85 protein-coding genes, 2 tRNA genes, 1 pseudogene and 1 riboswitch are annotated in these 95502 nt (G+C 36.9%); of the genes and pseudogenes, 54 read left to right on the forward strand and 34 right to left on the reverse strand.

Features of this window, described 5'->3' with window-relative positions; genetic code table 11:
* The 3 genes from ybgF to GWI68_RS17060 form a co-directional block, all read left to right on the forward strand.
* The coding region (ybgF, locus tag GWI68_RS17050; RefSeq protein WP_166541042.1) for a tol-pal system protein YbgF at positions 1–703 on the forward strand (703 nt) is incomplete at its 5' end.
* A 154-nt stretch (positions 704–857) separates the two neighbouring features.
* A tRNA-Lys gene (locus GWI68_RS17055) sits at positions 858–933 on the forward strand.
* Between the two features lie 31 nt (positions 934–964).
* Positions 965–1040, forward strand: a tRNA-Lys gene (locus GWI68_RS17060).
* 162 nt (positions 1041–1202) lie between these two features.
* Here GWI68_RS17060 and GWI68_RS17065 read toward each other — a convergent pair.
* On the reverse strand, positions 1203–2090 hold the full coding sequence (locus tag GWI68_RS17065; protein ID WP_166541043.1) for an aminoglycoside 6-adenylyltransferase: 888 nt from the start codon (positions 2088–2090) through the stop codon (positions 1203–1205).
* Between the two features lie 253 nt (positions 2091–2343).
* Here GWI68_RS17065 and pnuC point away from each other — a divergent pair, with 253 nt between their 5' ends.
* Together pnuC and aroG are read left to right on the forward strand one after the other, a co-directional pair.
* Positions 2344–3072 carry a nicotinamide riboside transporter PnuC gene (gene pnuC / locus GWI68_RS17070; protein WP_109410029.1) on the forward strand — a complete coding sequence of 243 codons (729 nt, stop codon included), beginning with the start codon at positions 2344–2346 and terminating at the stop codon, positions 3070–3072.
* A 245-nt stretch (positions 3073–3317) separates the two neighbouring features.
* The gene (gene aroG, locus GWI68_RS17075; RefSeq protein ID WP_088493400.1) at positions 3318–4370 is read left to right on the forward strand and encodes a 3-deoxy-7-phosphoheptulonate synthase AroG; all 1053 of its coding nucleotides are present in this window, start codon (positions 3318–3320) and stop codon (positions 4368–4370) included.
* Positions 4371–4448: 78 nt separating this feature from the next.
* On the opposite strand, the gene GWI68_RS17080 is transcribed toward aroG, so the two are convergent.
* Positions 4449–5255, reverse strand: coding sequence for a tetratricopeptide repeat protein (locus GWI68_RS17080; protein ID WP_166541044.1), 807 nt, complete (start codon positions 5253–5255; stop codon positions 4449–4451).
* An 89-nt stretch (positions 5256–5344) separates the two neighbouring features.
* On the opposite strand from GWI68_RS17080, the pseudogene GWI68_RS17085 reads away from it, so the two are divergent.
* Positions 5345–5812, forward strand: a pseudogene (locus GWI68_RS17085) (Hcp family type VI secretion system effector).
* Positions 5813–6274: 462 nt separating this feature from the next.
* Here the strand turns inward: GWI68_RS17085 and GWI68_RS17090 are convergent.
* From GWI68_RS17090 to modF, 4 genes are all read right to left on the reverse strand, one after another.
* Complete coding sequence (locus GWI68_RS17090) at positions 6275–6568, reverse strand: hypothetical protein (protein ID WP_166541045.1); 294 nt, start codon at positions 6566–6568, stop codon at positions 6275–6277.
* Positions 6569–6588: 20 nt separating this feature from the next.
* Entirely contained in the window at positions 6589–6729 is a 141-nt protein-coding gene (locus GWI68_RS17095) for a hypothetical protein (protein ID WP_166541046.1), read from the reverse strand.
* A gap of 279 nt (positions 6730–7008) precedes the next feature.
* On the reverse strand, positions 7009–7761 hold the full coding sequence (gpmA, locus tag GWI68_RS17100; RefSeq protein WP_036938379.1) for a 2,3-diphosphoglycerate-dependent phosphoglycerate mutase: 753 nt from the start codon (positions 7759–7761) through the stop codon (positions 7009–7011).
* Positions 7762–8150: 389 nt separating this feature from the next.
* A complete protein-coding gene (gene modF / locus GWI68_RS17105) occupies positions 8151–9617 on the reverse strand; it encodes a molybdate ABC transporter ATP-binding protein ModF (RefSeq protein ID WP_166541047.1) in 1467 nt (488 codons plus the stop codon).
* A 193-nt stretch (positions 9618–9810) separates the two neighbouring features.
* Here modF and GWI68_RS17110 point away from each other — a divergent pair, with 193 nt between their 5' ends.
* From GWI68_RS17110 to GWI68_RS20690, 10 genes are all read left to right on the forward strand, one after another.
* Positions 9811–11352 carry a ShlB/FhaC/HecB family hemolysin secretion/activation protein gene (locus GWI68_RS17110; protein ID WP_166541048.1) on the forward strand — a complete coding sequence of 514 codons (1542 nt, stop codon included), beginning with the start codon at positions 9811–9813 and terminating at the stop codon, positions 11350–11352.
* 15 nt (positions 11353–11367) lie between these two features.
* Entirely contained in the window at positions 11368–16737 is a 5370-nt protein-coding gene (locus tag GWI68_RS17115; RefSeq protein WP_166541049.1) for a DUF637 domain-containing protein, read from the forward strand.
* Entirely contained in the window at positions 16734–17066 is a 333-nt protein-coding gene (locus tag GWI68_RS17120; RefSeq protein ID WP_109409671.1) for a hypothetical protein, read from the forward strand. Before GWI68_RS17115 ends, GWI68_RS17120 begins: the two co-directional genes overlap by 4 nt.
* Positions 17067–17129: 63 nt before the next feature.
* Positions 17130–17642 carry a contact-dependent growth inhibition system immunity protein gene (locus GWI68_RS17125; RefSeq protein WP_166541050.1) on the forward strand — a complete coding sequence of 171 codons (513 nt, stop codon included), beginning with the start codon at positions 17130–17132 and terminating at the stop codon, positions 17640–17642.
* Positions 17643–17702: 60 nt separating this feature from the next.
* Positions 17703–18035: a zinc ABC transporter substrate-binding protein gene (locus GWI68_RS17130; protein WP_166541051.1), complete on the forward strand. Its 333-nt coding sequence runs from the start codon at positions 17703–17705 to the stop codon at positions 18033–18035.
* Between the two features lie 305 nt (positions 18036–18340).
* Entirely contained in the window at positions 18341–18484 is a 144-nt protein-coding gene (locus GWI68_RS17135) for a contact-dependent growth inhibition system immunity protein (RefSeq protein ID WP_243733453.1), read from the forward strand.
* Between the two features lie 107 nt (positions 18485–18591).
* The gene (locus tag GWI68_RS17140) at positions 18592–18840 is read left to right on the forward strand and encodes a hypothetical protein (protein WP_166541052.1); all 249 of its coding nucleotides are present in this window, start codon (positions 18592–18594) and stop codon (positions 18838–18840) included.
* A 269-nt stretch (positions 18841–19109) separates the two neighbouring features.
* A complete protein-coding gene (locus GWI68_RS17145) occupies positions 19110–19616 on the forward strand; it encodes a contact-dependent growth inhibition system immunity protein (protein ID WP_166541053.1) in 507 nt (168 codons plus the stop codon).
* A gap of 57 nt (positions 19617–19673) precedes the next feature.
* Positions 19674–20249, forward strand: a complete 576-nt coding sequence (locus GWI68_RS17150) for a hypothetical protein (protein WP_166541054.1) — start codon at positions 19674–19676, stop codon at positions 20247–20249.
* Between the two features lie 47 nt (positions 20250–20296).
* Positions 20297–20416: a hypothetical protein gene (locus GWI68_RS20690; RefSeq protein ID WP_347877539.1), complete on the forward strand. Its 120-nt coding sequence runs from the start codon at positions 20297–20299 to the stop codon at positions 20414–20416.
* Between the two features lie 330 nt (positions 20417–20746).
* On the opposite strand, the gene modE is transcribed toward GWI68_RS20690, so the two are convergent.
* A complete protein-coding gene (gene modE, locus GWI68_RS17155) occupies positions 20747–21538 on the reverse strand; it encodes a molybdenum-dependent transcriptional regulator (RefSeq protein ID WP_166541055.1) in 792 nt (263 codons plus the stop codon).
* Between the two features lie 159 nt (positions 21539–21697).
* On the opposite strand from modE, the gene GWI68_RS17160 reads away from it, so the two are divergent.
* From GWI68_RS17160 to modC, 4 genes are all read left to right on the forward strand, one after another.
* Complete coding sequence (locus tag GWI68_RS17160; RefSeq protein WP_071788544.1) at positions 21698–21841, forward strand: AcrZ family multidrug efflux pump-associated protein; 144 nt, start codon at positions 21698–21700, stop codon at positions 21839–21841.
* Between the two features lie 692 nt (positions 21842–22533).
* On the forward strand, positions 22534–23304 hold the full coding sequence (gene modA / locus GWI68_RS17165; RefSeq protein WP_166541056.1) for a molybdate ABC transporter substrate-binding protein: 771 nt from the start codon (positions 22534–22536) through the stop codon (positions 23302–23304).
* A 17-nt stretch (positions 23305–23321) separates the two neighbouring features.
* Positions 23322–24014 carry a molybdate ABC transporter permease subunit gene (gene modB, locus GWI68_RS17170; protein WP_036938363.1) on the forward strand — a complete coding sequence of 231 codons (693 nt, stop codon included), beginning with the start codon at positions 23322–23324 and terminating at the stop codon, positions 24012–24014.
* Positions 24008–25072, forward strand: coding sequence for a molybdenum ABC transporter ATP-binding protein ModC (gene modC / locus GWI68_RS17175; RefSeq protein WP_088493389.1), 1065 nt, complete (start codon positions 24008–24010; stop codon positions 25070–25072). Before modB ends, modC begins: the two co-directional genes overlap by 7 nt.
* Positions 25073–25148: 76 nt before the next feature.
* Here modC and GWI68_RS17180 read toward each other — a convergent pair whose 3' ends face one another.
* On the reverse strand, positions 25149–25970 hold the full coding sequence (locus GWI68_RS17180) for a pyridoxal phosphatase (RefSeq protein ID WP_166541057.1): 822 nt from the start codon (positions 25968–25970) through the stop codon (positions 25149–25151).
* Between the two features lie 149 nt (positions 25971–26119).
* Here GWI68_RS17180 and pgl point away from each other — a divergent pair, with 149 nt between their 5' ends.
* A complete protein-coding gene (pgl, locus tag GWI68_RS17185) occupies positions 26120–27109 on the forward strand; it encodes a 6-phosphogluconolactonase (RefSeq protein WP_166541058.1) in 990 nt (329 codons plus the stop codon).
* A gap of 74 nt (positions 27110–27183) precedes the next feature.
* On the opposite strand, the gene bioA is transcribed toward pgl, so the two are convergent.
* The gene (gene bioA, locus GWI68_RS17190; RefSeq protein WP_166541059.1) at positions 27184–28458 is read right to left on the reverse strand and encodes an adenosylmethionine--8-amino-7-oxononanoate transaminase; all 1275 of its coding nucleotides are present in this window, start codon (positions 28456–28458) and stop codon (positions 27184–27186) included.
* Between the two features lie 103 nt (positions 28459–28561).
* Here bioA and bioB point away from each other — a divergent pair, with 103 nt between their 5' ends.
* The 6 genes from bioB to GWI68_RS17220 all read left to right on the forward strand — a co-directional run bounded on the left by bioB (position 28562) and on the right by GWI68_RS17220 (position 35793).
* Positions 28562–29599, forward strand: coding sequence for a biotin synthase BioB (gene bioB, locus GWI68_RS17195; protein ID WP_072070563.1), 1038 nt, complete (start codon positions 28562–28564; stop codon positions 29597–29599).
* Positions 29599–30762, forward strand: a complete 1164-nt coding sequence (gene bioF / locus GWI68_RS17200) for an 8-amino-7-oxononanoate synthase (protein ID WP_166541060.1) — start codon at positions 29599–29601, stop codon at positions 30760–30762. Before bioB ends, bioF begins: the two co-directional genes overlap by 1 nt.
* Positions 30737–31501 carry a malonyl-ACP O-methyltransferase BioC gene (bioC, locus tag GWI68_RS17205; protein WP_166541061.1) on the forward strand — a complete coding sequence of 255 codons (765 nt, stop codon included), beginning with the start codon at positions 30737–30739 and terminating at the stop codon, positions 31499–31501. The genes bioF and bioC overlap by 26 nt, the downstream gene beginning before the upstream one ends.
* Entirely contained in the window at positions 31494–32177 is a 684-nt protein-coding gene (gene bioD, locus GWI68_RS17210) for a dethiobiotin synthase (protein ID WP_166541062.1), read from the forward strand. Before bioC ends, bioD begins: the two co-directional genes overlap by 8 nt.
* 470 nt (positions 32178–32647) lie before the next feature.
* A complete protein-coding gene (uvrB, locus tag GWI68_RS17215; protein ID WP_166541063.1) occupies positions 32648–34657 on the forward strand; it encodes an excinuclease ABC subunit UvrB in 2010 nt (669 codons plus the stop codon).
* 185 nt (positions 34658–34842) lie between these two features.
* Positions 34843–35793, forward strand: a complete 951-nt coding sequence (locus tag GWI68_RS17220) for a DUF1266 domain-containing protein (protein WP_166541064.1) — start codon at positions 34843–34845, stop codon at positions 35791–35793.
* 119 nt (positions 35794–35912) lie between these two features.
* On the opposite strand, the gene yvcK is transcribed toward GWI68_RS17220, so the two are convergent.
* Entirely contained in the window at positions 35913–36851 is a 939-nt protein-coding gene (gene yvcK, locus GWI68_RS17225) for a uridine diphosphate-N-acetylglucosamine-binding protein YvcK (RefSeq protein WP_109409682.1), read from the reverse strand.
* A gap of 279 nt (positions 36852–37130) precedes the next feature.
* Positions 37131–37273, forward strand: a riboswitch (molybdenum cofactor riboswitch).
* Here yvcK and moaA point away from each other — a divergent pair.
* From moaA to GWI68_RS17250, 5 genes are all read left to right on the forward strand, one after another.
* A complete protein-coding gene (moaA, locus tag GWI68_RS17230) occupies positions 37263–38243 on the forward strand; it encodes a GTP 3',8-cyclase MoaA (protein ID WP_088493379.1) in 981 nt (326 codons plus the stop codon). Its footprint overlaps the riboswitch before it by 11 nt.
* 39 nt (positions 38244–38282) lie before the next feature.
* Positions 38283–38762: a cyclic pyranopterin monophosphate synthase MoaC gene (gene moaC, locus GWI68_RS17235; RefSeq protein ID WP_072062889.1), complete on the forward strand. Its 480-nt coding sequence runs from the start codon at positions 38283–38285 to the stop codon at positions 38760–38762.
* Positions 38759–39004, forward strand: a complete 246-nt coding sequence (gene moaD / locus GWI68_RS17240) for a molybdopterin synthase sulfur carrier subunit (protein ID WP_109409683.1) — start codon at positions 38759–38761, stop codon at positions 39002–39004. Before moaC ends, moaD begins: the two co-directional genes overlap by 4 nt.
* A gap of 1 nt (position 39005) precedes the next feature.
* The gene (gene moaE, locus GWI68_RS17245; protein WP_109409684.1) at positions 39006–39467 is read left to right on the forward strand and encodes a molybdopterin synthase catalytic subunit MoaE; all 462 of its coding nucleotides are present in this window, start codon (positions 39006–39008) and stop codon (positions 39465–39467) included.
* Between the two features lie 194 nt (positions 39468–39661).
* Positions 39662–40372, forward strand: a complete 711-nt coding sequence (locus GWI68_RS17250; RefSeq protein WP_072070555.1) for a Bax inhibitor-1/YccA family protein — start codon at positions 39662–39664, stop codon at positions 40370–40372.
* A gap of 138 nt (positions 40373–40510) precedes the next feature.
* Here the strand turns inward: GWI68_RS17250 and GWI68_RS17255 are convergent, their stop codons facing one another.
* The 6 genes from GWI68_RS17255 to cecR are packed head-to-tail and all read right to left on the reverse strand — an operon-like array spanning position 40511 to position 46727.
* Positions 40511–40951, reverse strand: coding sequence for a VOC family protein (locus GWI68_RS17255; RefSeq protein WP_166541065.1), 441 nt, complete (start codon positions 40949–40951; stop codon positions 40511–40513).
* Positions 40952–40981: 30 nt separating this feature from the next.
* Positions 40982–42091, reverse strand: coding sequence for an ABC transporter permease (locus tag GWI68_RS17260; RefSeq protein ID WP_166541066.1), 1110 nt, complete (start codon positions 42089–42091; stop codon positions 40982–40984).
* 13 nt (positions 42092–42104) lie between these two features.
* Positions 42105–43256, reverse strand: a complete 1152-nt coding sequence (locus tag GWI68_RS17265; protein ID WP_166541067.1) for an ABC transporter permease — start codon at positions 43254–43256, stop codon at positions 42105–42107.
* On the reverse strand, positions 43249–45018 hold the full coding sequence (locus GWI68_RS17270; RefSeq protein ID WP_166541068.1) for an ATP-binding cassette domain-containing protein: 1770 nt from the start codon (positions 45016–45018) through the stop codon (positions 43249–43251). Before GWI68_RS17270 ends, GWI68_RS17265 begins: the two co-directional genes overlap by 8 nt.
* Positions 45019–45030: 12 nt before the next feature.
* Positions 45031–46017 (reverse strand): secretion protein HlyD, encoded by a 987-nt coding sequence (gene hlyD / locus GWI68_RS17275; protein WP_109409692.1) that lies wholly within the window; start codon positions 46015–46017, stop codon positions 45031–45033.
* Between the two features lie 11 nt (positions 46018–46028).
* A complete protein-coding gene (cecR, locus tag GWI68_RS17280) occupies positions 46029–46727 on the reverse strand; it encodes a transcriptional regulator CecR (RefSeq protein WP_166541069.1) in 699 nt (232 codons plus the stop codon).
* Between the two features lie 386 nt (positions 46728–47113).
* Between cecR and rhlE the strand changes: the two genes are divergently transcribed.
* From rhlE to GWI68_RS17295, 3 genes are all read left to right on the forward strand, one after another.
* Entirely contained in the window at positions 47114–48529 is a 1416-nt protein-coding gene (gene rhlE / locus GWI68_RS17285) for an ATP-dependent RNA helicase RhlE (protein WP_166541070.1), read from the forward strand.
* 9 nt (positions 48530–48538) lie between these two features.
* On the forward strand, positions 48539–49471 hold the full coding sequence (gene dusC / locus GWI68_RS17290; protein WP_166541071.1) for a tRNA dihydrouridine(16) synthase DusC: 933 nt from the start codon (positions 48539–48541) through the stop codon (positions 49469–49471).
* A 203-nt stretch (positions 49472–49674) separates the two neighbouring features.
* Positions 49675–49923, forward strand: coding sequence for a GlsB/YeaQ/YmgE family stress response membrane protein (locus GWI68_RS17295; RefSeq protein ID WP_036938310.1), 249 nt, complete (start codon positions 49675–49677; stop codon positions 49921–49923).
* A 76-nt stretch (positions 49924–49999) separates the two neighbouring features.
* Here GWI68_RS17295 and sseA read toward each other — a convergent pair whose 3' ends face one another.
* From sseA to metC, 4 genes are all read right to left on the reverse strand, one after another.
* Positions 50000–50842 carry a 3-mercaptopyruvate sulfurtransferase gene (sseA, locus tag GWI68_RS17300; RefSeq protein ID WP_166541072.1) on the reverse strand — a complete coding sequence of 281 codons (843 nt, stop codon included), beginning with the start codon at positions 50840–50842 and terminating at the stop codon, positions 50000–50002.
* A gap of 13 nt (positions 50843–50855) precedes the next feature.
* Positions 50856–51044, reverse strand: a complete 189-nt coding sequence (locus GWI68_RS17305; RefSeq protein ID WP_227336942.1) for a hypothetical protein — start codon at positions 51042–51044, stop codon at positions 50856–50858.
* Between the two features lie 262 nt (positions 51045–51306).
* Entirely contained in the window at positions 51307–52674 is a 1368-nt protein-coding gene (gene dcuC, locus GWI68_RS17310; protein WP_166541073.1) for a C4-dicarboxylate transporter DcuC, read from the reverse strand.
* A gap of 34 nt (positions 52675–52708) precedes the next feature.
* Positions 52709–53884, reverse strand: coding sequence for a cystathionine beta-lyase (metC, locus tag GWI68_RS17315; protein ID WP_166541074.1), 1176 nt, complete (start codon positions 53882–53884; stop codon positions 52709–52711).
* Positions 53885–54287: 403 nt separating this feature from the next.
* On the opposite strand from metC, the gene purB reads away from it, so the two are divergent.
* A complete protein-coding gene (gene purB, locus GWI68_RS17320; RefSeq protein WP_166541075.1) occupies positions 54288–55655 on the forward strand; it encodes an adenylosuccinate lyase in 1368 nt (455 codons plus the stop codon).
* Between the two features lie 80 nt (positions 55656–55735).
* Positions 55736–57124 carry an MmgE/PrpD family protein gene (locus GWI68_RS17325; RefSeq protein WP_166541076.1) on the forward strand — a complete coding sequence of 463 codons (1389 nt, stop codon included), beginning with the start codon at positions 55736–55738 and terminating at the stop codon, positions 57122–57124.
* Positions 57125–57185: 61 nt separating this feature from the next.
* On the opposite strand, the gene fabZ is transcribed toward GWI68_RS17325, so the two are convergent.
* The 3 genes from fabZ to GWI68_RS17340 form a co-directional block, all read right to left on the reverse strand.
* The gene (fabZ, locus tag GWI68_RS17330) at positions 57186–57611 is read right to left on the reverse strand and encodes a 3-hydroxyacyl-ACP dehydratase FabZ (protein WP_166541077.1); all 426 of its coding nucleotides are present in this window, start codon (positions 57609–57611) and stop codon (positions 57186–57188) included.
* Between the two features lie 188 nt (positions 57612–57799).
* On the reverse strand, positions 57800–58681 hold the full coding sequence (locus tag GWI68_RS17335; RefSeq protein ID WP_166541078.1) for a dihydrodipicolinate synthase family protein: 882 nt from the start codon (positions 58679–58681) through the stop codon (positions 57800–57802).
* Between the two features lie 74 nt (positions 58682–58755).
* Entirely contained in the window at positions 58756–59664 is a 909-nt protein-coding gene (locus tag GWI68_RS17340) for a LysR family transcriptional regulator (RefSeq protein WP_166541079.1), read from the reverse strand.
* 254 nt (positions 59665–59918) lie between these two features.
* Here GWI68_RS17340 and dinG point away from each other — a divergent pair, with 254 nt between their 5' ends.
* The 5 genes from dinG (at position 59919) to GWI68_RS17365 (ending at position 68605) form a co-directional block, all read left to right on the forward strand.
* Positions 59919–62027 (forward strand): ATP-dependent DNA helicase DinG, encoded by a 2109-nt coding sequence (gene dinG, locus GWI68_RS17345; protein ID WP_166541080.1) that lies wholly within the window; start codon positions 59919–59921, stop codon positions 62025–62027.
* Positions 62028–62968: 941 nt separating this feature from the next.
* Positions 62969–64525 carry a [FeFe] hydrogenase, group A gene (locus GWI68_RS17350; protein ID WP_166541081.1) on the forward strand — a complete coding sequence of 519 codons (1557 nt, stop codon included), beginning with the start codon at positions 62969–62971 and terminating at the stop codon, positions 64523–64525.
* 18 nt (positions 64526–64543) lie between these two features.
* Positions 64544–65368 (forward strand): 4Fe-4S dicluster domain-containing protein, encoded by an 825-nt coding sequence (locus tag GWI68_RS17355; RefSeq protein ID WP_109409706.1) that lies wholly within the window; start codon positions 64544–64546, stop codon positions 65366–65368.
* Positions 65365–66510 (forward strand): NrfD/PsrC family molybdoenzyme membrane anchor subunit, encoded by a 1146-nt coding sequence (nrfD, locus tag GWI68_RS17360; protein WP_109409707.1) that lies wholly within the window; start codon positions 65365–65367, stop codon positions 66508–66510. The genes GWI68_RS17355 and nrfD overlap by 4 nt, the downstream gene beginning before the upstream one ends.
* A 61-nt stretch (positions 66511–66571) precedes the next feature.
* Positions 66572–68605 (forward strand): TonB-dependent receptor, encoded by a 2034-nt coding sequence (locus GWI68_RS17365; RefSeq protein WP_166541082.1) that lies wholly within the window; start codon positions 66572–66574, stop codon positions 68603–68605.
* An 89-nt stretch (positions 68606–68694) separates the two neighbouring features.
* On the opposite strand, the gene dps is transcribed toward GWI68_RS17365, so the two are convergent.
* Both dps and rhtA read right to left on the reverse strand, forming a co-directional pair.
* Positions 68695–69201, reverse strand: a complete 507-nt coding sequence (gene dps, locus GWI68_RS17370; RefSeq protein WP_072070537.1) for a DNA starvation/stationary phase protection protein Dps — start codon at positions 69199–69201, stop codon at positions 68695–68697.
* A 275-nt stretch (positions 69202–69476) separates the two neighbouring features.
* On the reverse strand, positions 69477–70367 hold the full coding sequence (gene rhtA, locus GWI68_RS17375; RefSeq protein WP_109409708.1) for a threonine/homoserine exporter RhtA: 891 nt from the start codon (positions 70365–70367) through the stop codon (positions 69477–69479).
* Positions 70368–70696: 329 nt separating this feature from the next.
* Here rhtA and GWI68_RS17380 point away from each other — a divergent pair, with 329 nt between their 5' ends.
* The gene (locus GWI68_RS17380; RefSeq protein WP_109409709.1) at positions 70697–71275 is read left to right on the forward strand and encodes a TIGR00730 family Rossman fold protein; all 579 of its coding nucleotides are present in this window, start codon (positions 70697–70699) and stop codon (positions 71273–71275) included.
* Positions 71276–71284: 9 nt separating this feature from the next.
* A complete protein-coding gene (locus tag GWI68_RS17385) occupies positions 71285–71749 on the forward strand; it encodes a GNAT family N-acetyltransferase (RefSeq protein WP_166541083.1) in 465 nt (154 codons plus the stop codon).
* 89 nt (positions 71750–71838) lie between these two features.
* On the opposite strand, the gene GWI68_RS17390 is transcribed toward GWI68_RS17385, so the two are convergent.
* Positions 71839–73539, reverse strand: a complete 1701-nt coding sequence (locus GWI68_RS17390; protein ID WP_166541084.1) for an amidohydrolase — start codon at positions 73537–73539, stop codon at positions 71839–71841.
* 1003 nt (positions 73540–74542) lie between these two features.
* Here GWI68_RS17390 and GWI68_RS17400 point away from each other — a divergent pair.
* Positions 74543–74974: an NUDIX hydrolase gene (locus GWI68_RS17400; RefSeq protein WP_109409714.1), complete on the forward strand. Its 432-nt coding sequence runs from the start codon at positions 74543–74545 to the stop codon at positions 74972–74974.
* Between the two features lie 73 nt (positions 74975–75047).
* On the opposite strand, the gene moeB is transcribed toward GWI68_RS17400, so the two are convergent.
* Together moeB and moeA are read right to left on the reverse strand one after the other, a co-directional pair.
* Entirely contained in the window at positions 75048–75815 is a 768-nt protein-coding gene (gene moeB / locus GWI68_RS17405; RefSeq protein WP_166541085.1) for a molybdopterin-synthase adenylyltransferase MoeB, read from the reverse strand.
* A gap of 5 nt (positions 75816–75820) precedes the next feature.
* Positions 75821–77062: a molybdopterin molybdotransferase MoeA gene (moeA, locus tag GWI68_RS17410; protein WP_166541086.1), complete on the reverse strand. Its 1242-nt coding sequence runs from the start codon at positions 77060–77062 to the stop codon at positions 75821–75823.
* 219 nt (positions 77063–77281) lie between these two features.
* Between moeA and GWI68_RS17415 the strand changes: the two genes are divergently transcribed.
* The 3 genes from GWI68_RS17415 (at position 77282) to yeiB (ending at position 80422) form a co-directional block, all read left to right on the forward strand.
* Complete coding sequence (locus GWI68_RS17415; protein WP_166541087.1) at positions 77282–78451, forward strand: YbfB/YjiJ family MFS transporter; 1170 nt, start codon at positions 77282–77284, stop codon at positions 78449–78451.
* A 147-nt stretch (positions 78452–78598) separates the two neighbouring features.
* Positions 78599–79258: a GTP cyclohydrolase I FolE gene (folE, locus tag GWI68_RS17420; protein ID WP_036938265.1), complete on the forward strand. Its 660-nt coding sequence runs from the start codon at positions 78599–78601 to the stop codon at positions 79256–79258.
* A 12-nt stretch (positions 79259–79270) separates the two neighbouring features.
* The gene (gene yeiB / locus GWI68_RS17425; RefSeq protein WP_166541088.1) at positions 79271–80422 is read left to right on the forward strand and encodes a DUF418 domain-containing protein YeiB; all 1152 of its coding nucleotides are present in this window, start codon (positions 79271–79273) and stop codon (positions 80420–80422) included.
* Here the strand turns inward: yeiB and sanA are convergent.
* The 6 genes from sanA to metG all read right to left on the reverse strand — a co-directional run bounded on the left by sanA (position 80419) and on the right by metG (position 87618).
* On the reverse strand, positions 80419–81150 hold the full coding sequence (sanA, locus tag GWI68_RS17430) for an outer membrane permeability protein SanA (protein WP_109409719.1): 732 nt from the start codon (positions 81148–81150) through the stop codon (positions 80419–80421). The two genes, yeiB and sanA, sit on opposite strands and share 4 nt — an antisense overlap.
* Before the next feature lie 141 nt (positions 81151–81291).
* Positions 81292–82989 carry an NAD-dependent malic enzyme gene (locus GWI68_RS17435; protein ID WP_166541089.1) on the reverse strand — a complete coding sequence of 566 codons (1698 nt, stop codon included), beginning with the start codon at positions 82987–82989 and terminating at the stop codon, positions 81292–81294.
* A gap of 213 nt (positions 82990–83202) precedes the next feature.
* Positions 83203–84087, reverse strand: a complete 885-nt coding sequence (gene cdd / locus GWI68_RS17440; protein WP_166541090.1) for a cytidine deaminase — start codon at positions 84085–84087, stop codon at positions 83203–83205.
* Positions 84088–84287: 200 nt separating this feature from the next.
* Positions 84288–84989 carry a CidB/LrgB family autolysis modulator gene (locus GWI68_RS17445; protein WP_192876265.1) on the reverse strand — a complete coding sequence of 234 codons (702 nt, stop codon included), beginning with the start codon at positions 84987–84989 and terminating at the stop codon, positions 84288–84290.
* On the reverse strand, positions 84983–85456 hold the full coding sequence (locus GWI68_RS17450; protein ID WP_109409722.1) for a CidA/LrgA family protein: 474 nt from the start codon (positions 85454–85456) through the stop codon (positions 84983–84985). Before GWI68_RS17450 ends, GWI68_RS17445 begins: the two co-directional genes overlap by 7 nt.
* 134 nt (positions 85457–85590) lie before the next feature.
* Positions 85591–87618, reverse strand: a complete 2028-nt coding sequence (gene metG, locus GWI68_RS17455) for a methionine--tRNA ligase (protein WP_166541091.1) — start codon at positions 87616–87618, stop codon at positions 85591–85593.
* Positions 87619–87822: 204 nt separating this feature from the next.
* Between metG and apbC the strand changes: the two genes are divergently transcribed.
* The 6 genes from apbC to GWI68_RS17485 all read left to right on the forward strand — a co-directional run.
* On the forward strand, positions 87823–88935 hold the full coding sequence (apbC, locus tag GWI68_RS17460) for an iron-sulfur cluster carrier protein ApbC (protein ID WP_109409724.1): 1113 nt from the start codon (positions 87823–87825) through the stop codon (positions 88933–88935).
* A gap of 220 nt (positions 88936–89155) precedes the next feature.
* A complete protein-coding gene (gene udk / locus GWI68_RS17465; protein WP_036938247.1) occupies positions 89156–89797 on the forward strand; it encodes a uridine kinase in 642 nt (213 codons plus the stop codon).
* 67 nt (positions 89798–89864) lie between these two features.
* Complete coding sequence (gene dcd / locus GWI68_RS17470) at positions 89865–90446, forward strand: dCTP deaminase (protein ID WP_072070520.1); 582 nt, start codon at positions 89865–89867, stop codon at positions 90444–90446.
* A gap of 47 nt (positions 90447–90493) precedes the next feature.
* Positions 90494–92428 (forward strand): outer membrane assembly protein AsmA, encoded by a 1935-nt coding sequence (asmA, locus tag GWI68_RS17475; protein WP_109409726.1) that lies wholly within the window; start codon positions 90494–90496, stop codon positions 92426–92428.
* A gap of 275 nt (positions 92429–92703) precedes the next feature.
* The gene (gene dcuC / locus GWI68_RS17480; RefSeq protein WP_109409728.1) at positions 92704–94065 is read left to right on the forward strand and encodes an anaerobic C4-dicarboxylate transporter DcuC; all 1362 of its coding nucleotides are present in this window, start codon (positions 92704–92706) and stop codon (positions 94063–94065) included.
* Between the two features lie 679 nt (positions 94066–94744).
* Positions 94745–95502, forward strand: a 758-nt coding sequence (locus tag GWI68_RS17485) for a type VI secretion system Vgr family protein (protein ID WP_243733454.1), incomplete at its 3' end; no start/stop codon positions are given.

Consider the following 95502-nt stretch of genomic DNA (forward strand, 5'->3'; position numbering starts at 1 on the left):
TGTAGCCGCTATTGCCCAAGCGCCAATCAGTAATATCGGTTCAGGTTCGACCGATGAACGACTCGCCCAACTTGAGCGTTTTTCAAATGCTCACAGCCAGCTTTTGACCCAATTACAGCAACAACTCGCTGATTCTCAGCGTGATATTGATATGTTACGTGGTCAAATTCAGGAAAATCAATACCAGTTAAATCAAGTTGTTGAACGCCAACGCAATATCTATCAACAGTTAGATGGCCTTAGTGGCGGAGCTTCAACATCAACTGAAGCCACTCAACCTGATAATACTGCTTCTTCAACACCACCTGCTGCAACTAGCTCAGGACAAGGTGATGAGAAGGCCGATTATAATGCAGCAATTGATATCGTATTGAATTCTAAAGATTACGATAAAGCAATTGTTGAATTAAACAACTTTATCAATAACTATCCAAAATCTAGCTATCAATCAAATGCACATTTTTGGTTGGGTCAGATGTATTACTTAAAAGGTAATAAGGATCAGGCAGCAAGTACATTTGCTATTGTTGTTAAAAACTATCCAAAATCTCAAAAAGCAAGTGAAGCCTTTTATAAAATTGGTTTGATCATGCAAGAGAAAGGGCAAAAGGATAATGCTAAAGCTATTTATCAACAAGTGATTAAGCAATATCCAAATAGTGCGGGCGCTAAATTAGCACAAAAGCAGCTAGCGGCACTCTAATTATTGACCCCGTAATGTAAAATGTTGCATTTTCGGGGTTAAATGATTGTTTTTTCAACGGTTGAACTTTTTTTTGAAAAAAAACGTTGCACAAAAACATTAAATCAGTATTATTACCCGCCGTTGCCACAGAGAATGTGGCAAGTTCGAAAAAGGGTCGTTAGCTCAGTCGGTAGAGCAGTTGACTTTTAATCAATTGGTCGGGCGTTCGAATCGCCCACGACCCACCATTTTCGAACACCAATCCGTTTTTATTGAAATGGGCCGTTAGCTCAGTCGGTAGAGCAGTTGACTTTTAATCAATTGGTCGGGCGTTCGAATCGCCCACGGCCCACCATTTCAAACTCCTTCCTATATATTTATCATTCCCTAAACAGTAAACAAACTCTTAGTTATTTTTCTATTTTTTGATAGTGCAATTCATTGCTTTATTAAACAATAAAGATAGTTTTCTCAAAATGAAAAAACTACCTAGTCTTAATTTGAAATGACATTCAAATCAGTAATGACAAATAATTGATGACGTGATTTGGGTGTATTCATTTTCAGTCAAAAATTCATTATCGATTAACCAATTGCTGACTAATTCTTGTGTTTTTATTGCTGTATCAATAGGGTAATTGAGGCGTTTCGATGCATCAAGAAAAAATGCCATCATAATTGAAAGTGTTGCTGCCGCTTCATAGGGAGTACTCATTGCAAGAGTACTTTCCAATGATCGTAAAGAATAAAATTTAGGTAGCCATTCTTTTAAGTTTTTCCCTTGATACCAAACATCTTGTGTTGGGGTATCGTGCAGTGCAACTTGTTCAAGTAATGCTATCAGCCATTCACGCATATCACTGATACGATAATTAGCAAACCAAAACTCATGGCGTAGAATGGCTATAGCGACTTGTGTCGCCTCAAACCAGAATTCTTGAGCATTGTTACATGCTTGCTCTTTTGAAAGCGTAGGAGGCGTTATAGCGCTAATTTCAGGAAGCCCGTCACATAAACTCGTTTTATCAAGTAAGATTTGATATCCACGCTGGTAAACTGGGCTAAGTCCTTCTGTTTTCATGTTAAAAATACGCTCAGGTTCAGCCATCATAATGTCCATTTTGCGACCTTGAGCTAAAACATGTAAATAAATAGGCCAAAACTTACTTTTGGGATCTTCACACTCCAACTGTAAGCTGACAAGAGCATCACCGAATTGTGATAACCAATGTTGGTTTTTTGCGAGCTCTGTCGCACCATAACCGATAAGCTCTATATCAATATCAGAATAACTGTCTATCTTTCTATTGCGTCCTAGCGATCCTGTTAGTACTACTGCCTCAATTCTAGGATCGAGGAGAGCAAAAGATAGTATGCGATCGATTAAACGTGTTGTTGGCTCCATATTTCTCTCTAATAAGTAAAATGTAATAAAGTTATTTGTCGTTTTTATTGTTTAAAAAGTAAAATTAGAATAATTTGTTTAGTATATAAAACATTTGTTTGTTATTTTTTTAAATCAGAAACATAATGTTTAATATTAAAAACTAAGTACCATTATAAATATGAATTTATAATATATCTTTACTACTTTGCAAAGATGTCGCAATAACCCATATTTTCTTTGTTTTTTTCTATGATTAAGTCGGGGTTGTAAAATGGATGTCATGAGTTGGTTTAGTATCAATAATATTTTAGTCAATATTCCACTTGGGCAAGGTGGATACCCACTTTCGTGGATTGAAGCTGTGGGCACTATAGCTGGTCTTTTGTGTATATGGCTTGCAAGTCAGGAAAAAATAATTAATTACTTATTTGGACTGATTAACGTCACTTTATTTGCCATTATTTTTTTCCAAATTCAGCTATACGCAAGCTTACTCCTTCAAATTTTCTTCTTTGCAGCTAATATTTATGGCTGGTACGCATGGAGTAGAGTAAATGATTTTGAGCAAGCGGAACTAAGAATTCGTTGGTTAAAACCAAGCCATCGTCTCTTTTTAATTGTTGTTTCAATAGCTGCTATTGTCGCTTTGACCTTTAATATTGATACTGTATTTGGTTATTTAGCTGTTGTTGCTGTTGATATACTAAATGTCTTTGGTACAAATTTAGCTACGCCAGTGCTTGAACCTGATGCTTACCCATTCTGGGATTCTACAATGACCGTCCTGTCGATTGTGGCGATGATTTTAATGACACGGAAATTAGTTGAAAACTGGCTAGTTTGGTCGGTTATCAACGTGATTAGTGTTGTTATATTTTACAAGCAAGGTGTTTATGCCATGTCTGTTGAATATATCATTTTACTGGCTATCGCTATTAACGGTTCTCGTTTGTGGATCAAAACAGCAAAACGCTCTAGCAGAAATAATTATCTCTCCTAATAAAAAAGGCTGGTAGAGTTATCTTTCTCTCCAGCCTTACTATTCATTGTTTTTATTCTTATACTTAACGCAATTTTGAATCATTATTTTGCTTAAATGCGCTATTTCCATTTTTGACGATTTTTTAGAAAAACAACTATAGGAGCTTTAAGGTGAAAGGGTGTTTACAGATAGAAAACGAATGGTTAGATTGGGAAAGCAATAATAACATTGACTAGATAACATAAAAGAGTGGATACACGGGAATGAATTATCAAAATGATGACCTTAAAATAACACAAATTAATGAACTTTTACCGCCAGTTGCTTTATTGGAAAAGTTTCCAGCAACTGATAATGCGGCTTTTACAGTTCGTCATGCCCGTGAAGCTATTCATCAAATCCTAGCAGGAAAAGATGATCGTCTATTAGTGGTAATTGGACCTTGTTCTATTCATGATCCGAAAGCTGCGTTGGAGTATGCGCAACGTTTAAGTCTCATTAGAGAAGAGCTTAAAGATAAACTTGAAATTGTTATGCGTGTTTATTTTGAAAAACCACGTACAACAGTAGGCTGGAAAGGTTTAATTAATGATCCTCATATGGATCATACCTTTGATATTAATGAAGGTTTACGTATTGCTCGTAATCTTTTATTAACCATCAACGATAGTGGCTTGCCAACAGCTGGCGAGTTTTTAGATATGATAACGCCTCAATATGTTGCTGATTTAATGAGTTGGGGTGCAATTGGTGCTCGTACTACAGAATCTCAAGTACACCGTGAGCTTTCGTCTGGTTTGTCTTGTCCTGTTGGTTTTAAAAATGGCACAGATGGAACTATTAAAGTTGCTATTGATGCAATCAATGCTGCGGGATCGCCACACTGTTTTCTTTCTGTCACTAAATGGGGTCATTCAGCCATTGTACGTACTGCAGGTAATGGTGATTGCCACATTATTTTACGTGGTGGTAAAGAACCAAATTACAGCGCTGAACATGTAGCAGCGGTAAAAGAAGGGCTTAAAAAAGCAGGTTTACCACAAAACGTGATGGTTGACTTCAGTCACGCCAATAGTTGCAAGAAATTTGAGAAACAAATGGAAGTTGGTGCTGATATTTGCCAACAAATTAGCTCAGGTGAAAAAGCATTAATCGGCGTTATGATTGAGAGTCATTTAGTGGAAGGTAGCCAGTCATTAGAAAGCAGTGAACCTTTGGTTTACGGTAAAAGTATCACCGATGCTTGTATTGGTTGGGATGATACTGAAATACTGTTACGCCAACTAGCAGATGCGGTTGTTGCTCGTCGCGGTTAACTGATATTATCTTAATATACAAACTGTAATACCGTTGATAATTAATCAACGGTATTTTTTTATGAAAAAGAAAGTAAGTTAGTCATGTATCTTTAATAGATCAAGTCTAAATTTAGCGGGTTTAAATCCAAGCTCATATGACTTTTGATACCATTCACATGCTTTTTCTTTGTCAGCAATGACACCCAATCCTTTTTCATATAAATAACCAATATTATAAATAGCTGAGGGATCATTATCTTCAGCCGCCTTTAAATAGAAGATCATTGCTTTCTGATAATCCTGATCAACTCCTAAGCCATGTTGATATGAATAAGCAATATTATTGTTTGTTTTGATATGCCCATTACTAACTGCTTTTAAATACCACTCCATTGCTTTTTCGTAGTCTTGTTTAGTACCAAGACCATCTAAATATAAAAGACCTAGATTATTCTGTGCTCTACTAAAATTCTGCTCTGCAGATTTTAAATACCATTCAATTGCTATATAGTAATTTTGTATAACACCTAAACCATCATCATACATATATCCTATATAAAACTGTGCAGTAGGATTATTTTTACTAGACGATTTTAGTAGCCACTTCATGGCCAATTCATAATCTTTAGGGAAATATAAATTTCCATTAATGTAGAAAGAACCTATTTTTGCTTGAGCCTCCGCATTCTCGTTATAAGCAGATAATAAATAAAATTTGCGGGCTTTGTTTTTATCATTCTTATCAAAATAAATATCGCCTAAGTAAAGCTGATAATGTGAAAGGCTTTGTTTAAATAGAGAGGGAGAAGGATTATTTATTTTATCCTCCTTAAACGGAAATAAAACAAACATTATTATAAACATAATAATAATAAATAGAATGGTAACTATTTTTAATTTCATATTAATATCCCTATTCTTTATTTGATTTTTAATGTTTTATTATAGTTGTATATTTAAGGTTATTATAATTAAAGGATTAAAAAATTAAAATGGGAAACTTAATTTATTTAATAATTGAAGGAAAACAACAAGGATTAATTTCAAGAGGATGTGGAACAATTGACTCTATTGGAAATAAATGCCAAGAAGGAAAGGAAGATGAAATTATTATTATTGAATATAGTAGCACGATAACAAGAAATTAAAATGTATCCCATCATCCAATAGAGTTTATTAAAAATATTGATAAATCATCACCTTTGTTATTAGTTGCCATTTCTAATAATGAAGTTCTTAAATTAACCTTTGATTTTTATAGAACTTCACAGCACGGTAAAAATGAAAAATATTATACTATCGTATTAAATCAAGCTTCTATTGTCGATTATTCTACTCGTTACCCACATAGTATAGATAGTAATAGTTCCCAACCGGAAGAGTCTGTTCTTGTGCAATATAGGGACATAACTTGTAGTCACCATATTGCAGGAACATCAGGATATAGTATCGCAGATTAATTATTTTTTGAATTTAATAAAGTAACATAAGCTTGTAAAAGCTCGTATGTATCATGCGAGTTTTTATTCTCTATTATATTTAGAATAGGGCTAATATCCTCTTCAAAAAAAAGATAAGTTAGAGATAGTTGCTTATTATCTAATCTATAATATAACTCCGGGCTAAGAGCACGTAATCGTCTAGATGCTCTATCTAATTTTTCTATAAAACCATAAGAGCTCACTAAAACAACTGTAATATCTATCCATCCTTTTGATAATTTTTTTTTTGTTTTTTAAACTTGCTTTCGATTTAAATATGTTTAATCTTAAAATTGCACTTCTGGTAATTAGATAAATAATTATGGATAATAGTAATTTTCTTACTACGGTATTTTCTATAAAGGATGGTACTTCGTTAAATCCATTATAGTATGCAAGTTCATTAACTTTATATTTGGTTGCACCTGTATCAATGGATAATTATCTTGTATTTAGTATTTTATTTAATTCATTTTTTTGTTGTTCGTCTAAATTTTCATAAATATACTCACCAATAATAGTTCCTGCAATATTTACAACTTCAGAAGGGTTTTTAGCATAAACTAAAAGATGTATTGCTTCGACATCTCTATCAAAAATGAGATTTTTTGAGGGAGGTGCTCGTAATAAATGGTGATAAAGATAAACATCAGATAATCTATCTAGACCTAGTGCTGTTGTTTCAATTAGGCCGAGAGTACCTGATACGGCTTGATCTGAAATAGCCTCAGCCATTTCTTCTAATGATTTATTTTTTAGATTTTCATACCCTTTTCTGAGTGAGCGAGATAGTGCTGCCTTTCTGTATAAAAAGGTTGTTCATGAAGTTCTAAAATTCGCCCTTCTGGAGAACAATACCACCAAGCTCCATAAGAGTTATAATTACACTCAGACATAAAATATCCCTATTTTAATATGCGTTTGTTATAAGCGTTTTATATTTATAAATAATTAAATGACTTAAAATCCAATGGTGACAATATATTAAATATTTAATAACTGTAAGTGATAATTTAATATTTTTTAATTAAGGCTATCGAGTTAAATATTATATTTTTTATATAAAATAAAAAATAATATGAAAAAATTGAAATTTAGAAATTTAATATAAAAAAATACCGCTATTTCTAGCGGTATTTATCATATAAACCTAAATTAATAGATTTAAAGCAAAATTACTTCGCTTTACCTTGGTTAGCAACAGCGGCTGCTTTTGCTGCGATTTCGTCAGCATTACCTAAGTAGTAACGTTTGATTGGTTTCATGTTTTCATCAAATTCGTAAACTAAAGGTACAGCTGTTGGGATATTCAGCTCAAGAATTTCGTCTTCGCTCATGTTGTCTAGGTATTTAACCAGAGCACGCAGTGAGTTACCGTGAGCTGCAATAATAACTTTCTCACCAGAAGCAACACGTGGTTTGATAACTTCTTCCCAGTATGGTGTTACACGGTCGATAGTTAATGCTAGACTTTCTGTTAATGGCAGTTCTGCCGCAGTTAAAGATGCATAACGAGGATCTTTACCTGGGAAACGTTCATCGTCTTTAGTTAATTCTGGTGGAGTGATAGCAAAACCACGACGCCATTGTTTAACTTGCTCGTCACCGTATTTTTCAGCAGTTTCAGCTTTGTTTAAGCCTTGCAGAGCACCGTAATGACGTTCGTTTAATTTCCAGCATTTTTCAACTGGCAGCCATTGTTGATCAACTTGATCAAGAATGTTCCACAGGGTGTGAATTGCGCGTTTCAGAACAGAAGTATATGCATAGTCAAAAACGAAACCTTCAGCTTTCAGCAGTTTACCTGCTTCTTGCGCTTCATTACGGCCTTTTTCGGACAGCTCAACGTCAGTCCAGCCTGTAAAACGGTTTTCTTTGTTCCATACACTTTCACCGTGTCGAACTAGCACAAGCTTAGTTACTGCCATAGTTTAGACTCCTATAATTACTTTCTTAATATAAGTTTAAAATTAGCACTTCAATCATTATATGGATCATCGACAAGAACGCCAAACATAAGTGACAAAACAAGGGGGATTAAGTCAAAAATGTCGTTTGTTCGATGAATTATTGCACAGTTGTCACACCTTTTGCTTAATCGTTCAAGCTATTAATCTAGCGGGATCGGCGTAAAAAAACAAAATATCCGTTTTGTATAAAAAATAGACGAAAATAGCGCCTGTAAAAACGACACATTCTTTATTTATTATTGTTCAAATAATAAGCAAGAAAATGTCGATTTAAATAAAAATTCAGACCTAAGTTTAGCGTTAATTTCTAAAATCATTGCCCTGATTATGACAGTAAAAATGAACATTTAACAAATTTCTTGCTGGTAACGATAAATTTCGCCTTCTTTAATAAAAGTCAATCGATGAGTAATACACGATGGCGCATCTTCTTGATGGTGGCTCACAAACAAAAGTTGCGTATTACTGTGGCTTATCATGATATCAATAAAACGCTGTACTAAGAGCCGGTTCGTTGTGTCTAATCCTTGCAATGGCTCATCAAGAATAAGTAAGGTAGGGTGTTTAACTAATGCTCTAACAATTAACACTAAGCGTTGCTGACCCCAAGATAAGGCATGAAATGGATGATTAGCATGTGCAGTTAAACCAATTAACGCTAACCATTCATCAGCAAGTTTTAGCTGTTTATCTGTAATCGCTTGATAAATGCCAATAGAGTCATGGAAACCTGAAATAATGACATTTTTTACCGTTGAAGAAACACGGTAACTCTGATGTAAGGCATTACTGACATAACCAATATGGCGTTTAATTTCCCATACTGTTTCACCACTTCCTCTTTTACGACCAAATAGCGTTAAGTCATTGCTGTAGCCTTGAGGGTGATCGCCCGTAATTAAACTTAATAATGTCGATTTTCCTGCACCATTAGGGCCTAAAATCTGCCAATGTTGCTGAGGTTTTACCTCCCAGCTTAAATGGTGAAGAACAGGTTTATCGTTATAGCTCACTACTCCATCTTTTAGCACGATAGGGGAAAGTGTCGGTGATAATTGAGGAATGGCATCAGGCGAATCTTGTTCAGGTAATGTGAGATTTTCAAGAGTTTCACTGTGAGATAATTGCCCAATAACAGAGTCAGATAAAACCTGTTCTTTCTCACCGTTGGCGACTAATTCGCAATTAATGAGTAGACCTGCATACTGAATAAAATCAGGAATATCATTAAAACGATTTAGAATGAGTACGATAGTCAGATTTTGTTGATGTAATAGTGTTAACAATTCATTTAAAGCACGGCGAGAATCAACATCTAACCCATCAAAAGGCTCATCTAAAATGATTAAATCAGGTTTATTCATTAAAAGTTGAATAAGCAATATTTTTCGAGATTCACCTGTAGATAGATATTTAAAACGTCTTGATAAAAGGTATTCAACACCAAATTGCTTTGCTAATAAAAGGCATCTGTCATCATCTTTTACCTGCATTTGAATAACTTGAGCAACAGTTAAGCCAGTATCTTCTTCACCTTCACTTAATAAATCTGTGTTATTCCGACGCCACTCTTCTTCAATCATTTTTTGCAGTTTTTCAAAAGAGAGACTAATTGGACGAGAAAATGTGCTGATAAATTCACCAGAGAGCAAAATACCTTCTTGGCATAATGCATTTGCTAAGGCGGTTTTGCCGCTTCCATTACTGCCTACAAATGCCCAACTCTCACCTTCATTTATGGCTAAATTGTCAATTTGTAAACAAAGTTTATCGCTTAAGCGGAATTGTGTTTTGTTGAGTTGTAAGTGTTTCATTATTATTAGCCTTATTTTTTTAATGTAAGCTAAGTGCAAGTTAAGTATCTAGCAATATAGGGTTAATAGAAACTTGTCAATATTTGCTGAAAGAACTTTTTCCAAAAGTCTTATACACCTACTATTTAATGATAACCTTTAAAATGCGTTTCCTATGTAAATATATAAACATCTCTTTAAGGATGACTTATATATGCATAAATTTAAAAAAATAAACTTATTCTTCTTTATATTTTTACTCGTTAGCAAAAATAGTTTTTCTTTGAATGATGAAAATGTAAATAATAAATGCTTTCTTATTAATAAAGTTGATCTTACAGAAAATACTTTATTAGATGATAGACAGAAATCTAAAGTAATTTCACCGTATCTACAACAATGTCTAACATTAAATGATATGCATGAGGTCGCTAAATCAATTACTAATAATTATATTGAAAAAGGTTATGTTACCTCACAAGCTATTATTCCAGAGCAAGATCTTTCTAATCATAAGTTAGTAATAAAGATTATTGAAGGTAGAATAAAAGATATTTCTATCAATGGTGTTTCATCTAGATTAATTGATATTATTTTTCCTTCCTTTAAAGAAAAAATTTTAAATCTACGAGATTTAGAACATGGATTAGAACAGCTTAATCGATTAACAACAACGCAATATACATTGGATATTCAACCAAGCGATAGTGTGGGATATTCATCTGTAACCATTAATCGAAAAGCTAAAAAACTTCCTTTAAAGAATCGATTAACAATTGATAATTCGGGAACAGAAACAACAGGAAAGATCTTACTTACTAATACAACAACAATAGATTCTTTGTTTGGCTTGGGTGAGCAGTGGATTTTTTCACTAAAAACAAATACAGATTTCCCTCATGCTCACTATTCTCGTGCTTATACTGCAAGTGTTAATATCCCTTATGGTTATTGGTTTTATCAATACCAGTTATCTGATAGTAGTTCATCTTATTCCTTCCAAAATAATCACAAATATATTTATAAAAACAAAAATAAAGATCAGCAATTTGATATTAGTCGTTTAGTCTATCGAGATAATAAACAACGAGTAACACTAAAGGGAACGTTAAAGCATAAGAAAGCAAAAACGCAGTTAGCACAACAAAAATTATTAATAAATAGTCCCACATTGACTTCTTTATCATTTAGCCCTGAATATACTTTAAGTTTACATAATGGATATTTAATCATTAATCCAACTGCTGAGTTTGGGATCTCTCTTTTTGGCGCGACACCTGATTATATTGCTGACAATTCACCTCGTAGTCATTATCGAAAACTAAGTTTAAATTTAAGCTATCAATATTTATTCACTGATCAGTTTTCCTATCTTACTTCATTTCATAGTCAATATACGCCTGATAATCTTTATGGTTCGGAAAAAATAGCAATAGATGGAATAAAAGCTGTTCGTGGATATAAAGAAATAAATTTTAATGCTAATAGTGGGTTTTATTGGCGCAATGAAATAAATATATCACCAATAACTTCGTTTTTAAGTAAATGGAATTTTATTTTTGCACTTGATTATGGTGTCGCCCATTCAGATCAATATGAAACAAAAAAGAATAAAATAATTGGAAGTGCAATAGGTACTTCTTTTTATCATTCCACTTTTTCTTCTCAAATTTTAATTAATAAACCTGTGTTTTATCCCAAATCATTAAAGCCAGATTGCTGGTCTTTATATTGGTCCATTTCTCTTGCTATTTAAATGTTAGGAGTTTTTATGTGTGAAAAGGATATTTCTTGGAAACAACGTTTAATAAGTTATAGCATAGCTTATGTAATTGCTATTTATCCATTACATCCAGCTTGGAGTTTAGCAATTACGCCCTCCGATAAAACGATTAAAGTCAATCAGCAAAATACTGTTCCTATTATTAATATTGTAGCACCTAATGATCTTGGTATTTCTCATAATAAGTTTCATTCGTTCAATGTTAGCAAGCAAGGTGTTGTAATTAATAATGCGACAACTTCTGTTAATACACAATTAGCCAAACAAGTGAATGCCAATACTAATTTAAAAGGAAGTGCTGCTCATTTAATTATTAATGAAGTGGTAGGAAATGGGCGCTCACAATTACAAGGAAAATTAGAAGTTGCGGGAGAACAAGCGAAAGTTGTTATTGCTAATCCAAATGGTATTACGTGTGATGGTTGTTCGTTTATAAATACCCCAGCAATTACGCTCACAACAGGAAAACCTCTTTTTAATCCTCAAGGCGCCTATTCGGCAATAGAAGTGAAAAAAGGCGGTGTTGTTATTGGCACGCAAGGTATAGATCTCCAAGCTCAGGATTATGCCGACATTATCAGCCGTAGTATTGAGTTAAATGGAAAAATTAACGCTAAAAACCTTTCTTTAATGCAAGGAAATAACCGTATCGATTTTGATAAAGGTACAGTAAATAGCATTAATGGTGAAGGTGTTAAACCTACGCTGTCTATTGATACGAAAGCGCTAGGTGGAATGTATGCCAATCAAATACGTCTAGTTAGCACAGAAAAAGGTGTCGGTGTTAATTTAAGTAATATTCAGACAAATCAAAACAGTGTGAATATAACTGTTGATGGAAAAATTACCTTTAATGGCAATATTCAATCTGAGCGAGATATTAATGTTAGTAGTAAAGAACTACAAATTAATAGTAATACAAAGTTAAAAGCAAAAAGAGATATTACTTTAGCAACTAATACGCTGATTAATCATAGTGAAGTTATCTCAGAGAAAGATATGCGTTTATTCGCAGATAAACTCACGAATAAAGGCGAAAAAGCGATTATTCAAGCGAAAGATAATTTATGGATACAGAAAAATGCGCAGGGTGACCCAAGCACTTTAATTGAAAATCAATCAGCCACGATAAAAACAGAAAAGGGTGATTTGATTATTAGAACTAAGAAATTGGTTAATACATCTTTAAATGAATTACCAACTTTTTTAAATGTCGAAGCAAACTCTACTGCTAGAAAAAGTTTTGTTGCATCATATTGGGGAAATAGCCAAGGCGTTGTTTCTATAAATACATATTATCCTGTGTTGGAAAATTTTCCATATGAAAAATGGTTTGGTTACCTAGATTTAACAAGTACAGATATTATTAATACAGAAAGATATAAATATAATTATAGTGATTTTATAGGACATATTGATTCAGGAAAAAACATTTACATTAATGCTAATGAATTGATTAATAACCTAGGTGTGATACATAGTAATGAAAATACTATTTTGACAGGAAGTAATGCTGTTATTTCAAATTTAATGCCTGGAGAGTTAAATTTATGGTATAGGTATAAGACTTCATATAAAGATCTCGGTGTATATGTAGATGAAGAGGATGACGATGGTAATTATGATATTCTTTATGTAAGGGAGCCGTTGAAATTTGAACTACTTAATAAGTTTTATTCTTGGTCACCTGATAGAAAAAGTTTTTCTACGATATTATCGAAAGGTAATTTGGTTTTAGATTTTAAAAATAGTATCAATATAGAAGCAAATCCCCCATCTAAGTATTTACCAATAAAAAAATCAATAAACAAGTTACACTCAGGTTATAATTTTTTAGCTAATAACATATTGATTAATTCTAATTCTATTAATATATCGTCAAATATAAATTCAAATAATGAACTATCTGTTATCTCTAGTGGAGATATTATTGTAAAAGATTCACACCTCTCATCTAAAAAATCATTAAGCTTAATTTCAAATAAAAATATAGAGCTTAATCAAGTAGATCTAACAGCAAAAGACGGTGTTGTTCTTGCTAAGAATGGAAACATTGATTATACATTAAATCCCATTTCTGCATTTAATGAAAATAATGTTCTAACTCCACCGGCTATTAATATCTCTGATTCTATTTTATTTCAATCTGGAAAAGATATAACTTTTAATAATATTGAAATTAATAATGCTAACTTCTTAAGCTTAATTTCACAAGGTGATATAAAAATTCAGAGAAATGAATCGGAACTTTTTAAGATATTACCATATTTTCATTTGTATAATAAAGAGTCTGCATTATCAAAAACGAAAAGCTGGAAAACGCGAGGTGATATTACATTTACGGCTGGTAAAGATATTATTAGTCAAGGAATAAAATATCACAGCGATAAAGCTATAACCTTTAATGCAGGGCAGGATATTTTCCTTGCCTCAAAATCAATAAAAGAAGCCGATCCTTTCTTTAGTGATATTTATTATCCTCAATTACAATCTAAGTTATTTTCAGATGATAACCTTATCTTAAATGCAGCGCGTGATGTTGATTTAAGTTCAACAGTATTAAATTCAAAAGATAAAGTCATTGTATTAGCTGGTAGGAATATAAAGCTGGGTGCAAATGCTTATTCCGCCATCAAAGATCCCCACGAAGATTCTCAAGATATTCAGTATAGCACATCGGCTATTACAGGAAATAAAGGCATTTCTATTGCGTCATCAGGTGCGTTAATAACAGAAGGTAGCTCACTCAAATCAGACGGTAACATTACGATATCCAGTGGTGGTAATATTCAATTAGGATCGGTAAAAACATATTTTCGTAAAGAGTCGGGTTCTAAGTTAGAAGAACTTCGCAAACAAGTCAGTACTGAAATTAATAGTGGTAATAATTTAACTCTATTATCTGAAGGCAGTATTTTATTTCAGGCATCAAAATTGATTGCCAATAAAGAGATAGATATTGCTGCTAAAGGTGGATTTCTTTACGCACAAGCGATGGAGGAATCGAGTTATTACGAAGAGGAGAAGAAAAAATGTAATCCGTGGACTTTATGTACTACCAAAAAGAAATACACGAAAAAACGTCATAATACAAATAATAAAGTTACCGAGTTTATCGCTAATGGCGATATTAATTTATTTGCTAAAGATGATATTACCTTAGAAGCGAGCAAACTAGAAACAGCGAAGAATGCAAAATTAACCAGTAAAACAGGAAAAGTTAATTTTAAAGCAGTTAAAAATACAGCATTTAAGCAAGTTATTACTAATTCAAAAGATATTTATATTACTCAGCGCAATCAGGGTTATATCAAAGAGAGTTGGGCATTACCAACACTTTATATTGGTGGAAAACTGACTATTGATGCGCCTAAAGGAATATCTGCTGATATTAAAGTTCAAAAAGGACAATCTTTAGAACAAGCATTAACAGTTTTAAGTAACACTCCAGAATATGCATGGCTTAAAGATCTTCAACATCATCAAAACGTCAATTGGAATTTAGTTAAGGATACCTATTCTGATTGGGATGATAAAACAAAACAATTAAATCCTGTTGTTGGTGCGGTTATCGCTATTGCAGTGGGAGTTGCCACTTACGGTACAGCAACCGCGGCGACTATTGGTGGAATGGCAAGTAAAGCAACCATTGCGGCGGGGGCTTCAGCAAGCGTGGCTTCAACAGCATCGGTTGCAGCACAAGCAGGTTTTGCCTCTTTAGTTTCGCAAGCGGCGGTCTCTTTAGCTGAAAACCAAGGCAATATCTCTAAAACACTTGAATCACTGGGGCGTAGCGACACGGTCAAGTCTGTGGTGACGAGTATGGTGGTTGCGGGGGCACTTCAGGGTCTTGACCAATTTATGGGTTGGGATCAGGCAATCCAAGGTGGAACATTACCTTCAACAGGCAAGTTACTTGCGACCGATAGCGCAACATGGAATCAAGTTGCACAACGCGTTGCCTCTCATTCAGTTGTCAGTTCAACATTGGGCACTGCCATTCAAGGTGGCAGTTTTATTGATAATTTTAAAACCGCGCTATTAAGCAATATTGGTAGTCAGCTTCATGCCGAAGGCGCCAATTTAATTGGTGATAATGGCGCGGTATTAGGGCATGCAGGAAAGGTTTTAAGTCATTCGGTAGTAGCAGGTGTTAGTGCAGAAATTGCAGGAGGTAGTGTTACAGGTGCAGTTGCTGGTGCATTGGCGGCAGAGATAGCGGCGATATCGCTACAAAGTAAATTATTTGAGCCTACTTATTTAAATGAAGCAGACAGACAAGTTGCATTAATTCAAGAGGCAATCCATAGCAATGAAGGAAAAACACAGCTCACTAAATTAATTGGCGCACTGACAGGTGCTATTGTAACTCGTAAGCCTGAAGGCGTATTTTCTGCAGCTAATTCTGCGGAATTAGTTTATCGGCATAATTACAGTGAGCATATGCTTTCTAACTTAGCTTTAGAAAATAATAAGGATATGATCGCTGCTTCGAAAGGAGATGTTGCAGCAGCGGAAAGAGTTGTCAATCGACAAAATGCAGGAATGATTGCAATCGCTCTTGGCTTAGGAGGAAGTGCAAGTTTTATTGCTGGTCATACTGTTATTGCAGTAACACCAGAACTTATTGCTATTGCTCAAGCTGCATTTAATACATGTAAAACTAATTGGATTTATTGTGCAAATGCTGTTGGCATTCATATAGCTGAAGTTACAGCACCAGAAGCCGCATTGGCTGGTGCTACTTTAGGCGGTGGTTATAAAGTATTAGCAAATTCAAAAGATAGCGCGAAAGCCTTTTCTAATTCGTTAGTAAATAGCTCAAAGTCTTTAATGGCGTCAGGAAAGCTAAATGTTACTAGTATCAAACCAATAGTTGAGCAAGAGAAATTATTAATAACTACCAATAAAAAAGTTATTGAGATAATCAACAATGGGGAGCTTATAATATATTCGGGAGTAACTACGAATGGATATAAAGTATCTAATGGAGCCAAAACAGTAGTTTTAAAAAATGAATTAGACCATCCTATTGTTCAATCTAGAATTAATATTCAAAATGGTAACTTAAAGCGAGGTTGGGTACATGTGGTTCATCGGCATTTCTCAGATAAAAATGCTAGTCAATTTACTATTAATCAAGTGGATTTAAAACTGATACTTCAAAGTAATGATATTTCAAAAATACAAATTAGTAGAGTCGTTAATAGTAAAGATGAAAAACTGTATGAGAGAGTTATCATATTAGATAAATATATAGGTATTGATAAGTTTACTAAAAATTCAACGAATGTTATAACAATCTTAACAGATAATATAGGCAATTTAGTAACAGCAATGCCAGGGAGACTAAAGTGAAATTAATTGGTTCTAGGAAAGAAATGGTTATTAAGGAGACGCTAATTAAAAATGAAGGTTCTGTTCTAAAAAATAAGGAGATTAATTTTTTCTTAAAGGATAGATTCTCTGATATAATAAGTGTCTATTGTTTAGAACATATTTTGGAAGAAGATTATGATCTATATACTTTATTAGTTAATAAAGAGTTCATTGTTGAGTTTGAACTTTCTAGAGTTAATGGTGAATTTAAAGATATCAATATATCATCATTGAGTTTATATTCAAAAAAACTAAAGGATAAATATTTAAGATTAAAACTACTTGTTGCGGTAAATTTACCTATGTAACAATTACAAAATGCATCATCAAAGAATATTAGGTTTAATATTACTGTAATTGAGGAGTAGTTAATGATTATATCGAAGGGCTATAATTTATATGCAGATATTTACTTTAATTATGATTACTATATTATAGTAACTATCTCGGGGTGCTATATCCACTTTATGGATTTAAAAAATGGATATAACGTTTTATCTAAGAATATCACTGATGATAAGTTAGGTCATTATTCAAAAGTTTCTTTAAGTAATAGTAGAAAAATAGAAAGTAACTCACAAGAATTTAATGAGATGTATAATGATAAAAAATCTTATTCAGAGTGGGTGAGAAAAATAATTAAAGAGTATAATTATAATTATAAAAATAAAACAGCTCTATTTGAAAATATGAACTTATGTGGTTTAAGCTTTATAGGTAATGAAATTATTATTAAGCCTCAAAACCATTTACGTATGGATCATTGGGTCGGTGAAGGAATACCTGATAGTGCAATTATTACATTAAAAAGTAATTGTAGTGACGAGGTTTTAGGTGCCTCAATAAAAGAAGCATTTACGCGTTGCGTTAGTCGAAAAGTTTAATTATTCGGGATTAAATTCGTAATTATTTATATTATCTACATACTAATGGATTGATTGTTAATGAATAAAAATGAAATATATATAGATATGATGTATTGGATTTTACCTCAATTAAGAAATATTCAATCTAGAGGAATGATAGCAAAAGCAAAAGATAAATCTTGTTATTATGAATTACAGTTAATTCATAATTTACCTAAAAAAATACTTAATCAAGATTTTGATGAAAGTGATATTTCATTTTTAAATTTTCAAGCTAAAACATATACTGAGAAATGTAGTTCAAAAATAAGTATATTGTATGATGGCAATGTAAAGTATATCAAAATGTTATTTGATTTGGTTCCTAATGAATTACGTAACCAATTACGATGGGATGGACCTGTTATCTAGAATTTTTTATAATGTTATTCATAAATTAAAGGGAAAAAGATGATAGATTCTAACTTTAAAATCGACTTTGTAAGTGACAATAAATATGAGAATATTACTATCGAAATTTCATAAAAAATAAATATATTGTCAATTAAATAAAGATAGAGGAATCGATAAAATAGAAATTGAATTTTTAATGATAGCCGATTTTTAAGTGAAGATGTAAAGCATAAATTTACTTTAGATGATTTTATGACTATTTTTAATAGTGCCAAATTAGATTTAACTAATGCTTAATATTAATCCATCTTCTATTTTATAATATGAGCCTATGCGGTTTAAGTATTGTAGGTAATGACATTATTATTAAGCCCCAAAATCATTTACGTATGGATCATTGGGTCGGCGAGGGAATACCTGATAGTGCAATTATTACATTAAAAAGCAATTGTAGTGATGAGGTTTAGGTGCCTCAATAAAAGAAGAATTTACGCGTTGTATTAGTCGAAAAGTTTAAATGGATACTAAATAAAATCATCTTATTCTAATTATGTGTAAGGTGATTTTTCATTATATGAATTTATCTATGAAAAATAATCGATTAATAAATGATTTACACGCTATATATCCAGAGTTTCCTATCAATATTCATAAAATAAAGGGGTATTCTGATGATGAGATAAAAAAAATTGAACGTTTATATCGTATTAACGTAACAGAACAACTATATGATTTTCTAAGTTGTATGGGGCGTTGCAGTGGTGGTTTTTTTGGGGATGATCCTCTCATTATGATGCTAATACAGGTGAATATATTAGTGTAAAGACATTAAATACCCAAACAGCCTCAAGGATTAAAAATCCAAAATCAATAGAAAATACATTAAATACATATATTTCAACTATAGATAAATATTCGGGAGAAAGAAAGGGAAGAGCTGAGATTTTACCAAGTGATGTTAAATCAAAAACTCTAGAACTAGGTGTTCCTGCAAGAACAACCAAAGAACAATGGGATGCAATAAATAATTCTATCAAAAATGCATCTTCAAAAAATATTAAGATTAATATTACAATAGTTGAGGAGTAAATAGTGTCTATATCAAAAAAAAATAATTCAAGAGCAAATGTCTATTTTAACAATGATTATTATATTATAATAACCCTTTCAAAAAGTGGTATTTATTTGATGGATTTTAAAAAAGGTTATAAGGTTTTATCCAAAGATCCACTTGATGCTGATTTGGGTTTTTTTACAAGAAATGCATTAATCCAAAGCGAAATATTAGATGCTAATTCATCTGAATATCATGAAATGCGTAATGATGAAAAATCATATTCTGAATGGATAAAGAAAATAATTAAAGAGTATGATTATAAAAATAAAACGACACTATTCAAAAATATGAACTTATGTAGTGTAAATGTGACTGATGGTATCATATCTATTATTCCTTATGATCACTTACGATTGGATAATTGGATTGGTAAAAGCATACCTAACAACGCAATTATTACGTTAAAAAGCAATTGTAATGATGAGGTTTTAGGTGCCTCAATAAAAGAAGCATTTACACGTTGTATTAGTCGAAAAGTTTAAATGGATGCTAAATAAAATAATCTTATGATAATTATGAGTAAGGTGATTTTTCATTATATGAATAATAATCAATTAATAAATTATTTACATTCTGTCTATCCAGAGCTTCCTATCAATATTCATAAAATAAAGGGGTATTCTGATGATGAGATAAAAAAAATTGAACGTCTTTATGATATTAAAGCAACTGATCAACTTTATGATTTTTTGAATTGTATTGGGCGTTGTAGTGGTGGTTTTTTTGGGGATGATCCTCTCATTTTTTACAAAGAATGGTTTATACGAGGGCATGTTCTATTCCAATACGGCTTAAGAGAGGAGTTATATAATCTGGAGTTGTGGGATATGTTAGAGCAAAAGCCATTTTTTATTTCAATAGAATCAGAAACTCAATATTATTTTCTGTTAACGTACTCAGATCAGCCTAACTTAGTTTATCATTATGATGAAAATGAAAATGAAAATGAAAATGAAAATGAAAATGAAAATGAAAATGAAAATGAAAATGAAGATAAGGTAAGAGCATTAGATAAAAATTTTAATGAATATCTAGGACATATAATTAGCTCTTATAACGAGAGCTTTATAACTCCTACACCAGTTTATTTTTCAGGTGATTTGTTGAGACTATAAAAAATTAGCTTTGATATTGAGTGTAAACCACAAATAACATCTTACGTATGGATCATTGGGTCGGCGAAGGAATACCTGATAGTGCAATTATTATATTAAAAAGCAATTGTAGTGATGAGGTTTTAGGTGCTTCAATAAAAGAAGCATTTACACGTTGTATTAGTTGAAAAATTCAAATAGGTGATAAAATTAGCATCATTATTATGAATGGGGAATTATTTTAATTTCAATTGTTTTTATAAATTAGATCATGATTTATTATGGATTCAAATTTTCAAATCGATCTTTTATGATAGACACTATCTAAGTGAATAATAAATTTATTTTAGATGATTTTATGACTATTTTGAATAGTGCCAAATTAAATTTAATTAATACCTAGTTTTATTCCATCATTTATTTTAAAAAGACAATCAAAAACCATCACTTAATATTATTGTGAAAATAATAACTAAGTGATGGTTTTATTTTTTATTTAAAAGTAATCATATTAATGATTAACACAGTGTTGCGACAATCACCTGATCAGCATTAAATAAAGCGGTTACGCTGTCATTAATATGTAAATTTTGCTCTTTAACATGCTGATTAGAACATGTGGCACAAACTTCTTGTCCACCTTCTAATGTCACCACTAATTCGCTGTTTTCACTACCTGTCTCAATTTGAGTGAGTGTGCCTGAAAGCGCATTGTCATATTGTTGTGTTAAAGAAGTTCCTTTTTCAATATTGACCCAAGGTGCTTTAATTAAAATCAGTACTTCTTTACCTTTTTTAAGTCCTAGGCGATCAGCGCTTTTCTCTGTCAAAGCAGCACGAATGATCGTTTTTCTATCTGCAAGTAGCACATTAACATGTTGTTGAACTTGTAGGTTATCACGCTCAATGATCGTACCAAAAAATTGGTTTCTAGCACTGGTTTGTAGTGAAAAACGAGAAATAGCGGCTAAAAGACTATCAAGAGGGAGTGAATCATCTTTCAATACATCAAAGGCTTTTTGCTGAATTTGACCGAGCAGATCGTAAAGTTGAAGTAAGCGCTCACAATAATGTGTGAGAGTTGCACCACCGCCACCTTTACCGCCTGTTGCTCTATCAACAAGAAGTTCGTCTGCGAGTTGATTCATTTCATTAATGGCATCCCAAGCACTTTTATAACTAATGCCCGCCATTTTTGCCCCTTGACTAATTGAACCCGTCGCTTTGATTTGTTTTAACAGCGCAACGCGGCGAGGATCGGCAAAGAGCTTATCTTGAAGTTTAAGAGTTAATAATATTTCTGCTTGCATAATGATAGGCTTCTTCTTTTTTTGTGTGTTTATCGCATTTTTTGTGCCGACACAAAGCGATAATTCTCTAGAATATATACATCTATAGCGTTATTATTCGTCATTCGTGAAGAAATGCCAACTCTGGCTTTCCGAATATACCATGATAAAGAGGTTATCATGCTTGAATTATTGAAAAGTTTAGGGTTTGCTCTCTTGATGGTACCTGTTGTTATGGTACTGATTATGGGCATCATTTATGGTTTAGGTGAAGTGTTTAACTTGATTTCACCAAGTCAGCCAAAAGCAGACAAAAAATCATAATTTCTCCCTTCCTGATTTAGAACAGCCCTTTATTTTGTAGAGGGCTGTTTTTTTATACTCATGATACTCGTCATACTTCAAGCCACAGCGTTGTTGACTGTGTTCTCATTCGCACTAGCCACATACTCATGATACTCGCCATACTTCAAGCCACAGCGTTGTTGACTGTGTTCTCATTCGCACTAGCCACATACTCATGATACTCGTCATACTTCAAGCCACAGCGTTGTTGACTGCGTTCATTCGCACTAGTCACATACTTGTGTATGCTCCTAGTGACTCATTCACTTGTCGCCTAGCTGTGACTTGAATTATTTAGAGTATCGACTTGTTATGCATTGATTTATTAATAAATTTTATTTTTGGTCACAGGTTATATGCTCCTAGCGACTCATTCACTTGCCGCCTAGTTGTGACTTGAATTATTTAGAGTATCGACTTGTTATGAATTGATTTATTAATAAATTTTATTTTTGGTCACAGGTTATATGCTCCTAGTGACTCATTCACTTGTCGCCTAGCTGTGACTTGAATTATTTAGAGTATATAAGTTTATCTATCTTCATTTTCTGTTTCTTTTTAATGGTTATATTTATTGATATATAACCAGTTTCTAACATCTAATCCTTTCATTTTACGCTGTATCTTGGTATATACAGCGTGTCATCCTTTAATTTAAGTGGAATTAGAACATGAAAAAATTATCAGGCAAGTTACTTGCTGGCGCAGTTATCTCTTTTGCTTTAGTAAGCCAAAGTTTTGCATCGGAAAAAGTAACGGTATTTGCTGCCGCTTCTCTTACCAATGCTCTTAATGAAATTTCGGCACAATATAAGCAAGAGAAACAAGCTGAAGTTGTTGCGTCTTATGCATCTTCTTCAACGCTGGCTCGCCAAATTGAACAGGGCGCACCTGCAAATCTGTTTATTTCAGCAGACCAGCAGTGGATGGACTACGCAATCGATAAAAATTTAATGGTTGCAGATTCACGTCATACACTATTAGGTAATGATTTAGTACTCATTGCCCCTAAAGATAGTAAATTAAATGACGTTGTTATTAATAAGGAAACTAAATGGAAATCCTTACTTAATGGCGGAAAACTAGCCGTTGGCGATCCTGACCATGTGCCTGTTGGTATCTATGCAAAAGAATCATTAGAATATTTAGGTGCATGGGATACAGTAAGCCCAGATATGGCGCGTACTAATAACGTACGTAGCGGTATGGCGCTGGTTGAACGTGATGAAGCACCATTAGGTATCGTATACGGTTCTGATGCGGTTGCGAGTGATAAAGTGAAAGTGGTCGGCGTATTCCCAGCTGATAGCCACAAACCTGTTGAGTATCCAATGGCAGTTGTAAAAGGTCAGGACAATAAAGCAGTTCGTGATTTTTATGACTATCTGAAAACACCTCAAGCCGCAGAAATCTTTAAGAAATACGGCTTTAGCCCACTGTAGGAATTATACTTTTGGAGATGTTAAGTGAATACGAATGGCAAGCCATTATACTAAGCCTTAAGGTATCGACTGTAGCAGTTATTATTAGTCTACCTTTTGGTATTTTTATGGCTTGGCTTTTAGTTAGGGTACGTTTTCCCGGTAAATCATTGCTTGATAGCATTATCCATTTACCTTTAGTTCTACCTCCTGTTGTGGTCGGTTATCTTTTACTGATCAGTATGGGGAGACGTGGATTTATTGGTGAATGGCTGTATGACTGGTTTGGTTTTAGCTTTACCTTTAGTTGGCGAGGCGCAGCACTTGCATCCGCAGTCGTTGCATTTCCACTGATGGTAAGAGCGATCAGATTAGCATTAGAAGCTGTCGATCAACGTATGGAACAAGCGGCGAGAACCTTAGGGGCTTCACCGATACGCGTCTTTTTTACCATAACATTACCTTTGTCTATGCCAGGGATCATCGCAGGAATTGTGTTGGCATTTGCGCGCTCATTGGGAGAATTTGGCGCAACAATCACTTTCGTCTCCAATATTCCGGGGGAAACAAGAACTATTCCTCTGGCAATGTATACCTTGATTGAAACACCGGGAGCGGAAATGGATGCCGCCCGTTTATGTGTTATTGCAATTATTTTGGCGCTCGTCTCTTTAATGGCTTCAGAGTGGCTAACTCGTTGGGGTCGTAAAAGATTGGGGGGCGTATGCTAGAGATGAATTTTAAACAGACGCTAGGATCACTGCGTCTGGAAGTCAATACTGAACTACCAACAGAAAGTATTACCGCCGTTTTTGGTTTATCCGGAGCGGGCAAAACCTCACTGATTAATGTGATTGGCGGCTTAACAAAACCAGATTCAGGGCGGATTGTATTAAACAATCACACACTGGTTGATACTGAAAAGAAAATTTATCTGCCACCTGAAAAACGTAAAGTGGGTTATGTATTCCAAGATGCGCGGCTGTTTCCTCATTACACTGTAAAAGGAAATCTGCTTTACGGTATGTCGCCGACAATGAAAGTGCAGTTTGATCGCATTATTCATTTGTTAGGGATTGGTCATTTACTCTCTCGTTTTCCGATCACCTTATCAGGTGGTGAAAAACAGCGTGTTGCCATAGGGCGAGCGTTGTTAACAGCACCTGATATTATGCTAATGGATGAGCCTTTAGCATCGCTTGATTTACCGCGTAAACGTGAGCTACTGCCATATTTAGAAAAGCTCTCACAAGATGTACAAATTCCTATTTTGTATGTGAGCCATAGTCTTGATGAAATTATTCGACTTGCAGATAACGTCATTGTGATGGATGCAGGAAAAATTAAGGCGACAGGCAAACTTGAAGATGTATGGGCAAGCAGTGCATTACGTCCGTGGTTACAAAAAGAGACATTAAGCAGTATCGCCAATGTAATGGTTGTAGAACACCATAGCCATTACGATATGACCGCAACGGCTTTTGGTAACCAAGTGTTGTGGCTGCCTCAAATCGAGACTAAAATTGGTCGTGATGTGCGTGTCCGTATTGATGCTTCTGATGTGTCATTAACAACGACTCGTCCATCAAATAGCAGTATTCGTAATATTTTGCATATGAAAGTGGTTGAAACCATTAAAAATGATGGCCAAGTTGATGTGAAGCTTGTCAATGATGGTAATTATTTATGGGCGAGGATCACGCCTTGGGCAAAAGATGAATTGAATATTCAAGAAGGGCAGTGGCTTTATGCGCAAATAAAGAGTATTTCGCTAAGTCGTCATCTTTGATTTTATTAGTTGTCTTTGTTGATAAAAAAACCTCATCTTTGATGAGGTTTTGTCTTTTGGCAAGGTGAAAATAGGACTAAGACAGAATATATTTATGAATAGTCTCAGCAATACCCGGCTGTGAATTCACCTTTGTGACCATTTTAGCGCGAGCTTTCACTTCATCTGAAGCATTACCCATTGCAACACCTAAGCCCACATGTTCTAACATGCTAAGGTCATTAAAGTTATCACCAAAAGCAATAACATCACTCATATTCATGCCATTTGCTTCAACCCAGCGTTGTAAACGGCGACCTTTACTGTTGCCTTTTTTGGCGATATCAACTTGATCAACCCAAGACCATTCGCATTCTAAACCGACTTGTTGCTCAATTTTTTCAACTAAAGTGCGTAATTCATCATGATCAGGCGTTGTTGTCGCAATTTTCCAAATAGCATTAACATCATGCATAGCTTTATAAAAATCATCGACTTTGATTAAATTTGGACGCTGTGCGGTAGGCAATGTTTCTGACCATTTTAAAGTACGTTGTACTGGGGCTGATAGTTGGTCATACATCATTGCATCATCAGCATAAACTAAGTGATGTACATCTGTTTGTTTAACGAGATCTAATACTGCGCTGGTTTCTTGGGTAGTTAATGGATCGGATTCCAGTACCTTTTTACCAATATAGTCATAAAGGTAAGTCCCATTACAGCAGATCGCAGGGGTATCAAGATCGAGTGCTTGATAGAATGGATGAATAGCAACATGATGGCGACCTGTTACAATTAAGACTTTAACACCTGCTTTTCTTGCAAGATTGAGTGCTTCTAAAGATTCTGGCAGGATACGTTTTTGGTCATCAAGCAGTGTGCCATCAAGATCCAAAGCAATAACGCGATATGACATAAATAAGCCCCTTGATAGTATTAAGATGCAATGTTGCTGATGGTACACGTTAACTAATAAAAGATAAACTAGCTTAATCGTGACAACTAAACGTTAGTTTTTCTATTATTCTTTATAAATCAATGGGTAATCTGTTTTAAGGAGAAGGGATGAAACAGCTAGTCTACGTAGCAAGTCCAGAGAGTCAGCAAATCCATGTTTATTCATTAAATACTGAAGGTGAAATGGATTTATTGCAGGTTGTTGAGGTTGCAGGGCAAGTACAACCGATGATTGCAAGTGCGGATGGAAAATACCTTTATGTAGGTATTCGTCCTCATTTTAGTGTAGTGACATTTGCGATAGCAGCCGATGGTCAGTTAGAACAAAAGGCTATCACTTCCATTCCAAGTACTCCTGTTCATTTATGCTTAGATAAAACTGGGCGTTTCTTATTTGTTCCTTCCTATCATCAAGGCAATTTGGCTGTTTTGCCTATTAATGAGATGGGGGTCCCTCAATCACCTATTCAAATTATTGACGGATTAAATAAGCCTCACTCATCTAATATCGATTGGAATAATAAACAACTAATTGTTCCTTGCTTAGGTGAAGATCATATTCGTTTATTTAATTTATCAGAAGACGGTCGTTTAACCGAGGCGGGAACTGAAGAGCTGACAACAGCACAAAATGCAGGCCCTCGTCATATGGCGTTTCATCCTAATGGGGATGTGTTCTATTGCCTTAATGAATTAGATGCGACAATCAATGTATATCGTCGTATGGGGGATTTATATCGTTTAATGCAAACGGTCGATATTGTCCCTGAAACATTTAACAGTACTCGTTGGGCATCAGATATTCATATCACACCTGATGGCCGTTTTCTTTATGCCAGCGAACGCTCTGAAAGCTTTATCTGTGCGATGGCAATTTCAGAAGCGGGCGACTATTTACAACCTGTGGGGCATTACTCAACACAGACACAGCCTCGTGGTTTTAATCTTGATAATACAGGCAATTATCTGATTTCTTGTGGTCAAAAATCAGATTTTGCTTCTGTTTCTCGTATTGATAAACACACCGGCGCATTAACTGAATTAGCTTGTTACCCAGTAGGTAAAGGCGCAATGTGGGTTACCGTTGTGACAAAATAACTGTCACAGTATAAAAAACACTGTGAACCTCTAGCAAAACATTACCTTGCTAGAGGTTTATTTTGATGAAAGATTTATGAAAGATTAACCACTTTTTCAATTGCTTGAGTGAGTTTAGTTAGGCTTGCTGGTGGCATAATGAATGGTGGCATAATATAAATAAGTTTGCCAAAAGGCCTGATCCAAACCCCTTCCTCTACAAAGATTTTTTGTAATTTTGCCATATTAACGGGCTCGTTCATTTCGACCACGCCAATCGCCCCTAAAACCCGCACATCTTTGACACTTTTAGTCTGTTTTAACGGTAATAGCTCGCGTTTTAGTTGTTTTTCAATTTCTGCAACTTGGTTTATCCAATCGCCTTTTGCTAATAGAGATAAACTGGCATCAGCAACAGCACAAGCCAAAGGATTTCCCATATAAGTAGGGCCATGCATAAAGCATCCTGCATCACCTTGGCTGATAGTTTCTGCGATATGACGTGTAGTTAAAGTGGCTGATAAAGTCATATATCCACCTGTTAATGCTTTACCTACACACATAATATCTGGCGATATTTCAGCATGTTCACAGGCAAATAGCTTACCTGTTCGACCAAAACCAGTGGCAATTTCATCTGCAATTAATAACACATCAAATTCATTACACAGGGCTCTTGCGTGTTTTAAATATTCAGGATGATAAATTCGCATTCCGCCCGCACCTTGGACAATTGGTTCAAGCATAACGGCGGCAATTTCTTGATGATGTTGCTCTAGTGTTGAGCGTAATGAGTTAATATCAGCTGGCTCCCACTCTTCATAAAAGCCTGTTTTAGGTGCATCTACAAAGAGATGATTAGGTAAGTAACCTTTGTACAGACTGTGCATGGAGTTATCTGGATCACACACTGACATCGCGCCAAAGGTATCGCCATGATAACCCTGTTTTAACGCCACAATACGTTGACGTTTTTCACCTTTAGCCTGCCAATATTGCAAGGCCATTTTCAGAGCAACTTCAACGGCAACCGAACCTGAATCTGCTAGAAATATGCATTCAAGAGGCTCTGGTGTTATCGCTAATAATTTTCGACAAAGTGATACTGCAGGGGGATGAGTAATGCCACCAAACATAACATGAGACATATTGTTTAGTTGTGTGGTAACCGCATTATTAAGTTCAGGATGATTATATCCATGAATTGCCGCCCACCATGAAGACATTCCATCAATCAGTTTTCTACCATCAGCTAAGACTAATTCAACGCCTTTTGCACTGACGATAGGGTAAGCAGGTAACGGATTACTCATTGAGGTGTATGGATGCCAAATGTGGCGTAAATCGAAAGCGATATCTTCAGGTGTCATTCTATTTTTCACTTAATCATGTAAACCAATGGTGATCAATTTTAGTTGACATGATAACCCTATTATTTAAACTGGCAATCACTTTTAAACAGGAGATTGTATTGTGAGCACACTAAAACGCTGGACATTAAAAGAAGCCAGAGCATTGTTTGATATGCCATTTTTAGATTTGGTTTTTCAAGCACAACAAGTGCATCGTCAACATTTTGACCCTTCACAAATCCAAGTGAGTACTTTGCTTTCTATTAAAACAGGGGCTTGTCCTGAAGATTGTAAATATTGTGCTCAAAGTGCGCGCTATAAAACGGGATTAGAAAAAGAGCGTTTAATGGAAGTGCAGCAAGTGATTGAATCGGCAAAAAAAGCGAAAGCAGCAGGTTCAACGCGTTTTTGTATGGGAGCCGCTTGGAAAAATCCTCATGAACGTGACATGCCTTATCTTGAACAGATGGTGAAAGAAGTCAAAGCATTAGGTATGGAAACTTGTATGACTTTGGGCAAGTTAGATGATTCACAAGCTAACCGATTAGCAGATGCAGGACTGGATTTTTATAACCACAACCTTGATACCTCACCTGAATTTTATGGCAGTATCGTGACAACGCGAACATATCAAGATCGCTTAGATACACTTGATAAAGTGCGCAATGCCGGTATTAAAGTGTGTTCGGGTGGAATTTTAGGGTTAGGCGAGGAAGTTAAAGACAGAGCTGCAATGTTGGTGCAATTAGCCAATTTGCCACAGCCTCCTGAAAGTGTGCCGATTAATATGTTAGCCAAAATCAAAGGTACTCCATTAGCTGATAATGAAGATGTCGATCCTTTTGATTTTATTCGTACTATCGCCGTTGCTCGTATCATGATGCCACGCTCTTATGTACGCCTTTCTGCTGGTCGTGAGCAAATGAGTGAACAAACACAAGCATTCTGCTTTATGGCTGGGGCGAACTCTATTTTCTATGGTTGCAAATTATTAACAACAACCAATCCAACCGAAGATAAAGATCACCAATTATTCCGTAAATTAGGCTTAAATCCTGAACGATTAGCAGTATCTATGGGCGACAATCAGCAAGAAGAAGCTTTGATACAAGCTGTTGCCAATAAAGACACTGAACAATTTTATAACGCGGCACTGTAATGAGTTGGCAAACCTATTTAGATAAACAACTTAATGGGCGTAGAAATACGCCATTATGGCGAAAACGCAAAGTGATCAAACAGGCGGAGGGACGCTTTTTGATCACCACATCCGGTGAAAAATACCTTAATTTTTCCGGCAATGATTATTTAGGCATTAGCCAGCATGCAGACGTTATTAAAGCATGGCAACAAGGTGCTGATGAGTACGGTGTAGGTAGCGGTGGATCAGGGCATATCACTGGATTTACACAAGCTCATGCGCAATTAGAACAGCATCTAGCAGATTGGCTGGGTTACGATAATGCATTGTTATTTTCATCTGGCTATAGCGCTAACCAAGGTGTTATTTCAGCATTACTTGAAAAAGACGATGCTATCATTGCGGATAAACTATGCCATGCTTCGTTAATGGAAGCCGCCGTATTATCACCCGCCACATTATGGCGTTTTTTACACAACTCTTCTGACTCTTTATCTCAACGACTTAACAAAACGTCGGCTAGTAAAACCTTGGTGGTTACAGAAGGGGTATTTAGCATGGATGGAGATCAAGCACCATTAACAGAAATAGCAACAATAAGCCAACAACATGATGCATGGTTAATGGTCGATGACGCACACGGTATTGGTGTTTTAGGTAAAGAAGGTCGAGGTAGTTGTGATGAAGCGGGTATCAAACCTGAGCTATTAGTGGTGACTTTTGGTAAGGCTTTTGGTGTCAGTGGGGCGGCTGTGCTTTGTAATAAGCCAACAGCTGAGTTTTTTGAACAATATGCTCGTCATCTTATTTACAGTACATCAATGCCACCGGCACAAGCTATAGCCTTAAACTCTGCTTTGAATGTTATTAAGCAAGCGAATAATGAACGGGAATATCTTCAACAATTAATTGATACCTTTCGGCAAGGCGTTATTTCACTTCCTATTAAATTATTGTCTTCACAAACCGCTATTCAGCCAATAATTATTGGTGATGAGCAATTATGCCAAACACTTTCAGATTATCTGCAATCTAAAGGGCTTTGGGTAAAAGCTATCTTTCCACCTACAGTTCCACCTCATAGTGCACGTTTACGAATAACGTTAACCACTCGCCATCACCTTTCAGATATTAAGCTGTTAATCGAGACGCTTCATGCATTCTTTAGTCAAAACAGATAAACAACGTATAGCTCAAACCTTTGGTAAAGCCGCTGTTCATTACGATAATCACGCTAATATTCAGCGCTACAGTGGTAATAAATTAATGGATTTAGCACGTCATGATAGTGGCAATATTGTGTTAGATGCAGGATGTGGAACAGGGTATTTCAGCCAAAAATGGAAACAGCAAGGCAAGTTTGTTATTGCACTTGATTTATCACATCGGATGCTACAAGTGGCAAAACAACAACAACGGGCAGATGGTTATCTACAAAGTGATATAGAACATTGTGCAATTACGTCACAAAGTGTGGATATCGTGTTTAGTAATTTAGCGATGCAATGGTGTGATGATTTATCCGTTGCGATTAACTCACTCATGAAAGCAGTAAATAAAAAAGGTGCACTTTATTTCTCAACACTCACTACATTGACACTGCAAGAAGTCAGAGATGCTTGGCAATCTCTTGATAAACATCCCCATGTTAATCCTTTTTTATCGCTTCACGATATTGAGAAAGCGTGTCGTGGTTTTCATTGTCAATTTTCTATTGAAACTGTCACAGAACAATATGACTCATTACATGCGCTCTTTGCTTCTTTGAAGGGCGTTGGTGCCAATTTTGTGCAGGGTGATCGACAAAAAGGGTTAATGACACGACAGAAATTTCGTGCACTAGAAAAGGTGTGGAAAATAGAATTAGGTAAATATTTACTTACTTATCAAATTGTTATAGGGAAAATATCACATGACTAAGACATGGTTTTTAACAGGTACAGATACAGAAGTAGGTAAAACCGTGGTAAGTAGTGCACTGTTACAATGTGCAGCGCATCAAGGATATCAAACCATGGGCTATAAACCAGTTGCTTCGGGAAGTGAGTGGCTAAATGAAGGTTTACGTAATTCAGATGCACTTACATTGCAAAAATTCAGTACGGTAAAGTTAGATTATCACCGTGTTAATCCTTACTGTTTTGAAACACCTACATCGCCTCATATTGTCAGTGATGAAATGAATCAGCCTATTGATTTTAATGTAATGTCAGAAGGTTTATCGTATTTAAAACAGCAGGCTGATTGGATTTTAGTTGAAGGGGCTGGTGGTTGGTTTACGCCACTATCAGAAAAACAATTTTTTTCTGATTGGGTTATTAATGAACAGCTTCCTGTTATTTTAACGGTAGGTGTTAAATTGGGTTGTATTAATCATGCGTTATTAACGCAACAAGCAATTATTCAATCTGGTTTAACATTGGCGGGTTGGGTTGCCAATGAGGTTGAACCCGCAGGGCGATATCAGAAGGAATATCTGGCAACATTAAAGCAGCATATTAAAGCACCGTTCTTAGGCAAAATACCCTATTTAAATGAAGTAAAAGAGCATAATTTTACGCCTTACCTCGATCTTTCTTGTTTAAAACTAGGTTGATAAGCCATTATTGGGTAAATGATAAAAGTCTATTTTTTATGCCAATAAAAAAATAAAAAAAATAAATTTTGCCAATTTTGAAGGATATTTTAAGCTGGAAAAAAAGACGTAACCTACCGAGAGATAACAACTTTGTGTAGTTATCCACTATTCCTGTGGATAACCTTGTGTATTACCATTATAAAAATACTCTGAATAGAGAGAATACAAGGCATTGCTAAAGATTGGCGTTATTCTCAACTTTTATTTTTAATTCTTATATATCAATTAATTAAATAAAATCAATAGAGCGAATGTTGTTGACGTGTCTCTTTGAATAATTCACAAAATAGGGGCTTGCTTTTTGAAAAAATCCCAGTTCTAAAACTGGGGATAACTTATGCTAATTATTCAGATAAATTTTAGTAGATAGAGATTGAAGCTGGATTTTTATCCAGTATCATAAGGAGTGTCAGCGAGGAGAAGAAAATATGAGCAAAGCTTTTAAACTGCATTCTGAATTTAAGCCTGCTGGTGATCAACCTACGGCTATAGCTTCACTTTGTGAAGGATTAGACGATGGGCTTGCACATCAAACCCTTTTAGGGGTAACTGGTTCAGGTAAAACTTTTACTATTGCTAATGTGATAGCCAACTTAAATCGGCCTACGATGGTGCTTGCGCCAAATAAAACCTTAGCAGCGCAGCTTTACAGTGAAATGAAAGAATTCTTTCCTGAAAATGCAGTGGAATACTTTGTTTCTTATTACGATTATTATCAGCCAGAAGCCTATGTACCAAGTTCTGACACCTTTATTGAAAAAGATGCTTCTGTTAACGAACATATTGAACAAATGCGTCTGTCTGCCACTAAAGCCCTATTAGAGCGTAAAGACGTGATTGTGGTGTCATCCGTTTCTGCGATTTATGGTTTAGGTGATCCTGATAGCTATTTAAAAATGATGCTTCACCTTACAAACGGCATGATAATCGACCAACGTGCAATTTTGCGTCGTCTCGCTGATCTACAATATACTCGTAATGATCAAGCTTTTCAGCGCGGGACATTTCGTGTCCGTGGTGAAGTGATTGATATCTTTCCTGCTGAATCTGATGATTATGCATTACGTGTTGAGCTCTTTGATGAAGAAGTCGAACGTCTTTCACTGTTTGATCCTTTAACTGGGCAAATTCACTATAATGTGCCTCGTTTTACCGTTTATCCTAAAACGCACTATGTCACTCCCCGCGAGCGTATTCTTGAAGCGATGGAAGAAATCAAAAAAGAACTCGCAGAGAGACGTAAAGTACTTTTAGCTAACGATAAACTTGTTGAAGAGCAACGCGTAACACAGCGTACTCAATTTGATCTCGAAATGATGAATGAGTTGGGGTATTGCTCCGGTATCGAGAACTATTCACGTTATTTATCGGGTAGAGGCCCCGGTGAGCCACCTCCAACCCTGTTTGATTACCTTCCTGCTAACGGTTTATTAGTGATTGATGAATCACACGTTACTATTCCTCAAATTGGTGGAATGTATAAAGGTGACCGCTCGCGTAAAGAAACCTTAGTTGAATATGGCTTCCGTTTACCTTCTGCGCTTGATAACCGTCCATTGCGTTTCGAAGAATTTGAGGCGTTAGCACCACAAACGATTTATGTTTCAGCAACACCAGGTAAATATGAGCTTGAAAAATCAGGTGATGAAATTGTCGAACAAGTTGTAAGACCAACAGGTTTACTTGATCCGATTATTGAAGTGCGACCTGTTACGACACAAGTTGATGATTTGCTTTCTGAAATTCGTATTCGTGCTGAGAAAAATGAACGTGTATTGGTTACCACATTAACAAAACGGATGGCAGAAGATTTAACAGAATATTTAGAAGAGCATGGTGAGCGAGTTCGCTATTTACACTCTGATATCGATACTGTTGAACGTGTTGAAATTATTCGTGATTTGCGCCTTGGTGAGTTTGATGTATTAGTCGGTATCAACTTACTCCGAGAGGGGTTGGATATGCCAGAGGTCTCTTTGGTGGCCATTTTGGATGCAGATAAAGAAGGTTTCTTGCGTTCAGAGCGTTCATTAATTCAGACTATCGGTCGTGCGGCTCGTAACCTTGAAGGTAAAGCAATTTTATATGGCGATAGAATTACGGACTCAATGGCGAAAGCAATTGGTGAAACTGAACGTCGTCGTGAGAAACAGCAACAATTTAACCTTGAACATGGCATTGTACCTAAAGGGTTAAACAAGAAAGTCGGGGATATTCTTAAGATTGGTCAACCTTCTCAAGGTCGTAACAAGAAAGGGCATAAAGCAAAAGATATTCATGAAAATTACCCATTATTATCGACTGCTGAATTGGAAAAAGAGATCCAGCGTTTAGAAGCTGAAATGTACCAACATGCCAAAGATCTTGAGTTTGAAAAAGCCGCAAGTACGCGAGATAAACTACAAGCGTTGCGTGCTCAATTTATTGCGAACTCTTAATAATAGAATTTAAACCAGCACAATAAAGGGATATCTGTATATTTACTCCGGATTATCCCTTTTTCCCTTTTATCTTTCACTTTTTCCCTAGTTTTATATTCCCTTAATGGCGTTCAACTGTTTAAATATCACCACAAACAAGCGTCAATTATTTACAAAGATAAAAAAGATATTAAGGACAGTGAATGAGTGGTTATGTTTATGCAGGGTTTCCCGGCTCTGCAGGGGTCATTATTGGTGTTATTCTTCTTATTTTGCTTTTTAAATGGTTACGCAAATTTGCTGTACAAGATAGTGAATTATCAAAACCATCAACAGCAGGGCAGGAGCCCATTTTATCTGAAGTAGAAAATACAACAGATCAATTATTACCTCATGAATGGGGATTATATGTAGCAGCACCTTACGCTGTGATGAATGAATGGGCATATAACGAGTATGACCAAGGCAAAGATGATGGTGGATTATCTGCAGGCTGGGGAATTAACGATCGTTGGGATTTAGTCTATCAACTGTTTTGGTTACTCACCCAAGGCCATACCAATGATTTTTACCAACTGCGCGATCAGATTTTAGAAGGTAAAGAGGAAGATATTCAATCGTTAAAAAATGATATTTTGCTTTCAGAGTTAACGGAACATGATAAAAACGAGCGTTTATGGCAAATCGATATGATGAGCACTAATCGTATGAATATTCAAAATGTGAAATATCTTATTTGGGATCTCTGCCGTTTTAACAAGCTCTGTTTAGAAGGGTGTCAGCAAGGTTATATTACCCAGCAAGAAGCACAAACATGGTCACTAATGAGTGCCTCAATGTTACGTCGAATTTACGATGGCTGGGAAGATATGTGGAAAAACTTTATTGCGGCGCGTTGGTTTTGGGCGAGTGGCGATCAAGATTGGGTTTCTTCTCATCAAGCTTTTACGGATGTTATACAAAATATTCTTAATGCAGAAGATACGTTGGCAACAGAAGAAAATTGGATAATGGATTTACCGCCATTGGATTTAACATCTTTCTCTCGAACTGTGGCTGGCCTCGGTTTAATGAAAAATGATATGCCAATGACACTTTCTGAAATTGAAGAAACCATCAGCCAACGTATTACGTTAAAACACCTTAATAGTTAATAATACGCTGAAAACCAATAGTAATATTACGTTTTTATCAACAAACAAACCGCATTTTCTGTTTATTACAGATGCGGTTTGTTTTATGAAATTAGGCTGTTAAGTTAGGTGGTTGAATTTTATTTAACGGCTTGAGCTGATGTGTTACGTTGCCCTAATTGCTGCAGTGTTAACTCAATAGCTTTACCTAATAAGTGGCGATCGTGACGATAAGGAATATCTTTGGCTTCCAATTGAGCTTGTACAATTAATCGACCTTTCATCGATTCATATTGTGTTTCAGGGCTAATAATCACCGCATCTATTGTTTGTAAACCAATATAATTCTCCATCATGGCAATTTTATCAGACATCGTCATACTGGCAGCCGCAGGGCTTAATTCTTTGCCTAAATTACCAATGTAAATTGTTGTTGCACTGCTGCGGCGTAATGCTTGTGCAAGCTCTGGCAATAATAACAAAGGCATTAAACTGGTAAAAAAACTACCAGGGCCAATTAAGATAAGATCCGCTTGCTCAATGGCCTCAATGGCTTCTCTTGTCGTTGGTACTTTAGGATAAAGATCAAGTTTTTGTGGGATCTTAGGCAAAATATCAACGTTAACTTCACCATAAATCTCATTACCTTGGTCGTCTATTGCCATTAGGTCAACGGCTTGTTCAGACATAGGAATAAGATGCGCATTGACTCTTAATAATCCACGAATAAGATTAATCGCTTCTAAAGGCCGAACACTTAAGTTATCTAACGCTTTTAGCATTAAATTTCCTAAATTGTGTCCAGCCAGTTCACCTGTACCAGAAAAACGGTATTCAAACATTGCAGAAGCAACAGAAGGCTCAGTAATTAACTGATTAATACAATTGCGCATATCACCCCACGCAATGCCGCCTTCTTCTTGACGAATACGGCCAGTAGAACCGCCATTGTCTGTTGTTGTGACAATACCAGTAAGGCGAGAGCCTAAGTAGGAGAGTGCTGAAAGCACACGTCCAAGGCCATGACCACCACCAAGGGCAACAACACGATCTAAATCACTTAGCGTGCGATTTCGCATATTTGTTCTACTCATCTTTAAAAATTTGCCGCTAATTTATCACAATTAAATTTTAAGCCTATGATCACGACGTGATTTCATCACATTCCTAGTTTAATTTCACTTTTGATAGGCTAATATTTAACCAATGAAAGTGTTTTTGTTTATGTTATTAGCGTGACTAAAGTGTTGTAAGTCGTTGTATTATAAATTATATAGCGAAAACATTATTCGCTTTTTACATAATTAGCAGGTAGAATCCACAATAAATATATAGGTATTAGAAACCTGTGAAAAACAGGTAAAGATAAACTCCTAGCCTTAACGTCTAAGTCGTGTATTGACAAGATATGATGTTCTGGCCGTGACGAAACAAGTCACCAGGGTGCAAGGTAGAAATGCCAGCATCTCCCGATTTGGAAAGGTGTTATTATGCAACAACTCGTTGATGCGTTTTCCCGCAAGTTTTTCTATTTACGTCTTTCAATTACAGACGTGTGTAATTTCCGTTGTACTTATTGCCTACCTAATGGTTATAAGCCTAACGGTCATAAATCATTTCTTTCATTAGATGAAATCAGCAGACTGACACAATCTTTTGCCGCATTAGGGACAGAAAAAATCCGCTTAACGGGTGGTGAACCGACAATGCGCCGCGATTTTACTGATATTATCGCGACAATCAAAGATAATGCCGCAATTAAAAAAATCGCAGTGACAACCAATGGTTATCGTTTATCACGAGATGTTGCACAATGGCGTGACGCGGGTTTGAGTGCGATTAATGTGAGCGTTGATAGTCTCGATCCTCGTCAATTCCACGCTATTACTGGACAAGATAAATTTAGCCAAGTGATGGAAGGTATTGATGCTGCATTTACCGCAGGGTTCGAAAAAGTCAAAGTTAACGTTGTGTTGATGCGCAATGTGAATGATAAAAATCTTCCTGATTTTCTTAATTGGATCAAAGACAGGCCTATTCAGCTGCGCTTTATTGAATTAATGGAAACTGGTGACGGTAGTGATATTTTCAACCGCTTTCATTTGTCTGGTGAAGTTATTCGCCAGCGCTTACTCAATGAAGGTTGGTTACAAATTCCTCGCGCCCGTAGTGACGGGCCTGCTCAAGTATTTACCCACCCTGATTATCAAGGTGAAATTGGTCTGATCATGCCTTATGAGAAAGACTTTTGCCTAACCTGTAACCGTTTACGTGTTTCAGCTATTGGTAATCTCCATCTTTGCCTATTTGGTGAAAATGGTATTCCGTTACGTGACCTACTTGCTGACGATAGTCAACAAGAGGCATTACAACAGCGTATTCAGGGTGGCCTTCTTCATAAACGAGAAACCCATTTTCTTCATCAAGGTGATAGCGGTATTACACCGAACTTATCTGTTATTGGTGGGTAGTTTTTCGCTCTGTTATTTCGTTAATTTCAGGAGTTGTGCATGTCTCAACTAACTCATATTAATGCTGCCGGTGAAGCTCACATGGTAGATGTTAGCGCTAAAGCTGAAACAGTGCGAGAAGCGCGTGCTGAAGCCTTTGTTGAAATGTCAGCAGAAACATTAAGTATGATCACCGAAGGTAAACACCATAAAGGTGATGTATTTGCGACAGCAAGAATTGCAGGTATTCAAGCAGCAAAAAGAACATGGGAATTAATCCCGTTATGTCATCCGCTGTTATTAACTAAAGTTGAAGTGCGTTTAGAAGCACTCACTGAATCTAATCGTGTACGCATTGAATCTGTTTGTCGTTTAACCGGTAAAACAGGGGTTGAGATGGAAGCATTAACTGCGGCATCGGTAGCTGCGTTAACGATTTATGATATGTGTAAAGCGGTTCAAAAAGATATGGTGATAGGGCCTGTACGTTTATTAGAAAAAACAGGTGGCAAATCTGGTCACTTTAAGGTGGAAGCATGATTAAAGTTCTCTTTTTTGCTCAAGTCCGTGAGTTAGTCGGTGTTGATTCTCTTGAATTAGATTGTGAATACCACACAGTAGACGATTTGCGTAAGGCATTAATTACCAAAGGTGAACGTTGGTTACTGGCGTTAGAAGATGGCAAGTTACTCTCGGCAGTAAACCAATCCTTTGTTCAAGGTTCTCACATTATTAATGATGGTGATGAAATCGCCTTTTTCCCACCTGTTACAGGAGGATAAAATGAGCGCATCAACTCGTATTTCAGTACAAACCGAAAATTTTAGTGTTGGTGATGAATACCAATGGCTTTCTGAGTGTGACAGTGATGGCGCAGTTGTGACCTTTACAGGGAAAGTGCGTAATCACAATTTAGGGGATGAAGTAAGTACGCTCACACTTGAACATTATCCAGGTATGACTGAAAAGGCGCTTAATGACATTGTTAATGAAGCACGAGGTCGTTGGCCTTTACAACGAGTCAGTGTTATTCACCGAGTGGGCACATTGAATATTGGTGAAGAAATAGTGTTTGTGGGTGTCACTAGTTCCCATCGTAATAGCGCGTTTGAATCTGCTGAATTTATTATGGATTTCTTAAAAACACGCGCGCCATTTTGGAAAAAAGAAGGGCTCTCTGAAAATAAAAATAGATGGGTCGATGCGCGCCAAAGTGATTATGATTCAGCGGAGCGTTGGGAATAAATCATTACGCTCAATTAATCGCTACATTACTTTACCTAAATTTATTTTGTGATGACATTTCATACGGTTTATTTCATGGAAATGTAAAATCAGTGTGATAAAATTAAATTCTAATGAGTCCATAATGGGCTCTTTACTGAAATAAACGTTATCGTTAAACCTAACGTTATCACTATGATTAAAGGGTAATCATCATGGATCGATTTTCACGTTCAAATGATTCAATCGTACAGCGCACAGGTTCTGGCCTACAAACCTTTATGGCTCAGGTTTATGGTTGGATGACTGTAGGTCTGCTATTAACTGCGTTTGTTGCATTCTACGTTGCATCAAGCGAAGCATTATTATCAATGATTTTCTCAAGCAAGATCGTCTTCTTTGGTCTGATCATTGCTCAATTAGGGTTAGTTTTCGTGTTATCAGGTATGGTCCATAAAATGAGTGGTGCAATGGCAACCTCATTATTTATGCTCTATTCCGTGCTAACGGGTGTGACTATCTCAAGTGTATTACTGCTTTATACTGCATCTTCAATTGCGAGCACATTCTTTATTTGTGCGGCAATGTTTGGTGCATTAAGCATTTACGGTTACACCACTAAGCGTAGCTTAACGGGTATGGGTAGCTTCCTGTTTATGGGGCTTATCGGTATCATTATTGCATCTATCGTTAATATCTTTATGCAAAGCTCAATGATGAGCATGGTTATCTCTTACGCAGGTGTGTTAATTTTCGCAGGTTTAACGGCTTACGACACACAAAAATTAAAAGACATGGGTAATGAGATTAACCAAGAAGATAAAGAAAATATGCGCCGTTACTCAATTATGGGTGCATTAACGCTTTATTTAGATTTCATCAATCTGTTCTTAATGTTACTGCGTATTTTAGGCGATCGTCGTTAATTTTAACGGTATCTGCGGATAAACGTAGTTTAAAAACAGCATAAAAAATAAATCCCATAACTTTATAAGTTGTGGGATTTTTTTTGTGTTTTTGTTAAGAGAATTTTTCTGTTGCACACAATTTAAATAGAATAAAGTTTAATTATCTCGCAACCAAGGTGTAATAGTTAAACCGATTAAAGCGCCTTCAGGACTCAATAAGCGAGTAACTGTTTGTCCCCAAGGTTCAACACGATTATCAACTAACAATTGATAGCCTTTTTGTTTTAAAGTTTGAGTTGCACTATCAATATCCTCCACCTCAAATTCAACCCAGTATTGTGGCACTGGCAGAGAGTCAGCCCATTTATTTTGGCCAAAGCAAGACATAGCTGCCTGCTCTAAAGGCCACAGTGCAAAATGTTGAACGCCTTTTAATTCACTTTCTGATATCGATAAATAGTCACTGTTACCTTCCATTGGTTTTAACGGCAGATTAAGCACATCTTTATAAAATGTTTGGCTTTGTGCATTATCGCAAGTAATTGGGCCAAAACCCGCAACAAAGAGAATGTTAATACCAGAAATAAAAGGAGTCATAAAAGTTCCTCTAAAGTAATTACCATTGTTTTAAACAATCTTCCTTTGAAAAAGATAATACGCAAAGGAGCCTGTGCCTGCTGTAATCACTAATAAAGGCCATAAACTGTGCCATATTACTGTGATATCTGCATTTTTAAGGTAAATCTGTTTTGTAATATCGGTGAAATGACGAATTGGGTTTATCCATGTGGCATGTTGTAGCCAAACTGGCATGTTTTCTACGGGAGAAATATAACCTGATAATAAAACGGCTGGCATCATAAACACAAAAACGCCAATAAAAGCCTGTTGTTGTGTCGAACTTAATGCTGATATTAATAATCCAAAACCCACCAGCGATAAACCATAAATTAGCATGGTAAAGTAAAACAATAATAATGAACCTGAAAAGGGTATTTGATAACAAAATATGCCTATAATCAATACAATAGAGCCTTGAATGGCGGCAACAACCATTGCCGGAACCGCTTTACCCACAAAAATTTGCCATGTTGACAGAGGGGAAACTAGTAGTTGATCCAAGGTACCTTGCTCTCGCTCTCTAGCAACAGAAAGTGAAGTGACTATCATCACGCCAATGGTGATAATCAATGCTACTAATGAGGGCACAATAAACCATTTATAATTTAAATTTGGGTTATACCAATTACGAACAACAAGTTCTGTTTTATTCAGTAAAGACGGTGTATGCCCTGCTAATTCAGTTTGATAATTTTGTACGATTTGTTGTACATAACTAGCTGCAATTTGCGCACTGTTAGAATTTCGTCCATCTAAGATTAATTGCAATTTAACAGGGATTTGGCTTTCTAAATTAGCACTAAAGTTTTGTGGAAACCGAACCAATAAAAGAGCTTTACGATTATCAATGGTCTCTTTTATTTCATGTTCATTTTTCAGTAATAATGTTTGAGAAAATGCACTCGCTTTGGCAATACGTTGGGTTAACTCAATAGATTGTTTACCATTATCCTCATCAAAAATTGCGATAGAGGCATTGGTAACATCTAATGTTGCGGCAAAAGGAAATAAGATCATTTGAAAGATAACAGGCATTATCAAAATAATACGAGTCTGAGGCTCTTGTAATAATGACTGTAGCTCTTTCATTATTAGGGTGAGAAGACGATAAAACATAAATACTCTCCCTTTAATCTAATCGACGTCGTGTTGTTAATGCAGTTAAGCCAATAAAAAATAGGGCAGAAACGATCAGCAACCACATATCTAATATTAATATCAATGGAATATCGCCTGCTAAAAATAGCGTTTGCAAGCTACTGACAAAATAACGTGCAGGAATGAAATAAGTCACCACCTGAATAAAAAATGGCATGCTATCAATTTCAAACACAAAACCCGACAACATAATCGCAGGTAAAAAAGCAGCATTTAGGGCGATCATGGCGGCATTAAATTGATTGCGAGTCAGTGTTGAAATGAGTAATCCCATACCTAAGGCAGTGGCTAAAAAGAGCGAGGTGATCCCCCCTAAAATCCAAAGTGATCCTCGATAAGGTACCCCTAACACAAAGACGGTTACCACCATGCACAGTACCATGACAAAACTGCCTAAAACTTGGTAAGGAATAAGTTTTGAAAGTAAGAGCTCGGTACGTGTGATTTGGGTTGAAAGTAAGGCTTCCATTGTGCCACGTTCCCATTCACGAGCTATTACTAACGAAGTGAGAATTGCGCCGACAACGGTAATAATAATAGTAACGGCACCCGGAATAATATAGTGCTGACTAATTGCCGCAGGGTTAAACCAATAGCGCGGTTCTACTTCAATTAGTGGTGTAGTATCAATCCCCTTGCTGATAGCTTGTTGTTGTAGCCAGATTTGCCAAACCCCTTTGGTATAGGCTTGTACAAAGTTTGCAGTGTTAGGCTCACTGCCATCGGTGATCACCTGAATGGGTGCTTGGGTATCTTGTCGGGTCAGTAATTCAGCAAAGTTCACAGGAATAACCACAATGCCCCGAATTTGTCCTGCTTGCATCTTATCGATCAATAATTGTCGATTATCGCTAATAGTTGCGTTGATATACTGTGAATTGGTAAAAGTGTAAACGAGCTCTTGTGCAGGTTGGCTTTGTTGATTAGTCAAAATGCCAATATTTAACTTACTCGAATCCAAGTTAATACCGTAGCCAAAAATAAACAACAAAGTGAGGGGGATCACAAAAGCGATGAGGGCGCTACTGGGATCACGGGTGATCTGTTTTGTTTCTTTTAAACATAACGCGAACAAACGTCGCCAAGAAAAACGGGCATGAGAGGATTGAGCTGAATTACGCATGTTTTTCGCTCCCTTTATCATTTTCACGTTCAAGTTTTTTATCGTAATCCAACACTAAACCTATAAACGCATCTTCCATTGAAGGTGTTGGATTATCGTCGCTGGCAACCATTTTTTTGAGAGAATCTGGTTCTCCTGCAGCAATAATTTTTCCGCGATAAACTAAACCAATACGATCACAATATTCTGCTTCGTCCATAAAGTGAGTGGTCACCATTACGGTTACTCCTTTATCAACCATGCCATTAATATGTAGCCAAAATTCTCGACGTGTTAAGGGATCTACACCTGATGTGGGTTCATCTAAAAAGAGAATATCGGGTTCATGCATCAATGAGCATGCAAGAGCAAGGCGCTGCTTATAACCTAAAGGTAAGGTTTCAGTGATTTGATTTACCATCGGTTGTAAACCAAAGGCAGTTATCATATCGTTGATTTTATCTCGCTGTTGTTTGCCGTGTAAGCCATAAACACCAGAGAAGAATTTCAAGTTTTGTCCCACTTTAAGGTTGCCATAAAGTGAGAATTTTTGTGCCATATAACCTAAATGTTGGCGAGCTTTACCCGAGCTCTCTTTTAAGTCCATACCTAATACCAGCGCTTTACCGCTGGTGGGAACTAATAAACCACACATCATTTTAAAGGTTGTCGATTTTCCTGCACCATTAGGCCCCAATAACCCAAAAATTTCACCTCGTTTAACTTGAAAATCAACGTGATCGGTTGCCGCAAATTGACCAAACATTTTGGTTAGTTGCTGTGCTTCAATAACGGTTTCATTGGGGGCGGGAGGAATTTGAGGCATAATTTCAGCTAATTCAGATTTATGAGAAGGTCCACCTCCTAATAAATCAATAAAAGCATCTTCAAAGCGCGGTGTTGCTGGAATAAGTTTAGCATCAGGTTTACCCAAGGCATTGAGTAATTCGGATTGATTACTTTGTTTTTTCAATATCAAACGAACCGATTGTCCTTGAATAACACCATCTGTCACTTGGGGTTGAATAATAGCTTGTTGTAATACTTTTCTTCGCTGATGGCCTTCAACATCAAGTAGAAAAGAACGGCCTGCCATTTTCGCTGTTAAGTCTTGTGGAATACCACAATAAAGTAACTCTCCTTTATTAAGTAAGAGAATATTTTTACATTGTTCTGCTTCATCAAGATAAGAGGTACTCCACAGTATCAACATACCATCACTGGCTAAGGCATGTACCATTTGCCAAAGCTCACGGCGTGCAATGGGATCAACGCCGACGCCTGGCTCATCAAGTAGCAAGACTTTAGGGCTACCTAACAAAGTACAAGCTAGCCCCAGTTTCTGTTTCATACCTCCTGAAAGATTACCTGCAAGGCGAGAGGTAAAGCGTGTGAGATCGGTAAAAGAGAGCAATTGTTGATAAACTTTTTTGCGCTCTTCACCGATAACATTTTTTAAATCGGCATAAAGATTAAGGTTTTCTAACACCGTTAAATCTTCATAGAGACCAAATTTTTGAGGCATATAGCCAAGAATAGCTCGGACATCCACGCTTTGTTTTTGCGGATCCATTCCTAAAATACGAATATCACCTGCATCTGGTTTTAATAGCCCAGCAAGCATACGAATTAATGTGGTTTTACCCGCACCATCTGGGCCGACTAAACCTGTGACAGAGCCACCCGTTATGGTGGCTGTTAATGCAGAAACCGCCGGGCATTCTAGACCGGTAAAGCGTTTTTCAACGCCTTGTAGTTCGATAGTGTAATCAGTGTGTTCCATTTCGCCTCCCACTTAATGAGTGGGTGCAAATTTTAAAGTCACGGGCATTCCTTGGCGTAATGCATCGTCAGCATCCGTCACAACAACGCGGAGTCGATAAACTAAGTCAGTTCTTAATTCCGGTGTTTCGACACTCTTTGGCGTAAATTCTGCTGTCGGTGAAATAAAACCGATAGTGCCATGATAAGGCTTATCTTTGCGCCCATCAGTGTAGAGATAGACTTCTCTATTAGGGATTGCTTCACTTAAGTGGGTTTCACTAATATACGCTCTAACCCAAACAGGGTTAGTCAAAGACACTGTAAATACGGGATTACCAGCAGATAAAATAGTGCCTGGTTCAACGGCCCTTGTTAATACTGTACCTTGTGAAGGTGAGACTAACTGTGTGTCTTGAAGGTTTAACTCCGCTTGAGCAACGGCGGCTTTTGCCTGCATAACTTGCCCTTTAGCTGCATCAATATCTTCTTTTCGATAACCATTTTGATATTGATTTAATTTATCTTGGGCTGCTTTTAAGGCCGCGGCTGCTTGATTGCGATTATTTCTCGCGCTATCTAAATCATTGGCTGAAATTACCTTTCGGTTAGCCAAATCTTGCTGGCGTTTATAAAAGTTGTCGGCATATTGCCAAGCTGCTTGTTTTAATGACACGTCAGATTGGGCTTGTGCAATTTCTTCACTGCGATAACCGGCTTCCATTAATGCTAATGCAGCAATAGCACTATCACGCTCACCATAAGCTTTATTTAGTGCATTACGATAGGGGGCATCATCAAGCTTTCCTAACAATTGCCCTTGTTTGACTGGGGCACCTTCATCAACGAGTAATGAATCTAATTTCCCTGCAACACGAAAACTCAGGTTAACAGTACGTATATCGACATTACCATAGAGTACTAATTCAGACTCTTTGTTTTCTTCGTAATAATAGATACCTGCAATAACACCGATAATAATCATTAAGATGATAAAGAAACTGATTTTTTTAGTTTTCATAATAACTCTATTTATGCATGATGTGGGTGAGTATAAATCTCTCTTAATCCATTGAGTAATAACGTAATATGTGTTTTTAAAGTATTAGAGATAATTTGATATTCATTCTTACCAATTCTATCCCATCCTGTTTGTCTTAGAATGGTTTCTCTCACTAAACGAAATGATAGCACTTCTCCTAAAATAGCGTGAGTGTGTAGCATTGTCGTCGGAAGTGTGGGATCTAAACCAATATAGATAGCTAATAATTTATTCACACGAGTTAAAAGTGGTGATAATGCTTGCTGGTGGATAAGGGAATACGCTTCGGTAGGAACAAGCTGTTCTCTTGCCATGATACGACTAATATGAATATTGGCTTTATCAAGTACCAGTTGAGCATATTGTAAAAAGCTATCTGTGATCAGCGTTTGTAGCAATGGTAAATGCTCTGTGGGATTGGGTTGTTCAAGAAATTCGTCAATAATGGCAACGGTTGGTTCAAAATCAAGACGGATAAGATCAGCAATATGTTGTGCAACGGCGAGATACAACCCTTCTTTAGAACCAAAATAATAAGCGATAGCGGCAATATTTTGTTGAGCAGCTTGTGCAATTTGGCGTGTGGTGGCGGCATCAGGGCCATTTTTACCAAAGATCTCACATGCCGCTTCCAATAATTGTCGTTTTGCTAGTTCACCACGAGTCGTCTTCTGATGGGTTTCTGACATAATAGAAGATACCTTACTTAAGTAAAATGTAACAAAACCAATGATATTAAAAACAGCGATAACAAGGAGTATTATATTAGATGATATTGAACAATAGGGAAATTTTGTAATAAATAATCAAATAAAGGTGTTTTGTAATATGTTTTGTAATAAAAAAAAACGCTATCTATTATTGAAAATTATTTTTGTATTCTGAATATAGCAAAAACTGTTAAAATAGGGGTTATTAGGTTAACCTAGCAAGGTTCATTCTCTTTCATCACTGTCTTACCGACTAAATGGTAGTACCTATAGAGTAATAATACCTATAGATTGACAGCATGAAAGCCCGTCATTTTTAATTTCAATCACCGTGTTATACGTTCTGGTTGTAGGAGACTACTGTTTTGACCGATTTTACATCGCTTGGTTTAAGTGAGGCGCTTCTCCGCGCTATTGATGAACAAGGGTATAAAACCCCAACCCCTATTCAACAACAGGCGATTGAGCCGATTTTGGCGGGTAAAGACGTATTAGCCAGTGCGCAAACAGGGACCGGAAAAACGGCGGCGTTTACATTGCCGATCTTGGAAAAGTTAGCTCAATCTGCAGAAAAAACTAAAGGCCGTCAACCAGTTAAAGCGCTAATTTTAACGCCAACCCGTGAACTCGCTGCGCAGATTGCTGAGAATGTGAAAGCTTATAGCCGTTACTTGCCAATCCGTTCACTTGTGGTTTTTGGTGGTGTGAGTATTAACCCACAAATGATGAAATTGCGCGGTGGTGTTGATGTATTGATAGCAACGCCAGGACGTTTACTCGACCTTGAACATCAAAATGCGGTTGATCTTTCTCATGTTGAAGTCTTAGTGCTTGATGAAGCTGATCGTATGTTAGATATGGGCTTTATTCATGATATTCGCCGTGTGATCAATAAATTACCTAAAAAACGTCAAAATTTATTGTTCTCTGCAACATTCTCTAAAGAGATCACAGGACTTGCCAACTCGCTGTTAAATAATCCTGTGAGTATTTCTGTTGCACCAAAAAATTCAGCAGCTGAATCTGTTGATCAATATGTCCATTTAGTGGATAAAAAACGTAAAACAGAGTTGTTGTCACATTTAATTGGCTTAGAAAACTGGTCACAAGTGCTTATTTTTACACGTACAAAGCACGGTGCGAATAAACTTGCTGAACATTTAAATGCCGATGGTATTAAATCAGCCGCTATTCATGGCAATAAAAGTCAAGGTGCGAGAACTCGTGCTTTAGCTGACTTTAAAGATGGTAAATTAAAAGCATTAGTTGCAACAGATATTGCAGCTCGTGGTCTTGATATCGACCAACTGCCTTATGTCGTCAATTTTGAATTACCGCAAGTGGCAGAAGATTATGTTCACCGTATTGGTAGAACTGGTCGCGCTGCTGCAACGGGTAAGGCTATTTCACTGGTTTGTGTTGATGAACATGGTTTATTAGCTGATATCGAGCGTCTATTAAAACGTGAAATTCCACGTTTAGCGTTAGATGGTTACGATCCTGACCCTTCAATTAAAGCCGCGCCTTTGCATAAAAAACCAAAAAATAATGCCCCGCGTAGAAGTGGTGGTCGTGCAGATATTCGTGGTAAAGACAATCGCAACAATAGTCGTAAAGACAGCGATAGTGAAGGTAAAGAGTCTGGACGCAATAAAAGTAAAGAAAACTACCGTAATAAAGATGGTTCACGTACTGGTAAATTAGGGCCTCGTCGTTCACGTAAAAGTGATGAAGCTAGTGATAATCAAAACCCTTGGTCAAAAGCTAGAAAAGAGTTTTGAGGTTAAAAAGTGCGAGTTCTATTAGCGCCAATGGAGGGGGTTTTAGACCCCCTTGTGAGAGAGTTACTCACCTCGATTAACGATTACGATCTCTGTATTACAGAGTTTGTACGAGTTGTAGATTCATTACTGCCAACGAAAGCTTTTTATCGCTTATGTCCTGAATTGCAGACAGAAAGTCGCACTAAAAGTGGAACACTGGTGCGAGTGCAATTATTAGGACAACACCCACAATGGTTGGCTGAAAATGCTTTTAGAGCTGTTTCTTTAGGCTCTTGGGGTGTTGATTTAAACTGTGGTTGCCCTTCAAAAACGGTTAATGGTAGTGGTGGTGGTGCTTCACTTTTAAAACAGCCAGAAACTATTTATCAAGCGACAAAAGCAATGCGTAATGCAGTACCTTTAGAATTGCCCGTATCAGTAAAAGTCAGACTTGGTTGGGATTCTTCTGCATATAGTTATGAAATTGCTGATGCCGTAGCACAAGGTGGTGCAACAGAAATCATAGTACATGGCAGAACAAAAGAAGATGGCTATAATGCTGAAAAAATCAATTGGCAGGCCATTGGTGATATTCGCCAAAGGCTCTCAATACCTGTGATTGCCAATGGTGAAATTTGGAACCGTGAAGATGCATTGGCCTGTTTAGCCACAACAGGTTGTGATGCGATAATGATTGGCCGTGGTGCAATGAATACACCTAACTTAAGCCGTGTTGTTAAAGGCATAGAGACAAGGATGCCTTGGTCTGAGGTGATTGAATTATTAAAGCGCTATGTTCGTTTAGAAAAGCGTGGTGATACGACAATTTATCATGCATCACGCATTAAACAGTGGTTTAGTTATTTACGCAAAGAGTATCCAGAAGCTGATGAGTTATTTAGACAAATTAGAACATTAAAAACGTCGCCAGAAATTGCAGTGGCAATAGAGGCTCTGTAGTTTAAAAATAATCTTATCCAATAAAAAATAGTGCTAATTAATCAGCGCTATTTTTTTATTCATTAAGAAACAATCCATCTATTTATCCTAAATATTGTGTAATTTATTTCTAATAATTGGAAAAAATCACTTTTTCGACTTACACTCAATAAGTGACATTTTTTAGGTATGTTGTTTATATCATGACTATTTTAGGGGGAAATATGGGAATTCTTGCTTGGATTATCTTTGGTTTAATCGCAGGTATTTTGGCGAAATTCTTAATGCCAGGCTCTTATGATATTGGTCTGATATGGACTTGTATTCTTGGTATTGTAGGTGCGGTTGTCGGTGGTGCAATTAGTAGCTTCTTTGGCAAAGGTAAAGTGGATGGATTTAATTTCGGTAGCTTTGTTGTCGCTGTGATTGGTGCCATTGTAGTGCTCTATCTTGCAAAAATATTTGCAAGTTAATGCCTTCACACCAAATAGATATTGATAATAAACCCGCGTAATGCGGGTTTACTTTTTAAAGCGAGGATTGATTAAATCAGCATTCACAGGGAAGGGCACTTTCAGCACCCCATTGCGCCCAAGAGCCGTCATAAAGTGCGATGGATTGGCAACCTAATACGGTTAATGCTAAAAATAAAATTGCTGCAGTCATACCTGAGCCACAAGTAACAATAATGGGTTGTGATAAATCAACACCGGCCTGTTCAAATATTTGCTTTAATTCAGTTTTATCTTTTAATTGCCCATCTATAACTAATTCATTCCAAGGCACATTTTTACTGCCGGGGATATGTCCACTGCGCAAACCTGGGCGGGGTTCTGGTGCTCTACCATAAAAGCGATCTGCAGAACGTGCATCAACCATCTGTTTTTGCTTTGTCGCTAGATTATCAAGAAGTTGTTGTTTATTGGCATAACGCTGGGCGTGACGTTCAACTACAAATGGAGATTGTGCTGGTGTCTTGATAGCATCACCTTGTTCTATAGCAAATCCAGCATCAACCCATGCTTGCAGACCGCCAGCAAGAATGCGCACATTATGACAACCTAGAGTTGTTAATGTCCACCAACCTCTAGGTGCGGAAAATAAGTTGCCTTGATCGTAAAGAATAACAGTTGTGGTATTAGAGATACCTAATTGCGTTAGCGTTTCTGAAAAGAGCGCATCAGATGGCAACATATGTGGCAATGTTGTCGTTTTATCTGCGATTTCATCGAGATTAAAAAAATGAGCATGTGGAATATGACGTTCAAGGTAAAGTGCTTGATAGTCAATCTGTTGAGTTGGCATAGGTGCGCTGACATCAAGGATCACAACATCAGTATTATGTTGATGTTCAAATAGCCATTTGGGTGTAACAAAGTAATCGTATTCCACGGTGCGACCTCATTTATTTAGCAGAAGGTGAGCTGTCTGGGATAGCTGGAAATTGCTGTGCAGGTGATGTTTCAGGTTGAGTTTGTTCTGTTTCTATGGGGGTTGTGGAGCGTGTATAGATATTTAAGCCCGCAAGGAAAACACCACCGATAGAACCGAAGGCAAGTAGTGCGATTATAACAATAATTATTTTTTTCATAATGTTCATTTGCAGATGAATGTTGCGCAAAAGTATATCTAGATATGAAGTTGAAACAAGTGCTAAGTCAGTTTAATCGACAAATGATAGTGGTTAAAAAAGAGATGAATAGATAAATAAACAGGCTATTTATTTTTTATAAATAGCCTGAGTAAAGTTGGTGTTGGCGTTAATTATTTCAATCAAAGGTTACAGTCAATGATAAGAAAAAACCCCTTAAACTCAGGAGTAAATGAGTTTAAGGGCAAGGGGTAACACAACTTAATTAGGAATATAAAAACCAGAATGTCATTGCTAAGTTCACAATAGCTGCGACAGCCATAGGAATGGCAGTACGTTTAACTATTTGGAATGGTGAGACATTTGCAATACCTGCAATGGCAACAATGGCGGCGGTAATTGGTGAAACAGTACGACCAAAGCTAGTCATTATTTGCATTGGTAAAATTAAGGTAATGACATCTACTTTTAAGAAAGCGGCAATTTTTGGTGTTAAAGCTGCAAATGAAAAGAATGCTGCATTACCAGATCCCATTAAAAAGGCCGCTAATGCAAGAATGGCACTCATTACAATGATCATTGCGGCAATGCCGAAACCTGCATCTTGAGCAGAACTAATTAGCGTATCGACGGCACCACTTTTAAGTAAACCATTAGCAAAGAACTCACCAGACACAATTAATGAGACCACTAAGACAAATTGCTTACCCATCCCTTCAAAGAACAGCATAAAGCTATTCATCACTGCTTTTGCATCACGTAAGCGAACATATTCGAAAAGAAGTGCAATTACGGTACTAATAATCATTGCCGTGGTAACTTCTAATTTAATATAAGGGTGTAGCAAAGGACTGAAACCGATAATCAGAATTAAAGGGATCACTGGTAATAGAGCATAAGACAGTGGAATTTTATTACCTTCTTCTTTTACAACATCAATGGTTGTTGGGTCAAAAACAAATCCTTCACGTTTATCCCACCAGCGTTGAATAAAAAAGTGAGTGATAGCAACCGCAATAATAATAGGAATAGTAATGGGTAACTGGTGCTGAACAAAATAGACGGCAGGTTCAATATCCGCTGTTTTTGCAGCCATAATCACATTACCAGAGCCAGGACCATGGTCGATAAACTGGCAACACCCAATAACGGCTAAAGCGGAAAGTGGACTAATACCAGAACGAATTAATATCGGATACATAGTGACCATTAACAGCATACCTAAACCAGCATGGCTAGGAATAAAAATAACCAAGATTTGGGTGACTAGAAATGAAATCACTAATAATAAGTAAGGTGATTTTATGGCTTTTAATGGTTTTTCAAAAATCGCAAATAAAGCACGGCTTGCGCCTACGTGTTCCATATAACGAGAGAAACCCGCAATAGCCATTAACGTTAAACCAAGGCCAGCAAGACGAGAACTCATAATATCCGTGAAAATTTGAAAGACATCAAAATACTTAAATTGAGTTGTCTTATTTTCAGGTAATAACGGATTAAGGTCGAGAGAAGCAGTTAGGAGCAATAACAACAAGCCCCCGAGTAATAATACTGGTTGAGGTTTATAACCTCGCGCCAGTAAATAAACCACCAACGCAGTTACCAGCGCGGCAATGATTAAACCTGTCATAGAGAATTCCCCGGTAATGATGCAATATTTTTTGTTATTGGTTTAATGCTGAAAAAGCTTGTGTAATATCTGCAATAAGATCATCCGTTGCTTCAAGGCCAACATGTAAACGGACAAAAGGACCATGACCTTCACGCCAATTAGATGCTGTTCTTGCGCCAACGACATTGGCGGGTAATGCAAGGCTTTCAAATCCGCCCCAAGATGCACCAATACCAAATAGTTCAAGTGCATCAATAAATTGCTCTGATTGTTTTGCGGTAAACTCTTGTTTAAATTCAATGGTTAATAGACCATTGCTGCCTTTGCAGTCACGTTTCCATAAATCATGACGAGGGTGATTAGGTAATTCAGGGAACCATACTTTTTCAACTTCAGGACGAGTTTCTAGCCACTGTGCGATAGTCAAAGCTGATTTACCATGAGCAGCAATACGTTGACCTAATGTTCTCATTCCGCGAAGTACGAGTGCTGCATCATCAGGGCTACTGGCTTGGCCTAATGCTTCAGGTAATGCACCAATTTTTTCCCATGCTTTTTCATTCGCAACCATAATGCCCATCATCACATCAGAGTGACCGCACAAATATTTAGTTGCTGCAATAACAGAGACATCAGCGCCTAATTCTAGCGGGTTATAAAGCCACGCAGAGCCCCATGTATTATCAACACCGACAGGAATATTCCTTTCATGAGCAATACGGCAGATCTCAGGTAAATCGAGCATTTCATAAAGAAGTGATCCTGGTGATTCTACAAAAATAAGCTGTGTATTTTGTTGAATTTTTTGCTCAAAATCTGAACCATCTGTTTTAAAGAAGCTATAAGCAATGTTATTGGGTTCAAGGAAAGCCGATGCGATTTTACGCACAGGTTCATAAACAGAATCTGCAAATAAAACATGTCCACCACTGCGCGCATATCCCATGATGGTTACAGCGATAGCTGCCAATCCAGTAGGGAATAACTGTGCACGATGGCCGCCTTCTAATTCAGTTACTAATGCTTCTAATGCAAAAGCGGTTTCGGTGCCACGAGCGCCATAACTTAATACACGTTCTGTTGCACGACGATCACGCACATCGCGCCAGCTTTTTATTGAGTCAAAAACAATAGTGCTGGCTCTCATAACTGGTGGATTAATGGGGCCAGAAGTTTTAATTTCTTGACGTCCGCTGTGTATCAATTTTGTTTGTTTATTTTGTTTCATTATTAATATCTCCGAATATAGAAATAGAGTTCCCCGGTAATTAAATAAAATGATTAATTACTGTTCGCGCTTATTTTGTTTCTATTATTTATAACAAACTTATTTATTTTTAAAATAGCTATTTTCTAAAAATGATGATCTTCCTCTAACTTTTTAGCATTAATTATTCTAATTAAATCTTAAATGTTATTTAAGATTCAAAAGTTATAACTAATAAATAAAGAGTTATTTATAACGCATTGAATTAGTGTTATTTTTTAATTGATAAGAAATATTTGAAATTAGATTAAAATTATCAAAGTGTTTTTTTTGAGATTATATTGCATAAATAAAATAACAATCTAACAAGTCGTTTGATTAAAAAAACGATTTTTTTATTATTTTTTTAACAGGGGAAATAATTATGGGAACCAGCGTTTTTGATTCAGTTTTATTAAAGAATTTATGGTCAACAGAAGAGATGAGAACTATTTTTTCTGATAAAACAAGAATGCAAAATTGGCTTGATTATGAAGCGGCATTAGCTATTGAACAAGCTGAATTAGGTTTGATCCCGAAAGAGGCGGCAAAAGTTATTGCAGACACCGCGAAACTTGAAAAGCTCGATATGGATTATGTATTAGAACAAGTGCGTCTTACTCGCCATCCATTAGTGCCAACAATCCGTGGTTTAGAACATGCTTGTCCAGAACATTATGGGGAATATGTTCATTTTGGTCCAACTACACAAGATGTAATTGATACTGGCCTTGTATTACAACTAAAAGATGCTCATCATACTTTTTTACGTGATATCAAAGTATTAGGTCGTGCATTGCTTTCATTAAGTGAACAACATCGCAACACACCAATGGTTGGGCGTACATTAGCATTACAAGCTCTGCCAATTACATTTGGTCATAAAACTGCAATTTGGTTAACAGAATTAGCACGTCATTATCAACGTCTTAAAGAGATCGAGCCTCGCTTATTTGTGGGTAGTGTGGTCGGTGCTGTGGGGACAAAAGCCTCTTTAAGCGATAAAGCTGATGAATTAGAAGCCCGTGTATTACAACGCTTAGGTTTAGGTGTACCTGAAATTTCATGGCAACCTGCGCGTGATAGATTCAGTGAATATGGCATGTTAATCGGCTTAATTAGCGGTACGCTAGGTAAAATTGCCAATGAAATCCTACTATTAGCGCATAACGAAATTGATGAATTATCTGAGCCGTTTAGTAAAGGACAGGTAGGCTCTTCGACTATGCCACATAAACGTAATCCTGCCATTGTGGAAAATGCGGCTTGTGTAAGTAATACCCTAAAAGCCAATCTGTCTGTATTAACGGATATGATGAAACATCAACATGAGCGTGATGGCGCAATTTGGAAAATGGAATGGAAAATCATGCCAGAAATGTGCCTGATGCTGTCTGTTATCTTCGATAATATGAAAACAGTATTAGGTGGATTAAATGTGCATGTAGAAAAAATGCGCGAAAATATGGATATTTTGGGTGGCTTTATGTTGGCAGAGCGTGTGATGTTTGCACTATCTGATAAAGCAGGTAAACAAACTGCACATGAAATTGTGTATGAAGCATCAATGTCAGGGCAAGAAGAAGGTATAACTTTTGTTGAAGCAATTAATCGTGATACCCGTATTCGTGATCACATTACTCAAGAAGAGCTTGATGCACTTTTAGATCCAACAACTTATGTAGGAAATGCACCAGCCCAAGTTGATCGTGTTGTTGCTCAAACTAAAGCCTCTGGCTGGCTAAATGACTAAGTGACTTAATTACATCTAACCTTCTTATTATCTAAAAGCCGGTGAAATGCTGGCTTTTTCTTATCTATTTCGAGGTGTTTATGACATTGAGTCAGCAATTAGCCCAATTTATTACCACAACCACATTTTCTGATTTACCTGCTCAAGTTGTAGAGCGCGCTAAAATTCATTTATTAGATACATTAGGCGTTGCACTTGCGGGTAGTGCGCAACAAAGTGCGATCCAAAGTCGTCAGGGCATTACTTTTTTACCTGATAGCCAAGGCACTATTCCAATTTGGGGCAGTTCACTCACAACAAGTACAACAGTTGCTGCATTGACAAATGGTATTGCATCACATGCATTAGATTTTGATGATACGCATACCGATTCTATTGCACATGGCAGCGCGGTATTAACGCCGATTGCTTTTGCATTAGGTGAGTCTATCGGCGCATCATCACAAGATATTTTAACGGCGTGGGTGATTGGTTGGGAAGTTGCAGCAAGAGTAGGACTGGCTAGCCATAGTGGATTTCATCAGCGTGGTTTTCATGCCACCGCGATTGCTGGTATTTTTGGGGCAACAGCTTGTGCAGCCTCACTATTAAAATTAACACCTGAACAAACTGTGAATGCATTAGGATTAACAGGAAGCCAAGCAGGAGGTGTGGCGGAATACCTTGCTAACAGTTCCTCTTCTAAATGCTTTCATGCGGGATGGGCTGCGCAATCAGGTATTATTGCTGCATCATTGGCAAAAGGTGGAATGACGGGCCCTGAAACGATATTTGAAGGTCGCTATAGCCTTTATCAAACCCATGGTATTCGAGAGCAAGCACAACCCGAACAAGTAGCCTTAGGATTAGGTGAAAAATGGGAATTTTTAAATGTTTCTATTAAGCCTTATCCTGTGTGTCATTTTGCTCATGCCACTATTGATTGTGGCCGTAATTTGCTGAAAAAAGGGATCACGGCTGATGATATTGAAAGCGTGGAGTGCGTGGTTGATCCTGTCGCAGCCGCTTTAATTTGCGAGCCACTTGAAACAAAATGGGCGCCTAAAACAGCTTATGGGGCAAAATTTAGTTTGCCGTGGCTATTTGCAGTCGGATTTTTAGACAATGCGTTAACATTATCATCGTTATCTTTAGAAAATTTACAACGTGAAGATATTCAAAGGTTAGCGAAAAAAGTGAGTTATCGCTATCCCGAAAAAGGCGAGATTCCATTCCCTACGTATTTTCCAGGATTAATTTTCGTGGCATTAAAGAATGGTGAGATGATCACAGAGAGGTTAGATATTCAATATGGTAACCCACAAAATCCAATGACTGACAAAGATGTTATCAGCAAATTTTACGATAATGCCTCACTAGTAATAGAGGATAAACAATCGGCTCAACTCGTTGAAAAAGTATTGAATTTTGAAAAGCACACTCTTTCTGAGATAACACAATTATTGCGTATTGAAGAAGCGGCCCATTAAGTTAAACATAATGTCAATAAGATGATGATATGAAGGATTGGTTTGAGCTACCAATCCTTTTTTATTGCCTTGCGCACATAAATTCAGATGTACAAACAATCTTCTCACCAATACGAACAACACCAGAAAAACTAACAATAGTACGGCGCTGACGACGAAATTCGATTTCAATAAGTAGTTGATCGCCTGCTTTTACTGCATCATAAAAACGTGCATTTTTTATACTGGCAAAATAACATTGCTGACCTTCTTCCATGGGAGAAAGATAGTAATGTGCAAGAACTCCAGCGGCTTGAGCCATGCTTTCAAGGAGCAGTAAGGGAGGGTAAAATTCACCAAAAACAACTGTGTCATTGGTGGTGATATTTTTAATTGCGATTAATTTACCACTAGCAAGTTCAGCTGGTTCAGAAATAACGCCATCAATTAATAAGAATGGATAACGATGAGGTAAGATTTCCATTATTTCACTGACGGAAATGGGCATACATTCTCTCCTCGTTATGGTGATAGAGTAAACACGATTTTGCAACAATGGTGGCTATTATTTCATTCTTATTCAATGTCGTACAGTGTTGGTCTGCATTTAAGGATGAGAAACTTTAATTAAACAGATAACAAAGACCAGAATAGAGAAAAATCTAGTCTTTGTTATTTCTAAATAAGAATAGCTTATTAATCAAGGTGAGCAATAATTTGGCGTAGATCGTTCATTGCAGCTTCATTTAGAGGCTCTTGCGGTAAAATAGGTGAGCCCACATCAAAACCTTGAATATTTAAAGAGGCTTTAATACATGATGCTAACGAATATTTAGTAAAGGCTTCGTTGATTTGCCACATCTCTTTTTGTTTTGCTAATGCTGTATCAAAATCACCTTTGGTGGCTAATTCATAAAGTTCGACACACTGTTTTGGTAATACGCAAGCAGGGCCTGCCATCCAACCTACACCACCAAGTTTTAATACTAACAATGGAATATGTGCAGAAGCACTGAAGATTTTAACGCGTTCACCAAATGTATTGATCATGGTGAGTAAGCGACCTGTATTGCTTGATGCATCTTTAATATATTCAATATTCGAGATATAGCTAAGTTCATTGAATAAAGAGATAGGAAGAACATCACCCAAAAGTCCAGGATTGGTATAAATAGTCATGGATTTTTCAGGAAATGCTTCAGCGATAGTTTGGAAATAACCTGCTTGTGCGGTTTCACTTAACGGGTACATTTTTTGTGAAATCAGCACCATGCCATCTACACCTAATTGGGCGTATTGTTCAGCTTGATGACAAGCATCTGCGGTTGAAAATCCAGCAACACCTGCAATAACAGGCACTCGCCCCGCAGTTTGATCAACCGTGATACGCACAATTTCATTACGTTGGGCTTGAGAGAGATAAGCGTATTCACCAGTGCTACCTAACGGGCTTAAACCATGAACGCCACACGAGATCAAATGTTCGATCAAACGACGTAATGAAGATTCAAGAATGGTGCCTTTAGTTTGATTAACAGGGGAAACAAGGTAAGGAAAAATACCATGGAATTGAGTCATAATCGGTGTCCTGGTTTATGGTTTTAATATTTTATTGCTTTGGTTATTAACACTGTTTAAGGGCTTTAAAATCTCTATTCTTGTTGAAGTGTAATATCAGCATGATTAATCACTTCATTTTGTTCATTTTTTAATGAATCAAACAGTATTTGTGCTGCTTTTCCTGGGCTATTGGCATTGAGATACAGGTTATAACTAATTGCTGGTAAAGGAGGTAAGCCTTCTTTTTCGCCTAAAATACGCAAGTCGTCACCTGAAAGCTCAATTGAACGCGCCATAATACCTAATCCCGCACGTACGGCGGCTCTTGCACCTGAAAGCGTTGTAGCAATATAAGCGATTCGCCAACGAATACCTTGTTGATCAAGGTGATTTATCATCATATCGCGGTATGTACTGGGTTCATCTAATACGACTAATGGCAAAGGTTCATCAAGATCAAATCGGAAGTGTTTTCCGCAATACCATAAGGAAGGGGAAACACGCAGTACAATTTTGGGATAACCCACATGTTCTTCGGTAGAAATGGCTAAATCAAGCTCGTTATTTTCTAACATCGACATTAAAAACGGACTACGTTTAACAATGATTTCCATAATAAGACGGGGATACGCCCCTGAAAAACGCGCAAGTAGTTCCGGTAAAATTGTGTTTGCCGTATCATCGGGGGAGCCAATTTTTAAGATCCCATCAATTTCTTCATGCATCAATGAAAGACAAGCTTCGTCATTTAGGCGCAAAATACGGCGAGCATAATTAAGTAGTTGTGTACCCGCTTCTGTCAGTGTTTTATTTCGACCTTGGCGAGCAAACAGATCTTTGCCTATCAACGATTCAAGGCGTTGCATTTGCTGGCTTACTGCAGATTGAGTGCGGCAAACCGATTCAGCGGCTGCGGCAAAGGTATTCCCATCGACAACAGCAACAAAGGTTCGGAGTAAATCAAGTTCTAAGTTAAAAATAGGGCGCTTTGTAGAGGTCATTATGGTGTCTCTTAACTGGTGTTGTTGTATTTAATCAAACAAAAAATACTATTTTTTATAAGGCTATTTTTAGAAGTTACGTAATCAATACTCATACTATGAAGAGTTGGATTAATAATCTATAACAAAGCTCAATAATTTCGAGGCGTTATCCATTCTTTGATGAAAGAAGAGAGCAAATGAAGGTAACTACTGATTTTTATACAGTGTTATGAGACAATAGCGCCCTTCTTAAAATCAGTCACAGAGTAGTTATGTCTCTTTCTCAATCAGTCAAAAATCAAATAAGTCAGTGGTATAAAGCCCTACCAGAGCATATTGAAGGGTTTATTCCGCGTGCGCCACAGCGTGAAATGATAGCTGAAGTGGCTAAGACTTTTTCTGATGAAATGGGACGACATCTAGTGATTGAAGCTCCAACTGGGGTAGGTAAAACACTTTCTTATCTTATTCCAGGTATTGCTATTAGCCGCGATGAAAAAAAACCGCTGATTATCAGTACGGCCAATGTGGCACTGCAAGATCAGATTTTTAGCAAAGATCTCCCATTACTTAAAAAAATCATCCCAGATCTCACGTTCACGGGGGCTTTTGGCCGTGGGCGCTATTTATGTCCACGTAATTTAGACGCGATTTGTGCAACAGAAGGTGAACAAATCGACTTAATGTTTTTGCTTGAGGATAAAGTGGATCTGGCGACTAGTGCAGAAAGAGAAATTTGCCAAGAGCTAAAAAATGATTTTACCAGTTTCGGTTGGGATGGTTTGCGTGATCACCATAAACGGGCATTAACAGACAGCTTATGGCGCAAAATTAGCACCGATAAAATGAACTGTTTAGGACGTAATTGCCAATATTATCATCGCTGCCCTTTTTTTATTGCACGCCGTGAAATTGATGAAGTAGATGTGGTTATTACCAATCACGCTTTAGTGATGGCAGCAATGGAAAGTGAATCAGTATTACCTGATGCAAAAAATCTGCTATTAGTATTGGATGAAGGTCATCATATTCCTGATGTTGCGCGAGATGCGCTTGAAGTTGAAGGGGAAATAACCTTAGCTACCCTTAATAATCAGCTGGATAATATTACTCGTCATGTTAGTCAATATTTAGCGCAATTTATTCCTGTAAGACCACCTAAATTGGCTGACCCTATTCGTTTTGATGCTCATATTGCTAAGTTACGTGAGGCTTATCAAGAGGTTGATACATTTACGCGTGCGTTATTACCAGAACGTAGTGAACAAGATGAATATCTCTTTCCATTAGGCGAATTACCTGAACAACTTCTGTTAAGTTGCCAGACATTATTTAAGCTAACGGATGGTTTAAAAATGCTGGGTGAAGCCATGTTAAATGATTTAACAGAGCGTACAGCAAAAGAAGATGTTGTGCGTTTACATAGTGCCATTTTAACGACCAGTAGAATGGTCGGTTATTTAGAGAATATGGCAAAATTGTGGCGCTTAGCCACATTAGAGCAAACCTCAAAAGCGCCTGTATCGAAATGGCTCACTCGCCGTTACGATAAAAAGCAGTCTCATCTTTATTTTCATTGCGCAGGTATTCGAGTCAGCGAACAGCTGACACAATTGTTATGGAAAAATATCCCACATGTGGTTATCACATCTGCAACGTTACGCTCATTAAATAGCTATTCTCGCATTCAAGAGCTAACAGGATTAAGTGAGCATTTTGATGATCGCTTTATTACGTTATCTTCACCTTTTGAACATAAAGATCAAGGTAGATTAGTTATTCCTAAAATGCGCTATGAACCGACCATGAGCCATGAGCGCGAACATTTAAAAGAGATGGCGCGTTATTTTCGTCAAAGCATGGAAGAGAATAACCATCGAGGACAATTGGTTCTATTTAGTAGCCAACGGGCAATGGAAGGCTTTTTAGAAGAAGTGAAAGACTTACGTTTATGCTTATTGGTACAAGGGGATCAGCCTCGTTATAGATTGGTAGAAACACATTGTAAGCGCATTGATGCAGGTGATAATAGTGTATTGATAGGTTTGCAATCATTTGCCGAAGGACTCGACTTAAAAGGCGATTATTTAACGCAGGTGCATATTCATAAAATTGCTTTTCCACCCGTGACTGATCCGGTGATTGTGACAGAGGGGGAATGGCTTAAATCGCTGAAACGCTATCCTTTTGAAGTGCAGAGCTTGCCAAGTGCATCGTTTAATTTAATTCAGCAAGTTGGGCGTCTTATCCGTAGCCATCATTGCCACGGTGAAATTATCATTTATGACAGACGCTTGCTAACAAAAAATTATGGTTCGCGTTTATTAACAGCATTACCTGTTTTCCCTATTTATCAACCTGAGATGCCTAAAGAGAAATAATTTTTTATTACTTTATAGAACTCTCATTTTTATTAGTGATTTATGCTTCCATAACTTGTTTTTATCTGGTTATTAACGCGTTATCAATAAATAGAGGCTATTTACTATAACTTTTTATTTTTAATAAAAGTGAGGTTGTATTTTTTTATTAAAAAACACATCTCACTTTATAGTTAAAATTACTTAATAATTTCCTTGTTTTTTTAGGTGTTAATGTATCTAATATTATTAACTTGTATTTTTTATGAATCTTATTAATATTTAAAAAATAAAAATACACTATGTTTAAAATATAATAATTAATTCACATAAATTAATATAATTATAACAAAATAAATATTCATATAATAAAATGCTTATTTTTATTTATTTAGAAAAAGTGTATACTTTATTTAGATATTATTAATGTGATATTTTTTTAATTATATATTTTTTTATTTCATTTTATGAAATGAACCTTTTTTATTTAGTTTAGATAAACGCTCAATAAATTTATAAAAAATAACAATGCATTTAATTTATTGATTTTTAATTGTTTTTTTATTTTTATTCATTGGTTTTTTCATCTGTTTTTATAGGGTTTTTTTTGTGCTTTTATTTTTATTTTGATATGTATCAATAAAATTAATTATATTTAATTAATAAGGTTGAAAGCTGTTTTTTTTAAATCCCCTTTCAGTACAATATCTCTCATAAACACCCTATCACTTATTGAATTAAAAAAATCTCTCCTGATTTTCTTAAATGAAACGATGATTGCTGATAGGGTGTTTTTTACATAAATAATTCATTTTATATTAACTCAATACTTATTTTAAGTATTGGTTTTTATTAATTAAATAATACAAATATTTTTAACAAAAATAAAATTCAACTCTTTATATATTGTTGCCTTTAATAGGTAATTTTATTCATATATTAAAGCAGGAGCATTGTAAAAAATGAAATTTCTTCTTCCTACAAAAGAAGAAAGTGACGAGAAATTATTATCTCGACGTTCTTTCTTTTCATTTGCTGGAAAGGTAAGTCTTGCCGCTGGGGTAACCGCTGTCACAGCGGGATGTGATGGCAATATTTCTGGTGGTACAGGTTGGGTTCCTGAGCAATATAATGCTAAAGGTACTTTCCCCGTCCAAGTAAGGGGCCGTATTCCTATTGATCCTAACAATGTCGCCATTTGCCGTGATGACAAAAAATGTATTTTATGCGGCCAATGCGTTGAAGTGTGTGAAAAAGTACAAACCGTAATGGGAAACTATGATTTACCATTAATTGATAGTGTTCCTTGTATCGATTGTGGTCAATGTACTCTTTGGTGCCCAACGGGGGCAATAACAGAAGTTGACGACACAGATAAAGTTATTAGAGCGTTGTTAGATCCGACTTTGCATGTTGTTGTACAAACCGCGCCAGCTACAAGAGTTGCATTAGGTGAAGAGTTTGGAATGCAGCCTGGTGAGGACATTGAGTTACTTCAAGTAGCGGCACTTAGAAAGTTAGGTTTTGATAAAGTTTTTGATACTAACTTTTCTGCTGATTTAACCATTATGGAAGAAGCCACAGAATTACTGCAAAGAATTCAAAATAATGGTGTATTGCCTCAATTCACTTCTTGTTCTCCAGGTTGGGTGAAATTTTGTGAAATGTTTTATCCAGAATTAATTCCTAATCTCTCTTCTGCAAAGTCACCAATGACAATGCTTGGTTCGATGATAAAAACATATTACGCCAAAGAGCAAGATATCGATCCTAGTAAAATTGTTTCTGTTGCCATTATGCCGTGTACTGCTAAAAAATCAGAAGCGGCTCGTCCCGAAATGAATGGTGCAAGTGTGTTATGGGAAAAGCCCGATCTTCGTGATGTTGATATCGTTCTAACAACAAGAGAGCTCGCAAGATTAATCAAAAGTCACAATATCGATTTAACCTCACTTCAGCCCGCAAATTATGACCGTTTGATGTCTGAATATAGCGGTGCTGGCGCTATTTTTGGTGTCACTGGCGGTGTTATGGAAGCCGCAGTGAGAACCAGTTATTACTTTATTACAGGCGAAAGACCACCAGAACCTTTATTTAATTTACAACCTGTACGCGGATTAGAAGGTATTAAAGAAGCTACTTTAAATATACCAAGTGTCGGTGAAATTCGTGTCGCAGTCTGTTCTGGTATGGGAAATGCTCGTCCCGTTTTAGAAGCCATTCAAAAAGGGGAAAAAGCGTGGCATTTCGTCGAGTTTATGGGATGCCCAGGAGGATGTATTGCTGGTGGCGGTCAACCTCGTTCTGCATTACCACCTTCTGATGAAATTCGAGCATTACGCATGAAAGCGCTGTATAGCAAAGATGAACGCGCCACCATTCGCTTAAGTTATGAAAATAGTGAAATTCAAAGCATTTATAAACAATTTTTAGGCGAGCCTTGTGGTGAACGTGCTCATCAATTGCTTCATACGCATTATCAAGATCGCAGTATTCATTTTAACAAAAAGAAAGCTTAAAGATTGAGGAAACACATTATGTCTAAAGGTGTATTAGTCGATCTTACTAAGTGTATCGGCTGTGGTAGTTGTACAGTTGCATGTAAAATGTACAACGAAAATAAATGGATAGAAGAAAGGCAACCTACCAGTGGCGAAAATGCAAAATTAGCAGATGAAAACTGGACGGTTATAAAAACGGTTACTGTTGAAAAAGAAGATAAAGCGGTTTGGCGTTACGTTAAAGAGCAATGTTTTCACTGTATTGATCCTGCTTGTGCTTCAGCGTGTTTTGCAAAAGCATTCCAAAAAACACCCGCGGGGCCCGTGGTTTATTATCCCGATCTCTGTGTAGGATGCCGTTATTGTATGGTGGCATGTCCATTTGATATTCCTAAATATGAATGGGAAAAATCACTTCCTTATGTCACTAAATGCATGATGTGTTCTTCGCGTGTAGAAGAAGGGCAATCTCCGGCTTGTGTTGCAGTATGCCCAACACAGGCTTTAGTTTTTGGTGATAGGCAAACCTTATTAGAAAAAGCGAAAGAAACCATTACGAATAACTCTAACTATGTTCAACATATTTATGGTGAAAAAGAAGTCGGAGGAACGGAATGGCTCTACATCTCTGATGTGCCTTTTAATGAACTTGGATTTAAAACAGGCTTAACTGAAAAACCACTCTCTTCTTATACTTCTGATTTTATGAAATATACGCCAATTGCGGGGGCAACTTGGGCGGTGATCCTTGGTGGTATTGCAATGTTTAATCACCGAAAAGATAGGGTCAGTCACGATGAGCAATTGCATCAAGAATCGAAGAAAAATAGTAAGGATGATGAAACAAGGAGATCAGAATGAGTGTTATCGATAATACGACCAGCTTTGGTAAGTGGCGTTTTCCTATGACACCTGTACGCTGGGTACTTGTTGTCATTAGCTTGATTGCAGTTGGACTTATTTTATTTCGTTTAGTCACTGGATTGGGATTAGTAACCAATCTTAACGATGAGTGGCCTTGGGGCCTTTGGATCTCGTTTGACGTGATGTGTGGTGTAGCGCTAGCTGGTGGGGGGTATGGTACTGCATTAATTGTTTATGTTTTTAAACAAGAACAATTTTCAAGTATTGCGCGTAGTGCTGCATTAACCTCATTAATTGGCTATTTATTGGTGATGGTAGGCCTTTTCCTTGATATTGGGCAATGGTGGAATTTTTGGCGGCCACTAGTTTCTCAAGGACATAGTTCAGTACTTTTTGAAGTTTTTATTTGCGTTTCCGTTTATACCAGTGTGCAATTAATTGAATTTGGCGAAGTTGCCACTGAACGGATTGGGCGTAAATATCATAAGTTTTTCCGAAAAATATTACCTGTATTATTAGTAATCGGTATTGCTATTCCATCAATGCACCAATCATCACTCGGTGCGCTTTATTTATTAATGGTAGATAAATTACATCCATTGTGGTGGTCGCCAATTATCTTCTTTCAATTTTTAATATCGTCATTCTTTGTTGGTCCTGCAATGATAGCTGTTGAAACTGCATTAGCAGGTAGAGCATTTAATCATAAAGTACCCATGTCTGTATTAAGTGGATTAATTCGAATTTCAGGTTATGCAATGCTTGTTTATTTGGCTCTAAAATTTGGCAGTATTATTGCTGAAGGTAAAGTGAGTTACCTTTTTGAAGGTAGTTTTGAATCTTTATTCTTTTGGATTGAAGTCGGTTTTGGCGTTATTGTCCCACTAATTATCTGTTTTTCTCCATTAATAAAACGTCGTGGTTGGGTTGCTACATTTGGTGCTTTAGTGGCTTCTGGCGTTATTTTAAATCGTTATAACGTTGTGGTGACAGGCATGGTTACATCAACAGGCGTATCCTATTGGCCATCATTACCAGAATTAACCATCACTATTGGTCTTGTTGCGATGGGGGTTCTTGCTTATTTATTTATCTGTGAGAATTTCCGTATTATTGAACATGATGAAACCAATCATTAACAGATTAAATGCCCAATTCAACGTTGGGCATTTTTATTTAACGATAAGTAGAACTATAAATATGCCTATTTTAAAAAAAATCTTATGGTTTATTTCATCCTCTTTGCTTTCGATAACAACAATATTTAATTATGCTCAATCGAATGAAGATAAACCTGAACGTATTATTGTGAGTGGATCAAAAGCAGAGAATATCTCTAATCATACTTATAATATTGAAACTGAAAAAATAAGTAATATTGCTGGAGGAACGAATTTAATTGCGGTAGATAAGGGAAATCGCTTATTAACACTTAATGATGCATTAAAAAACCAACCTGGCATTGTTATACAAAGTTTATTTGGTGGATTAGATCAACCTCGTTTAAGCATTAGAGGATCGGGTGTTCAAAGTGCGCCTCTTTCCAGAGGGGTATTATTACTGCAAGATGGTTTACCACTTAATGAAGCGGATGGCAGTTTTCATTCAAGTATGATTGACGTGCGTGACGTTCAATTTGTTAGTATTCGCCGGGGAGCTAACAGCACTCAATTACAAAGTAATAATTTAGGTGGTGAGCTTGATTTTATTACTTACACAGGAAAAGAGAGCCATAATCAATTACGTTATGAGCAAGGCTCTTTTGGGCGTCAAGGTATGCAAATGGCGTTGGGCGGTGAAAGTGAAAATTATCCGATTGATGCCAGAATAAGCCTAAGCTATGACCATTATGATGGTTACCGTGAGCATTCAGCTTCTCAGCGTAAAGCTATGCGTTCAACATTGGGTTATACATTAGATAATTTTGAAAACAGAACATGGATCAATTGGACAGATTTACGTTTTGATGTTCCTGGCCCAGCAACTTCACAAATGCTTGAGGATGATCCTAAAGCGATATTACCTGCAATCAAGAAAAAAGATCCTCATAGAAATATCGAGCAATTACGTATAGCTAATAAATCGACATGGAATAGTGGTGTTCACGATATTCAATTTGGCTGGTGGTATTCACAAACACACGATAATTTTAAAACACCTAGCCATTATCAATTTGTAAATTATTACACTAAAGGAGCTCAATTTAATTATAAATTAGAGACAGAGATTATTAGCTATCGTACTGCATTGGCATGGGATCATTCGGTAATGAAAGATGATATCGAAAAAAATCCTCAAGGTTGGTTAGGGCGATTCGATGGTCGAGCTGAAAATATTTATGCTTCTTTAGGTGCGGGAATACATATTACAAATAGCGTATTAGTTAACCTTGATTTAAAAGGTACTCATGCAAGAAGAGATCTGTTTTCTATCCAAAATCAGCTTGAGCAGTCATTTAATTTTTTAACACCGAAAGTTGGGCTTATTTGGTATCCTAATTATCAAACACGTTTATTTGCTAATGTCAGTATGAGCCATGAACCTGCTTCTTTTAATGATATTATTAATCCTAAAGCGCCATTAAATAAAGTGAACCTTTTAAAGCTATCACCTCAAAAAGCAACCAGTTTTGAGGTAGGTAGTGATATGGAATTAACTGACAACATAAGTTTGAGTGCAGTATTCTATCGTAGCTTGATTAAAGACGAATATATCACTTCACATGATGTAGATGGGAATATTGTTGATATATATAATTATCCAGCAAAAACACGCCACCAAGGTGTAGAACTAGGTTTAAATGCAATTCAACCACTTCCAATGGGCGATATTCTTTATCGAGCAACATGGACTTATAATGATTTTCGTTTTATGGGTGGGGAATATAACCGAAAATATATTGCAGGTGTTCCTAGAAATCTTATTTCAGGTGAAGTTTATTACCAAGTAAAAGGATTGAGATTTGGTCCCACAGTGTATTGGTCACCAACCAATGTTGCAGTTGATCATGGTAATCACCTTAATATTCAAAAAAGTAAGCCATACGCATTATTAGGGTTTAATGCACATTATCAATATGATAATCAGTGGTCGACTTACCTAAATTTGGACAATATTACAAATAAGCGCTATGCAGCAAGTACGTTAGCTAATCCAACTGTGAATAAAAACGATGCCTTACTTTTCCCTGGAAATGGTTTTAGCGTTAACGCTGGTATCGTCTATAAATTTTAATCCAAGAGTAAAATAGACAAAGGCTGCCTAAAATGACAGCCTTTTTCATTATTAACAATGTAATTAATAACGTATTTTTTATACGTAGATTAATTCTCAATATTGGCTTCAATGAACCATAAGAATTTATCAAGATCACGTGATGCTGCAGTAAACATATCGGCGGTATCTTCGTCTTCAACTTCATCAATGGCTTTACGAATATCATTTGCAACGATAGCGTAACGATCAGCCAGTGCTTTTAAGTGGTCTTGTACATCATGAATATCCAGAGGATAAGCTTTCAATGGAGTTTTCTTGCTGACAACTTGTGCAGTGCCTAATACAGTGCCACCTAATTGAACAATACGCTCTGCAAATTCATCAGTGTGCTCATTTATGGTGTCACGGAAGCCGTCAACCATTTCATGAACAGAAATAAAGTTTCTACCACGCATATTCCAGTGCGCTTGTTTTGTGATGAGAGATAGGTCGATAAACTGCGTCACCATCTGTTGCAGTAACTCGATAGCGTGCAGTTTTACGCTGTCATCGAGATTATTACGGGTATAAAGCAGGGTTGAAGGTGTGGATTTGACTAATTTAGCAGTACTCATAATCGTTCTCCCTAAATAATTAATAACTCAATATCTTAATTTCTGTTAATCATGATAGTGAATTATTAATGGTTAGTCTTATCGATTGATACTATTAAATTGATAGGTCATCTATTAAAAAAATCTAATCTATCGAAATAGTCTATTTAGGGTAAGACAATGAGCGCAAAATAGCAATGATAGGTCAGTAAAGTTATTATTTAATAAGTAAAAAGGATCATAAGATCCTTTTTAAATTAATATTTACTTCTTGCTGAGTAAAATGAGTTAAATATCTATTTTACTTCTTCAATTTTAGTTTTGCTTTTCATTGTCGTTGTTGAACCAATAGAAGCTAAAACAATAAAAGCTAAGGCAACCCATTGTATTAACGTCAAATGTTCATGTAGGAAAATAATACCAATAAAGGCACCCATACACGGCTCTAAGCTCATTAAAGTACCAAATGTTTTAGCTGGCAGGCGCGTAAGTGCGATCATTTCCAAGGTATAAGGGAACGCGGTTGATAAAATCGCAATAGCTAAGGCAATAGGTAAAATAGACCAGCTAAACATAATATCAGGGCTACTTTGTAACATACCGATAGGCACAAAAATAAAAGCTGCTACTAATGAACCAATTGATACGGTTGCCGCACCATAGCCTTTTCCTGCACGTTGTCCGAATACGATATATAAAGCCCAACCTACACCCGCACCTAATGCATAAAGAATACCAAGTGGATCAAGACCATGGATGTTATCACCAATAGGTAGCAATAATCCTAAGCCAGCAATGACTAAAATTATCCATAAAAAGTCGATAGCTCTGCGTGATGAAAACATTGCAACGGCTAAAGGGCCTGTAAATTCAAGGGCTACAGCAATACCTAGCGGGATAGTTTCAAGTGCAAGGTAGAAAAGGTAATTCATTGCCCCTAAAGATAAGCCATATAAAAACAGTGGCATAATAGACTCGCGATTAAATTTGAGTCGCCATGGCTTAAAGATAAAAAATAGGATCAAAGTCCCCAATAATAGACGTAACGCCGTTACCGCAGGGGCACCAATAACTGGAAATAGGCTTTTAGCAAGGGATGCGCCGCTTTGTATCGAAAGCATAGAAAGAAGCAAAAGAAGCACAGGGTAAAACACCTGTAATTTAGCTGAGTGTCTGGCTGACAACATCCTATAAAACCTCGTCAATAATCAATCGTATGTGTGCTCTGTTAGCGAGATAACAAAGGATCGCATAATATAGGATAAAATTACGTGCTTTAATATAGTTATTTATTAATAAATGTTTTTAGTTAAATTTAGTTGAATAAACTTAGCTAAAATATAAGTTTATTAATAATTAGTAAAATAAAAATCAGGATGATTTAAATATTAGATTTAATAATAATTAACAATATATGTACGATAAAAAGTGCAAAAACACTTTTTTTAACCTTTTTTATCAAAGTAAGCTTAAGTATAATTCAAAGTTCGTTTTAACTAGCTAAATGAGAATAAAAATGAATAAAATAAAATCTATCGCAGTGTATTGTGGCTCTAGTTTAGGTGCTTCATCTATTTATAAAGAACAGGCCATTATTTTTGCCAAAGAGCTGGTTAAACGTAATATCACCTTAATTTATGGTGGTGCAAGTGTAGGAATTATGGGCACACTCGCCGATACAGTATTAGCTGAAGGCGGAAAGGTGATTGGCGTTATTCCTACGCTATTAGAAGGGCGTGAAATATCTCATAAAAATCTGACTGAACTGCATATTGTTGAGACCATGCATCAGCGCAAAAGTAAAATGATAGAACTGGCAGAAGGTTTTGTCGCTTTACCTGGTGGTTTTGGTACATTAGAGGAGTTTAGTGAAGTCTTTACATGGAGCCAAATTGGTTTGCATCAAAAACCATTGGGCATACTTAATATCAATCAGTTTTATTCACCATTATTAATGATGATTGATAAAATGGCGGACGAACAATTCTTACATGAAAAATACCGCAATATGGCAATTGTAGAACAATGTCCTATTCAATTATTAGATAAATTTGAAACATATATTGCACCCCCTGTAAAAACCTACAACAAATAAAGGTAAAAAATGATAATAATAAGAAAAGCAATTTTGTCTGATGTAGAAGAAATTAATGATCTTTACACCCATTTATTTAATGAAATGGCGAATTTACAACCCGATCGATTAAAACCAGGTAAACAAGACGAAGCTTTTATTATTAATGGAATAAAAAATAATAAGTTTCATCTTTTGGTCGCAGATTTAGATGGCAAGGTGATTGGATTTAGCATTGCACAAATTCAAGAAACGCCTCTGTTTAACTGCTTAGTTCAACGTAAATATGCCTATATTTACGATATTGTTACTGATCCTACGATACGTAACCAAGGTGTCGGTCGTTTGTTACTAACTGCAATGAAAGAGTGGGCAAAATCAGAAAAAATGACGCATCTTGAGTTATCGGTATTAGCTGAAAATGGTGCAGCAAAACGTTTTTACGAACGTGAAGGATTAAAAGAAGTGAGCACAGTAATGGCTATTGCTTTATAGCAGATCCAATTTACGTTAATTCTCATAGAATTAAGTGCATAGATAAAAATAAACCCGCTTAATGCGGGTTTATTACTTATATTATTCAGCTAAATTGTGGGTTTCCCCGCAATGATCGTACACAATACCCTGACATTTTCAACATCTTCTGCCGATATTTCAAACAGATTTCTATCTAATACAATAAAATCGGCAAATTTTCCGACTTCTAATGATCCAATTTGAGTATCCATATCCAAAGCTTCTGCCGCATTAATGGTGGCCGCACGTAAGACTTCCACTAATGTCAGATTACGGTCGTTATCAAGACGTGGGCTTGTTGCATCTTTTTGGCGAGTCATCGCAACTTTAAAATCGTACCATTCATTAAGTGGATCAATTGGCCAGTCGCTACCAAAAGCAACAGTGACACCCGCATCAATAAATTTCCCAGCTGTCTCCAAATAGTCACAGCGAGATTTACCCAGCATTTCAATATCTTTCTCGATATTGTTCTGATCGACAGCCGCCCATTGAAAAGAGAGAAAAGGGTAGGTTTTTAATTGTGTAAAACGAGCGTAATCTTTTTCACACATTAATTCATTATGCGCAAGCCCTGGTCTAATGTCTTTCTCAGGTAAGACTTTACGCATTTCACTAATAGCATCCAATGCTGTACTGATTGCACCCTCAGCAACGGTATGAATATGAGGATGATAACCCGCACGAGCAATTTCTGTTATTAATGGCGTTAAGATTTCAGGTGAAAAATAGAGGTCACCAACATGGTCAGATGTTTGCCAATGCGGAGTGTCATCGGTGCCAACATTAATACGATAAGGTGCATGTAAGCGTGCTGTCATAATCGGTGCTTGTAATACACCATCAAGGAAAAGTTTAATGTGACGGATAGCAACGCTGGGTTGAGCATTTTCGTTGATTTGATGCCATTGTGAAAAACGAGTTGCAGCATGGCGTACAGCGTTTGGAATATCATCAATAGATGGCACATCATCTGGTGTAATTTCAACGGCATTTTCAACACGAAGGGTCAGTTCACTGGTTTTTCTTAATGTATTAAAAGCGCGTAATTGAGGCTCACCCACACGCGCATCCATAATAGTGGTTACACCTTGTTTATTTAATAGTTTTTGAACATGACGGGCGATTTGTAGGTTTTGTGCTTCAGTGAGTGGTGGCAAACTATCAATGGCTTGCATTGCAGGTGCATCTTCAAGAATACCAATAGGTGTTCTGTCACCATCACGTTCAATATTTCCATCTGGTGGATCGGGGGTTTCTGCTGTGATATTTAATAGTTCTAAAGCCCGAGAATTGGCAAGCACACTATGGCAATCGCTAGAAAAGAGCAGAATAGGACGAGCCGTATTTAAGGTATCAAGGTGATAACGTGTCATTTGCACACCTTCTGGTTGCATGCCTTCACGATACCATGCAGAGACTTTTAACCATTCGGTATCATTATCAATAAAGTTTTCATCAAGGTATTTTTGAATCCGCGATAAAATGTCATCGATAGAGAGTGATTGATAATCAAGATGGCAACCTGCCAACGTTGCACCTCCCCAAAATGGGTGCATATGCGCATCAATAATGCCTGGCATGACCATTCTTCCCTGTAAATCAATCTGTTCAGTGTTTTCATTACAGAAAGAAAGTAACCCCTCTTTTTTACCTGAAGCAATAATTACACCTTGGCTGATCGCGATAGCATCAACAATATTGTTATTACGATCAGCGGTATAAATAAGGCCGTTGTAATAGAGAGTGTCTGCAATTTGAAATGTCATTCTTCTACCTTGTATTGCTTTTTTAGCACATAAAACGCGTGCTTAAATGATTATTCTGCTTATAGGGCATCCTGTTGCGTTTTGACGCGGGCGATAATATTTTGAAAATATGCCATAAATAATTAATCAATATAAAACAGGTATGTATAAGAGTACAACCTACTTTTATTAATGTTTCTAATTTTATTTTTTATTATTTAATTTATTTTTATAAGCTAAAATAATTTAGACTTATAAAGTAATTTTAAAAATATTTTAATTGAAATGAAATAAATACAATAATTTTATAATTAATTATGAGGTTGTTATTTATATTTTTACTTGTTTAATTAATTTGTTTGTATAGTGGGTTTCATAGGGTTTTTTATTGTGTGAATGAGATTTTTATTACCATCTAATTATTTTAAAATTAAATAATTTAAATGCATTTAATTTTTACAAGGAAGGAGTTTGTAATGAAAATGGCAGTAATTGGTTGTGGGAGCATTGTATTAAAGAACACTTACCTGTAATGGTTTTATTAGGTGTTAAAATTCATGCTCTGTGTGATATATCTTCAGATAATATTAATCAAGCTAAAGAAATCCTTAATCATGAAATTCCAATCTATTCTTACTATATATACTTTTTTTTGCAACTTGTGCGCCCCTTTATCAACTGGGAGCAGAATTGAAATTTGCTGATTGTGGAGATAATGGCAATGTTGATCCTAAGGCTGTAGAAGCTTTAATTACTAGTAAGACAAAAGGTGGGGGATTCCATGTGTAGAGGCTGATATTCTGGGAACAACTTGCCCACTTAATAATTATTTTTTATTTCACTCTCCACAGAAGATATCTCAAAGTTATTGTAAAAAAGTACGCATTCAAAAATGTCATTTCGAGAATGCCATTAAATTTTATAATAGCATGTTCAAATTAGATGTTTGGTATGGTGAAGAACGCTACAATTTTATTGATAACTATTTATCCATTATTAGAACTGTTGCGGAGTTATATAAAAAATGATTGAGCCTTTAGTTCCTTATAACATATTAAATTCTTTGGATAAATATGATCGTATCGTAGTTGGTGGCATCATTAAAGTTGATGACATAAACGATAAAGTACTTTTTCTAAAACGTTCTCAGCATGAGTTTATGCCTAATGTTTGGGAAATACCTTCTGGTGGTATTGAAGAGGGAGAATCCATGCTTCAAGCACTTAAACGCGAAATAAAAGAAGAGACAAATCTAGATATTTTATATGTTGATAAATTTGTCAGTGCCGTTGATTATCTTGCCAATGAAGCTAAATGCCTACAAATAAACTTTAATGTACGTTGTTCTGGGAATGTGAAACTAAGTGATGAACACTCTGAATTTATCTTTTCAAGATTAGATATTTTCTTGAGTAATTTAGATGAGTTTATGCTTAAGATAATTACATTAGAGTGAATACCTCTCTCTTTGAAAGGTGATAAGGTAAGTTTAAAGAAGTTAGACTTACCTTATCTAGGATAGAAAGTGGTTAGTTATCGGGTAAATTGGCAGAGCACACTTCGCAATGTGGATTTTTAGGTAACTTGAATTCACGAAACTGCATTCGCATTGCGTCAAACATTAATACCTTGCCATGCAGATTTTCACCATAGCCAGTGAGTAATTTAATGGCTTCAACTGCTTGTAATGTGCCAATAGTACCCACAACAGGTGCCATTATGCCCGCTTCAACACAACTTAAAGCGTTATTGCCAAAAAGATGGCTCAAGCAACGATAGCAAGGCTCGTCATCTAGGTAAGTGAATACGCTGATTTGACCTTCCATCCGAATAGCTGCACCAGATACTAGTGGTTTTTTCTGATGAAAGCAGAGGCGATTAAGTTGCTCGCGTACTGCCACATTATCCGTACAGTCCATTACGATATTATGTTGGCTAATAAGTTTAGCTAAAGCCTCATCTTCAAGTAATGCATCAACAGTTTCTATTGTGACATGAGGATTAATTGCTTCTAATGTTGTTTTTGCAGAGAGTACTTTGGGTTGGCCAATCGTAGCGTCACGATGAAGAATTTGGCGCTGAAGATTAGAAAGAGAAACAGTATCAAAATCTAATAGTGTGAGTTTTCCTACACCTGCAGCTGTAAGATATTGCGAAGCACTACATCCTAAGCCACCTGCGCCAACAATCAATACAGAGGCACTTTTCAGTGCCTCTTGACCATCAAAATCAAAACCTCTTAATACAATCTGGCGATTGTAGCGCAGTGTTTCTTCATCGGTTAATTCGATACTCATAAAAACTATTCGCTTTTTAACAGAGAATTAAATAGCTCGATTGTGACCGTTTCGCCTGCAGCCACTTTACCGCGTTCACGTTCTAAGACGATAAAGCAGTTCGCGACACTAAAGGAGCTGTAAACGTGTGAACCTTGGTGACCAGAAGTGTCTACTTGCCACTCACCTTCCGCATTAATACTTGCGATACCACGTTGAAAATCAAGACGACCCACTGATTTTTTCAATGATGATTGTGCTACGGCTTGGAAACGTTGTGGCGCTTTCCAGTGACTAAAGCCTGATAACCGTGCGATCAAAGGCTGAACTAATTGGTAGAATGTGACGGTTGCCGAGACAGGGTTACCCGGTAAACCGCAGAACCATGCATTGTGTAATCGACCAAATGCAAATGGTTTTCCCGGTTTAATGGCTAATTTCCAAAAACCAATCTCCCCAATTTCATCAAGAATTTGTTTGGTGTAATCAGCTTCACCTACAGAAACACCGCCACTGCTGATCACTAAATCTGCTTCTTGATCTGCTTTTTTAAAGGTTTCACGGAGTTTTTCAGGTGAGTCAGGAATAACGCCTAAATCTAAAACTTCACAACCTAATTTTTCAAGCATTAAGCGCACAGCAAAACGGTTAGTATCATAAATTTGACCCGCTTTTAATGGCTGGCCAATAGTTTGTAATTCATCACCTGTTGAGAAAACGGCAACTTTTAAGCGTCGATAAACTGGTACTGTGGCGATCCCTAAAGAAGCGATTAATGGCAATTGTGCAGTTGAAAGCTTAGTGCCAGTAGGTAATACAATATCGTTTTCTTTAATATCTTCACCAATACGGCGAATATTTTGGCCTTTCTTAGCGGGCTGTGAAAAACGAACACCATGTTCAGTGACTTCTGCTTCTTCTTGCATAATGACAGTATCAACACCAGCAGGAACCATTGCCCCTGTCATAATGCGTACACATTGACCAGCAGGAAGCTCTCCCTCAAAAGGAATACCAGCGAATGATTTTCCGGCCACCGGAAGAGGAGTTTGGGTATCTAAGTCAGCGTAACGAAGTCCGTAACCATCCATTGCAGAATTATCAAAAGGAGGAACATTGAGTGGAGATGTAATATCTGCACTTAGAATATAATCGGCTGCATTATTTAATGGGATGTTAAGGGTATCGGTAATTGCCAGCGGTTTTTCAAGTAGTTTTTCTAGCGCTTCATCAAGAGATAATAAACCGCTAACGTGACATTGACTCATCATATACTCCAAGATCTATCGAAATGTTCTGTTTTATTTCATGATACTAATCTATCACGATGAACATCATCATGTCAGAGATCATCTTGTGACTAGAAAGAAATGAAACATCTTATTGTAAAAACGTTAACCATTTGGGGTTAATGTGTTGCGCATTCTGTTATTAATGAACAGCACATTTAAAATGTATAAAACGATAAAACAAAATAATGGATATCAATGAATACTTCAAATCACCAAAGTCATTCAGCGCAAGCTTTTCATATCGCATTTAGTGGTTTTCTTGCTTTAGTCGTTGCAATGGGGATAGGGCGTTTTACTTTTACACCACAAGTGCCATTGATGATTGCAGAATATCAATTGACGCTAACAAGTGCGGGCATTGTCGCTGCATTTAATTATCTTGGTTATCTTGCTGGTTCCTACGATGCAATGAAAGCTGTTAAAGGTGTGGGATATCGCTTGTGGGCAGGGCTTTGGGGAGCAGTGATAATCACTCTGTTGTCTGCTTTTTTAAATGATGCATTTACACACAGTATTGCTCGTTTTTTTATCGGCTGGGCAAGTGGTTGGACGTTGGTACTGGTGGCATCATGGGCCAATGAATTATTGGCTCGCCTTAATCGCCCTGCATTAAGCGTTGCTGTTTATGCTGGAACAGGAGCAGGCATATTTATTAGCGGTATGCTCGCTGTATTAATTATGAAATGGCAAATGAATGCGATGACTGGCTGGCTTATTTACGGTTCGCTTGCTTTTATTTGTGCAATATATGTGAGTTATCACCTTCCTAAACCTTGGGCGATGAGTCGAGAAGAAGTTAAAGTGGCACCTTTAACACTGACACCAGCAATGAAAAAGTTAATTTGGGGTTATACCTTTGCGGGTTTTGGTTATATTTTACCAGCTACATTTCTTTCTCAAATGGCAGCAGAGCGCTTTCCTGGGAGCTTAATCGCACAATTTGTTTGGCCCGTATTTGGTGCATCTGCTGCATTATGTATCGGAATTGCTATTTTAACGCGTAATGTATTAAACACACAATTACGCTTAGCTATTACACTCTGGTTACAAGCATTAGGTATTTTGATCGCAGAGTGGTTCCCGACAATAACAGGGCTTGCGATAGGTGCTTTTTTAATTGGTGGCGGTTTGATGTGTGCGGTACAACTTGCTTTTTTACGAGGTAGAGAGTTAGCTCCTGATCATGGGCGTTATATGGCGGGGTTACTCACGACCTTTTATGCTATTGGGCAATTGGTTGGTCCTGTTGTTTCTTCGCTTTCAACGGCATTAACTGGAAAATTAGAACCTGCGCTTTATGTCGCTTTTATTGTGTTGATAATCGGTGGTTTTCTGGTGTGTTTAAAAGAGAAAAAACAGGCTTAAGCTAAAAATAGTTCATACAAAAATGCAATAATTTCATAACGAAAAATGCGGTATCGCTGGATAATGTGATTCATGTCATCTAAAGTGTAGGCTGTTGTCGCTGACAGCGAAACAGATACTTCATTAATGTGTTTATCGGAGAGTCCAATGTCATCATTAAGTAAAGAGGCGCAATGGGTGCATGCTGCGTTAGTTGAACGCGGTTTGGAAACGCCTCTTCGTGAATCAAAGCTATCTCCAAGTGAGAGTAAACAGCAAATTGAACATCATATGACAGAAGTGATGAAGCTGTTAAATCTAGATTTAAGCGACGATAGTTTAGCTGAAACGCCTCGTCGTATTGCTAAAATGTATGTTGATGAAATTTTCTCAGGACTGGATTATCACAACTTCCCCAAAATCACACTAATTGAAAATAAAATGCAAGTTGATGAAATGGTGACAGTACGAGATATCACATTAACCAGTACTTGCGAACATCACTTTGTTACCATTGATGGCAAGGCGATTGTGGCTTATATTCCAAAAGATAAAGTGATTGGTTTATCAAAAATTAATCGTATTGTGCAATTCTTTGCTCAACGTCCTCAAGTTCAAGAACGTTTAACCCAGCAAATTCTTATCGCATTACAAACGTTATTAGGCACAAAAAATGTGGCTGTTTCTATTGATGCGGTTCATTATTGTGTTAAAGCTCGTGGTATTCGTGATGCTACGAGTGCAACCACAACAACCTCGTTAGGTGGGTTATTTAAATCAAGTCAAAATACGCGTCAGGAATTTTTACGCGCTGTTCGTCACCTTTGAGATTTCAAATAAATGAATGAATCGTCTCATCAACGTATCGAATCACTTGATGCGTTGAGAGGAATGGCGATCCTTGGCATTTTATTGCTCAATATTTCAGGTTTTGCTTTATTAAGAGTGGCTTCATTTAATCCGTTACATTCGGGGGAAGCCTCTTTTGGTGATCGTATAACATGGATGGCATTAAACCTTTTTGCCCAAGGTAAGTTCCTCTTTATTTTTGCATTACTATTTGGTGGTACGCTTTACCTGCTACTACGTAAAGGAACACGCTTTAATTTATCGCGGTTAGTTGTGTTAGCGTTGATTGGTGTTATTCACACGCTATTTATTTGGGAAGGTGATATTTTATTTCCATATAGTGTATGTGGTTTATTTGTTTTTGTCTTTATCAAATCAATAACGATAAAGAACCAATTTATATTGGGGGCGATACTCTATTTTTGTGGTGCATTTATTTTAGGTATGTTGTTTTATTATTATCGTGATTTTATTGATACGGTTTGGTACAGCACACCATATTCCCAACTGCTTGAATCCGATTGGAAAACAGGGCCTTATTTAAATAGTATTTATTATCGCTTGAATGAGTTAAGTATTTTCGTTTTTAATTTGGTGCGTCAATATAGTTGGTTTTTATTTGGCGCAATGCTGATGGGTGCTGCGCTAATGGCATCGGGCTGGTTACAACAGAAATTTAGTCGTACACATTATGGTTATGTGGCACTTTGTTTTCTCTCAATCAGTTTAAGCTTACAAACAATGATTGTGCTGGCGGATTATTTTTCTGATTGGAATTATCGCTGGGCAGCGGTTTGGGCACAGCCTTTAACTATGTTGATCCAAGTTATACAAAGCTTGGGATATATTGCGTTATTTTATTGGAGTTGGAATATAATTCGCCACTCTTATTTTGCCTATGCTTTACGTTGTGTAGGAAAAATGGCGCTAACGACCTATTTAATGCAAAGTCTTATCGGTATTATCCTGTTTCAGCGGATGGGCTTATTTAACCAATTTACCTTACCTGAACTGATGCCTTTTGTAGTCGTTATTTGGGCAATCAACATTGCTTTTGCCGTAATTTGGCTACGCTATTTTCCACAAGGCCCAATAGAGTGGATTTGGCGTAAATCAGCCGCAAAATTAGCGCAATTCTTTTAGATTTTCTCGTTATTATTGTCACTTAGAGGAAGTGATTCAACTTCCTCTGGTGAAACTGCGGGATATCCTTTAATGCTATCAGGAATAGATTGTATCGCGGGAATTGTTTCTGGAGGCCCTAAAAAGCGTGGTTCTCGATTTAAAATATATACATCAATCATTGCACCTGCTCTGGCAAACACCTCACGTATACGTACTTTAAACATGCTTTTAGGGGATGCAACCGCAAAGCATTGCGCATCAATTCCTTTTTCTAGAGCAATAAAAACGGCTCGTTCACAGTGAAAACGTTGCGTAATAATAGTAAAACCATCAGTACCAAAGACTTCTTTTGTCCGCACAACAGAATCAAGTGTTCTGAATCCTGCAAAATCCATTACGATACGAGAAGCCGGAATACCCGCTTTAATGAGATCCTTACGCATCGTATTAGGCTCATTATAGCTATGCTTTGCATTATCTCCGCTTAATAATAAATATTGGATCTTACCACTGTTATAGGCATTAACTGCGCCTTGGATGCGATATTGATAAAATTGATTAATGTAACCACTGGTATAATATTTTGATGTGCCTAACACCATGCCCACTTTTTTGGCGGGTAATTTATCAATATCTTCAAAAATATAAGGGTTTGTTTTCCACCCGATCCAGCGATCGCAGGCAATCAAAGTGACTGCAAGTAGAATAAAAAGTGTGAGAAAAAGATAAATGAGGCGTTTTAGCATGTCCTTGCCTTAATGACGCAAATAAAAAATGATTTTCATAATAGTTAAGGCTACTTGAGCAAAGATAGGGAAGCAAGAAAAAAGCGCCTCATATTAAGTAATGATGCGCTTTTCAGAATGGTACTTAGTATTTAAAACGATTTAGAATGACGTTCTTTTGTAAATACGGTATTCAGGCTGCCAATAGTTGCGTTCAATGGCTTCTTCTAATGCTGAATCTGAGGTAACAGTAGCAACACCTTGAACTTGTGCTTCTTTTGCAACTTGTTTTGCTATATAACGCGAAACTTGTTGAATATCAGCCAGTAAAGGTAATAGTGAGCCATCTCCCTCTTTTGCCATTGGTGAACAATCAGCTAATGCACGACTTGCAACCATTAACATGGCATCAGTCACACGTTTAGCACCACAGGCAATAACACCTAACCCAATGCCTGGGAAGATATAAGAGTTATTACATTGTGCAATTGGATACTCTTTATCTTTGTATTTTACAGGTGCAAATGGGCTACCCGTTGCCACTAAAGCTTGGCCATCTGTCCAATTGATAATATCTTCAGGGCGTGCTTCAACACGCGAAGTTGGGTTAGATAATGGCATCACGATAGGGCGTTCACAGTGTTTGTGCATTTCACGAATAATTTCTTCAGTGAATAAACCTGCTTGTCCTGAAACACCAATCAAAATAGTTGGTTTTGCATTCTTCACCACTTCTAACAGCGAAATAGCATCGCTTTCTATTTCCCAATCAGCAATGGTTTCACTTTTTTGGATAAGTTTGCTTTGGAAATCAAGTAAATTTGGCAGTTTGTCTGTCAATAAACCAAAACGGTCAACCATGAAGATACGCTCACGCGCTTGCTCATCACTTAAGCCTTCAGATTTCATTTGGGCAATGATTTGCTCAGCAATGCCACAACCTGCAGAGCCTGCACCTAAGAAAGTGACGGTTTGGTCTTTTAATTGGCGACCCGCAGCACGGCTAGCCGCGATAAGACTACCTAAGGTAACAGACGCAGTGCCTTGAATATCATCGTTAAAGCAACATAATTCATCACGATAACGGTTTAGTAAAGGCATCGCGTTTTTTTGCGCGAAGTCTTCAAATTGCAGTAAAACATTTGGCCAGCGACGTTTAACAGCTTGAATAAATTCATCAACGAATTCGTTATATTCATCACCAGTAATACGAGGATGGCGCCATCCCATATATAGTGGATCGTTTAAACGTTGTGGATTGTTAGTACCAACATCAAGTACAACAGGCAGTGTGTACGCCGGGCTGATACCCCCACACGCAGTATATAAAGAGAGTTTACCGATAGGAATACCCATACCGCCGATACCTTGGTCACCTAGACCAAGAATACGTTCGCCATCAGTGACAACAATGACTTTTACGTTTTGTTTAGTGGCGTTTTGCAGCATATCGTCGATATTGGCGCGGTTAGGGTAAGAGATAAATAAACCACGAGCACGACGATAAATATCAGAGAAATGTTCACAAGCTTCACCCACTGTTGGTGTGTAAATGATTGGCATCATTTCAGTAAGGTGAGATTCCAATAAACGGTAAAACAGAGTTTCATTGGTGTCTTGGATGTTTCTTAGGTAAATATGTTTGTCGTTATCGTTTTTGAAATCAAGATATTGGCGATAAGCGCGTTCAACCTGCTCTTCAATGGTTTCAACTGCTTCAGGCAGTAAACCATGTAAGTTAAAGGTGCTGCGTTCTTCTTCGCTGAAAGCACTACCTTTATTTAACAGGGGAAATTCAAGCAGGATTGGGCCTGCATACGGGATGTAGAGAGGGCGTTTACTTTCGTGTTCCAGTTCCATGAAAAATACTCTTGTAAGGCAGTTAGTCACATGACAATAGTAGATCCTACAAAATAATAAAAATATGTACAGCTTATGTTATTTTTTTATGATTTTTATGCTTAGAAATGAGAGATAGATACAGTTGTTACAACTTTTTCTGGTAAGCACCAGCAAAATTTACATGCTGATGCTTTTTTAGGAGAGATTTTTAGAGGAATAAGTTAAAACTTTTTACAAAGTGATGCGTTGCATCTGGCGACAACCTAAAGCCGTTAATGTGGCTTGAGTTGCATCCCATTGCGTTAAAATTGTTTCTGCTTTTTCAATTAAGACCGCAGATTCAATTTCCATCACACTCTCACCCGCCATATTTAATAAAATTAATGCGGCTTGTAATGGTGGTAAGCTTGGGTTAAATGCGGCATTTTCTGCGTAGCTACCTTGGAAAATTTTGCCATTTTTCATTTGAACAGCAATTCCGCTGTGAGACTCACTATAAGGTGCATGGCTACGATTGGCGGCTTGTAGCGCCTGTTGTGCTAATTCACTAGGGTTATCAATTTTGTAACTGTGATTAACTTTATCCATTAATAAAGAAGTGATATTGAGATCCTTCGGACCAAAGCTATCAGGTAAATAATCCCCCAATGTCGCTACTTTTCTACCAGGTAATTGGATCTGAATATGGGTGCCACTGTTGAGTTCATTCATAAACTGGCGACAATGACCACAAGGTGTATAGTTAACGGTGATTGAAATTAAGCGAGATTCACCACGTAGCCATGCATGAGTTACCGCACTTTGTTCGGCATGGACTGTTTGTTGTAATGGTGCGCCAGCAAATTCCATATTGGCACCGAAGTAGAGATTACCACTTTCACCACGCGCAACTGCACCTACTTTGAAGTTAGAGATAGGTGCAACAGCACAAGCTGCAGCAACCGGTAAAAGTGCGAGGGCTAAGGCATCATCATTACATTGTAACTGTGTTTTTATGGCGTTGACCTGCTCTGCCGTAAACATTGCAGGGAATTCATCCTGCTCAAGATAAGGAGCAAGTGCGTGTTGTAACTGAGGGGATAAATCTGACCAAACTGCCTGAAAACGAGTATGCATACATGAGTCTCCCATTAATCTTTCTGTATTATAAGATTCTAGGCATCTTTACCCATTCTTATATGTGATGAAAATCATATTTTCAATGAAACAATTGCAACAAATTCATTAATTGAGAGATGTATCTCAAATTTATAGTAAAAATCCCCGAAATAAATTTAATTAAATCGGGGATTTAAGAATGGAGAGTAAGAAAGATATCAACTATAAAGATGCAAAATAATAGGGAAGATAAATGGAGCAAGTAAAGAGGTAATAATCCCGCAGGTCATTAATGCTAATGAACTGTAAGCACCTTCGATATAATCCACTTCAGCAGCTCTTGCTGTTCCTACTGCGTGAGAAACGGTTCCCATCGCTAGACCCCGAGAGGCGTGAGTTGGAATTCGCAATATCTTGAATAGAGTGTGACCAAAAATGGCACCTAAAATACCTACTGCAATAACACATGCAGCACTGATTGCAGGAATACCACCTATGGAGTCTGCAACTGCCATTGCGATAGGTGTTGTGACTGATTTAGGTAAGACTGATGCGGCAATTTCTGGGGTTGCGCCCGCCCATAAGGCAATCGCAGTACCACTGACCATGGCTGCAACACTACCAATAAAGCAAATGCTTATCAGTGATTTCCACTGTGCGCGAATTTGGTGTAATTGCTGATAAAGCGGGATAGCTAAAGCAACAACGGCAGGTTGTAATAAATCATTTAAAATACGACTACCGGCAAAATAGTGTTCGTAAGGAGTGTGTGTAATTAACAGGATAGGAATAATAACCGCAATACCAATAAGTAAAGGGTTCAATATAGGTAATTTATAACGAGCAGCAAGTTTACGTGATAAATAAAAGATAATTATGGTTAAAGGAAGTGACCACCATATATTCATTAACACTAACATTTTTTCTTCTCACTTAATGCTTTATCATCATCTTTTTCTTTTGTTTCAATAACATCTTCAACTAGATCTGGTTTTGAACCTACGATAATACGCTCACGATGGACATAATGTGAACAGTAAGCAACCAGTGCCATAACACCAAAGGTACTGACTACACAGGCTAAAACGATAGGGAAGAGCTGCTGACTAAGTAAATCATAATAATTCATTACAGCTACCCCGATAGGGATAAACAGCAATGACATGTTTTTTAGCAGGATATTGGCGCCAGGTTTAACCCAACGTAACGGAATAAGCTGGAAAGCAAGTAAACCAAAAAGGATCAATAAGCCAACAATACTACCAGGAACCGCGAAGGGTAGAAGGGCTGAAATAAGATTACCTGCAAAAAGACAAAGATAAAGAACCAAAAAAGATCGTAGATAATGCCAAAGTGTAATCTGCAATCGTGCCCGTTTAGATTTCATAAGTAAGTGTCCCAAATCAACTAACAGAATTATCATACACCGATTTTGAAAGTGTGCTATGGATCACAATAAAAAAAGAGCGGGGCTCTAATAGAACCCCGCCATTTATTTATTTGGCAAATGAATCTTGGTTGTTATTTCACTTGTTGACCCGGTTTTGCACCAGAATCTGGGCTGAGTAAGAAGATATCTTTATCGCCAGGGCCTGCTGCCATTACCATGCCTTCTGAAATACCAAAACGCATTTTACGAGGTGCTAAATTTGCCACCATTACCGTTAAGCGACCTTCTAACACTTTAGGATCTGGGTATGCCGTACGAATACCTGAGAATACTTGGCGAGTTTCACCACCTAAGTCCAAAATTAATTTCAGTAGTTTGTCTGAGCCTTCAACAAAATCGGCTTGTTTAATTTCAGCAATACGCATATCGATTTTTGCAAAATCATCAAAGTTGATGGTTTCTTGGATCGGTGAATCAGCTAATGGGCCTGTGACTTCTTTTACAGGTGCAATGGTGCTTTTTGATGCTTCAACCATTGCATTGGCTTTATCCATTTCAATGCGGTTAAACAATGCTTTGAATTTAGTGATCTCTTGGCCTAACAGTGGTTGTTCAAGTGCATCCCATGTTAATTGGGTTTGTAAAAATGCTTCTGAACGTTCTGTCAGTGAAGGTAAAACTGGTTTCAGGTACGTCATCAGTATGCGGAATAAGTTAATTCCCATAGTACAGATTGCTTGTAACTGAGCATCTTGACCTTCTTGTTTAGCCACTACCCAAGGTGCTTTTTCGTCAATATAACGGTTAGCTTCATCAGCTAATGCCATAATTTCGCGAACAGCTTTACCAAATTCACGATTTTCGAATGACTGTGCGATAGTTTCTTGCATATCAACAAAGTGTTGATAAAGCTTAGCATCATCTAAAGAATCCGCTAATTTGCCATCAAATCGCTTGCTGATGAAACCTGCTGTACGCGATGCAAGGTTAACGACTTTATTAACAATGTCACTGTTAACACGTTGAACAAAGTCTTCTAAGTTTAGGTCAATATCGTCAATGCGTGATGAAAGTTTTGCTGCATAGTAATAACGCAGGCAATCAGCATCAAAATGATCAAGATAAGCACGAGCTGTAATAAAGGTGCCTCGAGATTTAGACATCTTGGCGCCATTTACAGTGACATAACCGTGAACAAACAGGTTTGTCGGCTTGCGATATTCACTGCCTTCTAACATAGCTGGCCAGAATAAGCTGTGGAAATAGACGATATCTTTACCAATAAAGTGATAAAGGTCAGCTTTGCTGTCTTTATTCCAAAACTCATCAAAACTTAAATCACCTCGTTTTTCACATAAGTTTAAGAATGAACTCATGTAGCCAATCGGTGCATCTAGCCATACATAGAAATATTTACCCGGTGCATCTGGAATTTCGAAACCGAAATAAGGCGCATCACGAGTGATATCCCATTGTTGTAAACCACTGTCGAACCATTCTTGCATTTTATTCGCAACTTGTTCTTGCAGTGCGCCTGAGCGGATCCATGCTTGTAGCATGTTACTAAATGCAGGTAAGTCAAAGAAGTAGTGTTCTGTTTCGCGCATTACAGGTGTTGATCCTGAAACGACAGAACGTGGATTAATTAATTCTGTTGGGCTGTATGTTGAGCCGCATACTTCACAGTTATCACCATATTGGTCTTGTGCTTTACATTTAGGGCACGTGCCTTTTACAAAACGGTCAGGTAGGAACATGCCTTTTTCTTCATCATAAAGCTGAGAAATTGTTTTGCTTTTGATGTGACCATTTTTCTTCAGTGCTAGATAAATTTTTGTCGATAATTCGCGACTTTCTTCACTGTGTGTAGAGTGATAATTATCATAACTGATATTGAAGCCTGCAAAATCCTGCTGATGCTCTTTGCTCATTTCTTCAATCATCGCTTCTGGAGTTATACCCAGTTGTTGAGCTTTCAGCATAATTGGGGTGCCGTGGGCATCGTCAGCGCAGATGAAATGAACTTCTTTGCCGCGCATTCGTTGATAACGGACCCAGATATCTGCCTGAATGTGCTCAAGGATATGACCGAGATGAATTGAACCGTTAGCATAAGGTAACGCGCAGGTTACCAATAATTTATTCGCGACGTGAGACATAGTAAGGATCTTACTTCCATAAAATTAATAAAAGGGACTTTGATGGTAACCGATCCGTCATGATGTCGCTAGGGCAATAATGGAGTTTTTGCAAGAGAAATTTCAGTTGGCAAATTGAGGTAAGGCATTATCGTAGTCATCTACTATCTGATATGATAGATACACTCATATATTTAATAAATAATGAAAACGAGAGGAGCCGGGATGAGTGATAAATCCCCCGAGCAGACCACCCCTGAGATTCTGAACGAAAAAGTTTCAGGTGTCTTGTCTACTTTTGAACACCCGACATTGAAACGTAATCTGCTTTCTCTAAAAGCATTACATCAATGTGCGATGATTGACGATGTTCTTCATATCGAATTAGTGATGCCATTTGTTTGGAAAAAACCTTTCCAAGTGCTAATCGAAGAAAAGACAGCTGAACTTCGTGACATCACAGGCGCAAAAGCAATTGAATGGAAACTCAAGCATAATATTTCAACCTTACGTCGTGCAAATGATCTGCCTGGCGTTAATGGTGTACGTAATATTCTTGCGGTGAGTTCTGGTAAAGGTGGCGTAGGTAAATCAAGTACTGCTGTTAACCTTGCATTAGCCCTTGCACAAGAAGGCGCTAAAGTAGGTATTCTTGATGCGGATATTTATGGTCCATCTATTCCTAATATGTTAGGTACCACAATGGAGCGTCCAACGTCTCCTGATGGACAACATATGGCGCCAATTATGGCGTATGGATTAGCGTCTAACTCTATTGGTTATTTAGTGACTGATGATAATGCGATGGTATGGCGTGGTCCTATGGCGAGCAAAGCGTTAATGCAAATGCTCCAAGATACGTTGTGGCCTGACTTAGATTATCTCGTTATCGATATGCCACCAGGAACAGGTGATATTCAATTAACCTTATCCCAAAATATCCCTGTAACTGCAGCCGTTGTGGTAACAACACCTCAGGATATTGCGCTGGTGGATGCAATGAAAGGGATTGTCATGTTTAAGAAAGTCAATGTGCCTGTATTAGGTATTATTGAAAACATGAGTGCGCATATTTGTAGCAACTGTGGTCACCTTGAACCTATCTTTGGTACAGGTGGTGCGGCAAAATTGGCGGAGAAATATCATTGCCAATTATTAGGTCAAGTTCCTCTTCATATCTCTTTACGTGAAGATTTAGATCGTGGACAGCCAACAGTGATGCGTGATCCAGAAGGTGAATTTGCTGATATTTATCGTGAAATAGCGTCAACCGTTTCTGCTCAAATGTATTGGGATGGTGATGCAATTCCAACGGAAATTTCTTTCCGCGCAGTGTAATCGCAGTAAAATAATGCCTGAAATTATTTGCTGATTAAAATGGAGAGTCATTTGGCTTTCCATTTTTTACATGTGATTTCCGGCTGTTTTTGATAAAAAACAAATAGATTTCTGGTTTTACGCTGGAACCAGAGTGATTTCAAAACTATAATCTGCGCTAGCGTAATATTTACATATTATTACGTTATCCCTCTTTTTATTTCAAACCAGGTTTTTGATTATGGCTGACACAGCACATCAGTGCACAATTGTAGGTATCGCTGGAGCTTCTGCTTCGGGTAAAAGTCTTATTGCAAGTACGCTTTACCGTGAATTAAGAGCACAAGTAGGTGATCATAATATCGGTGTGATACCAGAAGATTGTTATTATCGTGACCAAAGTGATTTAACGATGGAAGAACGATATAAGGTCAATTATGACCACCCAAATTCGATGGATCATGCACTTTTATACCAGCATTTGTGTGAACTAAAAGCAGGAAATGCCATCGAACTCCCTCAGTATGACTACGTTGCTCACACTCGCAAAACAGAATCCATCCCTTTTAAGCCTAAAAAAGTTATTATTATTGAAGGCATCTTGTTATTAACAGATAAGCGCCTGCGCGAAGAGATGGATTTCTCTATCTTTGTTGATACGCCATTAGATATTTGCTTAATGCGTAGAATTAAACGTGATGTAAATGAACGTGGACGTAGCTTAGACTCAGTCATTGAACAATATAATAAAACTGTTCGTCCGATGTTCTTCCAGTTTATTGAACCTTCTAAACAATATGCCGATATTATTGTGCCAAGAGGGGGTAAAAACCGCGTTGCGATTGATATTCTGAAAGCAAAAATTGGACAGTTCTGCGAATAATAGGTTCATTTATGGGCAGCTTTCATGCATGATGAAACTGCCTAATTAACTTGAAGAAGGAAATAAAATGCGATTATGCGACCGTGATATTATTCAGTGGCTGGATGAAGGTAAATTAGTCATTGAGCCTCGCCCGCCTGTCGAGCGAATTAACGGCGCAACAGCAGATGTTCGCTTAGGAAACCAGTTTCGTGTTTTCCAAGGACATACTGCCGCTTATATTGATCTGAGTGGTCCAAAAGCTGAAGTGAATGCTGCATTAGAACGTGTGATGAGTGATGAGATTGTTTTACCTGAAGGTGAGGCGTTTTACTTACATCCTGGTGAATTAGCATTGGCTGTGACACTAGAATCAGTCACATTACCTGATAATGTGGTGGGGTGGCTAGATGGACGCTCATCATTAGCACGTTTAGGCTTGATGGTGCACGTTACTGCACATCGTATTGATCCTGGTTGGCATGGGCAAATCGTATTAGAATTCTTTAATTCAGGTAAACTGCCTCTTGCATTAAGACCGGGCATGGTGATTGGTGCATTAAGTTTTGAACCTATGTCTGGCCCCGCCGATAGACCTTATAATCGTCGTCAAGATGCTAAATATAAAAATCAACAAGGTGCGGTAGGTAGTCGAATTAGTGAAGATTAACTATCTTTATAATCATCATTATCAGATTTTACTAAACGGGTAATTATATGAAAAGGTTTTTGACAACACTGGCTATTTTGCTTGTGGTTATTTTGGCAGGCTTAACAGCATTAGTTTTACTCATTAACCCTAATGATTTCCGTGGATATCTTGTTGAGCGAGTTGAAAAACAAAGCGGTTATAAACTCACATTACAAGATGATATGCGTTGGCATGTTTGGCCAAAACTGAGCATTATCAGTGGTAAAATGTCATTGACAGCACCTGGTGCTGAAATGCCTTTAATTACTGCGGATAATATGCGTCTGGATGTTGAGTTATTACCGCTTCTTTCTCATCAACTTGAAGTAAAAGAAGTCATGCTTAAAGGTGCTGTAGTACGTCAAACACCTGAAAGTAAGGCTATCCCTAAAATAGTTTCTCCTTCTACGCCTAAAGATGTTTCTCACCCTGTGATTGAAACAAGAGCGAATAATTGGCAGTTAAATATTGCCAAAGTCAAAATTTCAGACAGCTTAATTATTTGGCAGATGAAAGATGGTGAGCAACTTAATTTGCGTGATATTAATTTATCGCTGAAAACAGATGATAAAAAACAAATTAATCTAGAGATGAGCACGAAAGTAAATCGTGATCGTCGTGAGATAACGCTAAATGTTGCCGCTAATGCTGATATGAACAGCTATCCTTACCAAATCAACGGTACGATCACACAGCTAGATTATGCATTATCCGGTGTGGAAATCCCTGAAAATGGCATAACAGGAAGTTTAACCTCAGATTTTATGATCCAAAATGAGGGTGTGAGAAAAATTTCATTTGATAATCTAAATCTAACTGCTAATGACAGTCAATTACAAGGTAGTGTTAGTGCAGAGTTTGCAAATAAAACACGTTATCAAGTTGATTTAAAAGGTGAACAATTAAATTTAAATACGTTGTTACCAGAGTTAGCAACGGCTAAAACAACTGAAACTGCATTATTGTCCCTTAAAGATAATAAGACACTATCATCATTTTCATTATTTAATACTGCACACGCGGCTCCAGCACCTAATGCCACGATTATGGCCAAGCCAGTTATTACTTCAGTGACTGTTGAAAATAAAGAATATGATTTAACGCATTGGGGTGATCTTGAATTTACGCTGAAATTAGCACTGAATAAGCTCCTTTATAAAGATTTAGAGATTAATGATTTTAAACTTGATGCGCTAAATAATCCTAACTCGATGAATATTCAAACTTTAACAGGAAAGATTCATCAGGGTGATTTTTCACTACCTACTGTGATTTCTACAAGTATTGTGCCAGCACATATTAGTATGGATATCACAATGAATAATATTCCGTTACAACCTCTATTGCGTGCGTTTAATCAGCCTGAAAATTTCAGTGGATTAATTTCAGCCAAAGGAAATATCGAAGGTGCGGGATATAACCGAAAAGCCTTTTATCATTACTGGCAGGGCACACTCAATACCTCATTAACTCAATTTAAGATGCAGGGCCTAAATGTCCCACAGGTGATCCAGCAATCTATTGCTCAAGCGACAGATAAAGTGATTTATCCTGAAGATATAGAAAGTTACACCCAAGCAGATAATGTCATTGCCCAATTTAAATTAACACCCAAAGGACAATTGACGGTTAATTCCCTTGATGCCCAAGCGGATGCTTATCAAATTAAAGGGCAGGGTAAAGTTAACCTTCAGCGTCATGATCTTGATGTAACATTATTGGTTAATATTAAAAAAGGGTGGGGTAAAGAAAATGAATTTATTCGCCAACTGGCTAAAATTGATATTCCATTAAGGCTTTATGGAGATTGGAATGCGGTGCAATATGAACTCAATGTTGAAAAATTATTGCGCGATCAATTACAGCAAAAAGCGAAACAAGCCATCGATAATTGGCTGAATAAGCAAGATGCTGAAAGCCCAGAAGTAAAAGCACTTAATCAGCTATTGAAGAAAATTTAATTTCACGATTTTTAACTTCATCACATTCTTAATAAAAGCACACAATTTTGATAATTGTGTGCTTTTTGCTTTATATCTATCATTTAATTTATGTTTTGAATGAAAAGTAAGCATTCGTGCTATACCTATGCAAAAAAATAGTCGTTTTTTTGATATATGTCATACACTGCAACGTTGCCTTTGGGCAGAGTGTGTCAATCGCACTAAACGCAAAAATGATGATAAAAAATAAAAAACTTCATTTTATAAATGACTACTTTAGACAGGATAAATAAATGATTGAAATTCTTATCGGCGCCTTAGTTGCTGTAGGCGTTGGACGTTATATTGTAAAAGGCTATTCACCAACCGGTGTTCTAATGACAGGTGGTCTGTTATTACTGATCATCAGCGTTATTATGGGAAGAGCTGTTTTACCTGCAAGTGCAACTGCGACAGGCTATGGCTTAATCGATATTGTTGAGTATGTGAAAAATCTACTAATGAGCCGTGGTGGCGATTTAGGTATGATGATCATGATACTTTGTGGTTTTGCTTCTTATATGACACACATCGGTGCTAATGATGTTGTTGTTAAATTAGCATCACGCCCGCTGAAAATGATCAACTCACCTTATCTGCTGATGGTTGCGGCTTACATTGTTGCATGTTTGATGTCACTGGCTGTTTCATCAGCAACAGGTTTAGGGGTGTTGTTAATGGCAACTTTATTCCCTGTTATGGTGAATATGGGCATTAGTCGCGGTGCCGCAGCTGCAATTTGTGCATCTCCAGCCTCTATTATTTTAGCGCCAACATCGGGAGATGTTATTTTAGCCGCTGAAGCATCTCAAATGCCGCTGATTGACTTCGCATTTAAAACCACATTGCCTATCTCTATTGCTGCAATTATTGGTATGTGCATTGCGCACTTCTTCTGGCAACGTTACCTTGACCGCAAAGAGCACATTGAAACTGAAATGTTAGACGTGAATGAAATCAAAACTCACGCACCAAGTTTCTATGCGATTTTACCTTTTACACCAATTATCGGTGTTCTCGTTTTTGATGGTAAATGGTTACCAGAGCTTCATATTGTTGCCATTATTATTATCTGTATGATTTTAGCGGCTGTGATCGAATTTATTCGTAGCTTTAGCGCAAAACAAGTTTTTGAAGGTTTAGAAGTTGCTTACCGCGGTATGGCAGATGCATTTGCTCAAGTTGTTATGTTATTAGTCGCAGCAGGGGTATTTGCTCAAGGTTTAACAACAGTTGGCTTTATTAATGCATTAATCGAAGGTGCTCAGTCATTAGGTTCAGGTGCGATTGTGATGATGATTGCACTGGTATTAATTACCATGTTAGCGGCGATGACAACAGGCTCTGGTAACGCGCCATTCTATGCTTTCGTTGAATTAATTCCTCGTTTAGCAAGCAATATGGGTGTTAACCCAGCTTATTTAACTATTCCAATGTTACAAGCTTCAAACTTAGGCCGTACATTATCACCGGTTTCTGGTGTTGTGGTTGCGGTATCAGGTATGGCGAAAATTTCACCGTTTGAAGTGATGAAACGTGTTTCTGTACCAGTATTAGTAGGACTGGTTATTGTTATTGTTGCGACTGAAATTCTTGTACCAAGTACATTAGGTTAATTATTAACTTATTAAATTAATCTAAATTTATTGTTTTAAATTTTATTGGCGGGTTTTGTAATTGAACAAAGCCCGTTTTTTATTGAATAAAATTTAAAAATTCTGCCTTATTCTTTCTCATCACACTCATAAATATATAAATAAATATAATAAATCTTATTCTACTCCTATTTGGAGTGATTAAATATTTTTATATTCAAAATTCTATATATATAATTAAATTTTACTTTAAATACTCTATTAATATCCCATGTTGTATTAAATTTGTATTGTTTTATTTGTAACTGATTGTATTTAATGGATAAAATTATTTTTTGATAAAATTTAGTAAAAAATTAACTGTAAATATATTACTAATATAAATAAGAGTAACTACTTATTTATTCCTATTTTTTTACTGTTAAATCACATTTAAAAATAAATAGGTTTAATTTATTTTATGTATCGTGGTATGTTTGGCTTAAATCACTGGTAAGTATTATTAAATACGCTTTTTTATTGGCTAAAAATGATGCTATGGATAATGAATTGATAATCACGCCTTATGTGCTTTGGTTTACAGCAAAGGGCGGTAGCGTGTTTTATGGTGATTAATAGGGTAATTCACAGTGAATAACCACTAAAAAATACACTACTGATCAATTAAATACATAAAAAAGAGAATGTAAAAATGGAGAATATGGCCAGGTACAATGGACAAAATCGCTATTATCTTAATGTACAAGGATGTGATGTTTTATTTGATGTAGAATACTTCACTGGACGCGAAGCAATAAGTGATACCTACCATTATCAAATTACCTTTACTTGCCAAACTCAAGATTTACAGCCACAACAACTCTTGCGCCGTAGTGCAACGCTATCTTTTACACCGCCAATTAACAGTATTACCGATTTGGCAACGCAAGAGCCCATCACTAAGCAAGTTCATGGTGTTATCACACAATTTCGGCGTTTATCAGGTTCGGTGGATGAAGCGCGTTATCAACTCGTTATTGAGCCTGTCTTTGCATTATTACGTCATCAAATCCGCTCTCATCGATTTTTCCTCAATCAATCTGTGCCTGATGTTGTAAGCCAAATTTTACGTGAGCATAATTTTAAAGATTGGGAATTTGAATTTACACTTAAAAATGAATATCCCAAACGCGAGCAAATTAATCAATACAATGAAAGTGATCGTCAATTTATAGAACGACTATTAAGTGAAGTTGGTATTTTTTACTCATTCTATTTGCAAGACCAAACACAAACTGAAGTCATCCGTTTTGCCGATCGCCAAAGTGCTTACACCTTTGATAAAACACTACCTTTAAATAGCCCATCGGGCATGAATGATAATCACCAAGAAAGTGTATGGGGATTATCATTACACCATCAAGTGGTCGAACAGAATGTATTCACCAAAGACTATAACCATCGTCAAGCGCAAGACAC

The sequence above is a fragment of the Proteus sp. G2669 genome (genome assembly GCF_009915245.1).
GTDB lineage: Bacteria > Pseudomonadota > Gammaproteobacteria > Enterobacterales > Enterobacteriaceae > Proteus.

Coding starts and splice junctions, on each gene's coding strand:
- GWI68_RS17065 (WP_166541043.1), bottom strand. CDS start 2,090: ATGGAGCCAACAACACGTTTAATCGATCGCATACTATCTTTTGCTCTC.
- pnuC (WP_109410029.1), top strand. CDS start 2,344: ATGGATGTCATGAGTTGGTTTAGTATCAATAATATTTTAGTCAATATT.
- aroG (WP_088493400.1), top strand. CDS start 3,318: ATGAATTATCAAAATGATGACCTTAAAATAACACAAATTAATGAACTT.
- GWI68_RS17080 (WP_166541044.1), bottom strand. CDS start 5,255: ATGAAATTAAAAATAGTTACCATTCTATTTATTATTATTATGTTTATA.
- GWI68_RS17090 (WP_166541045.1), bottom strand. CDS start 6,568: ATGGCTGAGGCTATTTCAGATCAAGCCGTATCAGGTACTCTCGGCCTA.
- GWI68_RS17095 (WP_166541046.1), bottom strand. CDS start 6,729: ATGTCTGAGTGTAATTATAACTCTTATGGAGCTTGGTGGTATTGTTCT.
- gpmA (WP_036938379.1), bottom strand. CDS start 7,761: ATGGCAGTAACTAAGCTTGTGCTAGTTCGACACGGTGAAAGTGTATGG.
- modF (WP_166541047.1), bottom strand. CDS start 9,617: ATGAAACACTTACAACTCAACAAAACACAATTCCGCTTAAGCGATAAA.
- GWI68_RS17110 (WP_166541048.1), top strand. CDS start 9,811: ATGCATAAATTTAAAAAAATAAACTTATTCTTCTTTATATTTTTACTC.
- GWI68_RS17115 (WP_166541049.1), top strand. CDS start 11,368: ATGTGTGAAAAGGATATTTCTTGGAAACAACGTTTAATAAGTTATAGC.
- GWI68_RS17125 (WP_166541050.1), top strand. CDS start 17,130: ATGATTATATCGAAGGGCTATAATTTATATGCAGATATTTACTTTAAT.
- GWI68_RS17130 (WP_166541051.1), top strand. CDS start 17,703: ATGAATAAAAATGAAATATATATAGATATGATGTATTGGATTTTACCT.
- GWI68_RS17135 (WP_243733453.1), top strand. CDS start 18,341: ATGAGCCTATGCGGTTTAAGTATTGTAGGTAATGACATTATTATTAAG.
- GWI68_RS17140 (WP_166541052.1), top strand. CDS start 18,592: ATGAATTTATCTATGAAAAATAATCGATTAATAAATGATTTACACGCT.
- GWI68_RS17150 (WP_166541054.1), top strand. CDS start 19,674: ATGAATAATAATCAATTAATAAATTATTTACATTCTGTCTATCCAGAG.
- GWI68_RS20690 (WP_347877539.1), top strand. CDS start 20,297: ATGGATCATTGGGTCGGCGAAGGAATACCTGATAGTGCAATTATTATA.
- modE (WP_166541055.1), bottom strand. CDS start 21,538: ATGCAAGCAGAAATATTATTAACTCTTAAACTTCAAGATAAGCTCTTT.
- GWI68_RS17160 (WP_071788544.1), top strand. CDS start 21,698: ATGCTTGAATTATTGAAAAGTTTAGGGTTTGCTCTCTTGATGGTACCT.
- modA (WP_166541056.1), top strand. CDS start 22,534: ATGAAAAAATTATCAGGCAAGTTACTTGCTGGCGCAGTTATCTCTTTT.
- modB (WP_036938363.1), top strand. CDS start 23,322: ATGTTAAGTGAATACGAATGGCAAGCCATTATACTAAGCCTTAAGGTA.
- modC (WP_088493389.1), top strand. CDS start 24,008: ATGCTAGAGATGAATTTTAAACAGACGCTAGGATCACTGCGTCTGGAA.
- GWI68_RS17180 (WP_166541057.1), bottom strand. CDS start 25,970: ATGTCATATCGCGTTATTGCTTTGGATCTTGATGGCACACTGCTTGAT.
- pgl (WP_166541058.1), top strand. CDS start 26,120: ATGAAACAGCTAGTCTACGTAGCAAGTCCAGAGAGTCAGCAAATCCAT.
- bioA (WP_166541059.1), bottom strand. CDS start 28,458: ATGACACCTGAAGATATCGCTTTCGATTTACGCCACATTTGGCATCCA.
- bioF (WP_166541060.1), top strand. CDS start 29,599: ATGAGTTGGCAAACCTATTTAGATAAACAACTTAATGGGCGTAGAAAT.
- bioC (WP_166541061.1), top strand. CDS start 30,737: ATGCATTCTTTAGTCAAAACAGATAAACAACGTATAGCTCAAACCTTT.
- bioD (WP_166541062.1), top strand. CDS start 31,494: ATGACTAAGACATGGTTTTTAACAGGTACAGATACAGAAGTAGGTAAA.
- uvrB (WP_166541063.1), top strand. CDS start 32,648: ATGAGCAAAGCTTTTAAACTGCATTCTGAATTTAAGCCTGCTGGTGAT.
- GWI68_RS17220 (WP_166541064.1), top strand. CDS start 34,843: ATGAGTGGTTATGTTTATGCAGGGTTTCCCGGCTCTGCAGGGGTCATT.
- yvcK (WP_109409682.1), bottom strand. CDS start 36,851: ATGCGAAATCGCACGCTAAGTGATTTAGATCGTGTTGTTGCCCTTGGT.
- moaA (WP_088493379.1), top strand. CDS start 37,263: ATGCAACAACTCGTTGATGCGTTTTCCCGCAAGTTTTTCTATTTACGT.
- moaC (WP_072062889.1), top strand. CDS start 38,283: ATGTCTCAACTAACTCATATTAATGCTGCCGGTGAAGCTCACATGGTA.
- moaD (WP_109409683.1), top strand. CDS start 38,759: ATGATTAAAGTTCTCTTTTTTGCTCAAGTCCGTGAGTTAGTCGGTGTT.
- moaE (WP_109409684.1), top strand. CDS start 39,006: ATGAGCGCATCAACTCGTATTTCAGTACAAACCGAAAATTTTAGTGTT.
- GWI68_RS17250 (WP_072070555.1), top strand. CDS start 39,662: ATGGATCGATTTTCACGTTCAAATGATTCAATCGTACAGCGCACAGGT.
- GWI68_RS17255 (WP_166541065.1), bottom strand. CDS start 40,951: ATGACTCCTTTTATTTCTGGTATTAACATTCTCTTTGTTGCGGGTTTT.
- GWI68_RS17260 (WP_166541066.1), bottom strand. CDS start 42,091: ATGTTTTATCGTCTTCTCACCCTAATAATGAAAGAGCTACAGTCATTA.
- GWI68_RS17265 (WP_166541067.1), bottom strand. CDS start 43,256: ATGCGTAATTCAGCTCAATCCTCTCATGCCCGTTTTTCTTGGCGACGT.
- GWI68_RS17270 (WP_166541068.1), bottom strand. CDS start 45,018: ATGGAACACACTGATTACACTATCGAACTACAAGGCGTTGAAAAACGC.
- hlyD (WP_109409692.1), bottom strand. CDS start 46,017: ATGAAAACTAAAAAAATCAGTTTCTTTATCATCTTAATGATTATTATC.
- cecR (WP_166541069.1), bottom strand. CDS start 46,727: ATGTCAGAAACCCATCAGAAGACGACTCGTGGTGAACTAGCAAAACGA.
- GWI68_RS17295 (WP_036938310.1), top strand. CDS start 49,675: ATGGGAATTCTTGCTTGGATTATCTTTGGTTTAATCGCAGGTATTTTG.
- dcuC (WP_166541073.1), bottom strand. CDS start 52,674: ATGACAGGTTTAATCATTGCCGCGCTGGTAACTGCGTTGGTGGTTTAT.
- metC (WP_166541074.1), bottom strand. CDS start 53,884: ATGAAACAAAATAAACAAACAAAATTGATACACAGCGGACGTCAAGAA.
- purB (WP_166541075.1), top strand. CDS start 54,288: ATGGGAACCAGCGTTTTTGATTCAGTTTTATTAAAGAATTTATGGTCA.
- GWI68_RS17325 (WP_166541076.1), top strand. CDS start 55,736: ATGACATTGAGTCAGCAATTAGCCCAATTTATTACCACAACCACATTT.
- fabZ (WP_166541077.1), bottom strand. CDS start 57,611: ATGCCCATTTCCGTCAGTGAAATAATGGAAATCTTACCTCATCGTTAT.
- GWI68_RS17335 (WP_166541078.1), bottom strand. CDS start 58,681: ATGACTCAATTCCATGGTATTTTTCCTTACCTTGTTTCCCCTGTTAAT.
- GWI68_RS17340 (WP_166541079.1), bottom strand. CDS start 59,664: ATGACCTCTACAAAGCGCCCTATTTTTAACTTAGAACTTGATTTACTC.
- dinG (WP_166541080.1), top strand. CDS start 59,919: ATGTCTCTTTCTCAATCAGTCAAAAATCAAATAAGTCAGTGGTATAAA.
- GWI68_RS17350 (WP_166541081.1), top strand. CDS start 62,969: ATGAAATTTCTTCTTCCTACAAAAGAAGAAAGTGACGAGAAATTATTA.
- GWI68_RS17355 (WP_109409706.1), top strand. CDS start 64,544: ATGTCTAAAGGTGTATTAGTCGATCTTACTAAGTGTATCGGCTGTGGT.
- nrfD (WP_109409707.1), top strand. CDS start 65,365: ATGAGTGTTATCGATAATACGACCAGCTTTGGTAAGTGGCGTTTTCCT.
- GWI68_RS17365 (WP_166541082.1), top strand. CDS start 66,572: ATGCCTATTTTAAAAAAAATCTTATGGTTTATTTCATCCTCTTTGCTT.
- dps (WP_072070537.1), bottom strand. CDS start 69,201: ATGAGTACTGCTAAATTAGTCAAATCCACACCTTCAACCCTGCTTTAT.
- rhtA (WP_109409708.1), bottom strand. CDS start 70,367: ATGTTGTCAGCCAGACACTCAGCTAAATTACAGGTGTTTTACCCTGTG.
- GWI68_RS17380 (WP_109409709.1), top strand. CDS start 70,697: ATGAATAAAATAAAATCTATCGCAGTGTATTGTGGCTCTAGTTTAGGT.
- GWI68_RS17385 (WP_166541083.1), top strand. CDS start 71,285: ATGATAATAATAAGAAAAGCAATTTTGTCTGATGTAGAAGAAATTAAT.
- GWI68_RS17390 (WP_166541084.1), bottom strand. CDS start 73,539: ATGACATTTCAAATTGCAGACACTCTCTATTACAACGGCCTTATTTAT.
- GWI68_RS17400 (WP_109409714.1), top strand. CDS start 74,543: ATGATTGAGCCTTTAGTTCCTTATAACATATTAAATTCTTTGGATAAA.
- moeB (WP_166541085.1), bottom strand. CDS start 75,815: ATGAGTATCGAATTAACCGATGAAGAAACACTGCGCTACAATCGCCAG.
- moeA (WP_166541086.1), bottom strand. CDS start 77,062: ATGAGTCAATGTCACGTTAGCGGTTTATTATCTCTTGATGAAGCGCTA.
- GWI68_RS17415 (WP_166541087.1), top strand. CDS start 77,282: ATGAATACTTCAAATCACCAAAGTCATTCAGCGCAAGCTTTTCATATC.
- folE (WP_036938265.1), top strand. CDS start 78,599: ATGTCATCATTAAGTAAAGAGGCGCAATGGGTGCATGCTGCGTTAGTT.
- yeiB (WP_166541088.1), top strand. CDS start 79,271: ATGAATGAATCGTCTCATCAACGTATCGAATCACTTGATGCGTTGAGA.
- sanA (WP_109409719.1), bottom strand. CDS start 81,150: ATGCTAAAACGCCTCATTTATCTTTTTCTCACACTTTTTATTCTACTT.
- GWI68_RS17435 (WP_166541089.1), bottom strand. CDS start 82,989: ATGGAACTGGAACACGAAAGTAAACGCCCTCTCTACATCCCGTATGCA.
- cdd (WP_166541090.1), bottom strand. CDS start 84,087: ATGCATACTCGTTTTCAGGCAGTTTGGTCAGATTTATCCCCTCAGTTA.
- GWI68_RS17445 (WP_192876265.1), bottom strand. CDS start 84,989: ATGTTAGTGTTAATGAATATATGGTGGTCACTTCCTTTAACCATAATT.
- GWI68_RS17450 (WP_109409722.1), bottom strand. CDS start 85,456: ATGAAATCTAAACGGGCACGATTGCAGATTACACTTTGGCATTATCTA.
- metG (WP_166541091.1), bottom strand. CDS start 87,618: ATGTCTCACGTCGCGAATAAATTATTGGTAACCTGCGCGTTACCTTAT.
- apbC (WP_109409724.1), top strand. CDS start 87,823: ATGAGTGATAAATCCCCCGAGCAGACCACCCCTGAGATTCTGAACGAA.
- udk (WP_036938247.1), top strand. CDS start 89,156: ATGGCTGACACAGCACATCAGTGCACAATTGTAGGTATCGCTGGAGCT.
- dcd (WP_072070520.1), top strand. CDS start 89,865: ATGCGATTATGCGACCGTGATATTATTCAGTGGCTGGATGAAGGTAAA.
- asmA (WP_109409726.1), top strand. CDS start 90,494: ATGAAAAGGTTTTTGACAACACTGGCTATTTTGCTTGTGGTTATTTTG.
- dcuC (WP_109409728.1), top strand. CDS start 92,704: ATGATTGAAATTCTTATCGGCGCCTTAGTTGCTGTAGGCGTTGGACGT.